The sequence below is a fragment of the Telluria aromaticivorans genome, assembly GCF_013003915.1.
GTDB classification, from domain to species: domain Bacteria; phylum Pseudomonadota; class Gammaproteobacteria; order Burkholderiales; family Burkholderiaceae_D; genus Telluria; species Telluria aromaticivorans.
Window position 1 is genome coordinate 56,548 of the sequence record NZ_JABAIV010000006.1, and the last position, 102,168, is coordinate 158,715.

Genomic DNA, 102,168 nt, shown 5'->3' on the forward strand with positions numbered 1-102,168 from the left:
AGGCTGGAGCGACCGGCGCGACCGGCGCCACGGGTAACACCGGCGCCACGGGCGTGACCGGTGCCACCGGCGCCGAAGGCGTGCAGGGCGACACCGGTGCGACCGGCTACGACGGCGCCAAGGGCAAGACCGGCGACACCGGCGCCCAGGGCTACGATGGCGAAAAAGGCGACAAGGGCAGGACTGGCGACACCGTGATCGTGGTCCCGCAGCGCTGATCGCAAGCTGGCGGCTCCGGCCGCCAGCTTTGCCTGCAAGCGCCGTAACACCCGTCCACATAAGGAGAGAAGCATGATATTAATAGCAGACGATGATTCGGACCTGGCGGAAAACTGCTCGATGATGCTGGAGTCCCACGGCTATGACGTCAGCGTCGTATTGAGCGCTTCGGAAGCACTGGCGCGGATCTCGCGCCAGCAGCCCGACCTGCTCATTTCCGATTGCTGCATGCCAGGCATGACCGGTCTGGAGTTGAGCGAGCAACTCAAATCGAGTCCCGCCGATGGGAATTTTCCCATCTTGCTGATGAGCGGTTCCTTGCAGTGCAAGGTTGCCGGCGGAAAGACGTACGACGCCTTCCTGCGCAAGCCGTTCCTGGCAGAAGAACTATTACTGCAGGTGCGCACGCTACTACAGAACAGCGCGCGCACCGCCCAGTCACATTCAGGAAATCCATGAAATTATCAGACTTTATCCGCAGTAATCTTGAATGCATCTTGCAGGAGTGGGAAGATTTCGCGTCGACCCTCGAACCAATGGCAGATGCCAATAAAAAAGAACTGCGGGACCATGCTGCGGCCGTCCTGAAAGTGGTCGCCACCGACCTGGATACCCCCCAGGCCGAGCATGAGAGCATTGCCAAGTCCAAGGGCCAGGGCCCGCAGGCGACCGACGATACCGCGGCCGAGATCCACGCGGCCGACCGGGTTGCCTCGGGCTTTACCGGCGAGCAGGTGATGGCTGAATACCGGGCCCTGCGCTCGAGCGTGCTGCGCCTGTGGGCACGCCAGGCCGAGATCGCGACGGCGGGCGACATCCAGGACATGATCCGCTTTAACGAGTCGATCGACCAGGCCCAGACCGAATCCATGGCACGCTATGCGAAGATGTTGCGCGAAGCCCAGAACCTCTTCCTGGCCATTCTCGGCCACGATGTCCGGACCCCGCTCGGCGCCATCAGCATGGGCGCCCAGGTCCTGCTGCAGGACCAGACCCTGCCGGCGAAAGTCCTGAAGGTTGCCCTGCGCATCTTCAACAGCTCGAAACGAATGGACGCGATCGTCCGCGACCTGCTGGACTTCTCGACTACCCACCTCGGCGACGGCATCCCGGTCGATCCGCACACCGTGGACCTGGCAGAGATCGGCCAGGGTGTGGTCGAAGAAGCGCGCACCTTCCATCCGGACCGCAGGATCGACCTGATGGTCGAGGGCGACCTGACCGGCGCCTGGGACGGCGCGCGCATGTCGCAGGCCTTCTCCAACCTGATTTCGAACGCCGTCCAGCACGGCTGGCCGGAAGCCCCGGTCAAGGTGGCCTTGCGCGGCCTGCCGGCGGAAGTCATCTACGAAGTGCGCAACAAGTCCGATCCCATTTCGCCGGCCAAGCTGCGCACGCTGTTCGACCCCGTCAAGCGTTTCGCCATCCGTCCGGCGAGCGAGCGCGCCTCCGCACGCACGCAGAACCTGGGGCTGGGTCTGTATGTCGTTAAACAAATTGTCGCAGCGCATGAGGGCGAAGTCTCGGTGATCTCGAACGAGTATGACGGTGTCGTCATTTCCGCGCGCCTGCCGCGCGTCGTGCCCCACCGCAGGAACGATGACTGACTTGCAGCTGCCGGGTAGCCGTGCACCTCGGGCAAGGCGGATTCAAATAATAATTAAAAAGTAAAAACAATAATGAACACCACGAAGATCATCGGCATCGCCCTCATCGTCATCGGCCTGCTGGGCGCCGCACTGGGGGGCTTCAGCTTTACCCAGGACACGCACAAGGCCAGCCTGGGACCAATCAATCTATCGGTCGCGGAAGAAAAGCGGGTCAACATCCCCCTATGGGCCAGCCTGGTCGCCATCGTGGCTGGCGCGGCGGTATTGATCGGTGGCGCACGGCGCTGATTACCGCAGGCTGACGGTCGAACGCCCCGCCGCATCCAGGATGCGCGGGGCGTTTTGCCATGGCGACCGCCTTCCGCTTTCGCTGCGCACCGTTTAGTATGCAGGGGGCACCCGCACCCGGGCTGAACAATGCCGACGGATCGAGAGAGAACATGAGCGCTACCCCTTCCCTGTACATTGGACTGATGTCCGGCACCAGCCTCGACGGCGTTGACGGCGTGCTCGCCGACTTTGCCGGCGGCGGCATCCGCAGCATCGCCGCCGCCTTCACGCCCTTCCCTGCCGAACTGCGCAGCGAACTGATGGCCCTGCAGGCCGCCTCCCACAACGAACTCGAACGCGAGGCGCTGGCCGCCAACGGCCTCGCCCTGTGCTACGCGGAATGCGTGCGCCAGTTGATGCCCTCCGCGGGCGTTCCGGTAACGGCGGTGGCCGTGCATGGCCAGACCATCCGCCACCGTCCTGAACTGGGCTTTACGCGCCAGACCAATAATCCCGCGCTGCTGGCCGAGCTGACCGGCATCGACGTGATCGCCGACTTCCGCAGCCGCGACATCGCGGCCGGCGGCCAGGGGGCGCCGCTGGTGCCGGCTTTCCACGAAGCCGCCTTCGGCAAGCCGGACAGCGCGCGCGTGGTGGTGAATATCGGCGGGATCGGCAACATCAGCGTCCTGCATGGCGACGGCCGCGTGACCGGCTTCGATACCGGCCCAGGCAATGTCTTGATGGATTTATGGATTGGCCGCCACTTGGGCAAGCCTTACGACGAGGACGGGGCATGGGCCGCGGGCGGCCGCGTCCACGAACCGCTGCTGGAGGCGCTGCTGGACGAAGCGTATTTCCGCCAGCCGGCGCCCAAGAGCACCGGGCGCGACCTGTTCCATGACCAATGGCTCAATGCCAAGCTGGCCCGCTTCGGCGACGTGGCGCCGCAGGACGTCATGGCGACGCTGACGCGCCTGACGGCCGTCACGATCGCGGAGTCGATCCGCGGCGAAAGCGCGGGGGTGGAGGCCGTCTATGCCTGCGGCGGCGGCGCCTATAACGCGACGCTGCTGCAGGAGATCGGCAACGCGCTGGGCGGCGTGCAGGTGGAATCGACGGAGGCGTTGGGCGTGGCGCCGAACCGGGTTGAGGCGCTGGCTTTTGCCTGGCTCGGCTACCGCTTCAGCCAGCGCGAACCGGGCAACTTGCCGGCCGTCACCGGGGCGCGCGGCGCACGCATCCTCGGCGCGCTGTATCCGGCGTAAAAACGCGCCAGAAATAGAAACGGCCCGGATCAACCGGGCCGTCGCCTGCCCGGATCACCGGGCGGCCTGGGGGAACCGTACGGAGGCCGTCAGGCAGAGAACGAGGAGCCGCAACCGCAGGTCGATTGGGCGTTCGGGTTCTTGATGACGAACTGGGCGCCTTCGAGGTCGTCTTTATAGTCGATCTCGGCGCCGACCAGGTACTGGTAGCTCATCGAGTCGATCAGAAGCTGGACGCCGTTCTTTTCCATCGTGGTGTCGTCTTCGTTGACGATTTCGTCAAACGTGAAGCCGTACTGGAAGCCGGAGCAACCGCCACCCTGCACGAAAACGCGCAGCTTGAGGTCGGGATTGCCTTCTTCCTCGATCAGCTGTGCAACTTTCTCTGCGGCGCTGTCGGTGAAGTTGATCGGTACAGGGATCGTGTCAAGGTCTAGCACTTCGACGACTGCGGTCATGGGAGAACTCCTGGTGAATTTCGAATTACGCCCATTATAGACCCTTGGCGGAAGTCACGCTGCCGACCCTGCCACGGCGTCGGCCAAATGAAACACCGGTTCGCCGGCGGCTTCGTGGGTCAGTTTCCCCGTCACGAGGGCGCCGCCGTGCATCTCGAGCAAGCGGTAATGAACATCACCATGTATGCGGCCTTTCGGCTGTAATTCAAGCAGTTCCGTCGAATACACCGACCCGGCGATATAACCGTTGACCACCAGGCTGGCGCAGCGCACCTCGCCCTCGATGCGGGCGTGTTCCGACACGATCAGCATGCTGTCGGCGCCGTCGGCCGCAACCACGTTGCCGTGCACTTCGCCGTCGATACGCAGTCCGCCGGTAAAGCACAGGTCGCCCTCGATCCGGGCCGAGATGCCGACCAGGCTGTCAATCTCGCTCTTTACTTGTCGACCGAACATGTTCCACCCCTCCTGGATAACGATCACGGCGGATGCCGGAGCGCGAAATGACCTGTGCATTGGTCAATTTACCGTGCTCAACAGGTGCGACCTTGATCTAGATCGGGAGGGTGGAAGTGTTGCCGGAATGCCGCGCGGAAACCCTGTCCGCGCGGCCCTTGCCGGGAGGCGGGGACGTGTTACGGCAGCAGCGCGATCTGCTTCAGCCCGGTCGTTTCATCCAGGCCGAACATCAGGTTCATGCACTGCACGGCCTGGCCGGAAGCACCCTTCACCAGGTTGTCCTGCACCACCAGGATGACGACGGTATTGCCGCCATCCGGACGGTGCACGGCCAGGCGCAGCATGTTCGAGCCGCGGGTCGAGCGGGTTTCCGGGTGCGAGCCGAACGGCATCACGTCGACGAATGCGCTGTCCTTGTATTCGTTCTCGAACAGGGCCTGCAGCGCGGCGTCGTCGATCTCTTTCGTCAGGCGCGCGTACAGGGTCGCGTGCATGCCGCGGATCATCGGCACCAGGTGCGGGGTGAACACCAGGCCGACCTTCTGGTCGGTATAGCGCGCCAGCTGGGCCGAGGTTTCCGGGGTGTGGCGGTGGCCGCTCACGCCGTAGGCCTTGAAGTTGTCGCTCGATTCCGAGAACAGCGTGCCGATCTCGGCCTTGCGGCCGGCGCCCGAGACGCCCGACTTCGCATCGGCGATCAGGTTGCCCGCGTCGATCACGCCGGCCTTGAGCAGCGGGTAGAAGCCCAGCTGCATCGTGGTCGGGTAGCAGCCCGGGTTGGCGATCAGGCGCGCGGTCTTGATGGCCTCGCGGTTCAGTTCCGGCAGGCCGTACACGGCTTCCTCGAGCAGCTCGGGCGCGGTGTGCGGGATCTTGTACCACTTCTCGAAGGTGGCCTGGTCCTTCAGGCGGAAGTCGGCCGCCAGGTCGATCACCTTGACGCCGGCTGCCAGCAGCGCCGGCGCCTGGGCCATCGCGACGCCATGCGGGGTGGCAAAGAACACCACGTCGCACTGGGTCAGGTCGGCCTTGTCCGGGCTCGAGAAGGCCAGGTCGACGACGCCGCGCAGCGACGGGAACATGTCTGCTACCGGCAGGCCGTCTTCCTTGCGCGAGGTGATCGCGGTTAGTTGCACGTCGGGGCGCGCGGCCAACAGCCGCAGCAGTTCCACGCCCGTGTATCCGGTTCCGCCAACGATGCCAACTTTGATCATGTTCTGTTCCTTCGTGATGTAAAAATGACCTTTCCAGGACGAGGCTGCATTTTAACAGCCATGAAAAATGCGTGCGGCAGGGGTCACGATGGTGGCGCCTGGCCGATGCAAACAATATTTGCACCCTGGGCCCCGGGCGCAAATTTCCTTTGCACGATTGGATATGCCGGCTTATTCTGCGGAGCCGGGCGTAATCGATTTGCTGACCTTGCCCTGCTCATCCAGCATCTGGATTTCCGCCTTGCCGTCCGCGGACACCAGCAGCATCATGCGCGTGCGCCCTTTGGCATCCTTCAACTGCAGGGCCGCGCCCTTGCTGCCGGTATTGCCGAGCCAGATACGGTTTTCGCTCAGGCGCCCTTCCGCAGACAATTTCTTCCAGTACGCATCCTGCTCCACAGCCGGCAGCTTGCCGCCGTGCTCGCTGAAGCGTTTCATGTCGTCCATCGAGGTGAGCTGGAAATGCGGAACGTCGTTGATCCGGATCCCGGTCATCTGGTGGTTGGCGCTGTCGTTGTTCATGAGCTGCAGGGCCTGGTCCTGGCGGAAACGATCGAAGGTCAGCGACAGGCCGGACGAGATCTTGCCGTCCTGGCCGATACTGCCCTTCTGGATCAGGCCGCCATTCTCGGTGCCCTCTTCGTTGATGAACAACATGCCGGCGAAGGAGCGCCGGTCCGGGCGCGCGCCTTCCCTGCCCTGCTGGAAGTCGCCCGGGAACTGGGCCTTGTTGGACAGGATGATGCGCCTGGTGCCGTCCGGCTCGGCGATGTTGATGCGGCCGACGGTGATCTCGTCGAAGGTGGCGACGCGGGCAGGACCTTTGGCGCCGGTGAGCACCACGATGGCGGCCAGGGCAGCGGCCATGGTCGTGGCACCGGCCAGGAAAGTACGGATGTTCGACATGGGGTTCCTCGGGTTGATGGGTTAGCGGAGCTTGTTTTTCAGGCGGCGCAGCCGCCATTCGATGAACAGGCCGACGAAGCCGCATGCCAGCACGATCGCGCCCAGGAACTGCAGGATGCGGTTGCCGGGGGCCTGTACCTGTTCGGTATGGACTAGGTCGAAGCGGCGCCGGCCCTTGTCGACCTCCTCGAAATACACGGTGCCGCGGCTGGCCGGCCACTCCACCGTCGCCTGCCTTGCCCGGGTCGCCTCGAACTCGCTGGCCTGCTTCCACATTTCTCCAGGCGTAATGACCCCTGCCTGCAGCTGGAGGCCCAGGATGTCGCGGTGGGTCTGGAAGATATTTTCCGACTCGCCGGCACGGATCACCCCGGGCGAACTGTATTTGTAGAGCTTGTTGGAGAAAAAAATGCCGTCGTTTGCCGCGAGCATCATGGCAAAACCGAGCACCCAGGCCAGGGCCGCGCCGTACAGCCACTGCCTGGTGTGGTGGGCCTGTGCCGCGATCGTCTTGCCGGTGAACCGGGTTACCGCCGGAATGTGGCACAGCGTGGTGGCCAGCACATCGGCGTCCACCTCTTTCAGGAAGGTCGCCTCATCCATTCCCAGGCCGGCAAGGATGGTAGAAAACATCTCGGCCGAAGGCACCGACTTGTCGTTCTCGAGTTTGGACAAGTAAGACTGCTCGATGCCGGCCACCTGCGCGAACTGCGGCTGGGTGAGGCCTTTCCCGGTCCTGGTCTGCTTGAGTCTTTCGCCGAAATTCATGTGAACCTTTCCTGAACGTCAATGGAAAGCCGTATTCTTGGCTATTCATGCGCGACTTGGAAGGTGAATATCGGCGAATAAGGATGAATCTGGCGGCGCCGGGGCCCGGATGACCCGGAACGCATAAACCGGCGACCCAAAAACAAAAAGCCGCCCACCTTGCGGAGGACGGCCTTCTTGCAGCAGCGGCCTGGGGCCGCTGTCGAAGTCGAATTAACGCTTCGAGAACTGCTTTGCGCGACGTGCTTTACGCAGGCCGACTTTCTTACGCTCGACTTCACGGGCGTCACGGGTGACGAAACCGGCACGCGCCAGGTCGCCCTTGAGGCCTGCGTCGTAGTCGATCAGTGCGCGGGTGATGCCGTGACGGACGGCGCCTGCCTGGCCCGACTCACCACCGCCGTGCACGTTGACCTTGATGTCGAAACGCTCGACGTTGCCGGTCAGTTCCAGCGGCTGGCGGATGACCATCAGGCCGGTTTCGCGCGAGAAGTATTCGTTCGCAGGCTTGCCGTTCACGACGATCAGGCCGGTGCCGGCTTTGATGAACACGCGAGCGACTGCACTCTTGCGACGGCCGGTGCCGTAGTTGTAGTTACCGATCATGTCAGTTCCTTAGAGGGTCAGTGCTTGTGGTTGCTGTGCTGCGTGCGGGTGCGAACCTTCCGCGTACACTTTCAGCTTCTTGATCATTGCATAGCCCAGTGGGCCCTTAGGCAGCATGCCCTTGACAGCTTTTTCCAGGGCACGGCCCGGGAAGCGCTGTTGCATTTTCAGGAAGTTGGTTTCGTAGATACCGCCCGGGTAGCCCGAGTGACGGTAGTACGTCTTGTTGGTGGCTTTGGTGCCGGTCACGCGCAGTTTGCCTGCGTTGATGACGACGATAAAGTCACCGGTGTCGACGTGCGGAGTGAATTCTGGCTTGTGTTTGCCGCGCAGTCGGAGTGCCACTTCGCTGGCAACACGTCCGAGGACCAAGTCCGTCGCGTCAATCACAAACCAGTCGCGCTGGACTTCATGGCCCTTAGCGGAAAAAGTTTTCATGTTGACTTCCTAATTAAAAGTGCTCACTGTGGTGGTTCCGCCCTTGCTGCAGCGGACTCTGCCTTATTATCTTCCCCGAGCAAAGGGAAAGCCCACGATGATAGCCGATCCGGGCTAGACGCGTCAATCCGCTCTCCACCTGCTGTGGCTTTTTCCGCGTCCTACCCGCCGACTTTTCGTTCTTTCGCGCCAATCAATCTCAGCCCGCATAATTTCGTACGACGGTGCAACTAAGTTATTGACCGGCAAAACGATGGCAACCTACTATGCATGCAACCCCTGAGGAGATTGTGTGAATACAAGATCGTTCCTGCCCGCCGCCGCCTTCTGGCTGGCGGCATCGGCCACCGCGGCGGCGCCCGACAGCGCCGCGCCTGCCGGCGCCAAAGCCACGGCTGCTACCCGCAGCTGCCACCTGCCCGGCGCATCGGATGCGCTGCGCTGCGCCAGCCTGGACGTCCCGGTCGACCACGCCAACCCGCGTGCCGGCAGCATGAAGCTGCACGTCACCGTCGCCCCGGCCCACCGTGAAGGCACCCGCGGCGACCCGCTGTTCGTGCTGGCCGGCGGCCCCGGCCAGGCCGGCAGCGACGCGGTGCAGCTGCTCTCGCTGGCGTTCAACCGGGTGCGCGCCACCCGCGACATCGTCTTCATCGACCAGCGCGGCACCGGGCGTTCGGGCAAGCTCGATTGCAAGAACAAGCCCGAACACGAGACCATGACCGAAGCCCAGCTCGAAGGCGAGCTGCGTGCCTGCATCGCCGCCAGCAAGGCGCCATGGAGCGCCTACACCACCGACGCCTCCGCGCGCGACCTGGAACTGGTGCGGCGCGCCTTCGGCTACGGCCCGGTAAATGTCTGGGGTGGTTCCTACGGCACCCGCCTGGGCCAGGCCTATGCGCGCCTGTATCCGGCCAGCGTGCGCAGCCTCGTGCTCGACGGCGTGGCCGCGCCCGACCAGGTGATCCCGGCCGGCGCCCGCGACGCCCAGGCCGCGCTCGACAAGACCTTCGCCCTGTGCGCCAAGGATGCTGCCTGCAACAAGGCCTTCCCCGACATCCGGGCCGAATTCGACGGCCTGGTCGCCAAGCTCGCCGCCGGCCCGCTGCGCCTGTCGATGACCGACCCGCGCACCGCCAAGCCGCTCGAACTCACCATGACCTCGGAACGCTTCCTCGGCACCGTCCACAACATCCTGTACTCGCCGGCCGACGCGCGCCGCCTGCCCTACCTGGTCCACAACGCCGCCAAGGGCCGCTGGCAGCCCTTCGTCGCACGCCAGAACCAGGCGAGCGATTTCGGCGTCGAAGGCAATATCGCGATGCTGATGCACCTGGCCGTGGTCTGTGCCGAAGACATCCCGCGCTTCACGCCCGAGCTGCTCAAGTCGGACGTTGGCCAACTGACCAAGACGCTGGCCGACAAGCTGCCCGCCATGTGCAAACTGATGAACGTGCCGGCGGTCGCCGCGCGCGCACCGACGCAAATCGCTGCGCCGGCCCTGCTGCTGTCCGGCGCGCTCGACCCGGTCACGCCGCCGCACCGCGCCGCCACTGCCGCCAACTACATGGCGCGCGCCCAGCACGTGGTCGTGGCCAATGCCGGCCATGGCGTGTCGCAGCTCGGCTGCGCGCCGCGCCTGCTGCGCAGCTTCCTCGACAAGCCGCAGGACAAACTAGATGCGGCCTGCCTGGCCGAGATCCCGGCCCCCACCTTCCAGCTCGGCAGCGCCGGCCCGCAACCTTGAGGCGACAGACATGATTGAAGTCCACGATGTACGCAAACAGTTCGGCGCCGTCAAGGCGCTGGGCGGCGTCAGTTTCACCGCGCGCGATGGCCAGATCACCGCGCTGCTCGGCCCGAATGGCGCCGGCAAGACCACCCTGCTGCGCACCCTGGTCGGGCTGCTCAAGCGCGACCACGGCAGCATTTCGATCGACGGCATCGATCCGGAAAAAGACCCGATGGCGGTACGCCGCAGCATCGGCTTCCTGACCGACCAGTTCGGGCTGTACGAGCGCCTCGACACGCGCGAATACCTCACTTATTTCGGCGAGCTCAATGGCATGGAGCGCAGCACCATCAATGCGCGCATCGACCAGGTGTCCGATTTGCTCGGCATGGAAGACATCCTCGCGCGCCGCAGCAAGGGCTTCTCGCAGGGCCAGCGCATCAAGGTGGCGCTGGCGCGCACCCTGCTGCACCGCCCGCGCCACCTGCTGCTCGACGAACCGAGCCGCGGCCTGGACGTCATGAGCACGCGCGCCTTGCGCACCGCCCTGACGGCGCTGCGCGCCGACGGCTGCTGCGTGATCATGGCCACCCACGTGATGCAGGAAGTCACCGCCTTGTGCGAGGACGTGATCGTCATCGCCGGCGGCCACACCGTGGCCCAGGGCTCACCCGAAGAACTGTGCCGACGCACCGGCATCGCCAACCTGGAAGACGCATTCGTCAGCCTGGTGGGCACCGAAGAAGGAATCGCATGAAATCCCGGCTGCTGATTGTTTACCTGAAAGAGCTACGCGAGACGCTGCGCGACAAGCGCACGCTCGGCATGCTGGCCATGTTCACGCTCCTGTACCCGATCATCATCGGCCTGGTGCTGCACCAGGGGATCGACAAGAGCACCAAGACCGAGCGCGAAGGCATCGAGCTGGCAGTGATCGGGGCGGGCAAGGCGCCCACCCTGATGTCGCAGCTGGGCGAGAAGAACATCACCGTCAAGGACACCGCGCCGATGGAAGAAGATGCCATCGGCGAGCTGCTGCGCTCGAAGAAAGTGGCTGCGGTGCTGCGCCTGCCGGACGACTTCACCGAGAACTACCACGCCATGCGGCCGGCCCGGGTCGAGGTCTGGTACGACTCGGCCTCGGACACTGGCGGCCAGCGCCGCGAAGTGCAGGACGTGCTGGAGTCCTACGGCGCCAACATCGCCAGCGCGCGCCTGCTGGCGCACGGCGTGTCGCCGGCGGCGCTGACGCCAATCCACGTGCAGCGCTACGACACCGGCACCAATGCCTCGCGTTCGGCGGTGGTGGTCGGCAGCATCATGGGCATCCTGTTCTTCCCGGCCTTCATGCTGAGCATGTCGGCGGCGGTCGACAGCACCGCGGGCGAACGCGAACGCCGCTCGCTCGAAGTGCTGATGGCGCAGCCGGCCCAGACCTGGGAGCTGGTAGGCGGCAAATGGCTCGCCGCCAGCACCCTGGCCATCGTCGGCGTGACCCTCGAGCTGATGCTGGCGCATGCGATCCTCGGCTGGCTGCCGCTCGAAGAAATCGGCATGTCATGGGGCTTGAGCTGGGGCCAGCTGATGCTCGTCTGCCTGGTCACGGTGCCCCTTTGCCTGCTGGCCGGCGCCATCCACATCGCCCTGGCGATGAACGCCAAGACCTTCAAGGAAGCGCAGACGATCATCAGCATCGTGCTGTTCGTACCGTTCATCCCGGGCTTCGTGGTGTCCTTCCTCGAACTGAAGACCGCGGCGTGGATGTACCTGGTGCCGATGCTGTCGAACCAGACCCTGATCAAGGAAATCTCCAAGGGCGGCGACGTCGGCGCGATGCCTTACCTGCTGACCTTCCTGTGCGCGGCGATCCCGGCGATGCTGATCATCGCCTTCGCGAGCTGGCGCATGAAGAGCGAGCGCTACGTGCTGGCGGTGTAAGTTGATGGGGGCGCCGGCGAAGGCGCCCCTGCTGCCTTACAATCACCGGCACTGGTTCAATAGCGGAGAAATAGAATGGAAGTGAAAGTCAGCTGGAACGGCCCGTCGGGCATGAGTTTTCGCGCCGAAACCGGCACCGGCCACATGGTGGCGATGGATGGCGCGCTTGACGCCGGCGGCCATAACCTGGCGCCGCGCCCGATGGAGATGGTCCTGGTCGGCACCGGCGGCTGCACCGCCTACGACGTGGTCCTGATCCTCAAGCGCGGCCGCGAGGACGTACGCGGCTGCGACGTGACGCTGCAGGCCGAGCGCGCGGAGACGGATCCGAAGGTGTTCACCAAGATTAACTTCCACTTCACGGTCACGGGCCGCAACCTCAAGCCGGCCGCGGTGGAACGCGCGGTGACGCTATCGCACGACAAGTACTGCTCGGCGTCGATCATGCTGGCCAAGACGGCCGAGATTACGCATACGATCGAGATTGTCGAGGTTTGAGCGCGCTTATCGGCTGCTCATCAGCTGGTTGAACGCGTGGGCAGGAAACCTGCCCACCCTACGGTTCGGCGGCTGCTCGTAGGGTGGGCGTAAAACAGTCCACTGGACTGTTTTACCTACCCACGCGGTGATAGTCAGCGCCTGCTTCAACACGCAGGCGGATCTCGCCACTAAACGTGATACGCCGTCGTCGTCATCACCTTCGACATCGCCGTCATCACCATTCGCACCGGCGCCGGCATCTCGGACGCGCCCAGCGCCTGCGCCGACGCGCCGTGGGCGATTTCATCGACCCGCATCTGTTCCACGATCGCGCGCGACTTGGCGTCCTGCGGCGGCAGCTGTTCGAGGTGCTGGTCGAGGTGGGCTTCGACCTGGCGTTCGGTCTCGACCACGAAGCCCAGGCTGTGCGGGTCGCCCAGCTTGGCCGCGATCGAACCCAGGACGTAGGAACCCGCATACCACAGCGGGTTCAGGATGCTCGGCTGCGAGCCCAGCTCCGACAGGCGCTCGGCGGTCCAGGCCAGGTGGTCTTCTTCCTCGCGCGCCGACTTCTTGAACTGGGCGCGGATCGTGTCGCTCTTGCCGAAGCGCGCCTGCGCGTCGTACAGCGCCTGGGCGCAGACTTCGCCAACGTGGTTCACGCGCATCAGGCCCGCGCTGTGGCGGCGCTCGTCGTCGCTCAGTTCGCAGTCGGTGGCGTGCGCACCCGGATTCGGGCGCGAGGACGCGGCAACGCCGCCCACCACGCGCAGGGCCTTGTCGAAGCCGGTAATCAAACGGTCGAGGGTAGAGTTGGAATGGTAAGCGCTCATGGTGTCGTCGATGCAGGATGCGAAAACACCATTATAGGCGCAGCGCCCGGACGGGGGACGCCCGCCTCGGCGTTTGCTCAGGCGCTGCCCTGCCCTGCGGCCAGCGCCTTCTGGCGCGCTACCCAGTCGGCCAGCGGCCCCTCTGGTTCGAGGCCCGAGATATTCTTCGCCACGCCCAGGTTCAGCTCGAGCAGGAAGGGGATCGATTCGATCGGGATGTCGGGGCAGTGGCTGCGGAAGGCATCGGTGAAGCGCGCCGACTCCACGGTCGGCATCACCTTCTCGCCGCTCATGAACTGCAGTACGCTGGCGATGCTGTGGCCCTTGCCCAGCGTGTGATAGATGAAGCGGTTATACGCGCGGTCGACGGTCTTGAAATCGATTTCTTCCTGCGTCATCAGCCCGGCCAGGTAATGCAAGCCCAGGCCGACCCGGAACCAGTCGGTCGCTTCAAGCCGGTCGCGGGCCTCGCGCATCAGCGCCAGCAATTTGTCCTGGATCACCTTGTTCATCCTTCCATTATCCACGTTTCCCCCTATAACGCGAGCAATGTTTGCACGCAGAAACTTCCGGTGCGCCCTGTCACCGGATTATGCAGTCTGGGCCATTGAATTGTCCGTGCGTCGCAGAGAGTCCACAGAGAGCGGGACAATTTAATACAATGCAAGTGTTGAAGAAAGTTTACACGCGTACATTGTCGCGGCGTCATGGAGCAAGCATGGAATTACGTATCCGCAACCTGTCGAAGACCTACGCCAATGGCGTGGTGGCGCTCGACCGTGTCACGTTGACCATCCCCCCCGGGATGTTCGGCCTGCTCGGCCCGAACGGCGCCGGCAAATCGACGCTGATGCGGATCCTGGCCACGCTGCAGGAATGCGATTCCGGCTCGGTCTTCCTGGACGATATCGATGTCCTCGACGAAAAGGACGAAGTGCGCCGCATGCTCGGCTACCTGCCGCAGGATTTCGGCGTCTACCCGAAAGTGACCGCTTACGAACTGCTCGACCATTTCGCCCAGCTCAAGGGCCTGTCGCACAAGGGCCGCCGGCGCGAAGTGGTCGACGGCCTGCTCCAGCAGACCAATCTCTGGGAAGTGCGCAACCAGCGCCTCGGCACCTATTCGGGCGGCATGCGCCAGCGCTTCGGCATCGCCCAGGCGCTGCTGGGCGACCCGCGCCTGATCATCGTCGACGAGCCCACCGCGGGCTTGGACCCGCAGGAGCGGGTGCGCTTCCATAATCTGCTGTCCGAGATCGGCGAAGATAAAACCGTCATCCTGTCGACCCACATCGTGTCCGACGTGGCCGATTTGTGCGCCAACATGGCCATCATCAACAAGGGCCACGTGCTGCTCTGCGGCGACCCGCAAGACCTGACCTACGAGATCGAAGACTTTATCTGGGCGCGCTTCGTCACCCGCCAGGAGCTGCCGCTGTTCCAGAAGCGCCACCAGGTGATTTCGACCCGCCTGCTCACCGGCCGCACTCTGATCCACGTGTATGCCGAGAGCGATCCGGGCGATGGCTTCGAGCCGGCCCGCGCCAGCCTCGACGACGTGTACTTCGCCACCATCGCCGGCCGCCACAACGCGGCTGCCGCAAATTGTTGATCAATGCGTGCTGAAGCAATGAGCCCGCTCTTCGCCATCGCCCGCTTCGAGGCGACCCAGCGCCTGCGGCTGCTCTCGACCTGGATTTATTTCGGCATGTTCCTGGCGCTGGCGATGCTGTGGATGGCCGCGGCGGGCGGGGTGTTCCGCGACGCCATGGTCACCTTCGGCGGCCGGCTCCTGATCAATGCGCCGCGCCAGGTCGCGCTGACCGCCTCCTTCCTCGGCTGCTTCGGGGTGGTGGTGGTGGCGGCCGTGATGGGCCGCTCGGTGCAGCAGGACTTCGAATACGACACCCACCACTTCTTCTTCAGCGCGCCGATCCGCAAGCACCATTACGTGCTGGGGCGCTTCCTGGGCGCCTACGCCACGCTGGCGGTGATCCTGTCGAGCATCGTGCTGGGCGCCTGGCTGGGCAGCTTCATCCCCGGCGTCGAGGCCGACCGCCTGGGTCCGGCCCCGCTCTCGACCTTCCTGCTGCCCTACCTGTTCACGCTGCTGCCGAACACCTTCATCTTCGGCGCCCTGTTCTGGGTACTGGCCGCGCTGTCGCGCCGCATGCTGCCGGTCTACGTGGCCAGCATCGTCATGATGATCGGCTACATCATCGCGCCCTCGCTGGCGCGCGACCTCGATTACAAGACCCTCGCCGCGCTGATCGACCCGTTCGGCACCACGGCGCTGATCCGCCTGACCGAATACTGGCCGATCGCCGAACGCAATACCCGCCCCGTGATGCTCGAAGGCGTCTTCCTGGTGAACCGCCTGGCCTGGGTCGGTTTCGGCCTGACCGTCCTGCTGCTCGGCTACTGGCGCTTCCATACCACCGGCAGCATCGACCCGCGCCACAAGAAGGGCCAGACCCTGCCGCTTGAAGAAATGCCGGTGCAGCTCTCGCACGCGGCGCTGAGCACCCGCGAAGCGCCGGACTTCGCGCACCGCAGCCTGGCTTTCCTGCTCGGTAAATCGGTCTGGTACAACCTGCGCGAAGCCACCCGCAACATCTACTTCCTGGCGCTGGCCTTCGCCGGCGCCCTGATCCTGGCCGCCAGCGCCATCGACCTGGGTTCCATCTACGGCACCGCCACCCTGCCCGTTACCTACATGGTGCTGGAGCTGATCCGCGACGTCTTCGAGCTGTACATGCTGGTGGTGACCACGCTGTTCGCCGGCGAGCTGGTATGGCGCGAACGCGAAGCGCGCATGGCGCAGATACTCGATGCCCTGCCGGCGCCGACCTGGCTGCCGCTGGCCGGCAAGACGCTGGCACTGGTCGGCCTGCAGGCGCTGCTCCTGGCGATGGCGATGGTGGTCGGCATGCTGATCCAGCTGTTCAAGGGCTATTTCGGACTCGAGCCGGGCCTGTACCTGCGTTTCCTGTTCACGGTGCTGCTGCCGCAGTACGCGCTGCTGGCGGTGGTGGCGATCGCCATGCAGGTCATCGTCAACAACAAGTACATGGCCTATTTCATCCTGATCGCCCTGTACCTGGTTGCCGGCACCGCCCAAGCGTATGGGCTGGACCACCCGATGCTGGTCTACGGCTACACCCCACCGTTCACCTATTCGGCGATGAACGGCTTCGGCCACTACCTGCTGCGCGAATACCTGTTCCAGCTCTACTGGGCCGGCTTTGCGCTGATGCTGATGGTGGCGGCACGCGTGCTGTGGGCGCGCGGCGTCGACAGCGGCTGGCGCGAGCGCCTGCGCCTGGCGCGCCGCAACCTGTCGCTGCCGGTGCTGCTGGGCTTCGGCGCGGGCTTCGTTGTGTTTGCCGGCACCGGGGCCCTGCTGGCCTATGAATTGTGTGCCGGCGGCTACCAGACCACCGTGCAGGCGGAGAAGATGCGCGCCGAGTACGAGCAGCGTTACCGCCGCTTTGCCAGCCTGCCGCAGCCGCGCATTACCGGCGTCAAGCTGGACGTGGATATCCGCCCGGAGAAACGCAGCCTCGGCGTCAAGGGCGTCTACCAGCTCGAGAACCGTAGCGGCAAGCCCATCTCGGACATCGTCCTCTACCAGCAGCGCGGCGCGGCCCTCATGGTGCGTTTCTCACAGCCGGCCCGCCAGGCAGAAGCCGATCCGGAACGCGGCTTCTACCGCTACCGCCTGGCCAGGCCGATGCAGCCGGGGGCACGCATGGCGCTCGCCTTCGGCGTGGGCTACGCGCCGGGCGGCCTGCTGGGACTGGGGCGCGACACCCCGGTGGTCGGCAACGGCAGCTTCTTCACCAACGACGTCATGCCGCATATCGGCTACCAGCCGGCGATCGAACTGCTGGACGACCGCGACCGCAAGCGCCTCGGACTGGGGCCGAAAGCCCCGATGGCGGCGCACGACGACCCGGCCGGGCGCGCCAACAATGGCGTGGGTGTGGACGCCGACTGGATCAGCTTCGACGCCGTGGTCAGCACCAGCGCCGACCAGGTCGCGATTGCACCGGGCACGCTGGAACAGGAATGGATGGACAAGGGCCGCCGCCATTTCCACTACCGGATGGACCGGCCGATCCTGAATTTCTACGCCTTCCAGTCGGCCCGGTACGAAGTGCGCCACGACCGCTGGCAGGACGTGACCATCGACGTGTATTACCACCCAGGCCACGAATATAACGTCGAGCGCATGATCCGCGGCGCCCAGGCGGGGCTGGACTACGCCTCGCGCCACTATGGCCCCTACCAGTTCCGCGAGCTGCGCATCGTCGAGTTCCCGCGTTACGCGCGCTATGCGCAGGCCTTCCCGGGCACCATCCCGCTCTCGGAAAGCATGGGCTTCATCGCGCGCATCGACAGCGATTCGCCGAAAGACATCGACTATCCGTTCTACGTCAGCGCGCACGAAACGGCGCACCAGTGGTGGGGCCACCAGGTGGTCGGCGCCAATACCCGCGGCGCCACCGCGCTGTCGGAGAGCCTGTCCGAGTACACCGCGCTGATGGTCATGAAGCGCACGGTCGGCGCGCAGAAGATGCGCCGCTTCCTGCGCTACAACCTCGACGCCTACCTGATGGGCCGCGCACTGGAGCGCCGCAAGGAGCTGCCGCTGGCGCAGAACGAGAACCAGGACTACGTCCACTATCGCAAGGGCAGCCTGGCGCTCTACCTGCTGCAGGACCTGCTGGGCGAAGACACCGTCAACGGCGTGCTGCGCGGCCTGCTGGCGGAACATGCGTTCAAGGGCGCACCCTACCCCAGTGTCTCGGTACTGGTGGAGGCCCTGCGCGCCGTGGCGCCGCCAGACAAGGCCTATCTCATCGGCGACCTGTTCGAATCGATCGTGCTGTACGAGAACCGCGCCGACAGCGCGGTCGCGCGCCAGCGGCCGGACGGCAAGTTCGAAGTGACGATCAAGGCGCGCGCCGGCAAGGTGCGTGCGGGCGAGCTCGGCGACGAGAAGCCGGCGCCGCTGAAGGACTACATCGAATTCGGCGTCGACGACCGCAATGGCAACCCGCTCGCGCGCGAACGGCGCCTGGTCAGCGGGGCCGAACAGACCGTCAAGCTGGTGGTGGGAACACGCCCGGCGCGAGCCGGCATCGACCCGGACAATAAGCTTATTGATAGAAAACCAACAGATAACATGGTTCCCATCGACAACCCTTGATTAGCACGCTATTATTTCAAAAATATTACTCGAAGGAGCATCATGTCAAACGTGGTTGCCGAGATCGCTGAAAAGATCCAGCTGCTGAGCGAAGAAGAAAAGCATGTCCTGGTGCGCATGCTGCTTCAGGACATCGATGGCCCCGAGGAGGATGCAGACGAAGCCTGGCGCAACGAAGTGGTGCGCCGCGTGAAGGCGATCCGCAACGGCGAAGCGGCAATCCGCGCGCTGAAGGAGTGGCAGGAGTAAGCTTCATCAGCGCGCATCTGCGCTCCATGCGCACATGACGAAAAACCGCGGCCGTGACCGCGGTTTTTTTGTTTTTCAGGCGGGACTTTCTAACGTGCCCACTGCAGCGCGCGAGAATATTCTGGGCTGTCCGAGATCGAGTTATGCCCAGTTTCCTGGATTACCCGCATGGTCGCTACACTCTTGGTGAAATGCGCCAGCAGCTTGTGCGTACTGTGGGCCGGGATGATCTCGTCGTCTCCGGCCGCGAGGATCAGCGTGGGCGCCGTCACTTGCGGGGCATTGCGCCAGGCGTCGTAGCTGTCCCGTAGCAGCCAGCGCACCGGGAAGTACGGGAACTGCTGCGCAGCGAGCCCGCGCAGGCTGTGGAAAGGGGTTACCAGCACCAGCTTGCCGACCGGGCGGCTGCTGGCCACCTGCACCGCCACGGCGGCGCCGAGGCTGCGCCCGACCACCACGATGTCATCGTGCCGGGCCGCCACCCGGTCGAACAGCGCCAGCGCATCGGCCACCAGCGCCGCTTCCGTCGGATGGCCGGTGCTGCCGGCATAGCCGCGGTAGTGCAGCAGGTACAGGGAGCGCTCCGGGAAAGCCCGGGCCAGCAGCGGCAGGCTGGCGCTGACGTCTTCCGCATTTCCGCCCAAATAAAGCAGCGCCTTCGGGCCGTCGACAGGGCGTTCCGATACGAGCAAGGTGGCGCCGGGCACGGCAAGCGTGGATGTTTCAGGCGCGGGAAACGCGGCGGTCCGCGGCGGGAAATAGATCAGCGAGCGCTGGGAAAAAAACAGTACCACGCAGGCGGCTGCATACGCGCAAACCGCCAGGAGCAGGATGACGCCCAGGGTCTTTGCCATAGGGCTGTCGCAGCGTCCGCGCCTTCAGCCCGGGTCCAGCCTGGTGAGCCGCATCGTGTACTCCTGCTCCTTGCCGTCCACGGTCCAGCGCTGCTGCGCCTCGAGCGTGGCCGCGTCCACGCGGCGCCACGAGAACTGGCTGGGCGCGCTCACCGGCTCGAAAGAGGCGCTGTCCGCGCCGATGGCGGAGGCCTTCCAGGTGTACTTGCCCCAGCGCGAGACCACCTCGCCATCCTCCAGGCTGATGGTGGCGCCGTCGGTGTGTTCGCTGAAATCGCGGTTGGGGAAGCGGCGCGACTGGAACACCGCTGCCGCGGGCCGGTCGTACTCTTCGAAGAATTCCTTGCCGTCCGGGCTGCTCCCCTTCCAGCGGCCTTCGAGGAACTGCAACTGCGCAAACTCGTCCAGGCTGAACATTGCATGTCTCCTTCAAGAGTGGGCGGCGACAGCGCGTCCTGGCTTCACTGCGCCGACACGTCCTGCCTTGCCACCCGGGTGTCCTGTTGCAAACGCTGCTGCGAATGCCGCTTCACCATCTCGCTGGTAACCTCGTCTTCGTAGCAGATCGGAGCATACCCCCCTTTGCGGCTCCAGGCGCTGCGCGCGCCGCAGGAACTTCCGTTGCGCGTGACATTGTAGGGACAGGGGCAGCGGCCGGGATAGTCGGCAATCGATTGCGCGACGACCTCGCGCTCGATGCGCTGCTGCGCCGGCTGGCTGCGGTCATCCCCCAGCACGGTCGAGGCCATCAGCGCGCAGCACAGCAGTGCCGCCACCCGGGTCAGGGTCGACTCGGCCATTACGCCGCTTCCTCTGCCGGCTCGACAATCTCTTCCACAGCTTTTGCGCGCGCGGCCGCCTTGTGCGCGCCTTTGCGCGCCGCACTGCGTCCGTGCGCCAGTGCCTGGCGCGCCGGTGGACGTTGCACCGCCTGCGGCGCTGCCGCTGCTGCTGGCGTAAGCTTTGCCGCTTGCGCGCCCTGCGCCAGCTGGAAGGTCCCCACCAGCTGCGCCAGCCCGCCGGCCTGCTCGCGCATCGAGGCCGCTGCTGCCGCGGCCTGCTCCACCAGCGCCGCGTTCTGCTGCGTCACCTGGTCCATCTGCACGATCGACTGGTTCACCTGCTCGATGCCGTCGCGCTGCTCCTGGCTGGCCGCTGCGATCTCGCCGATGATGTCGGAAACGCGCTTCACGCTCGCCACCACTTCGTCCATCGTGCGGCCGGCCTGGTCGACCAGGCGCGAGCCGGCTTCCACCCGCGCCACCGAGTCGCCGATCAGTCCCTTGATTTCCTTGGCCGCCGCGGCCGAGCGCTGCGCCAGGTTGCGCACCTCGCCCGCCACGACCGCGAAGCCGCGCCCCTGTTCGCCCGCGCGCGCCGCCTCGACCGCCGCGTTCAGCGCCAGGATATTGGTCTGGAAGGCGATGCCATCGATGACGGTGATGATGTCGGCGATCTTGCGCGAGGCTTGGTTGATCGAGCCCATCGTCACCACCACTTCGGCCACCACTTCACCGCCGCGCGCGGCCGTGTCGGCGGCGCTGGCGGCCAGCTGGTTGGCCTGGCGCGCGTTGTCGGAATTCTGCTTGACGGTTGAGGTCAGCTCTTCCATCGACGACGCGGTTTCTTCCAGCGAGCCGGCCTGCTGTTCGGTGCGTGCCGAGAGATCCATGTTGCCGGCCGAGATTTCCTGGGCGGCCGTTTCGATCGCACTGGTGCCGGCCCGCACCTTCGACACGATCGCCACCAGCGATGCATTCATGGCCTTCAGCGCGGCCATCAGCTCGCCCGCTTCGTCATTCGTGCGTACCTTGACCTCGCCGGTCAGGTCGCCTCGGGCGACGCGCTCGGCCAGCGTGACCGCGCGGCGCAGCGGGATGCTGATGTTGCGGCCCAGCTGGTAGGCCATGAAGGCGGCCAGCACGGCCGCGATCATGCCGCCCCCGATCAGGGTGCGGCGCATGGCCGAACGGGCGGCGGCGATGTCTTGCTCGCGCTGGGCCAGCAGGCCTTGTTCGGCCTCGCGGATCTGCGCGACCAGGCCGCGCATGGCGTCCATGCCTGCCCTGCCCTTGCCTGCCTGGACGGCGGCAACCACCTGCGACAGGTCGTCGCCGACAGCGGCGCGGCGCAGCGCGATCACCGGGTCGATGGCCTGGGCCAGCCAGTCGCGCTGGTGCTGGGCGAGCTGCTTCAGCTGCCCTTGCTGCACCTCGCTGTCGCCGGCCAGCGCCAGCGCCTTGTCGATGTGCTGGTCGAAGGCCTGCTTGCCGGCAGCGTAGGGTTGGAGCGAAGCTTCCTGGCCGGTCAGCGCATATCCGCGCTCGCCGGTTTCGATGTTCACCAGCGCCTGCATCGCTCCCTCGACCTCGCCCAGTGACTGGTAGGTGCGCACGTTCGCATCGTTGGCGGAATCCAGCGCGGAGACGTTGGCGTAGGCGATGGCGACGACGATGCCGGTAATGCCGATCAGGATGCCGTAGCCGAGGTACAGCCGGGTCGCGATTTTCAGGTCGGAGAGCTTCATGGGGTTCAGACGGATAAATAGTTATAAGAGTGATGCCCGGCGAGGGGCAGGACCGAATGATGAAACTTCAAGCTTTAAGGGCTTGCCTGATTATTACTTGAAGAAGTGATACTGGAAAGAAAAATATTGCTTATTGGTAGTACAAGGTGTTGTGCGGAATGCACGGGTTTGCGTGGTGCATAAAATGGGGTGGGATTAGGGTTTAGTGGTTTGCACAGGACTTGGGTCCCGGCCTTCGCCGGGACCCAAATACTTCGCAAATCACCGGCGCAAAAAAAACGCGAACCCTCGGGTTCGCGTTTTTCGGTCCACTAGCGCTACGTTACTTCTTTGCCGTCGCAATCTTCTTGGCTGCAGGCTTGCGCGCCGCCGCCTTCTTGGCCGCAGGCTTGGCCGCAGGCTTGGCCGCAGCCTTCTTGGCAGGCGCCTTGGCCGGCGCCTTGCGCGCCGCCTTCACCGGTGCTGCGCCCTCGCCTTCGGCAGCCTCGGCTCCATCGGCAGCGCCTGCCTTCGGCTTGGCGCCCGGCTTGGCCTTGCGCTCCTCGAACTCGAAGCTGACCTTGCCGTCCTTGCCACGGACCAGGAAGGCCTTGAACGCGCGGCGCGTGCGCTGCGAGACGAAGCCCGGCAGCAGGTCGGTCTTGCCATCCACCAGCAGCTTGGCCATCTGCTCCGGCAGGATTTCCTGCTGCAGGATGACGCGGCCGCTGCGGAAATCGCAGGTCTTCGGCTTGGCTACGCTGTTCTCGCACACATAGGCCAGGCCCATCTCGAACACGCCGGCGGCGCACTTCGGGCACGGGCCCAGCGCGGTCTGGCCGGTGAAGTCGACGCCCTCGGCGTTTTCGTCGTCCTGGTCCTGGCCGAAATCGAATTCGAGCTTGAAGTTCTTGATCTCTTCGTCGCGCACGATGCGCAGGATGGCCGCGAACGGACGGCCCATCTTGGAGCGGAAGCCCTGCAGCGGACCGATGGTGCGGTTCTTCAGCAGGTCTTCGACTTCGTCGATTTCGAACTGGCGGCTGCCCGGTGTCTTCGACATCGAGAATTCACATTTGGTGCAGGCGAAGCGGCGGTAGTTTTCCTTGACCACGCCGCTGCAGTTCGGGCATGGCGTCTGCAAGGTTGCGTAGTCGCCCGGGATCGTATCGTTGCTGTATTCCTTGGCGCGCTTGACGATAATCTGCGTCATCTGCGCGATCTCGCGCATGAATTCCTCGCGCGAGATCTTGCCCTTCTCCATCTGCGACAGCTTGAATTCCCACTCGCCGGTCAGCTCGGGCGCGGTCAGTTCGTTCACGCCCAGGCCGCGCAGCAGCGTCATGAGCTGCGAGGCTTTCGCGGTCGGGATCAGCTCGCGGCCTTCGCGGATCAGGTATTTCTCGGTCAGCAGGCCCTCGATGATGGCGGCGCGCGTGGCCGGCGTGCCGAGGCCCTTGCCGGCCATGGCGTCGCGCAGCTCGTCGGAGTCGACCAGCTTGCCCGCGCCTTCCATCGCCGATAGCAGCGTCGCTTCGGAGTAGCGTGCAGGCGGCTTGGTGACCAGGCCATTGGCGGTGATCTTGTCGGTCTGGACCTTCTCGCCCTTCTGCACCGGCACCAGGTTGGCGCCGTCCTTGTCGTCGGTCTGGGATTCTTTGCCGTACACCGCCAGCCAGCCCGGGTTGGTCATGACCTTGCCTTCGGTCTTGAACTGGTGGCCCGACACTTCGGTGTAGCGGGTCGTGACCAGGAACTCGGCCGGCGGGAAGAACACGGCCAGGAAGCGGCGCGTGACCAGGTCGTACAGCTTCTGTTCCGGCTCGCTCAGGTTCTTCGGGACCACACCGGTCGGGATGATCGCGAAGTGATCCGAGATCTTGGTGTTGTCGAAGATGCGCTTGTTCGGCTTGACCCAGCCGTTCTTGGTGACCTGCTTGGCGAACTGGTTGTAGTTATTCGTGTCGGCCAGCGCGCCCATCGTGTCCTTGACGGTCTGGACGTAGTCCTCCGGCAGGTGGCGCGAATCGGTACGCGGATAGGTCAGCACCTTGTGCTTCTCGTATAGCGCCTGGGCCAGGCCCAGCGTGTTCTTGGCCGAGAAGCCGAAGCGGCCGTTGGCCTCGCGCTGCAAACTGGTCAGGTCGAACAATGCTGGCGCCATCGAGGTGGTCGGCTTGGATTCCTCGGTGACCACGCCCTGCTTGCCGCGGCAGGCTGCGGCGATCGAATCGGCGGCGGCCTTGCTCCACAGGCGCTCGGCGCGTTTCTCCGGATCGTTCTCGTCCTTCTTGAAGGCCTGGTCGAGCCAGCGGCCTTCGTAGACGCCCGCCGCGCACACGAATTCGGCGCGCACTTCCCAGTAGTCGCGCGGGACGAATTTCTTGATCTTCTCTTCGCGCTCGACCACGATCGACAGGGTCGGCGTCTGCACGCGGCCCACGGTGGTCAGGTAGAACCCGCCCTCTTTCGAGTTGAAGGCGGTCATGGCGCGGGTGCCGTTGATGCCGATCAGCCAGTCCGCTTCCGAGCGGCAGCGCGCGGCGTCGGCCAGCGGCAGCATTTCGTCGTCGGTGCGCAGCTGCTTGAAGCCTTCGCGGATCGCATTGGCCGTCATCGACTGCAGCCACAGGCGCTTGACCGGCTGCTTCGCCTTGGCGTTCTGCGCGATCAGGCGGAAGATCAGTTCTCCTTCGCGGCCCGCGTCACATGCGTTGATCAGGGTGGTGACGTCCTTGCGCTTGATCAGCCGGTTCAGCACCTTGAGGCGCGACTCGGTCTTGGCGATCGGGTTCAGCGCGAAGTACGGCGGGATCATCGGCAGGTGGGTGAAGCTCCACTTGCCGCGCTTGACGTCGTATTCTTCCGGCACCGCGATCTCGAGCAGGTGGCCGACGGCCGACGACAACACATACTCGTCGGATTCGAAATACTCATCGTGCTTGGTGAAGCCGCCCAGTGTCTTCGCGATGTCGTTCGCGACCGACGGCTTCTCGGCGATGATGAGGGATTTGGTCATAGTTTCTCGTACTTGCTTATCGTACTTGCTTATAAATTAGGTGAGGCCCGTGCATGGCCCGGCCAGGGACGGGCGGCCACGCGCATCATACATGCTTGCGAACCTGTGGGCGTTTCAACGCCGTAGTGTCTGTATGGTAACTGTCTGGATTGAGCGGCCAATGATAAGCGCGATGACGCGCATACCGCAAGTGCACATTGGGCTGGGGTAGCGCCCCATGCCGGAGAAGCGAGGCACGTCAAGCGGGCGCCGGAAATGCAAAACGGGGCCGCAGCCCCGTTGTGTATCCTGTCGATATGCTCAGTGCAGAAGCCGTGGCGTCTGGTCGTCGTCGTCGCCGAACAGGTCGTCGAACATCAACGCATCGGGCTCCTTGCCCTGGCTCCACAAGACCATCAGCACGATGATCTTGAGCTTGCCCAGCGCCACCGGCGACTCGTCGCAGGCCAGCGCGCGCTCGATGACGATCTCGCGCTGCGTCGGGCTGAGCACCTTGGCGCTTTCGAGGAACTGGATGAAGCCGATGGCAGAGCTGCCCAGCTCGATGTATTCCTCGTCCACGTAATAGCGTGTGCCGGTGCAGGCATCGATGGCGTCGGTAACTTCCGCTTCGGTCAGCCCGGACAGCCAGTCCAGCGCTTCGGAAATTTCGATGTCATCGAAACCGACGGCGGACAGCTTGCGTGCCAGGGCCGCCGGCTCGGGGCAGGCGTCAGGACGATAGTACGTCTCGTAGAGGTAGACCAGGATGTCGAACATAGTGTCGCTACTGTAGCAGCTAAGCTCGTCGCGGCACAAGTGTGTCTCGCAGCCTCGCGTGCACCGTCAAAAAACCGTTGTATCGTCGCCTTATCCGTTCGTACAGTTTTCCTTAGTTCCCATGAAATCAAGGCCATACGTTCCACAAGAACATCCCAGGAAGAATATGCTTTATCGCATCAATCCATGCGAAATGAATAGTGGAGAACTGACATGCTATGGCGCATCACGCCATCCGGACCACCCGCTGCACCCTGCCGCCGGGTAAGCGTTCGACCAGCCCGGCCAGCTCCAGCGCCAGCAGTTCGCCCGCCAGCATGGCCGCATCGCCATCCATGCAAGCCAGCAGTTCGTCGGGCTCGACCGGGTCGTGGCCTAGCGCATCGAGCAGCGCCTCGTTGCCGGCCGGCGCTGCGTGCGCGGGCTGGCGCGCCAGCGGCGACAGGTGCATGGCCTCCAGCACTTCGTCAACGGTCTCGACCAGCCGGGCGCCTTCGCGGATCAACTGGTGGCAGCCCTTGGCCAGCGCCGAATGGATCGAGCCCGGCAATGCGAACACGTCGCGTCCCTGCTCGGCCGCCAGCTGCGCCGTGATCAGGGAACCCGACTGCGCCGCCGCCTCGATCACCAGCACGCCGGCCGTCATGCCGCTGATGATGCGGTTACGGCGCGGAAAATTGCCGGCCACCGGCGGCGTGCCGAGCGCGTATTCGCTGACGATGCAGCCTTCCTCCGCGATGCGGTGTGCGAGCGCGCGGTTGCGCGCCGGATAGACGCGGTCGATGCCGGTGCCGATGACGGCGATGGTGGAGGCGGCCCCGCGCAGAGCACCTTCGTGGGCCGCGGTATCGATGCCCAGCGCCAGGCCCGACACCACGCACAATCCGGCTTCGGACAGCGCGCGGGAAAAGCCTTCGGCATTCGCGCGGCCTTGCGTGCTGGCATTGCGGCTGCCGACCACGGCGACCATCGGCGCGTCGAGCAGTTCGCGCCGCCCCTTTATATAGAGCAGCAAGGGCGGATCCGGAATGTGCCGCAGCAGTGCGGGATAGCCGGCGTCGTGCAGGGTGAGGATGTGGTGTTGCGGCTGGGCCAGCCAGTTGGCGGTGACATCGAGCAGTTGCGCGAGCTCGGGCGAGATGGGCGCGCACAAGGCCGCGGCTGTTGCCGCCGGCACCTGCGCGGCAAGCGCCGCATACCCGGCGCGCAAGATCGCTCCAGGTGAACCGAAGGCGCCGAGCAGCAGGTGGGCAGTCCGGCACCCCACCCCGCTCGCCTGCTCCAGGCGTATCCAGTCGGCGAGGGTTGACGGGGTTGCAAGCCTGCTGGGGGGATGGTGGGCCGTGTCCTGCACGGTGGGGTTTACTCCGGTGAGCGGGCCACGTCGCCGACTTCCACCGGCGCCGTCACTTGCATGATCAAGCCGTACGAGACGTTCTTGAACACGCGGAAAATGAACAGGCTGCCGTATTGCTCGTCGGGCAGCTTGATGTTCTGCTTGCCGATGCCGAACACGCCTTTGTGGGCCGGGTCGGTCATCGTCCTGCCGAGATGATAAAGCTGCAGCACCGAGCCGACATCGAGTCCGTCAAGCGAACCCCGATTGACAGTGACGACCTGGCTCTGGCCGGCATAGGTCACGCCGGCGTAGATCGACATCACGCGCGCATCGACCGGCTGCAGCGGCGGGTGCGGCATGTAGTTGCGCACCGGCGCCGGCGGCATCGGGATCAACAGGTCGCCGACGCCGATTTCCTGGCGGGTTTCGGTGACGCGGAAGGTATGAGCATCGACTCCGGGTTTCGCTTCGGTATCGAGCGTCACGCTGCCCAGGTAGGCGGCTTCGCGCGCCAGCACCTTGCGGGTCTGCGGATCGCGCAGGATGCCGCCGGGACGGAATACTTGGAAGCTCTTGCCGCCCTGCAGGTTGCCTTTCACATAGACGCGGTCGCCGGTGCCCAGGTAGACGCGGCCTTCCTGCGAGGCGACGATGCGCGGGCTGCTTTCCAGTTCATTGGCCTCGACCACCAGCGGCTGGGTCAGGTAAGGCTCGATCATGCCGGCCGGGATCGATTGCACGGCATCGCGCTCAAGCGATTCGTTGCGCACCTGGGGCGACAGTTTGGTGATAGGCGGGTCACCGCGGCCATCTCCCCCCGGACGGGTCAGCGACAGGCGGCCGCGCGTGCGGTCGAAATAAATGATTTGGCCGGGATAGATCCAGTGCGGGTTGCGGATCTCGTCGCGGTTCATGCCCCATACCTGCGGCCAGCACCATGGGTTCTGCAGGAAAGTGCCGGAAATATCCCAAAGGGTATCGCCCTTGACCACGACATGCTGGTCGGGCGCGTTCGGGCGGAAGGCGCACTGGGCGGCCTGGACCTGGCTGGCCGCGGCACATGCAACGAGCGCCACGGCAGCAGCGCGGGTCACGACTGTGCTAAAATTTTTCATTGAGACGTCCGTTATTGCGTCCGTAAATTGCGGCTTTTACACCGGATAGCTTGCAGCATGCGCCATCGAGCCCCGCGCAGCTGGGGGCCTAACAGCACGATGCGCCGCTCCCTGATCGTAAAAGGGTTGCCGTACTGAATCAAATTCTGCACACAATTCCCCGAACTAGCAAGACAAAACGCGTCCTGCCGGGCCAGGTGAGTGTTGCATTTTTGGTCGTTCCGCAACCCGATTGAATCACCCCTAATCCTGAATCTCCTGACTATGGCCTTACTGAATATCCTCCGCTACCCTGACCCGCGCCTGCACAAGATCGCCGCCCCGGTCACCGAATTCGGCACCGAGCGCCTGCGCCAGCTGGTCGCGGACATGGCCGCCACGATGTACGACGCGCCGGGCGTAGGCCTGGCCGCCACCCAGGTGGACGTGCACGAGCGTGTGATCACCATCGACGTCTCGGAAACCAACGACAAGCTGATGGTCTTCATCAACCCGGAAATCACCTGGGCCAGCGACGACAAGCAGGTCTACGACGAAGGCTGCCTGTCGGTGCCGGGCGTCTACGACGGCGTCGAGCGCCCTTCGCGCGTCAAGTGCAAGGCCCAGGACGTCGACGGCAAGGAATTCGAAGTCGAAGCCGACGGCCTGCTGGCCGTGTGTATCCAGCACGAGATGGACCACCTGGTGGGCAAGGTCTTCGTCGAATACCTGTCGCCGCTCAAGCGCAACCGCATCAAGGCCAAGCTGCAGAAGGAAGAGCGCGGCCTGGAGCGCGAGGCTGCGCTGAAGGCCGCCGGCCGCCGTTACTGATCGTTGCCGATGCGAGTCGTATTTGCCGGCACCCCCGAGTTTGCCGCTTGTGCCCTGCGTGACCTGCACGAGGCCGGCTTCGAGATTCCCCTGGTCCTGACCCAGCCCGACCGCCCGGCCGGGCGCGGCATGCAGCTGCAGGCATCCGCAGTAAAACAATATGCGCTGGCGCACGGCATGGAAGTCGCCCAGCCGCTGTCGCTGCGCATGGATAGTAAAGACCCGCAGCGCGCCATTGAGGCGCGCGCCGCGCATGAACGCCTGCTGGCGCTGGACTACGACGTGATGGTGGTGGCAGCCTACGGGCTGATCCTGCCACGCGCCACGCTCGATATCGCGCCCTGCATCAACATCCACGGTTCGCTGCTGCCGCGCTGGCGCGGTGCCGCGCCGATCCACCGTGCCATCGAGGCCGGCGACCGTGAAACCGGCGTGACGATCATGGGCATGGAAGAAGGGTTGGACACCGGGCCGATGATGCTGATCGAGCGCGTTGCCATTGAAGATGCGGACACCACCGGCAGCCTGCACGACAAGCTGGCGGCCCTGGGTGGGCGCATGATCGTCGAAGCGCTGCGCAGCATGGAGCAAGGCGCCTTGGGCGCGGTGCCGCAGCCGGAAGCGGGCGTGACCTATGCCGCCAAGATCAGCAAGGAAGAAGCAAAGCTGGACTTCAGCCTGCCGGCCGAGGTGCTGTGGCGCCGGGTGCGCGCGTTCAATCCCTTCCCGGGTGCGCACGGGCTGGCCGGTGGCGTGACGGTGAAGATCTGGAATGCCGGGCTTACCACAGGCAGTGGCGCGCCGGGCCAGGTGCTGTCGGCCGAGGGACAGCAGGGGATCGTGGTGGCGTGTGGCGAAGGTGCGCTGCGGCTGACTGAGTTGCAGAAGCCGGGGGGCAAGCGTTTGCCTGCGGCGGAATTCCTGAAAAGCTTCCCGCTAGCAGGGTTGAGCTTTTCGTAGGGTGGGCAGGGCATGCCAGGCCAGTGGCCTGTCATGCGCCCACGCGGTGATAGTCAGCCTGAGCAAACCACAGCGCGTCGGTGCTACCGCTGGTTGAACGCGCGGGGCAATCTGGTCCAGTGGACCAGATTGCAAGCCGCCCACCCTACGTACGTGGGGTCGGCAGGTTTCCTGCCCACGCGGTGATAGTCAGCCTGAGCAAACCACAGCGCGTCGGTGCTACCGCTGGTTGAACGCGCGGGGTAATCTGGTCCAGTGGACCAGATTACAAGCCGCCCACCCCACGTACGTAGGGTGGGCAGGTTTCCTGCCCGCGCGGTGATAGTCAGCCTGAGCAAACCACAGCGCGTCCGTGCTACCGCTGGTTGAACGCGCGGGCGGCGAAGCCGCCCACCCTAGGTAAACAGCCAGTGGCAGCGTCCCACCATCACGTGCTATGAGGGGCATTCGCCCCGACGATCAAATGCAACCGGGGGCATTCGCCCCCGGAACAATCACCGATCAGGGGCCGATGCCCCAACCCATCACTTGTCGTAATCGGCCGCAGCAGCGCGCTGCGCATCCATGTGCTCACGCAGCACCTGGTTGATGCGGGTCTGGTAGCCCGGGCCTGCAGCCTTGAACCATTCCAGCATGTCCACATCCAGGCGGATCGTCACGATCTGCTTCACACCATTGATCATTTGCGGCTTCGCGGCGACCGCGGTTTCGTCATCACGCATCACCGATTGGTCCCAGTCCGGCACATATTCTTTGTTCATACACTTATCCTGTTAAAAGCATCGCCAACAATGTGTCGATGGGTAATTGTCGTCCGTGTATGTAACGTAAAGATTGCGGATACCCCGGGTTTTGTAACGTCATGTATCAGTTCACGATTTCCATACATAAAGATACATACACAAAACCTCAAATCGGGGCCTGCCAGAGGAAACAGGCGCCTTGACGTATAATTTCAGACCGCCCAACAGTAACGGCCTGCAGTAGCTCTTCCTGCCGCTTATCGAGAAAGTCGCCCACCATGAACGCCCGCCACGCCAACCTCTCCCCGATCGACGCCCAGCTGCGCGAGATTCTGTCGCGCCGCATCATGATCCTGGATGGCGCGATGGGCACCATCATCCAGCAGTACAAACTCGATGAAGCGGCCTACCGCGGCGAGCGTTTCGCGAACTTCGCCGCGCCCGAAGGCGCCGGCCACCGCGAGCTTTTCGTCAAGGGCAACAACGAACTGCTGAGCCTGACCCAGCCGCAGATCATCCAGGAAATCCACGAGCGCTACCTGGCCGCCGGCGCCGACCTGCTCGAGACGAACACCTTTGGCGCAACAAGCGTGGCCCAAAACGACTACCACATGGCGCATCTCGCCTACGAGATGAACGTCGAAGCGGCCAAACTGGCCCGCGCGGCCTGCGACAAATACTCCACGCCGGACAAGCCGCGCTTCGTGGCCGGCGCGCTCGGCCCGACGCCCAAGACCGCATCGATCTCCCCGGACGTGAACGATCCGGCCGCGCGCAACGTCACTTTTGATCAACTGGTCGCCAGCTACCACGAGCAGGTCCGCGGCCTGGTGGACGGCGGCGCCGACGTGCTGCTGGTCGAGACCATCTTCGACACCCTGAACTGCAAGGCCGCGCTGTTCGCGATCGACCTGTATTTCAGCGAGCGTCCGGATACCCTGCGCCTGCCGATCATGATCTCGGGCACCGTCACCGACGCCTCGGGCCGCATCCTGTCGGGCCAGACCGTGCCGGCCTTCTGGAATTCGGTGCGTCACGCCAAGCCGCTGACCATCGGCCTGAACTGCGCACTGGGCGCCGCCCTGATGCGCCCTTATGCCGAAGAGTTATCGACGATCGCCGACACCTTTGTCTGCATCTACCCGAACGCCGGCCTGCCCAACCCGATGAGCGACACCGGCTTCGACGAGCTGCCAGCCGACACCTCGGCCCTGCTGCGCGAATTTGCCGACGCCGGCTTCATCAACATCGCCGGCGGCTGCTGCGGCACCACGCCCGAGCACATCGCTGCCATTTCCAAGATCCTCGAAGGCCACGCCCCGCGCGCGGTGCCAAGCATCCCGGTCGCCATGCGCCTGTCCGGCCTGGAGCCGTTCACGGTCGACGACAGCTCGCTGTTCGTCAACGTCGGCGAGCGCACCAACGTCACCGGCTCAAAAGCGTTTGCGCGCATGATCCTGAACGAGCAGTTCGACGAGGCGCTGTCGGTGGCGCGCCAGCAAGTCGAGAACGGCGCCCAGGTCATCGACATCAACATGGACGAAGCAATGCTCGACTCGCAGGCGGCCATGACGCGCTTCCTGAACCTGATCGCCTCCGAACCGGACATTTCGCGCGTGCCGATCATGATCGACTCGTCGAAATGGAGCGTGATCGAAGCGGGCCTGAAATGCGTGCAGGGCAAGGCCATCGTCAACTCGATCTCGATGAAGGAAGGCGAAGAAGAATTCATCCGCCAGGCGGCCCTGTGCCGCAGCTACGGCGCCGCCGTCATCGTGATGGCCTTCGACGAACAGGGCCAGGCAGATACCTTCGCGCGCAAGACCGAGATCTGCGGCCGCGCCTACAAGGTGCTGGTCGAGCAGGTGGGCTTCGCACCGGAAGACATCATCTTCGACCCGAATATTTTTGCCATTGCCACCGGCATCGAAGAGCACAACAACTACGCTGTGGACTTCATCGAAGCCACCGCCTGGATCCGCAAGAACCTGCCGCACGCGAAGGTGTCGGGTGGCGTGTCGAACGTCTCGTTCAGCTTCCGCGGCAACGACCCGGCGCGCGAGGCCATCCACACCGTCTTCCTGTACCACGCGATCAAGGCCGGCATGACCATGGGGATCGTTAATGCCGGGATGGTCGGCGTCTACGACGACTTACCAAGCGAACTGCGCGAGCGCGTCGAAGACGTGGTGCTGAACCGCCGCGCGGACGCCACCGAGCGCATGATCGATATCGCCGGCACCCTGAAAGCCGGCGGCGGCAAGCAGGAACAGAACCTCGAGTGGAGGAACAGCCCGGTCGAGAAGCGCCTGGCGCACGCGCTGGTGCACGGCATCACGCAGTGGATCGTCGAGGACACCGAAGAGATGCGCCAGCAGGTCTTGGGGGCCAATGGCCGGCCGATCCACGTGATCGAAGGCCCGCTGATGGACGGCATGAACATCGTCGGCGACCTGTTCGGACAGGGCAAGATGTTCCTGCCGCAGGTGGTGAAGTCGGCGCGCGTCATGAAGCAGGCCGTGGCCCACCTGGTGCCCTTCATCGAAGAAGAAAAAGCGCTGGAAGAGGCCCGCACCGGCATCGTCGCCAAGCCGAAGGGCAAGATGGTGATCGCCACCGTCAAGGGCGACGTGCACGACATCGGCAAGAACATCGTCTCGGTGGTCCTGCAGTGTAATAACTTCGAGATCGTGAACATGGGCGTGATGGTCCCGTGCTCGGACATTTTGGCCAAGGCCAAGGAAGAGAACGCGGACATCGTCGGCCTGTCGGGCCTGATCACACCATCATTAGAGGAGATGGCCCACGTCGCGCGCGAAATGCAGCGCGATCCCTATTTCCGCGAAAAGAAAATTCCCCTGCTGATCGGCGGCGCCACCACCAGCCGCGCCCACACTGCCGTCAAGATCGCGCCGTACTACGACGGTCCGGTGGTCTACGTGCCGGACGCTTCGCGCTCGGTCTCGGTGGGCCAGTCGCTGCTGACCGACGACACGCGCGACGCCTATATCATCGAGCTGGGACAGGACTACGAACGCATCCGCGTGCAGCATGCCAACAAGAAGGCGCTGCCGATGCTCACGCTCGAACAGGCGCGCGGCAACCGTGCGCGCCTCGACTTTGCGCCGGTGAAGCCGAAGTTCATCGGCCGACGCATCTTCAAGAACGTGGAACTGGGCACGCTGGCCCGCTACATCGACTGGGGCCCGTTCTTCCAGACCTGGGACCTGGCCGGCCCCTACCCTGCCATCCTCACCGACGAGGTGGTTGGCGAGGCGGCCAGCAAGGTGTTCGAGGAAGCGCAGGCGATGCTGAAAAAAATCATCGAAGGCCGCTGGCTGACCGCCAACGGCGCCATCGCGCTGCTGCCGGCAAATTCGGTCGGCCACGACGACATCGAGATCTACACCGACGAATCGCGCAAGGACGTCGCGTTCACCTGGCATGGCCTGCGCCAGCAGGGCATCAAGCCGGTGGTCGATGGCGTGCAACGCCCGAACCAGTGCCTGTCCGATTTCGTCGCGCCGAAAGACTCCGGCGTGGCCGACTATATCGGCATGTTCGCGGTGACTGCGGGCCTGGGCATCGAGAAGCACGAGCAGCGTTTCGAGGCGGCGCACGACGACTATTCGTCGATCATGCTCAAGGCCCTGGCCGACCGCCTGGCCGAGGCCTTCGCCGAATACCTGCACGAGCGCGTGCGCACCGATTTGTGGGGTTATGCGGCGGGTGAAGACCTGGGCTGCGACGCCCTGATCAAGGAGGCCTACAGCGGCATCCGTCCGGCGCCGGGCTATCCGGCCTGCCCGGAGCATACGGTGAAGGCCGAGCTGTTCCGTACCCTGCAGGCGCAGGAGATCGGCATGCAGCTGACCGAGTCGTATGCGATGTACCCGGGCGCGGCCGTGTCGGGCTTCTATTTCGCGCACCCGGACTCGAAGTATTTCGTCGTCGGCAAGATCGGCGACGACCAGGTCGAGGACATGGCGAAACGGCGCGGAATGGACAAGACCGAGCTCGAACGCCACCTGGCGCCGAACCTGTAATTCCCCCGCTGCTCCCTCACCTGCCGCTGGCCTCGCGCCGGCGGCACGGCCCCTTCTATGTTCCTGAGCTACTGCGCACGGGAACGTCTGCGCAATTCATTTGTCTAACTCTGTGTAGCCGCCTCGGCCGCGGCGAAGGAGCTCATCATGGCAATGCATCTGTCGACCCGGCGCTGGCAAGACCAGTTGATGGTGGTAATCGGTGTCTGCCTGTTTGTCACGCCCTGGGTATTCACTTACCCACCCGGCTCGCCGGAGGCATGGAACGCAACCCTCGCTGGCGCCATCATCGGGATCCTGGCCGCCTTCGACCTGGTCAAGACCTATGTCTGGGCGGTGCTGTTCAATATTATCGTGGGCGCGTGGGTGACGGTTTCGCCCTGGATGGTGGGTACGCTCGACGACCTGGCGATGACGTGGAGCCTCGTCATTGCGGGTATTGCGACCATCGTGCTGGGGTTGTGGGAGTTGCGCAGCGATCCGGAGCTGTATAGCCAGTGGCGGTCGGGGGCCACGGGATAGCGTAGGGTGGGCGGCTCTGCCGCCCGCGCGTTCAACCCGACCATGCGTTGACGCGACAGGATTGTTGAGGTGCCGTTTCGCCGAACGGTAGTAAGCGCGTCGCGACAATGCGTGCATGATTTGAACGCGCGGGCGCAGGACAGTCCACAGGACTGTCCTGCCCTGCCCACCCTACGAGGCGCGGCAAATCGGGGGCTAGATGGCGTAACGCACGACCTTGTCGCTCCACTCGAAGGCCGACACTTCGAGCTCGGCCAAGTCGTCGCCATTGATCGACAATGCATTCAGCGCAGGCATCACTTCATCCTCGGTATCTTCCATGCGTTCGATCGATTCGGCCAGGCGCAGCAGTTCGCCGAAGAAGCCGCCGCGGCGCTGCAGGGCCACGCTGACTTCGTCGATCACCGGGATCTGTTCGACGATGTCGGCCATCGGGATGCAGAACAGCGTGTCCATCAGCGACATCATGCCGACCGTGAAGGCGATGTCGGAGACGTTGCGCTGTGCCGGGCGCAGGCGCTGCGCCAGCAGTTCCATCAGGCGCGCACGCGTGGTGGCCAGCATCAGGAGCGGGCTCAGGTTGTGGCCGCGCATGCCCGGTTCGGCGTACAGCAAAATCTGCAGCCAGCGCTGCAGCTGGCGGCGACCCAGCAGCATCAGGGCCTGGCTGATCGATTCGATGCGGCGCCCTGCCCCAGCGGCCGGCGTGTTCACCAGGCGCAGCAGGTTCAGGCCGAGCGTGACGTCCTTCTTGACGGCGCGTTCGATCACGGCGTTGTCGGAATCCGAGGTCACCAGGTTCATCAGGTCCAGCACCGCCGCCTGCGAGGGCGACAGCTTGCGCCCTGCGATGACGGTCGGCTTGGCGAAATAATAGCCCTGGAAGTAATCGAAGCCGATGTCCAGGCAGGTGCGGTATTCGTTGTGGGTCTCGACCTTTTCGGCCACCAGGCGTTTTCCCGTGCCGCGCAGGCGCGGCGCCAGCGACAGCAGGGTCACCACCGGCAGTTCGCGCAAGTCCATCTTGACGAAGTCGATCACCGGCAGCAGGCGCGACAAGGAGGCGCCATGGGCCGAGGCCTCGGCCGCGAAGCGGAAGCCGTGGGTCGACAGTTCGGTCATGCGCTGGATGACGGCATCGGTCGGGTCGACCGTGCCCACGATCTCGAGCACGGTGCGCTCGCGCGGCAGGAAGGCGAACATGTCGCTCATCAGCACATCGGTGTCGACGTTCAGGAAGGCGGTGGCGTCGCCGATCGCGCGCGCCAGGCCCAGCTGCGAAGCATGGTGGATGACGCTGGCGCTGGCCGAGATGCCGGATTCGATCTGCGCCGGTCCCTGGGCACTGCCGCGGAACAGCAGTTCATAGCCGAACAGCGCCTGGTTACGGTCGAGCACCGGCTGGCGTCCGAGGTAGAAATTACGCAGTCGCAGCGGCGGGGTGGACTGGTCTAGGCTGGCGGTATCGGTCATGTCGTCTGGTTGGGCTCGCGAACAACCCTACTTTACCGTATTCGTCAGATTTAGTGGCTTTTTGGCACTAATTTATCGGCGGAATGATACTTAACTGTCATTACGCGGCCGCTATTGTGGCAGTCCGTCCACGAACACGATCAATTCGCCCGGTGCAAACTGGGTCCAGGCCTCGTTCGTGGTCAGCGGTTCGGTGACGATGATGGCAACCCGGTCGTCGGGCGTGGTCACCTGCGAGAAGTCGACCGACAGATCTTCGTCCGACAGGCAGGCGGTGACGAAGGGGTATTTGCGCACCACGTAGCACAGCTTGGTCGAGCAATGCGTGAACAGCGCGGTGCCGTCCGAGAGCATCATGTTGAAGGTCCCGTGCGCGGCCACTTGCGCCACCAGGCGTTCGAGTGCGGCACGTAGCGCCGGCATGGCCGGGGCCGTGTCGCCGAATTCCTCGCGCAGGCTTTGCATCAACCAGCAGAAGGCCAGTTCGCTGTCGGTATTGCCAACCGGGCGGAACGGGCCATGCAAGATAGGTGCGAATTCCTTCAGGTCGCCGTTATGGGCAAAGACCCAGTAGCGGCCCCACAGTTCGCGTACGAAAGGGTGGCAGTTCTCGAGCGCCACCTGGCCTTGCGTGGCCTTGCGGATATGCGCAATGACATTGGTGGACTTGATCGGGTAACGCTTGATCAGTTCGGCGATCGGAGAATCGACGGCAGCCTGGTGGTCGACGAAATGGCGGACACCCGAGCCTTCGAAGAAAGCGATGCCCCAGCCGTCGTGGTGGGTGTCGGTACGGCCGCCGCGATGGGCAAAACCGGTAAAGGAGAAAACGATGTCCGTTGGGACGTTGCAGTTCATTCCGAGTAGCTGGCACATGGCGCGCAGCTTACCATGCTCGCAGCATGATAGTCGCCATCGCCGCGTCCAGCGGCAATGGCAGGTAAGGGTTCAATGCAGGACGACCGGCTGGCTCATCAGGGTATCGTAGGAGCCAAGGAAGTCGTCGATTTCTTCCATGGTCGGCTCGCTCGCGATGAGGTTGTTCACGTCGCGGCGGAACGATTGCGCCAGCTTGCCGCCGATGAATGCTTCGCGCCGCCCGGCCTTGTCGACGATTTCATAGCCGCCGAAGCGCAGCGCTTCGAGTTCGCGATCCACGCCGAACTCGACGACGCTGTACTGTTCGCTGTTGTAGATCATGTTCATGATGACTCCTTCTCTCGATCAGAGTGGTTGTGCGTACCAGCCGCGCGGCGGCGGGCGACTGGCTGTTCACTTCGGTTAAGAAGTGGGGCTGTCCGGACCGATTTCAAGTGAGACAATCGGCTGCAGGGCCAACAGCTGATCGTATGGTGGGTCTTGCAACCACGATCGCAACTGATCAAGATGTTCACTGCTTGCCAAACCGATCAACAGGCGTTCCGGCCCTTGGCGTAACAGTCGATTCAATGTTACACGCAAAACCAGGTTCCCGGCGCAGCACGGGCACCCGCCTGCTAGTCGGACAAGTCTTACGGAAGAGCTATCGGGAATGAGCGGGCTGCCTGCGGGCAGCCCTTCGAGGATGATGGCGCTATGGCCTGGGGAGGATGGAAAAGCGGCGAGCAGCGCGGCGATCGCGCCCTCGCGTGCGGCAGCGGACGCGCCCGTGACCAGTGTGGTCGCGACCCTTTCTCGCAATCAGACGCCTTTCTTGGCGAGCTTGCCCGGCTCGACGCCGAGTTGCTTGAGCTTGCGGTACAGGTGGGTACGTTCGAGGCCGGTCTTTTCGGCGACGCGCGTCATGCTGCCGCCTTCGCGTCCGAGGTGGTGCTCGAAATACATGCGCTCGAAGGCGTCGCGCGCTTCGCGCAGCGGCAGGTCGAAGGACAGCGTGTAGCCGGCGCTCTCGCCCTGCGACATTGCATGCACCATGCGCGAGCCGTTGCCCATTGGCGGCGGCGGCGGCGCGAACATCGGCGCTGCGGCGCTTGGGGCTGCGTTGGCGCCGCTGTCCATCATCGGCATGGCGGTGGTCACGGCCGGTCGCGGCGGCGCCAGCGGCGCGCGCGCCACTTCCTGTGCACGGTTCAGCCCCTGCTGCACGGCCTTGAGCAGCTTTTGCAGTGCGATCGGCTTTTCGAGGAAATTCAGGGCGCCGATGCGGGTCGCTTCGACAGCGGTGTCGATGGTCGCGTGGCCGGACATCATGATGACCGGCATGGTCAGCAGGCCGTCGCGCTGCCACTCCTTGAGCAGGGTGACGCCGTCGGTATCGGGCATCCAGATATCGAGCAAGACCAGGTCGGGCGCGCCGGCGGCCCGCGCCTCGCGTGCCTGCTGCGCGTTTTCGGCCAGGGTGATGGCGTGGCCTTCGTCGCCCAGGATTTCCGAGAGTAATTCCCGGATGCCCATTTCATCGTCAACTACGAGTATATTCGCCATCTGTATGCCTTCCTGATCTCTTACCCGCTCACTGCTTATTCGCTTGGTGCCTGGTAGGACTGCCGACCGCTAATGAGAGTTTATGTCCCTATTATATTTCGGACAAGTTCGCCTCGGGGGCTAACTTTAACAGCAAAATGAATACCGACGCGCCACATCCGTCCGGGCGGTTGCCGATGTCGATCCGTCCGCCGTGTTCGTCGATGATCTTCTTCACCATCGGCAGGCCCAGGCCGGTGCCGCGGGCCTTCGAGGTGACGTAGGGCTCGAAGGCGCGCGCCAGGATGCGCGATGCGAAACCGGGGCCGTTATCCAGGATCGACAGGCGCACCGCGGTGCCGGTGGCGCCGTCCGCGCCTTCGTAGTGGATGGTTTCGGTGGTAACGTCGACGCGCGGCGGCGCGGCGCCACCGACCCGGTCGGCCAGCGCATCCTGGGCATTCTGCACCAGGTTATGGATCACCTGGCGCAGCTGCGTCGCGTCGCCCATCACGCTCGGCAGGTTCGGCGCCAGCGCGGCGTGGATGATGTCGGAGCCGTCCTCGGACAAATACAGCTGCAGGATCTCGCCGATCAGGGCGTTCAGGTCGAGCGGCTCGAGCATGGCCGGCGGCGTGCGCGCGTAGTCGCGGAAATCGTCGACCATGCGTTTCATGGCGTCGACCTGGTTGACGATCGTGGTCGTGCTCTTCTTCAGCAGCTCGGCTTCGCGCTCCGGCAGGCAGCCCTCGAGCTTCATCTGCAGGCGCTCGGCCGACAGCTGGATCGGCGTGAGCGGGTTCTTGATTTCATGCGCCAGGCGGCGCGCCACTTCGCCCCAGGCCACCGAGCGCTGGGCCGAGATCACGTCCGAGATATCGTCGAACACCACGATGAAGCCATGGCCGTTGCCGACCGGGAGCCGCGAGCCGCGCGCCAGCAGCGTGATGTCGTGGTCATGCTCGTCGCCGGAACCGCGGCGCGGGATTTCGATCTGCTGCTGCCAGTGGGCGCGCCTGCGCCGGTCGCCGTTCCCGTTGCTGCCGGCGGCGCTCTGCGCGCTCTGGGCCGAGATCGCGCGCGTGATGCAGTTCGAGAAAGTCTCAAGGCCGCCGATGCGCGCCAGCGGGCCGGCCAGCGCCCCCGGCTCCACTTGCAGGATGCGGTAGGCGGCGTCGTTCGAGTTCACCACCCGCCCCTCGGCATCGAGCACCATCACGCCGGCCGACATGTTGGCCAGTACCGACTCCAGGTGGGCCTTGGCATTCTGCAGCGCGGTGCGGTTGCGCTCGACGGCGCTGCGCGCCTCGAACAGCTGCCCGGTCATGGCGTTGAACGAGCGCGTCAGGGTGCCCAGTTCGTCGTTGGTCTCGATGATCGGGCGCGGCGACAAATCGCCCTCGGCCACCGCCTGCGTGCCTTCGGCCAGCACCAGCAGCGGCTGCGCCAGGTTGCCGGCGATGAGGAAGGCGCTGCCGATCGCCCCGAAGATCGCCAGCAGCAGCGTCAGGGTCAGAATCTCGATGTACATCTTTTTCAGGCCGGTCCTGGCCTGGGCACGCGAGCGGTATTCGTCGGAGGCGCTGCGCAGCACCACGGCGTTCGAGGCCAGGTTCACCGGCACCGCCTGCAGCAGCTGCAGGTAGCGCGGCTCCATGCCCGAGGCTTCGGGCACCGCCAGCACCACGCGCAGGCGCAGGCCGGTGGCGGCGTCGAGCTCGTTCGGGCCGGCCGAGGCGCCTCCGCTGCCGCCTTCGGGACGCGCATACCCGCCCGGCAGCGCAGCCGACTTGAGCACGTCGGGCGTGGGGCGGTCCATGTCCAGGCTGGCGTTGCGGTCCTGGGCGCTCGACGCCAGCAGGGTGCCGTCGGCGGCCAGCAGCATCGCACTTTGCATGCCGCTGACGTCGTTGACCAGGCCTGTCAGGACGCCCTGCACCCCGACCGCATCCTGGCCGGCCAGCGTGGCGGCGGCGGTCTGTCCGGTCGCCCCCAGTTCGGCCACCGCTTCGTCGAGGGCGGCGCGGCCCAGGTTCAGGCCCGATTCGATCGCGGCCTCGATCTTGACGTCGAACCAGGACTCGATCGAGTGCGACACGAACACCACCGACACCATGAAGATGACCAGCCCGGGCAGGATGCCGATGCCGGCGAACAGGAGCACGAGGCGCGCCACCAGCCGCGAGCCGAACTTGCCCGCCTTGTAGCGCGAATACAGGCGCGCCAGCGCCACGATCACGAGCACCAGCATCAGCCCCGCCATGGCGGCGTTCGCACCCAGCAGCCAGGTGTAGTAGCGGTCGAAGAAGCCCGAATTGTCCGAGACGCCGGCCAGCAGGAACAGCAGGATCGAGACGACGGCGCCGCCCACGACGAGTGCGTAGCGCAGCGCCTGGTTGATGGATTTACCGCGCACGCGCATGCCCCGCACGAGAATCAGCCCGCCCGGTAGGCAAAGGTCTTGCGGTTGGAAGCCAGGCGCCAGCTCGAATCGTTGATCGCATTGACCTGCAGCGGCTTGGACAGGTAGTCGCGGTCCATGTACATGCGCACCGAGACGTCATACACCTCGCCCTGCTTGAGCGCGCCTTTCGGTGCGATCAGCCAGCGCGCGGGACTGCGGATCTGGGACAAGGCTTCTTCGAGGGTGGTAAAGCTTTGCGGCAGGCTGCCGGTGGTCAGCACGTTGTACTGGCGCGTGAGCACGTCGTACGAGATGCCGACGGTGCGCTTGGCCAGCACCGCCTTCTCGTCGCGCCACCACCAGCGCGGGCGCGTCATTTCGATCTCGGTCGTGAAGTGCAGCTTGATGCCGTTCTGGAGTGCGTCCTGGAGCTCGTGGTTCAGGTCGAACGCAAAGCGCGCCTTCAGCCGGTAGCCGTCCTCGCTGAGCTGGATTTCCGCCTGGGTGATGTCGACGGCGTCGGCGGCCCGTGCCTGCGCACACGCGAATACCAGCAGCAGCTGGCAGGCGAGGAGGCAGAAAAATCGTAACGTCACGGGTGAGCCGGAGCCTTAAGTTGAAGCATTATGTCGGGATGACGGTCACGCCGCGCGTTTCTGGAACAGGGCGTAGAACAAGCCGTCATGATCCTGCCCGGCACCGCTGGCTGGCAGCAGCTGGCCCGGCGCGTCGAGGCGGATGGCGTCGTGGCGGGCCGCAAACGCGGCTGCCTGCGCCTCCGATTCCTGGGGCCAGAGCGAACATGTCACAAACAACAATTTACCATTGGGTAGCAGCATCTGCCAAAGGTTGTCGAGTATTTTGCTTGAAAGTGTTGCAAGTTGGAGTGTGTCCGACTTGCGGCGCAGCCAGCGGATGTCCGGGTGGCGCCGCACGATGCCCGAGGCCGTGCACGGCACGTCGGCCAGGATACGGTCGAAGGGCACGCCATCCCACCAGGCTGCGCTTTGCGCATCGGCGGCGACCAGCTTGGCCTCCAGGCCGAGGCGGCCCAGGTTATCGCGCACCCGCGCCAGGCGCTGGGGGTCGGCATCGACCGAGGTCAGCTCGACATCGGCGCTTTCCAGGATATGGCCACTCTTGCCGCCCGGCGCCGCACAGGCGTCCAGCACCCGCATGCCATCCTGCAGGTCGAGCAGCGGCGCGGCCAACTGGGCGCCGGCATCCTGCACCGACACCAGGCCGTCGTGGAAGCCCGGGATCTGGCTGACGTTGACCGGCTGCGCCAGGCGCACCGCGGTGGAGCCCAGGCGCGTGGCCTCGATGCCCGCCTCAGCCAGGGTGGCGAGATAGGCGTCGGTGTCCAGGCGGCGCGCGTTCACGCGCAGGGTCAGCGGCGGATGCACGTTGCCGGCCTCCAGGATCGCTTCCCACTTGTCCGGATAGGCCGCACGGGTGCTGTCGATCCACCATTGCGGATAATTCCAGCGCGCCAGCGGCTGCTTCAGCGCCTCGGCCGTCAAGGCCGGGCGCTCGCGCAGGAAGCGGCGCAGCACGGCATTGACCATGGCCTTGGCATGGGCGAAGTCGGGATGGTGGGCGGCCGCGTGCACGGCCTGGTCGACCACGGTGAAGGCCTCGTACGGCGGCGGCGTGTCCTGCGGCGGGTCGAGCAGCGCCAGCGCCGCGCACAGCAGGCCGTCGAGCATGGCCGGCTCCGGCGCCTTGGTGGTCATGAGGCCGAGCAGCACCTCGCTACGCCCGAGCTGGCGCATGGTGCGGTAGGCGATGTCCTGGATCGCGCCGCGCGCCTGCGGCGTCACGTCGTAGACCGAGAAGACGATCGACAGCGCCTGCGGCAGCGCGGTGCCGCCGCGCACCCGGGCCACGGCATTGGCAGCGCCCAGCAGGGCCAGCGCCAGCGAATCGGCTTTCAGGTCGGGGCGGTAGTCCTGCTGGGGCGCCACCGTGACTTCATGGCTTTCGCGCAGGCGCGGGGGCGGGTGCTTGCCGGGACGGCCGGCCTGTTCGCCGCGCGGCGGCTGGCCCCGCTCGGCTGCCGGACGGTAGGGCTCCGGGCGCGGTGGACGGTCCTGCCCCGGGTTCGGTGCCTGCCTGGCTTCCTGGGCGCGACCTTCCTGGCTGCGCTCCGTCCGCGCCGGTCCCGGCTTGGCGGCAGGCCAGGCTGGGCGTGCCCCGCCCTTCGGCGCCGCGGAACGCGCCGGCTTGGCTTTGGGTTTCAGGGAGAGCGTCGGGCGCTTGTCGGTCATGGCAGGGTCGATACGGTCGAAAAAGGCCCCCATTGTAACGGCATAGGCTTTGGTACAACTTAATACGTGCAAGCAGCTCTTGCCATGGTGAACATGTTGCGCGTAACCTCAAACCAGTATAATGACCGCTGTTTGCCTGACCACAGGCCTGCCCTCGCAGTTCGCAATCTTATATAGACCGACTTCCCCATGCTCGCTCAACAAAAACAACAAATCGTTGCCCTGTTCCAGGCCGCCCTGGCGCCGCTCGTCGCCGGTACCGACCTGGTCCCTAACGTAGTCCTGGAGCGCCCGCGCGACCCGAGCCACGGCGACATCGCCTGCAATATCGCGATGCAGCTCGCCAAGCAGCTCAAGACCAACCCGCGCGAACTGGCCACCCGCCTGGTCGCCGCCGTGCTGGCCGAACCGGGCGCGCAAGGACTGGTCGAGTCGGCCGACGTGGCCGGCCCCGGCTTCATCAACCTGCGCGTGGCCGCCAGCGCCAAGCAGTCGGTCGTCAAGACCGTGCTCGAACAGGGCGAAGCCTTCGGCCAGGGCGATTCCGGCAAGGGCCACCACGCGATCATCGAATTCGTGTCGGCCAACCCGACCGGCCCGCTGCACGTCGGCCACGGCCGCCAGGCCGCGCTGGGCGATGCGCTGTCCTCGCTGTTCGAGTCGCAGGGCCATGAAGTGACCCGCGAGTTCTATTACAACGACGCCGGCGTGCAGATCGCCACCCTGGCCAATTCGGTGCAGGCGCGCGCGCGCGGCATCAAGCCGGGCGATGCCGGCTGGCCCGAGTCGGCCTATAACGGCGACTACATCCAGGATATCGCCGACGACTTCCTGGCGAAGAAAACCGTCTCGGCCAGCGATGGCGAACCAGCCACCGCCAGCGGCATTGTTGACGACCTCGAATCGATCCGCCGCTTCGCGGTCGCCTACCTGCGCAACGAGCAAGACATCGACCTGCAGGCCTTCGGCGTCAAGTTCGACAACTACTACCTCGAATCCTCGCTGTACGCCGACGGTAAAGTGGAACAGGCGGTGCAGGCCCTGGTCGATGCCGGCGTGACCTACGAGCAGGACGGCGCGCTGTGGCTGCGCACCACCGACTACGGCGACGACAAGGACCGCGTGATGCGCAAGTCCGACGGCGGCTACACCTATTTCGTGCCGGACGTCGCCTACCACATGCAGAAATTCCGCCGCGGCTTCGACCAGGCGATCAACGTGCAGGGCAGCGACCACCACGGCACCATCGCCCGCGTGCGCGCCGGCCTGCAGGCCGTGAATATCGGCATCCCGCAGGGCTATCCCGACTATGTGCTGCACAAGATGGTCACCGTGATGAAGAACGGCGAAGAGGTCAAGATCTCCAAGCGCGCCGGCTCCTATGTCACGGTGCGCGACCTGATCGAATGGTCGGGCAACGGCGACGTGACGCGCGGCCGCGACGCGGTGCGCTTCTTCCTCATCTCGCGCAAGGCCGACACCGAATTCGTGTTCGACGTCGACGTCGCACTGGCCACCAGCGAAGAGAACCCGGTCTATTACGTGCAGTACGCCCATGCGCGCATCTGCTCGGCCCTCGCCAACTGGGGCGGCATTGAGGCGCAACTGGCGAACGTCGACCTGTCGCCCTTGACTACCCCGCACGAAGCGAGCCTGCTGTCGAAGCTGGCCGCCTATCCGGAAGTGCTGGCCCGCGCCAAGCTCGAACTCGGCCCGCACCAGGTTGCGTTCTACCTGCGCGAACTGGCCGGCGAGCTGCACAGCTATTATTTCGCCCACAAATGGCTGCTCGACGACGACGAGCCGCTGAAGCTGGCGCGCCTGGCCCTGGCCACCGCGACCCGCCAGGTGCTGCGCAACGGCCTGGCCCTGATCGGCGTTTCGGCACCAAGCAAGATGGAACGCGCCCCTACCGAACCACAAGAGTAAGCCCATGACCGCCATTCGATCCTTCTCAGCGCTGCGCCAGCGCGGCAGCACCCTGACCGGCGTCATCATCGGCCTGATCATCGGCCTGGGGATCGCGGTGGCGGTCGCGCTCGTGATCACCAAGGGGCAGTCGCCGTTCACCGACCGCTCCAACAAGATGGGCCGTCCGGCCGACCTGGAGCCGAGCCAGGCCACCGACCCGAACAAGCCGCTGTACGGCAACCGCGACGCCGCGCGCGAAGCGAACCGTGAGATTGCCGACCGCGCCAACAAGCCGGCCCCGGCGCCCGCCGCGGCCGAAGCCGATCCGCTCGGCCAGGCGATCGCCGGCATGCAGGCGCCGGCAGCGCCGGCAGCCGCACCTGCTGCTGCCCCTTCAGCGCCGGCCGCAACTCCAGCTCCTGCACCGGCCATCGCTGCCGCCCCTGCCCCGGCAGCGGGCGCCACTGCGCCGGCCGCGGGCGCCGACGGCTACATCTACTTCCTGCAGGCGGGCGCCTTCCGTGAAATGTCCGACGCCGAGAACACCCGCGCCAAGCTGGCGCTGCTAGGCTTCGAGGCCGCGATCACCGACCGCACCACCGACGGCGGCGTGCTGCACCGCGTGCGCGTTGGTCCATACAATGGGGTCGAATCCATGAACAAGGCGCGCGCCAAGCTGCTCGACAGCGGCATCGACGTCGCCATCGTCCGCAACCAACGCTAAGGAACCGCATGCAACCGCTACGCCGCCTGTTCTGCACCACCGCATTGCTCGTATTGGCCGGCTCGGCCTCGGGCTCGCCTGCTGCGCCACGCGACGGCGCGGAATACCAGTCGCTGCCGAACGTGCAGCCGACCGACGGCGGCCGCAAGATCGAGGTGACGGAATTCTTCGCCTATTACTGCCAGCACTGCTATGCCTTCGAGCCCCAGCTTGCGGCGTGGGTGAAAAAACAGGGTGACAATGTCGTGTTCCGCCGCGTGCACGTGCCGCGCGGCGCCCAGACGGCGGCGCAGCAGCGCCTGTTCTTCACGCTCGAATCGCTCGACCTGGTCGAGCAGTACCATGGCAAGGCCTTCACGGCGATGCACGTCGAGCGTCTTCCCCTGGCCCAGGACGAGCAGGTATTCGACTGGGCCAGCCGCGCCGGCATCGACCGCGCGCGCTTCATCGATGCCTACCGCTCGTTCGGGGTGCAGGCCAAGGTGCGCCGTGCGCAGTCGATGATGGAGGACTACCGCATCACCCACTGGCCGATGATCGCGGTCGACGGCCGCTTCCTCACCTCGCCCGGCATGGTGCAGGAAGCCACTCGTGGCGATGGCGACGCATTGCAGGGCACCCTGCAGGTGATGGACAGGCTGGTCGCGCGCGCGAAAGCGGACAAGAAATGACCCTGGCGCCGGGCCGCTCGGACCGGGTCTTCATCACCGGCGCCTCGAGCGGCATCGGCGCGGCGCTGGCCCGCGAATACGCGGCGCGCGGCGCCACCCTCGGCCTGCTGGCGCGCCGCCGCGAACTGCTGGCGGAACTGGTGGCCGGCCTGCCCTACCCCGAACGCCACCGCATCTACGCGGTCGACGCCACCGACCGCGCGGGCCTGGATGCGGCCGCCTTTGACTTCATCGCGGCCACGGGCGGCGCCGACATTGTGATCGCCAGCGCCGGGATTTCGCACGGCACGCTCACCGAACGCCCCGCCGACATGCAGGTATTCGACGCCGTCTTCGCCACCAACGTGGGCGCGACCGTCGCCACCTTCGCGCCCTTCATCGCTTCGATGAAAGCGCAGGCCGGCCCCTGCCGGCTGGTGGGCATCGGCAGCGTGGCGGGCATCCGCGGCATGCGCGGCGCCGGCGCCTATTGCGCCTCGAAAGCGGCCGTGCACAGCTATTGCGAATCGCTGCGGCTCGAGCTGCGCGCGACCAACATCAAGGTAGTGACCATCGCGCCCGGCTATATCGACACGCCCATGACCCGCCACAACCGGTTCCCGATGCCCTTCCTGATGCCGGCGGGGCGCTTCGCCGCGCAGGCGCTCGAGGTGATCGCACGCGGCCACAGCTACCGCGTGCTGCCCTGGCAGATGGGCGTCGTGGCCAAGCTGCTGCGCCTGCTGCCGAACGGCCTGTTCGATTTCGCGTTCTCGCGCGCGCCGACCAAGCAGGGCAAGGGCGAAGCATGAAGGCCGCGAACATCGCCGCGCTGGCCCGCGCCGGCGTCGCCATCGAGGTCGTGGCCGAGACGGGTTCGACCAATGCCGACCTGCTGGCGCGTGCGGCCCAACTGACCGAGCCGTTGCTGCTGGTCGCCGAGAACCAGACCGCCGGCCGCGGCCGCGCCGGACGCAGCTGGTTGTCCTCGAGCGAAGGTTCGCTGACCTTCTCGCTGGCCTGGAAATTCGACGGTGGACCGCAGGCGCTCAGCGGCCTGCCGCTCGCGGTCGGCGTGGCGCTGGGCGACGTACTGGGACAGCTCGGTGTACAGGTGCAGCTCAAGTGGCCGAACGACGTGCTGAAGGACGGCGACAAGCTGGCCGGCATCCTGATCGAAACCCAGGCGGCCCAGGGAGGCGGCACCTGGGCCATTATCGGCATCGGCCTGAATCTCATCATGCCGGACGAGATGGAAGCACGCCTGGGGCGCGGCGCGGCCGGGGCGCCCTGGCTGGCGCGCATGGAACGCGACGTGCTGGTGGCCGCCCTGCTCGATGGCCTGGCCGAAGCGCTGCGCCTGTTCGCACGCCACGGCTTCGGCGCCTTCTGCGCGCGCTGGAACCTGCGCCATGCCTGGCAGGGCGAAACGGTGACGATCATCGACAACGGCACTGTGCTGCACGAGGGCCTGGCCGCGGGCGTGGACGACACCGGGCGCCTGCTGCTCGATACGCTTGACGGCCGTATCGCGCTGCTGGCCGGCGACGTCTCGCTGCGGGTGAAGCCATGAACCTGCTGCTGGTCGATGCCGGCAATACCCGGATCAAGTGGGCCATTGCGCTGCCCGGCGCCGCGCTGGGCGAGTGGGAAACCAGCCATGCCGCCCCGCACCTTGACCTGACCGACATCGCCGCAGCATGGCGCCGCGCGGGTATCAGCCGCGCGATCGTGTCGAATGTCGCCGGCCTCGAGGTGCGCGAGCGGATCGCGCAGGCCTTGCCGGCGGCGATCGCGGTCGAATGGTTTGCCTCGACGCTCGATCGCGCGGGCCTGCGCAACGGCTACCGCAAGCCCGGCCAGCTGGGCTGCGACCGCTTCGCCGCCGCCATCGGCGCCCGCGCACTGGCGCCCGGCCAAAACATCGTCGTCGCCACCTGCGGCACTGCGACCACGGTCGATGCGGTGCGCGCCGACGGGCTGTTCGTCGGCGGAATGATCCTGCCGGGCCTGGCCCTGATGGCCGCCTCGCTGGCCCGCAACACCGCCCAGTTGCCCCAGGTAGCACCGGGCGCCGCCGCACCGCCGCTCTTCGGCGACAATACCGACGACGCGATCGTGTCGGGGATCCTGTCGGCGCAAGCGGGCGCTATCGAGCGCGCCTGCGCCGGCCATGGCGCCAGCGCCTGCATCGTCTCCGGTGGCGCCGCGACCTATATCGCGCCGGCCCTCAAGGTCGGCTACCGGCTGGTCGATAATATCGTGCTGGTCGGCCTGCATGCCGCAGCCGCCGACTGAAGATGGGAGACCGTTCTTGTTGAAATTCGTATTCTGGGTACTGCTGGCAGCAAACGCCGGGCTGTTCGCCTATAGCCAGGGCATCCTGGGCAAGGTCGAGGGCAGCGAGCGCGAGCCGCAACGCCTGAAGAACCAGCTGGCCGCCGGGCGCATGACCATGCTGACCGCGGCCGAGGTGCGTGCCACCGCCGAGGGCACGCCGGCAGCGGCACCGGCGCCCGCAGCGCCACTGCCTGCCGAACCTGCTCCGCCAGTGGTCCCTGCCGCAGCCACCGTCGCCTGCATGCAGGCCGGCGCCTTTTCAAACGCCGACGCCCGCCGCTTCGAGTCGCGCATTGCGCGCTTCGGTTTTGGCGAGCGCCAGGCCCGCACCAGCGTGGCCTTCCAGGAAGTGACCAGCCACCTGGTCTACCTGCCAGCGAGCGGCGGCAAGGAAGGTGCCGACAAGCGTGCGGCCGAGCTGAAGGAACGCGGCGTGGCGAATTACTTCGTGATGCAGGGCGAATCGCCGCTGAAATGGGCGATCTCGCTGGGCGTGTTCAAGACCGACGCCGCTGCGCAGAAGCTGGTGGCAGACCTGGGCCGACAAGGCGTGCGCGGCGTGCGCGTGCTGCCGCGCGGGCCGCAGAGCACGCGTGCGGCTTGGCAGTTCCGCAACCTGACGATTGAAGAGCGCACCAGCCTGGCCGACATCGCCGACAATTTCACGGGCGTGCAGCTGCGACCCTGCAATTAGGCGGTCAGCAGCTGGCCTGGATTTGCCAACAGCCGGGACATGCAGCTAATGAGCGTGTGCTGGCCCTGCGATACGCCAAACGCGGCGATAAGCCTGCTCCCTAAGCGAGCAACTACTGTAGGCCTAGCCTGGACGTAAGCCGCTCGATGAAAGCATTAGGTCTCATTGTTCCTTCAATAGTTCGGCTTCAATAACTTGTAGATCAGCGTCTGTTGCCTGCTTGATCCAAGATTTCCTGCGGTCTCTGATCACCATTAGCTGTTGCTGATATTTTTCCACGCCATCTTGGGTAAAAGTCGGCTTAGGAGGCACGAATTTGTTCGCCAACTGAATGGAAACGACAGCGTTACCATCTTTGCTCTTGACGAAGCGGAACACGTTAAGTTCCACGTAACTCTGATCCTTAGGCCAAGTGACGAAATCAAGGACTGCTTCATGGGTTTGTTGGTTTTCGCTTACCTTCACCGCCGCCGCTGGGTTCTGCTGCGTGATCGCGTGCTGCATAGCGTACGCGTACTTGATCGGATCATTGCTAAGCCCCGAAAGCCGCTGGTAGCGATACGCGATAAGCTTGGTCCAGCTGTCGAACGACTCATCCTCTTTAATGAACTCGAACAGACGGTCGCCACTCACAGGCTTTGCCACGGACTTTTTTGCAAATGCTTCACCATCAACCCTTGGAATGAAGCCTTCTGAGCGCGCATGTGGACAGAAGGCCGCTAGAAGTAGGAGTAGTGGGAAAAAACGATGCATAAACTGTCTCCTTGAGACATCAATGGAAGTTATACGAATGGGTTCGCCGGCAAGCACGGCGTCGAGTTGACGAGCCTATTGGTTCGATCTTGCGCAAGTCGCGCCAGTTCTAGATCTGGCGCGACTGTGCATCGATTAGGGTAATGATAATGGTGTAAGACGTTACGGTTGCCACCGGTGCGGAGCAAGCTTACAAGCTGCTCGACCGCTTCAGACGTCGCATCCGCGCAAGGCACTGCAGTCTACGGACGGAGCGCGCCTTTGTCTATGGGGTGCGATGGTATGTCGATATGCACTACGTCGAGCAGCAAAAAAAAGAAACACCAACGACCAGATATCGACGGCGCTGACGTTCAAATCATGCGCCGCCAAGCAAGGCACCAAGCTAGCGCTTGACCACAATCGGCTTCAGCCCGAACGACGCCGGTACCGCGCGCGCCGCCGCCTGCGCCTCGTCTCTCGTGGCATACGGCCCGCCATACAGGCGGTTGACGGAACCCACCTTCACCACCTCGAGCGCCCCCAGAGCCAGCCCGGCCTGGGCCAGCCGCTCGCTCATCGCGTCGGCCATGCCGGCGCGGCCATAGGCGCCGAGCTGGACGTAGAAGCTTCCTGCCGGCACCAGCTTGGGCACTACCTGCGCCACCGCCGCGCTGTCGGAGCGCACGGTATCTTCCAGCATCAGCGCGGTGATTTCCGGCGGCGCCGATTGCGCATGCGAGGTCATGGCGCGGCGCACGGTGGCGATGCGGCTCGGATGGTCGTTCGGGAACAGGCGTTCGATCTCGACCTGGTGGCTGCCCTTTCCCAGCAGGCCGAGCTTGAGCGCAGCCGTGTACGACACGTCGATCACGCGGCTGGCGTGGAAGGGACCGCGGTCGTTGATGCGGACGATGACCGATTTGCCGCTGTCGACGCTGGTCACTCGCACGTACGAGGGAATCGGCAGGGTCGGGTGCGCCGCGGTCATCTTGTACATGTCGTACAGTTCGCCCGACGAGGTCTTCTGGCCGTGGAACTTGACGCCATACCAGCTGGCCACGCCGCGCTGGGTGAACGGGTCTTCGTGCGTGATCGGGGTATAGCTCTGGCCGAGCACGGAATACGGGCGGTTGGCCCATTTCGCATAGGGTTCGGCGCGGACGATGGCGTCGGGCAGGTCGAGCAGGCCGGGCGGCGGGTTGGCGCCGGGGCCGTCGTCCTTGTAATAGCCGCCGCGGCCGGACTTGGCCGCCGGCAGCTTCGGTGCCTCGGGGTGCTGCGCCGTGGGGCGGTGGCCCCAGGGCAGCGGGATCAGGCTCTTGTGCTCACCGGTGGTGCTGCAGCCGGTGAGCAGTGTCGTGAATGCAGTAACTACGGTGACCGCAGCAAGTTGTTTTCTTGGAACGGCCATTCGCAGTCCTCGTTCAGTTATGTCTGCACCAGTTTACGATGTCTTTGAATACTCATCAATATACCAGCGCCGAGGCCGAGGGTAATGAAGGCGGTTCCGCCATAGCTCATGAAAGGCAAGGGAACTCCGACGACCGGCAAAATTCCGCTCACCATGCCCATGTTGACGAAGGCATAGGTGAAGAAAATCATCGTGATGGCGCCGGCCAGCAGGCGCGAGAACGTGTTCGGTGCATTGGCGGCGATCATCATTCCCCGCGCAATCAGCATCAGGTAAATGATCAGCAGGAAGCAATTGCCGATCAGCCCGAACTCTTCCGAATACACGGCGAACAGGAAGTCGGTGGTCTGCTCGGGAACGAATTCCAGGTAGCTCTGCGTGCCTTTGCCATAGCCCTTGCCCATCATGCCGCCGGAACCGATGGCGATCTCGGACTGGATGATGTGGAAGCCCTTGCCCAGCGGGTCGGAGGTCGGGTCGATCAGCGTCATGACCCGCTCGCGCTGGTAGTCGTGCATCATCGACCAGCCGATCGGCAGCGCGGCGGCGCCGGCGATGCCCATGCCCAGCAGCGCCTTCCACGGCAGGCCGGCCAGGAAGATCACATAGAAGCCGGAAGACGCCACCATCAGCGCGGTGCCAAGGTCGGGCTGCTTGGCGATCAGGATGAACGGCACCAGCACCAGCACCGCGGCAATCAGGAAGGATTTCCAGTTGTTGGCATTGGCGCGCTGCTGGAAATACCAGGCCAGCATCAGCGGCGTCGCGATCTTCAGGATTTCGGAGGGCTGGATGTCGACGCCGACGTAGAGCCAGCGCCGCGCGCCCTTCTTGATGATGCCGAACATCGCCACTGCTATCAATAGCGCGATGCCGACCGTATAGATCGGCACGGCGAGCCGCATCAGCATCTGCGGCGGTACGTTGGCCGCGACCCACATCACCGCGAAGGCCAGCAGGAAGTTGCGGATCTGGTGCTCGAGGCGGTCGGGGAATTCGGCCCCGGCCGAGCTCATGATGATCACGCTGGTAATCATCAGCATGAACAGCACCAGCCCGAGCGGCCAGTCGAAGACCGTGAAATACGGACGCAGGCGGCGCCGCAGCGAGCGGCGTTCTGGGATGCGCGCCATGGGCTTATTCCTTTCTGGTGGCTGGGAGGCCGGCGACCGGGCCGGCGGCCTGGATGACCGGCGCGGCCGCCGCCTGGGCAGCAGGCTTCGCGGCCGGCTGTGCAGCCTTGGCGCCGGGCGGTAGGTCCTTGGGCTTGGGCGGCGCCGGGCGCTTGCCAAGCAGGTAGTAGTCGAGCGCCTTGCGCGCGATCGGCGCGGCGGAGGCGGCGCCGAAACCGGCGTTCTCCACCACCAGGGCGATCACGATGCGCGGGTTCTCGGCCGGCGCGAAGGCGACATACAGCGCGTTGTCGCGGTGGCGCTCGTCGATCGCGCTGGCATTGTATTTCTGCCCCTTCAGGCCGATCACCTGGGCGGTGCCGGTCTTGCCGCCCGAGATATAGCCGGCATTGGCAAAGGCGCGGTGGCCAGTGCCGTAGGATTCCTGGGTCACGCCCACCATCGTGCGCTTGATGAAATCGATGTTTTCCTGCTTGAGCGAGATGCGGCGGCTTTCCTTCGGCACCGTCAGGGTGCGCTGTTTGGTAGCGCCGTCCTCGATCATCTTCACCAGGTGCGGCTTCATCACCACGCCATTGTTGGCGAGGTTGGCCACCGCATGCGCCAGCTGGATCATCGTGTAGTTGTTGAAGCCCTGCCCGATCGAAATCGAAATGGTATCGCCGCCCACCCATTTCTGTGCCGCGCGGTTCTTGGCGAAGCGCTTGGCCTTCCATTCCTTGGACGGCAGCACGCCGGTCTTCTCGAAGTCCAGGTCGATCCCGGTCGGATAGCCAAAGCCAAACTGGCCCATGAAGCTGGAGATCTTGTCGATACCCATCTCGTTGCCGAGCTGGTAGTAATAGGTGTCGCAGGATTCGACCACCGACTTGTACATGTCGACGGTGCCGTGGCCGCCCGGCTTGTCATCGTTGAAGCGGTGGCCGCCGAGCATGAAGAAACCGGGGTCGCGGATCGCGTCGCTCGGCTTGCGGTGACCCAGTTCGAGCGCAGCTAGCGACATGAAGGGCTTGAAGGTGGAACCCGGTGGATAGGTGCCGGACAGCGGGCGGTTCATCAGTGGCTTGTCGAGCGAGGTATTGAGTTCGTTCCAGTTCTGGCTGTCGATGCCGTCCACGAACAGGTTCGGGTCGAAGCCCGGCCGCGAGACATAGGCCAGCACGTCGCCGGTGGCCGGCTCGATCGCCACCAGCGCGCCGCGCTGTTCGCCATAGGCTTCCTCGATGATCTTTTGCAGCTCGATGTCGATCGACAGGATCAGGTTGCTGCCCGGGACCGGCGCGGTGCGCGACAGCGTGCGGATGGCGCGCCCGCCGGCCGAGCGTTCGACCTGCTCGTAGCCGGTGGTGCCGTGCAAGTGGCTTTCGTACTTCTTCTCGACGCCTTCCTTGCCGATATGCTCGGTGCCGTTGTAGTTGGCATCGAGTTCGTCTTCTTCGAGCTTGGCGGCTTCTTTCTGGTTGATGCGGCCGATGTAGCCGATCACGTGCGAGGCGGTTTCGCCCAGCGGATACTGGCGGAACAGGCGTGCCTGCACTTCGACGCCGGGGAAGCGGAAGCGCTGCGCGGTGAAGCGCGCCACTTCGTCGTCGGTCAGGCGGGTGCGGATCGGCACGCTGGCGAAGCTGCGCGATTCTTCCAGCAGGCGCTTGAAGCGGCGCCGGTCGCGCTGTTCGATGGACACCAGCTTGGACAGCTCGTCGATGGTCGACTCCAGGTTCGACTGCAGCTTGGAAGGCGTGATCTCGAGCGTGTAGGCCGAATAGTTGCGGGCCAGGACCACGCCGTTGCGGTCCACGATCAGGCCGCGGTTGGGCACGATCGGCACCAGCGCGATGCGGTTGTCTTCCGCCTGCAGCGCGAACTGGTCGTGGCGCAGCACCTGCAGCCAGACGAAACGCGCCACCAGCAGGCCGAAGCAGATGAAGACCAGGGCCACCAGCGCCGTCATGCGCGTGCGGAACAGGTGGATCTCGCGGTCGTTGTCCTTGAATTCGGTCACAGCACTTGCTCGGATCGTGGAACGGGCATCAGATCGGACGGGTATGGTCGCGGTCGACGGCGCGGCGCTGCGGCGCCAGCAGCAGCCAGGTAATCACCGGCCACAGGGCGACCGCAACGACGCTCTCGGCGAAATGCAGCAGGCCCGGGAAGCGGCCCGACGCGGTGAAATGCACGAAGGCCTGCACCGCCTGCGCCATCAGCAGCAGCGGGAACACGTGCATCGCCTGGGTCATCATGGGGAACCACAGCACGCGGCGGTGGATCATGATGGCGAAGTAGGACAGCAGCGTATAGGCCAGCGCATTCTCGCCCAGCAGGCTGGCGTCGTGCACGTCCATCAGCAGGCCCATCATGAAAGCGACGCCGATCCCGACCCGGCGCGGCTGGTGGATGCTCCAGAAGACCAGCACCACGGCGACGAAGTCGGGCGCGCCGACCCAGCGGCCGAGCGGCAGCAGGTTGAGCATGAAGGCGCAGACCAGGCTGAAGGTGATGAACAGCGGGCTGACGGGCAGCAGGATGTAATGCGGGCGATTACCGGCCATTATCGGCCCTCCGTGGTGGCTGGGCGCGCCGGCGTGGCGACGGCGCCGGTGGTGGCAGGTGCGGTGGTCGCTGCGGTGCCCGGTGCTGGACGCAGCGTTGCTGGCGCGGTGGCTTGCGTCGCGCCGGGCGTGACAATGGCAGCCGGGTTTCGTGTCGCGGCAGGCTGCCCCGGCACGGTGGCGGGTACGGTGGTTGGAACGGTAGTTGGATTGACAGCCGTGCGTGGCGGCTGGATGGCCGTCGTGGCGCCCGGCGTGACACCCGGCGTTGCGCTTACCGCCGGCGCGGCTTGCGGGCCGACGCCACCCACGGCATTCGCCGGGCCGGCAGCGCCCTGCCCGGCCGGCAGGCCTTGCGGCGGCAGCGGCGATGGGGCCAGCGGTGGTGGTGGCACCGGCGCCATGTCCGGCAGCTTGCGGCGGGCCGTGGTGGCGGCGGTCTTTGCTTCGGCCTGCGGGCGCGGAGGTAGATTCGATTGCGACATGATGACCAGGAGCTGGCGCTGGCGGTCGATGCCGGCCAGCGGCTGGCACACCACGCGCCCGAAAGCGCCGGCGGCGACGTTCTCGACCTGCACCACCTTGGCAACCGCCAGGCCGGCCGGGTACATGCCGTCCAGGCCGGACGTGACCAGCACGTCGCCGACCTGGATGTCGGCATTGGCCACGACAAAGCGCAGGTCGAGCAGGCCGGAATGGCCGCGGCCGTAGGCGATGCTGCGCAGGCCGCTGCGCAGCACCTGCACCGGAATGGCCTGGTCCTTGTCGGTCAGCAGGGTGACTTCGGAGGTGAAGGGGAACACGCGCGTGACCTGGCCGACCACGCCGGCATGATCGATCACAGGCAGCCCCTGCGTCACGCCGCTGCGCGAACCGCGGTCGAGCACCACGCGGCGGGTCGACGGGTCGCGTGCGTCGTACAGGATCTCGGCCATCTGGGCCTGGAGCGGCAGGTGGGCGCGCGCATCCATCAGGCGGCGCAGGTGGGTGTTCTCGGCCATCTGGTACTGGGCCTGCTGCAGCACGCGCGCCTGCGCCAGCTGCTGGGTCTTAAGCTCGCGCACTTCTTTCTGGAGCGTGGAGAGCGACGAAAAATAACCGCCCATGTTGCCGAGCGCTTCGCGCGGCATCAGGGCGGCCATCTGCAGGGGATACAGGACGGTGGCGGCCACCTGGCGCACGGCGCCCAGGGTGTGGAAACGGGCATCGACCACGAGCAGCAGCACGGAAATGAGCGCGAAAACGATCACCTTCACCCGCGCGGGGGCGCCCTGTTTGAAAAGCGGCGGAGGACTGTATTGCATGTCCGGCTTGGCGTCCTGTCTAGTCGGCGCGGGCCGCGCATGTCACTGCGGGCAGACGCGCGCGGAGTCGGTCCGCACGCCCTGCCCGCAGTGTCATCGGCTGCGCCGCTGTTTTATTCGTAGGAGAAGATCGAACCCAGCTTGTCCATGCGCTCGAGCGCCATGCCCGAGCCGCGCACCACGCAGGTCAGCGGGTCTTCGGCGACCAGCACCGGCAGGCCGGTTTCTTCCATCAGCAGGCGGTCCAGGTCGCGCAGCAGCGCGCCGCCGCCGGTGAGCATCATGCCCTTTTCGGCGATGTCGGCGCCCAGTTCCGGCGGGGCCTGTTCCAGTGCGTTCTTCACGGCCGAGACGATGTTGTTGAGCGGGTCGGTCAGGGCTTCCAGGATCTCGTTGCTCGAGATCGTGAACGAGCGCGGGATGCCTTCGGACAGGTTGCGGCCCTTGACTTCCATTTCCTTGACTTCCGAACCCGGGAATGCCGAGCCGATTGCCTTCTTGATCGCTTCGGCGGTCTGCTCGCCGATCAGCATGCCGTAGTTGCGGCGGATGTAGTTGACGATGGCTTCATCGAACTTGTCGCCGCCGACGCGCACCGAACCTTTATAGACCATGCCGCCCAGCGAGATAATGCCCACTTCGGTGGTGCCGCCGCCGATGTCGACCACCATCGAGCCGGTTGCTTCCGACACCGGCAGCCCGGCGCCGATGGCTGCGGCCATCGGTTCTTCGATCAGGTAGACCTGCGAGGCGCCGGCTCCCAGCGCCGATTCACGGATCGCGCGGCGCTCGACCTGGGTCGAACCGCAAGGCACGCAGATGATGATGCGCGGCGACGGGCGGAAGAACTTCGAGTCGTGGACCATGCGGATGAATTGCTTGAGCATCTGCTCGGTGACGGTGAAGTCGGCGATGACGCCGTCCTTCATCGGGCGGATGGCCTCTATATTGCCCGGCACCTTGCCCAGCATCTGCTTGGCTTCCTTGCCGACTGCCTGGATCGTTTTCTTGCCGTTCGGGCCGCCCTCCTGGCGGATCGCGACGACCGACGGTTCGTCCAGCACGATGCCCAGTCCGCGCACGTAGATCAGGGTGTTGGCGGTACCGAGGTCGATCGCCAGGTCATTCGAGAAGTAGCTGCGTAAAAAACCAAACATGTGTGTCCTGATTGCGCTTTGCGGCGCACCTGAAAATTGATCGGGATTGTCCTTGCCGCGCCTGCCCGGAATGCATCCCGGAAGCAGCGCGGTCTTTCCTGCGGCGGGCCAGCTTTCGGCCTCATAGCGCATTAGCCCGCCATTCTACCTTATAATTTGTCGATTAAACGCTGAAAACGGGGGGTTTTCCACCCCAATTCCAGAGCAAGATCGACGGTGTTACCAAGGTTTTATCGGCCGTAGGATGCCGTTCGCTGACTGCTTGCCAACATCCGCCGTTTATCCCTTATTCATTCGTTATCCATTCGAATCCGGTTTATTAATCGCCCAACCACATTTGCGTGCGGCCCGCGCCGCGCCCCCAAGCCATGTCCCTGACACTTTCAGACGTAAAACGCATCGCCAACCTGGCCCAGCTCGAGATGGACGAGGCCCACGCGGAGACCGCGCTGCTTGAGCTGAACGGCATCTTCGCCCTGGCCGAGCAGATGCAGGCAGTGGACACGACCGGTGTTGCGCCGCTGTCGCAGCCGCTGGCCGCCATCCTGGCGCTGCCGCTGCGCCTGCGCGACGACGTCGTGACCGAAGAGAACCGCCGCGACGATTACCAGGCGCCGGCGCCGAAAGCCCAGGACGGTTTGTACCTGGTGCCGAAGGTCATCGAGTAACCGAATCACGAATCCTGAACCGACACGCACATGCATAACAAGACCATCAAAGAGCTGTCCGCGCTCCTGCATTCGAAGCAGGTCTCCGCGACCGAACTGACGCGCCACTACCTGGGCCGCATCGACGCCAACCAGTACAACGCCTTCCTGCACGTGGACCACGAGCGCTCGCTGGCGCAGGCCGCAGCAGCGGATGTCCGTCTGGCGGCCGGCAATGCCGGCCCGCTGACCGGCGTGCCGATCGCGCACAAGGATATCTTCGTGACCAAGGGCTGGCGCACGACTGCCGGTTCGAAGATGCTGGCCAATTATGAAAGCCCCTTCGACGCCACCGTGGTCGACCGCTTCGCGCAAGCCGGCATGGTCACGCTGGGCAAGGTCAACCTGGACGAATTCGCGATGGGCTCGGCCAACGAAAACTCGGCCTTCGGCGCGGTGAAGAACCCGTGGGACACGCTGGCGGTGCCGGGCGGCTCCTCGGGCGGCTCCGCCGCCGCGATCGCTGCGCGCCTGGCGCCAGCCGCCACCGCGACCGACACCGGCGGCTCGATCCGCCAGCCGGCCGCGTTCTGCGGCGTCACCGGCATCAAGCCGACCTATGGCCGCGTGTCGCGCTTCGGCATGATCGCGTTTGCCTCGTCGCTGGACCAGGGCGGCCCGATCGCCCAGACCGCCGAAGACTGCGCCCTGCTGCTCAACGAAATGATCGCTTTTGATGAGCGCGACTCCACCAGCCTGACGGTCGAGCAAGGCAACGTGGCGGAAGATTACACGCGTGACCTGAACCAGCCGTTGAACGGCCTGCGCATCGGCGTGCCGAAGGAATACTTCGGCGAAGGCCTGGCGTCGGACGTGGAAAGCGCCGTGCGCGCCGCGCTGGACGAATTCGTGAAGCTGGGCGCCTCGCTGGTCGAGATCTCGCTGCCGAAGACCGCGCTGTCGATCCCGACCTATTACATCATCGCCCCGGCCGAAGCATCAAGCAACCTGTCGCGCTTCGACGGCGTGCGCTACGGCCACCGCGCTGCCGAGTACAGGGATCTGCAAGACATGTACCGCAAAACCCGCGCCGAAGGCTTCGGGCGCGAGGTACAGCGCCGCATCATGGTCGGCACCTATGTGCTGTGCCACGGCTACTACGACGCCTACTACGTGCAGGCGCAAAAGATCCGCCGTTTGATCGCCGACGACTTCCAGGCCGCCTTCGCCGACAAGTGCGACGTGATCATGGGCCCGGTGGCGCCGACGGTAGCCTGGGACCTGGGCGCGAAAGCGAACGACCCGGTGGCGAACTACCTGGCCGACATCTTCACGCTGTCGACCAGCCTGGCCGGTTTGCCCGGCATGTCGATCCCGGTCGGTTTCGGCCAGGGCGAGAAGAACGCCAAGCGCCCGGTCGGCCTGCAGATCATCGGTAACTACTTCAATGAGGCGAAGCTGCTGAACATCGCGCACCAGTACCAGCAGGTGACGGACTGGCATACCCGCACCCCGGACGGCATCTAAGCTCCGCCACGAACCCGTAGGGTGGGCAGGTCTTCCTGCCCACGCGTTCAACCAGTGCCTGCCCAGAAGAACAGCAACACGAAGCAGCAGAGCGAACAGAAAAGAGAACATCATGCAATGGGAAGTCGTCATCGGTCTTGAGAACCACGTGCAGCTCACGACCAACTCGAAAATCTTCAGCGGCAGCTCGATCCGTTTCGGCGCCGAGCCGAACACCCAGGCCAGCCCGGTCGACCTGGCGCTGCCGGGCGTGCTGCCGGTGCTGAACCGCGGCGCGGTCGAACGCGCGATCCGCTTCGGCCTGGCCGTGGGCGCAAAAATCGCGCCGCAGTCGGTCTTCGCGCGCAAGAACTACTTCTACCCCGACCTGCCGAAGGGCTACCAGATCAGCCAGTTCGAAGATCCGGTGGTCCAGGGCGGCACGGTCAGCTTCGCCTACGAAAAAGACGGCAAGCTGGAAACCAAAACCGTCAACCTGACCCGCGCCCACCTCGAGGAAGACGCCGGCAAGTCCCTGCACGAAGACTATGCCGGCATGAGCGGCATCGACCTGAATCGCGCCGGCACGCCGCTGCTCGAGATCGTGTCCGAGCCCGAGATGCGCAGCGCGAACGAAGCGGTGGCCTATGCCAAGGCCCTGCACTCGCTGGTGATGTGGCTCGGCGTCTGCGACGGCAATATGCAGGAAGGCTCCTTCCGCTGCGACGTCAACGTCTCGGTGCGCCCGGTCGGCCAGAAAGAATTCGGCACCCGCTGCGAGATCAAGAACCTGAACTCCTTCCGCTTCATGGAAGAAGCGATCCACTACGAAGTGCGGCGCCAGATCGAGCTGATCGAAGACGGCGGCCGGGTGATCCAGGCCACCCGCCTGTGGGATCCGGACAAGAAGGAAACCCGCTCGATGCGCACCAAGGAAGACGCGCAGGACTACCGCTACTTCCCGGACCCGGACCTGCCGCCGCTGGTGATTGGCCAGGACTGGATCGACCGCATCCGGGCCGAGATGCCCGAACTGCCCGGCGCCCTGCGCGCGCGCTTCACTGGCGACTACGGCCTGCCGGAATACGACAGCCTGGTGCTGACCTCTTCCAAAGCGATGGCGACCTATTACGAAGCCGTGGTGCTAGCTGCCGGCAAGGAAAACGCCAAGGCAGCGGCCAACTGGCTGATGGGCGACGTGTCGTCGACCCTGAACCGCGCGGGCGTGGAAATCGACGCATCGCCGGTATCGAGCGCCCAGCTGGCGCTGCTGCTCAAGCGCATCGCCGACGGCACCATCTCGAACAAGGCTGGCAAGGAAGTGTTCGCGGCGATGTGGGAAGCCGGATCGCCTGACGAGAACCTGGCCGACACCGTGATCGACCAGAAGGGCCTGAAGCAGATTTCCGATACCGGTGCGCTGGAAGGCATCGTCGACGAGGTGCTGGCGGCGAATGCCAAGTCGGTCGAGCAATACCGCGCCGGCAAGGAAGCGGCCATCAATGCGCTGATCGGGCAAGCGATGAAGGCTTCGAAGGGCAAGGCCAATCCGGCCCAGGTCACCGAACTGCTGAAGAAGAAGCTGGCCGGCTAAGCCGTTCAGCCAATGAAAAACCGGAGCCGCGGCTCCGGTTTTTTTACGCCAGCATTGTCACGGGCGACAGCTGCCAGGGAATCAGAGCGATAGCGCGCCGATACGCTGCAGGGCGATATCGATGTTCTTGCGGATAGCGCCGCCGATCGACATCTTCATGCGCTCGACGCCTGCGAACGCTTCGGTCGCACCGGTGGTGTGCTCGGTCTTGACCGATTCCTGCCACACGACGGCGCCGGTATCGGCACGCTTCAGGGTCCAGCCCATTTCGACCTTCGAGGTCATCGAAAAGCCCATCGCCGGCGCATCCACGTTGAACACTTGCGCGCCCAGCTGGTAGGCGCCGCCGTTGGCCTGGACGCCAGTGAAGGCCTTGGATGCTGCCACGGCATTGCTCACCGCAGCCTGCAGTTCGGCTGGCGTGATCAGCGAAGCGATGCCGGCATTGGTGGTCATGGTCGGGCTGGTGACGGTGACCGTATGCGGCTGCTGTTTCGCCGCCTGTACTGGGGCCGGGGTCATTTCCTGGTGGGTCATTTGCGATGCGCAACCGGTCAGGGTTGCCACGACGAATACGGCCGGGAGGATGGCGATGCGGCGGAAAGCGGATTGGATGCTCATGGTGATTGTCTCAGGTGAGTTAAGAAAGGGAAATCAGTTCTTTGGCGCTGCGAGGATATTCGTCACGACTTCATCGACCATGGCTTCCGGCGACTTGCGCGTCAGCGAGGTATGGAGCGAATTGCCGGTAGCGATAGGGAAATTCGTTTTCGGGTCGCGCACATTGATGGTCAGTTCCAGCATGTACATGGTGATGTCCCACATCCATTTATCGATATAGGTGACGGCGACATCGGTACCCGCAGGCACAGGCACGTCCGGGCCGGTCGTCACGGAATAGCCGCGGCTCTCGAGCTTGGTCTTGATGAGTTCATTGACCGCATTCTTGTCCTTGTCGTGCTTGACCACGTAGGCGGTCTTCATTTTCGACAGGTCTGTGCCCGGCGACAAGTTGGCGGTGGCACGGTTGACTGCGCAACCGGTCATCAGCGACATGGCGCCGATCAGGACAAAGATGGGCGCGATGCGCTTGATTGCTGAAAACATGAGTGACCCCTTCGTGTTGTTGGCTCGACGACCAATGAATTGTGTGTCGACGGAATATCGTCATTACACCGCCGGCGATTATATTCCTACGGCAACAATTCAGGTATGCGGGGCACATATTCGACAAGCCGTGCGCAAATAAACAGGGACAGTGCCGAAACAAAGAGGGTCAGAGTCGAATTATTCGGCAACTTCGGAAAGTTTCCTGTAATTCGACTCTGACCCCAATTGCCTGCCGGCCAATACGCCAAAAATAAAATAGGGTCAGAGTCGAATTAAAAGCAATTCTGGAAAATTGCTCAATAATTCGACTCTGACCCTAATCCACCTATGGCTATTGCCTGAGGGATGGTGCGTTTAAACGCCGTAGCGGCTGCGGTAGGCGGCGACGGCTTCCTTGTGCTGGGACAGGCGCGGATCGGCTGTAGCGCCCGACAGGTAGCCGAACAGGTCGTCGAGGTTGGCGATCGAGATCACCGGGATGCCGAATTCCTGCGCCACCTGCTGCACCGCCGAATGCGCGGACAGCGCGCCGTCCTTGCCGGAGCGCTCCATGCGGTCGAGCGCGATCAGCACTGCCACCGGTTCGGCGCCGGCGGCGCGGATCATGTCGACCGATTCGCGCACCGAGGTACCGGCCGAAATCACGTCGTCGACGATCACGACCTTGCCGGCCAATTTTGCGCCGACGATGGTGCCACCCTCGCCGTGGTCCTTGGCTTCCTTGCGGTTGTAGGCAAACGACGTGTTGCGGCCCTTGCCGGCCAGCGCCACCGACGTCGCGGAGGCCAGCGTGATGCCCTTGTAGGCCGGGCCAAACAGCATGTCGAATTCGACACCGGAGTCGAGCAGCGTCTGGGCGTAGAACTGGGCCAGCTGGCCCAGGGTGGCGCCGTCGTGGAACAGGCCGGCGTTGAAGAAATAGGGCGACAGGCGTCCCGCCTTGGTCGTGAATTCGCCGAACCTCAATACCTCGGCCTCGACCGAAAATGCAATAAACTCCTGGCGCAGATCGCTCACGTGCTTCTCCTGAATGTCCGAAAGCGCATATTGTAAACCGCGCCCTCGCCTGCCTGCAGCAAGGGCATGGCAAACCCGGCGCCATCCGGCCTGGCAAACCCGCTGCCGCGCCCCTGGAACATGCTGCCGGCAAGCCATTCCTGGCGGCGGCAAAACGCGCTACACTGTCGCGCTCAGTACCTTCCGACCACATCCAGCACGCCCCGCAGGCGGCCTTCATTTTCATTAAAGATCCATGCCACGCATCATCTCCGCGAACCTGAACGGCATCCGTTCGGCGCACAAAAAAGGTTTTTTCAACTGGCTCGCCTCGCAGGAGGCCGACTTCATCTGCGTCCAGGAACTGAAGGCGCAGGAAGCCGACATGACCGAGGAGATGCTGTCCCCGCACGGCTACCACGGTCATTTCCACTATGCCGAGAAGAAGGGCTATTCGGGCACCGGCGTGTATAGCCGCACCGCGCCGGACAACAAGCGCATCGGCTTCGGCTGCATGGAGTTCGACGCCGAAGGCCGCTACACGCGCTGCGATTTCGGCAACCTGACGGTCATCTCGGTCTACTGCCCGTCGGGCTCCTCGTCGCCCGAGCGCCAGCTGGCCAAATTCCGTTTCATGGAAGTCTTCCTGCCCCACCTGGAGCAACTCAAGGCCGAAGGCCGCGAGGTCGTGATCTGCGGCGACTGGAACATCGCGCACAAGGAAATCGACCTGAAGAACTGGAAAAGCAACCAGAAGAATTCGGGCTTCCTGCCGGAAGAGCGCGCCTGGCTGAGCCGCATCTTCGACGAGGTCGGCCTGGTCGACGTGCACCGCGTGGTCTCCCCCGAGGCGGCCGACTACACCTGGTGGAGCAACCGCGGCCAGTCCTGGGCCAAGAACGTCGGATGGCGCATCGACTACCACATCGCCACTCCGGGTATCGCTGCCTGCGCCAAGGCGGTGTCGGTCTACAAGGACGAACGCTTCAGCGACCACGCCCCCTTGATCATTGATTACCATCTCTAATAGAAGAGCAGGTATATATCAGCATTGCTTATAGTAGAGCTGAGGATGGCGGGAGCAGGCTCCCCCATCGGGGAGCGATCCCTCAATAAAGTGATGCTTAAAGGCACTATTTTGCGACGTATGCAAGATAGCTTGCCTTTTTATTGATACTATCCGTATGGTAACTTTTCCGGTCAGAATTTTCTGTTTCTGGAAAATCAACATATAGATCGCATCCTTCATGACCTCGACTACCGCCGCCCCGGCCCTGCTAACCAAGTCGTTTACCACGACCGCAGGCAAGACCCATATCGACCTGGCGTTCTCGACGACGATGTCCAAGGGCGGCGGATCGATCTTCGTCACCGACGGCGCGGTCCAGACCGTCATCAACCGCAGCACCGGCCAGCCCGAGCTGCGCGTGGTCGGCGCCACAGTCACCCGCGAAATCCCGGTCAGCCAGGTGTCGATCAACGGCGCCCACGTCGAGTTCGACGCCAGCGGGCTGGCGGCGGGCAGAGCCTACAACGTATTCATGGGCAGCGGCACGCTGGTTGGCGACGGCCGCGCCTTCGCCGGCATCAGCGCGCCGGGCCAGGTGGTGTTCACCACGCCGGAAGCGGCGCCGGCGCCGGCCCTGGGCGCGACTATCGACATCGAGGACCGCACCCTCCGGGCCGGCGAGGACCTCACCGTCACCGTCACCTTCTCGGAAGCGGTGACGGCACTCAACCAGGACGCCGTCAGCGCAGAGCATGCCCGCATCAAAGGCATGAGCGCCAGCGCCGACGGCCTGACCTGGACCATTACCATAGGCGCCGCCGACAGCATCGATTCGGCATCCAACCTGCTGCGCCTGGACATGAGCCAGATTGCGAGTACGGGGGGCCTGCGCGGCAGCGGCATGCTGGCCTCGCGCCCGTACGCGGTCGACACCATCGTCGACGCCTGGCTCACGCCGCACATCAGCGTCAGCGATACCGGCCCATTCGACAACGACGGCATCACCTATGACCGCACCCAGACCGCGTCGGGCTTCCTGGCCGGCAGCCTGGCCGCCGACGAGCACATCGAACTGACCATCAACGGCCGCAGCGTCGACCCGGCGCTGGTCCACCTCGAGGTGGCGGGCGAAGGCTGGAGCTGGACCTACGACGCCAACGATGAAACCGGCGAGCCGCCCGTCTTCGGCGAGGGCGAGAACACGATCGTTGCCCGGATCGTCAATGCCGATGGCCACGGCAGCGCCGCGGTGGTCCAGCGCATCACCCTCGACACCATCGCGCCATCGATCGCCACCTCGCCGCACGGCGCAACCGACCTGGCCGTTGGCGCCGACATCGTCATCACCTTCGACGAAGCGGTCTACTGGCAAGACCAGGAAGGCGACGGCGACGTGCTGCACCTGTTCGGCGACAACGACACCGTCATCAAGGTTGTCCTCAGCGCCGCCAACTTCTCGGAAGATGGCCGCACCCTGACCATCAAGCCCGCCGACCACAAGCTGCAGGCCGACACCGGCTACAGCCTGCGCCTGCCGGAGAACCTGCTTGATCTCGCCGGCAACCCGCTGCAAAGCTACGAGATGGCCTTCCACACGGTCGGTGGCCCGAGCGCCGTGCGTGTCTTCGTCGATGGCGACGGCAGCTACCGCGCCGGCGAAACCCTCACCTTCCGCATCCGTTTCGACGAGGCGGTGCGCACGGTGGGCGACGCAGTGCCGACGCTGGGCCTGAGCAACGGCGCGCAGGCGCAGTTCGCCGCCGTGAACGGCACCGAGATGAGCTTCACCTACACGGTTGCGAACGGCGACGATAAAGCCGGCTTGGCCATCAGCGATACGTCCGGGCTGGCCGGGAAGGTCCAGGACATCGCGGGCAACCTGCTGGCAGCGGACCACATCGTCTTCAGCGGCATCTACGACAATCTCGGCCACGGCATCATCGGCATCGATATCGACACCGCCGCGGCGGCCCCTGCGGCGCCGCTGCTGGCAAATGCGAGCAACTCCGGCAGCCTGCTCGACAACATTACCTCCGACCGCACCCCGACGCTGGCCGGCAGCGCCGAAGCCCATGCCCTGGTCGAGATCTACAAGGGCGCGACCCTGCTCGGGTCCGGCTACGCCGACGCCGGCGGCAATTGGGAAGCGACGGTCGCACTGGAACACGCGCTGGCCGATGGCCTGCACGAGCTCACGGTGCGCCAGGTCGACAAGGCCGGCAATGCCAGCAGCGCGTCCGGCCTGATCGCGCTGACGATCGACGCGAGCGCACCGGCGGCACTGGCCGGCGTCTTCCTCGCCAGCGACACGGGCGTGTCGAACTCGGACCGCATCACGCGCGAGAACTACGCCGTGCTCTCCGGCACCGGGGCGGAAGCCAATGCCGTCATTAACATCATGAACGGCGCGGCGCTGGCCGGCGTCGGCACCAGCGATGCGAACGGCAACTGGACTGCCTCCGTCGATGCGCCGCTGCAGGAAGGCGTGCACACCGTGACCGTGCTCCAACTGGACAAGGCCGGCAACAGCAGCGCCGCATCAACGCCCCTGTCCTTCACCATCGACCGCACGGCTCCAGAAACCGCACCGCCGGCGCCGGTCCTGGCTGCCGTCAGCGATACCGGCATCCTGGACAACGACGGCATCACCAGCGACACCACGCCGACCTTCACCGGCACCGGCGCCATGGCCAACACGATCGTCGGCCTGTACCTGAACGACCGCGCAGCCGGCACCGCGATGACGAACGCCTTGGGCAACTGGACCATTACTGCCCTCGGCGACGGCGAAGGCGGGCTTGTCGACGGCAACTACAGCGTCGGCCTCAAGCAGTTCGACGTGGCCGGCAATGCCAGCGACTATTCCGCCCTGTTCAACCTCGTCGTCGATATCAGCGCACCCGTGACCGCGCTGACCCTGGACCTCGCGGCCGCCAGCGACAGCGGGGCATCGGCGATCGACAACCTGACAAAAGTCACGACCCCGACCTTCTCGGGATCCGGCGCGGCAGCCAACGGCCAGGTGGCCCTGCTCGTGGGCGCGACGGAGATCGGCTGCGCTACCGCCGACGCGTTGGGCAACTGGAGCTTCACCATCGAAGCCGGCAAGGCGCTTGCCGATGGCGTCCACCAGGTGCGCGTGCGCCAGTACGACGCCGCGGGCAATGCCGGAGCCGATTCCAACCCGCTGGCAGTGACGATCGACACCGCCGCCCCGACCCTGGTCGATGTGAACGGCAGCCTGATTGGACGCAAGTTCGCCCTCACCTTCACCGAAGCGATCCGGTTCTCTCCAAGCGGTCGTTTCGAGCTGGGCGGTTTGTTCGGCAACGAGGTGTTCGAGAGCAGTGGCCAGGGCAACAGCTGGCAAATCACCGACGGGAATATGCTGAACTTTAATATCTCGCTCACCGGTTTCCTGCGCCTGCAGGCCAATAACGGCTCCGTCGAAGACATGGCCGGCAACGCCGCCGTGATCGGCGTGCCGGACTGGCCGATCACGATTATTTAAGCGGCAACCAAGCGGCGCGCCGGGGCGTTACGCGCCCGGCCAGTCGAGCCGGAAGCTGCTGTCGAAGCGGCGCGGCTGGCCATTCAAAGGATCGGTGAAGCTGACGGTACGCGCCAGCAGCTGCAGCGGCGCGCTGAAATCGTCGCCCTTGCAGGGCAGCGCCACCGGATAAAAGGCATCGTTCAGGATCGGCGCGCCAAGCGCCGCCAGGTGCAGGCGCAGCTGGTGCTTGCGTCCGGTGTGCGGATGCAGCCGGTAATGCGCCACCTCCCCCCGCCGTTCGACCAGCTCCACCAGCGTCTCCGAATTCGGCTCGCCCGGCACTTCGGTACTGACGAAGAACTGCTCCCCATCCTGCATGCGGCTGCGGTAGGTGAACGGGAATTCCCGGCCCTCGATCGGGCCCGCCAGCGCCTCGTACACCTTGTTCACCACCCGCTTCTGGAACATCGACTGGTAGGCCCCGCGCGTTGCGGGATTGTGCGAGCAGATCACCACGCCCGCGGTCTCGCGGTCCAGCCGGTGAATCGGCGTCAGGTGCGGCAAATCGAACTGCTTCTTCAGGCGCACCAGCAGCGTCTCGTGCAGGAAGCGCCCGGTCGGGATGGTCGGCAGGAAGTGCGGCTTGTCGGCCACCAGCAGGTGCTCGTCCTGGAACAGGACCCGTTCCCTGAACGGGATCGGCGTCTCGGGGGTTTCCAGCTCGCGGTAATACCAGACGCGCATGCCCTGCCGTACAGGGCTATCCGGCATCAAGGGAGTGCCTTGCGCGTCGACGATCTCTCCGCGCGCCAGGCGCCGGGCCCAGGCGGCTTCCGGCACGTCGGGGAAGCGCCCGGCCAGGAAGTGCAGCATGCCGCCCGCCTGCGTTTCGGTCAGCCACAGGTAGCTGGGCGAGACGCCGTCGCGGATCGGCAGCGGGACGTAGGCGTTGGCTTCGGCCTGCCGCCCTTTCCTTGCACCGCCCATTAATGAGGACTCACTACTGGAGACTCACTACTGAGACTCACTACCGCAAACTGACGTTGGTCCGGTACGGCGGCAGCTTGGCCGCGGTCGTACCCTTGGCGCGCGCATACAGCGGCAACAGCACGTTCATGTGCTCTTCCATGTCCTTGATGCGGGTCTCGCCGCCCGGGTGGGTCGACAGCAGCTCGATCGGCGCGCGCTTGCTCAGCGCCGCCATCTTGCGCCACAGCGTGATGCCGGCGCGCGGGTCGTAGCCGGCGCGCGATGAAATATCCAGCCCGACCAGGTCGGCCTCGCGCTCTTCGTTGCGCGAGAATTTCAGCACCAGCAGCTGGCCGGCCTGGTTGGCCACTGCGCCGGTGATGCCCGGGTCGACCCCGAAGATGCCGGAGATGAGGGCGCCGCCGACGCGCGCGCCCATCGAGGTCATGCCCTGCTTGGCCATTTTTTCGCGGCTGTGCTCGCGCAGTGCATGGGCGATCTCATGGCCCATCACGGCCGCCACTTCATCATCGGTCAGCTTGAGCTGGGTGAGGATGCCCGAGAAGAAGCCGATGCGCCCGCCCGGCATGCAGAAGGCATTCACATCTTTCGAATCGATCAGGTTGACCTGCCACTTCCATTGGCTCGCGTTCTGGTTCCAGCGCGGCGCATGCGGGATGATGCGCTGGGCAATGGCGCGCAGGCGCCGCACTTCCGGATGCGAAGCGGGTACCAGCGCGCCCTTCTGCTGCGCCTCCCCCATCATCTGGGTGTATTGCTGCGCCGCGGCTTCGTTGAGTTGGGCCTCCGGGATCAGCACGCGGCTGCGCGACAGCGGCGTGACGCTGATGCCGTCCTGCACCACGGTCTTGTCTTGCGCGCCAACGCCGCCGATTGCGGCAAACAGGGAAACGCAGACGGCCAGTTGCTTGAATTTTTTCATTTCGTTCACCGACAGGCTGTTCTTAGCAGCCTATCCTCGCAGAAAGTAGACGTGAGGGATACACAATGACCACGATCATCACGGATACACGATTGCCGGACTAGCCGCTACCGCACATAAGTCGACAAGAGCCCGGATGAACACTAGGCAGTCGCCCGTACCTTCTTGCGCAGGCGAAACACCGCCAGGCTGCCGCGCAAATTCGGCAGGAAATCGACCGGCTTGCCGTCCGCCAGCGCCACGCATTCCAGCACTTCCAGGCCGCATTCTTCCGCCAGTGCCTGGAAATCGTAGATCGTTGCGCAGCGCACGTTGGGCGTGTCGTACCACTGGTAAGGCAGCGTGCGCGAGACCGGCATGCGCCCGCGCAGCAGGGCCAGCCGGTGCGGCCAATGCGCGAAGTTCGGGAACGAGACGATGGCTTCCTGGCCGACGCGCACGATGTCGCGCAGCAGCGCCTCGACGTGCTGCATCATCTGCAGCGAGGACAGGCAGAGCACCGTATCGAAGGCGTTGTCGCCGAACAGGCCCAGGCCCTGCTCCATGTCGTGCTGGATCACGTTGACGCCGCGCTTGGTGCTGGCCAGCACCTTGTCGTCGGCGATCTCGATGCCGTAGCCGGTGCAGCGCTTGCCCAGTTCCAGGTAGCGCAGCATGGCGCCGTCGCCGCAGCCGACGTCGAGCACATGGGCCCCGTCGTTCACCCAGTGGGCGATGAAGGCCAGGTCGGGACGCAGCGCGATCAGTTCGTCGAAATTCATGCGGCCACCTCGCCGGCCAGTTCCATGGCAATGCGGTCGTAGTAGGCGCGCACCACCCCGAGATAGCGCGGGTCTTCCAGCAGGAAGGCGTCGTGGCCGTGCGGCGCGTCGATCTCGGCATAGCTCACGCGGCGCCGGTTCGATACCAGGGCTTCCACGATCTCGCGGCTGCGCTCGGGCGAGAAGCGCCAGTCGGTGCTGAACGAGGCGACCAGGAATTGCGCTTTCGTGCCCGCCAGGGCTTTGGTCAGGTTGCCGTCGTACAGGCGCGCCGGGTCGAAATAGTCGAGCGCCTTGGTGATCAACAAATAGGTGTTGGCGTCGAAGTATTCCGAGAACTTGTCGCCCTGGTAGCGCAGGTAGGATTCGATCTCGAAGTCGATACCGAAGTCGAAGCCGTATTCGTCGGATTCGGCCACGTTGCGCAGCCGGCGGCCGAATTTCTCGGCCATGTCGTCGTTCGACAGGTAGGTGATGTGGCCGACCATGCGCGCCACTTTCAGGCCGTTTTTCGGCACCACGCCGTGCTCGTAGAAGTCGCCGCCGTGGTAGTCGGGATCGGTCAGGATGGCCTGGCGCGCGACGTCGTTGAAGGCGATGTTCTGGGCCGACAGCTTGGGCGTGGAGGCGATCACGATGCAGTGGCGCAGGCGGTCCGGGAACATGATGCTCCACGAGAGCGCCTGCATGCCGCCCAGCGAGCCCCCCATCACCGCCGCGAAGCAGTCGATGCCGAGGCGGTCGGCAAGGCGCGCCTGCGCGCTGACCCAGTCTTCCACGGTCAGCAGCGGGAAGGATGCGCCGTAGGGCTTGCCGGTGGCCGGATTGGTGTGCATCGGCCCGGTCGAGCCGAAGCAGGAGCCGAGGTTGTTCACGCCGATCACGAAGAAGCGGTTGGTATCGAGCGGCTTGCCCGGACCGACCATGTTGTCCCACCAGCCCAGGCTTTTCGGCTGGTCTGCGTAAGTGCCGGCAACGTGGTGCGAGGCGTTGAGGGCGTGGCAAACCAGCACCGCGTTGGACTTGTCGGCGTTGAGCGTGCCATAGGTTTCGTACATCAGCGTGTAGTCGCCGATGTGCGCGCCGCTTTGCAGGCGCAGGGGCTCGGCGAATTGCATCGCCTGTGGTGTGACTGTTCCGATCGATCCCATGGAGCTTTAGCTGGTGTTTCTTGTGTGTGTTGCGGCGCGAACGCCAGTTCAGAGGGACTGCAGCTGCTCCACCGCGGCCGCGATCTCGTCCGGTTCGTACGAGCGCAGGATGCGGCGCGTGCGCGAAGTGATCGCGGACAGGTCGCTGTTCAGGATTTCCTGTTTCACCGACAGCAGCTGGGCGGGGTGCATCGAGAATTCGCGCAGGCCCATGCCCAGCAGCAGGCGGGTGAGCTTGGTGTCGCCGGCCATCTCGCCGCATACGGCGACGTCCAGGCCGGCCTTCTGGCCGATGGCGATGGTCTGGGCAATCAGCATCAGGACCGCCGGGTGCAGCGGATTGTACAGGTGCGCCACTTCGTAATCGACGCGGTCGATCGCCAGCGTGTACTGGATCAGGTCATTGGTGCCGATCGACAGGAAGTCCATGCGCTTGACGAACATCGGCAGCGCCAGTGCGGCCGCCGGGATCTCGATCATGGCGCCGACTTCCACGTCCGGGTCGTACTTGACGCCCTCCTCGCGCAGTTGCAGCTTGGCCTGCTCGAGCATGCTGAGTGTCTGGTCGATCTCGAAAGCATGCGCCAGCATCGGGATCAGGATCCGCACCTTGCCGTAGCTGGAGGCGCGCAGGATCGCACGCAGCTGCGTCAGGAACAGCTGGGGCTCGGCCAGGCAGTAGCGGATCGCGCGCAGGCCCAGCGCCGGATTGAGCGCCGTGTGCTCGGTCGGGTCGAGCGGCTTGTCGGCGCCGACATCGAGCGTGCGGATGGTCACGGGGCGGCCCTTCATGGCCACCACCGCCTTGCGGTACTGCTCGAACTGCTCGTCCTCGCTCGGGATGCGCAGCGCATTGCCCAGCACGTTGGCGCGGCCCATGAACAGGAACTCGGAGCGGAACAGGCCGACGCCGTTGGCGCCGGCTTCGAGTGCGCCCGCGCAGTCTTCCGGCAGCTCGATGTTGGCCATCAGCTTGACCGGGGTGCCGTCTTTCGTGACGGCCGGCGTTTTTTTAAGCTTGAGCAGGCGCTTGCGCGCCTTGCCAAGCGCCGCCTGGCGCGCGCGGTACTGCTCCAGCACCAGCTGGCTCGGGTTGCAGATCACCACCCCGGCATCGCCATCGACGATGACCCAGTCGTCCTGCTCGATCAGGCGCGAGGCCTGGCTCATGCCGACCGCCGCCGGGATGTCGAGCGAGCGCGCGACGATCGCGGTATGCGAGTTCTGGCCGCCGACGTCGGTGACGAAGCCGATGAAGGAACGTGGTCCGCCATCGCGGTCGCGGAAGGCCAGCATGTCGGCCGGCGAGATGTCGTGGGCCACCACGATCATCGAAGGCGGCGCGTGGTCGTCGCCGGAAAACACCGGTGGCACGCTCAAGGCGGTGCCCATCAGGACCTTGAGCACGCGCTCGGCGACCTGCTGGATGTCGTGCTTGCGCTCGCGCAGGTATTCGTCTTCGATCTCGTCGAACTGCGCCGACAATTCGTCGATCTGGGTCACCAGCGCCCATTCGGCGTTGTAATGGCGGGTGCGGATGATGTCGAGCGGCGCTTCCGAGATCATCGGGTCGGACAGGATCAGCGCGTGCACGTCGATGAAGGCGCCCAGTTCGGTCGGGGCATCCTTGGGCAGCTCGGTCCACAGGGCCTGCAGGCCGCGGTGCACCTCGGCGATGGCATCCTGCAGGCGCTTCACCTCGGCTTCGACCTGCTCCACCGGGACCAGGTAGTGCTTGACGTCGAGCGCCGCCGGCGTGAGCAGGTGCGCGCGGCCGATCGCAATGCCGCGCGAAACTGGAATGCCATGGAGCGTGAACGATGCCATCGAGGGTCCCGTGTGGCGCGGTGCTGCCGCTTCGCGCGGCATTACTCGCCTTCGCCGAACTTGTCGTTGATGAGGCCCGTGACTGCGGCGATGCAGGCTTCTTCGTCCGCGCCATCCGCCTCGAGCAGTACTTTCGCGCCTTTGCCGGCGGCGAGCATCATGACGCCCATGATCGACTTGGCATTGATGCGGCGGCCGTTCCGGGTGAGCCAGACATCGCTCTGGAATTTCGCGGCCAGCTGGGTGAGTTTGGCGGAAGCGCGGGCGTGCAGGCCCAGCTTGTTGATGATCTCTAGTTCCAGTTGAATCATGTTCTCGTTATCAATGTGTCGTCAGAACTGCGGGAGCACTGGGCTCGCTCATCCGGTTTGCCAATCAGCCGGACCCTACGCGGATCCGGTTATCCACCCGTACGGCGCCGTTCTGGGCGCCGGCCAGGGCCATTTCCACCACCACGTCGAGCGTGTCGCGGCGGTAGGTAATCGCACGCAGCAGCATCGGCAGGCTGATGCCGGCGATGACTTCCACGTGGCCGGCATTGGCCAGCGTATTGCAGCAATTGGACGGCGTGCCGCCCTTGATGTCGGTGATCACCAGCACGCCGTCGCCTTCGTCCAGGCGCACAATCGCTTCCTTGGCCAGGGCATTGACTTCGTTGATGTCCTGGTCGGCGGCCACGTCGATCGCCTCGAAGCGTTCGGTCGGGCCACGGAATACGTGGGCCACCGCGGTGATGAATGCCTGGCCCAGCGGTGCGTGGGTCATCAGCAGGATGCCTACCATGTCAGTGTCTGTCTGCAGTGTTGTCAAGGAGCTGCTGTTCGACCGCGTCGATGAACATCGCGGCCACGTCGAATCCGGTCTGGTCGGTGATCTCCTGGAAGCATGTCGGGCTGGTGACATTCACTTCGGTCAGGAAATCACCGATGATATCCAATCCTACCAGCAATAAGCCGCGTGCGGCCAGTACCGGCCCCAGCGCTTCGGCGATCTCGCGGTCGCGCTCGGTGATCGGCTGGGCCACGCCGATGCCGCCGGCCGCCAGGTTGCCGCGTACTTCGTTGCCCTGAGGAATGCGTGCCAGGGCGAAGGGTACCGGCTTGCCGCCGATCACCAGCACCCGCTTGTCGCCCGCCTTGATCGCCGGAATGAACTTCTGGGCCATGATGGTGTGCTTGCCGTTGTCGGTCAGCGACTCGATCACCGAGCCAAGGTTCATGCCGTCTTCCTTCACCCGGAAGATGCCGGCGCCGCCCATGCCGTCGAGCGGCTTGAAGATCACGTCGCCGTGCTTGTCGTGGAAGGCGCGCAGGCGGTCCAGGTTCGACGACACCAGGGTCGGCGATGTGTAGCCGCTGAATTGCGCGATCGACAGCTTCTCGTTGTGGTCGCGGATCGCGCCCGGGCGGTTGAACACGCGCGCACCCTGGCGCTCGGCCAGTTCCAGCAGATAGGTGCCGTAGACATATTCCATGTCAAAAGGCGGGTCCTTGCGCTCGATGACGGCGTCGAAGCTCGAGAGCTTGACGATTTCCGGGGCGTCGGCGCGGTACCAGGCATCCGCCTCGCCGGTCAGGCTCAAGCGCATGACTTGCGCCGTCACCACGCCCTCTTCCAGCACCATGTCGCGCTGCTCGAAAGCGTAGATGGTATGGCCGCGTTTTGCGGCTTCGCGCATCATCGCGAAGGTCGAGTCCTTGTAGATCTTGAAGGTGGAGAGGGGATCGGCGAGGAAGGCGATTTTCATGGACAGTCCAGTGCGGGGAATGCCCTGATTTTAGCCGGAAACGCGGATCCTCGCGGGCGGCCCATCCATTCGCCTCCTGTTGCGCCGCGTGGCAGGCCCGGTTGATGTTATCGTCTTGCAAACGATTCCGGAGGCAGGACATGACAGCAGAAGCACGCAGGACAGCAACCGAAGCGCTATTGCGCGAGCACGGGATTCCCGTCAACCCGCACTTGCCGATGATCGAGGACGGCGGCGAGGTGAGCTTGCGTTCGGAAGAAGAGGTGTGGCGCCGGCTGGTGGCGCTCTGGGGCGTGGTCGGCGCTGCGATGCTGCGTCAGAACACTTTTTTCAAGGAATATTTCGCCAGCGAAGAACGCCGGGCCATGCTGTCGAACGACGAGGCCGCCTTCCTGTTCAACGACGCGCCGGCCGAGGAAGACATCATCCGTTTCTCGTGGCGGCTGGAAGCGCTGGTGTTGCTGGCGTGGTGCGCGGGGCTGGTGGAGGACCCTGGCCTGCCGTCGGCGCCGTCGCGTGCCGAAGTCATCCTGCCCCTCTACCCGCACGACCTTGCCGACGCAACGATGCTGCGCGCTGCGATCCACTTGAACAGCAAGGCCGAGATCCTGGACCAGGCAGACCGCCTTTACCGCCTGCACTGGGCGGTGCGCGACGCCCGGCTGAACGGCCATGAGCAGCCACCCGGCGTCAACCCCGGCGTAGTGCTGGAATGGCACCACGCGGTCAACTGGATGATCCGCGCCGGCGACGAAGACGACTGGGACGCCGTCTCCACCGATACCTGATGGCTTAATAGACTTCGGGGTTCGGGTCGGTGCGCTCCATCTCGAGCGAGGCTGCCAGCAGTCCCAGGCGCGCCACCACGCCATACACGTAGAAGCGGTTCGGCGCCGCCGTGCCCGGCTTGGCCTTCAGGTCGGGCACCGCATGCTGCTGGGCAAAGGCGAGCGGCACGTATTGCGAGCCCGGCGCGTTCAGGTTCTGGTCGATGCCGCGCTCGGCGTGGATGCGGTAGAAGCCGCCCACCACGTAGCGGTCGATCATGTAGACCACCGGCTCGGCCACCGCATCGTTGATGGACTCGAAGGTCGGCACGCCTTCCTGCACGATCATGTCGTTGACCGCCACGCCGTCCTTAATGACCGTCATCTTGTTGCGCTGGGCACGGCTCAGGTCGCGCACTTCGCTGGCGTCCTTTACGGTCATGACGCCCATGCCATAGGTGCCGGCATCGGGCTTGACGATCACGAAGGGCTTCTGCTCCTTCATGCCGTATTCCTTATATTTCTTCTTGATCTTCGAGAGCAGCATGGATACCGCATCGGCCAGCTGCTCGGTGCCGACGTCTTCCTGCAGGTCGAGTTCGCCGACCTTGCTGTGCAGCGGGTTGACCAGCCACGGGTCGATGTCGATCAGCTTGCCGAACTTCTTGGCCACCTCGTCGAAGGCCTTCAGGTGGTTGCTCTTGCGGCGCAGCGCCCAGCCGGCGTGGACCGGCGGCAGCAGCGACTGCTCGTGGATGTTTTCCAGGATCGTCGGGATGCCGGCCGAGAGATCATTGTTCAGCAGGATCGTGCAGGGATCGAAGTCGGCCAGGCCGACGCGGCGCCCGTTGCTTGACCGCACCAGCGGCTCCACCACCAGCATGTTCCCGTCCGGCAGCGCCAGCGGGGTCGGCTGGGTGACGTCCGGCGACAGCGAGCCCAGGCGCACGTGCAGGCCGGTCTGGCGGAAGATCTGCATCAGGCGCGCCACGTTCTGCAGGTAGAGCGGGTTGCGCGTATGCGTTTCCGGGATCATGAGCAGGTTGCGCGCATCCGGGCAATACTTGTCGATCGCGGCCATGGCGGCCTGCACCGCCAGCGGCAGCATCTCGGTGGACAGGTTGTTGAAGCCGCCCGGGAACAGGTTGGTGTCGACCGGCGCCAGCTTGTAGCCGGCATTGCGCAGGTCGACCGAGCAATAGAACGGCGGCGTATGCTCCTGCCACTCGAGGCGGAACCAGCGCTCGATCGCGGGCGTGGCTTCGAGGATCTTCTTTTCCAGGTCGAGCAGGGGCCCGGTAAGGGCGGTGGCGAGGTGCGGAACCATGTGGACGTCCTAGTAGTGGCTTTTTCGAATTATATCGGTACAGCTATATATGGACGAAGAAGCCGCTTTAAAGGCGCACGCTTGCCAAAACGTAAAAAAGGCGCCGCAGGCGCCTTTCGGGAAGCAAACGGGAAGATCAGGCGTGGTAGGCCGATTCCCCATGGCTGGTGATGTCAAGGCCTTCGCGCTCCTGGTCTGCCGGCACGCGCAGGCCGATCACGATGTCGACCAGTTTAAAGGCGATGAAGGCGACCACACCCGACCACACGATGGTGATGCCGATGGCTTGCGCCTGCACCCACACCTGGTTGGCGATCGAATACTCCGCCGAACCCTTGTTGGCGATGTAATCCCAGATACCCTGCCCGCCCAGCGCCGGCGAAGCGAACACGCCGGTCAGCAGCGCGCCGAGGATGCCGCCCACGCCGTGCACGCCGAATACGTCGAGCGAGTCGTCGGCGCCCAACAGGCGCTTCAGGCCGGTCACGCCCCACAGGCAGATGATGCCTGCCAGCAGGCCCATGACCAGGGCGCCCATCGGACCCACGAAACCGCAGCCCGGGGTGATCGCCACCAAGCCCGACACGGCGCCCGAGACGGCGCCCAGCATCGAAGGTTTACGCTTGAAGATCCATTCGCCGATCATCCACGACACGGCGGCCGCGGCGGTTGCCAGCAGGGTGTTGATGAAGGCCAGTGCAGCGACGTCGCCCGCTTCCAGCGCCGAACCGGCGTTGAAGCCGAACCAGCCGACCCACAGCAGCGAGCCGCCGACCATCGTCATGGTCAGCGAGTGCGGCGCCATCGATTCACGGCCCAGGCCGATACGCTTGCCGATCACATAGGCGCCGACCAGGCCGGCGACTGCCGAATTGATGTGCACCACGGTGCCGCCCGCGAAGTCGAGCGCGCCTTTTTGCCACAGGAAGCCGGCATTGCTGGTGACCGTTGCGAGCGACGCCGCATCGCTGATCGCATCCGGACCGGCCCAGAACCAGACCATGTGCGCCACCGGCAGGTAGCCGAAGGTGAACCACAGCACGACGAACAGCAGCACCGCCGAGAAGCGCACGCGCTCGGCGAAGGCGCCGACGATCAGGGCGCAGGTGATGGCGGCAAAGGTGCCCTGGAAGGCGACGAAGATGAACTCAGGAATCATCGTCTCCTTGCTGAAGGTCGCGGCCTGGGCAAAGGTGCCGGCCACCGGGTCGTAGATGCCGTTCAGGAAGACGCGGTCGAAGCCGCCGATGAAGGCATTGCCCTGGGTGAAAGCCAGCGAATAGCCGTACAGGCACCACAGCACGATGATCACCGAGAAGACCATGAAGACCTGCATCAGGATCGACAGCATGTTCTTGGCGCGTACCAGGCCGCCGTAGAACAGCGCCAGGCCGGGAATCGACATCATGATGACGAGCAGCGTGGCAGTGAACATCCACGCGGTGTCGCCCTTGTTGATGGTAGGTGCCGCAAGAGCCGGCAGCGCCAGGCTCATGGCCATGAGACCGGCCAGGACTTTTGTTATGGTGAGTTTCATGGGATTCCTCTTACAGTGCGTCGTTGCCGGTCTCGCCGGTACGGATACGGATGACCTGGTTCAGGTCGGCCACGAAAATCTTGCCGTCACCGATCTTGCCGGTGCGGGCCGCGCTCTGGATGGCGTCGATGACCTGGTCGACCACGGCGTCGTCCACGGCCGCTTCGATCTTGATTTTCGGCAGGAAGTCGACCACGTACTCGGCGCCGCGGTAGAGCTCGGTGTGGCCCTTCTGGCGCCCGAAGCCCTTCACTTCGGTCACCGTCATGCCTTGCACGTTGATCTCCGACAGCGCTTCGCGGACTTCGTCCAGCTTGAAGGGTTTGATGATGGCGGTAATCATTTTCATGGAGATGCCTCTTAATCGATCAGAAAGTTTTTGAGACGGTGAGGATGGCGCCGGACTTGCCGAGGTTCTTGCCTTCCGGGTTCAGGTAGGCATTCGTGTTGGCCTTGATCCAGGCCAGCGAGACGGTGGCCACGCCGAGGTCCTTGGTGACGCCGACCTTGTAGTCGGTGTATGAGTACTGGCTGTTGTGGCGCACTTCCTGGCGTCCGGCATGCAGGTTCAGCAAGAAGCCGTTGCCCACGTCGATATCGGCGCCCACGTCGAGGTAGCCGCTGCCCTTGCTGTTGGCGGTCCCGAACAGGTTGGTGGTCGAGCGCGAATATTTGACATAGGCCGGGCCGAAACCAAGGCGCCCGTACAGCTCGAAGGTGTTGGCGCTCGGGCTCAGGCTGTTGGACGGGTACAAGTAGTACAGGCCGCCGACGTCATAGGTGACGGATTCGCCCAGCTGGCCACGTTTGCCGCCGTAGATATCCCATTCGATGTTCCCGTCGCCGCCGAGATCCTTGGTCCATTTGATGGTGGACAGCCAGGTGCCTACATACCAGCCGGTTGGGCCGTGCACGTAGTCGGCGCCGCCTTGCAGCGCCGGGTCGAAACTGGTTTGCGACAGGCCGCGGTAACGGTAGTCGCTGGTGAGGGCGGCGTTGTAGCTGACTTGATGCTCAGGGGCTGCTTCCTGCGCGCTCGCGGTGACGCTCGATAAGGCCAGGACGGCCAGGGCCACTGCTGCTGCGGTTGTGTTGCACTTCATGACATTCCCCTTCATGTTCAACGGTCTGGGCCGTTGCGGTTTACAATCCTGTTTGCTACACGCCTGACAACTCATTAGCAGGATGCGTGCCAGCTTAAAATGGGACGCAGGTGCTTGATTTCTCATCCATCCGCCCCATTTGCGATTCGATCAACCCAGTAAAACCGCGCGGCCGTCATTTGCCGCAGTGCCACGCACCATCGCGGGCAGCGGACGCACCGTCGTGGTGCACCGGACCCCGCCTCATTTAGGAATGCACGGATATGAATACTTTCTTCAACGACTTGCAGGGCAAGATCAACCAGGCGCTGGAAAGCACGCCGGCCAAGGACATCCAGCGCAACGTCAAGGCGATGGCGACCCAGGGCTTCTCGAAGCTCGACCTAGTCACCCGAGAAGAATTCGATATCCAGACCCAGGTGCTGGCCAAGACCCGCGCCAAGCTCGAAGCGCTCGAACTGCGCGTGGTGGAGCTGGAAGCACGGCTGAGCGCGCAGGCGGCATCGTCCGCGTCGACCAGCCATCCCGAGACGCCGGCGCCGACGATCATCCTCGGCAAGGAATAAACTTCCGGCATTCATGTCCCCAGGGAGCCCAGCATGAATGCACACGACAAGCTGGCAACGCCGCAGGAAGTCTCGCTCGACGTCCTGCGCGAGAAATACGCCAAGGGCCTCGAAACCAGCATCGGCGACGTGCGCCGGCGCGTGGCGCGCGCCCTGGCGGCGCTCGAACCCGAAACCCAGCGCGCCGGGTGGGAGGCGCGCTTCCTGTGGGCCCAGGAGCAGGGCTTCGTGCCCGCCGGGCGCATCAACTCCGCCGCCGGCCTCGGCCTGCAGGCCACCCTCATCAACTGTTTCGTCCAGCCGGTGGGCGACTCGATCTCGGGCCTGGACTCCAGCGGCCTGCCCGGCATCTACACTGCGCTATCCGAAGCCGCCGAGACCATGCGCCGCGGCGGCGGCGTCGGCTATGACTTCAGCGCCATCCGCCCGATGGGCAGCAAAGTCCACGGCACCCGCTCGCGCGCCTCGGGGCCGGTCTCGTACATGGAAGTGTTCGACGCCTCGTGCCGCACGGTCGAATCGGCCGGCGCCCGGCGCGGCGCGCAGATGGGCGTGCTGCGCATCGACCATCCCGACATCGAACGCTTCATCGCCGCCAAGGATGAAGGCGGGCTCACCAACTTCAACATCTCGGTCGGCGTCACCGACGAATTCATGCGCGCGGTGGAAGCGGACGCGCCCTTCGACCTGGTGCACCGCGCCGAGCCGGGCGACGAAGACGCGGCGAGCGCACGCCGCCTCGACGATGGCCGCTGGGCCTACCGCCAGGTGCGGGCGCGCGCCCTGTGGGACCGGATCATCGCCTCGACCTGGGACCATGCCGAACCGGGCGTGCTGTTCGTCGACCGCATCAATCTTGAAAATAACCTCTGGTATGCCGAAGAGCTGCGCGCCACCAACCCCTGCGGCGAACAGCCGCTGCCCGCCTATGGCTGCTGCGACCTCGGTTCGCTGAACCTCACCAGCTTCGTGACCGGCCCGTTTAGTGAGGATGCCGGCTTCGACTTCGACCGCATGCGCGAAGTGGCCGCCGTGGCAGTGCGCATGCTCGACCTGGTACTCGACGCGACCGTCTGGCCGCTGCCGCAGCAGGCAGCGGAGTCCGGCGCCAAGCGCCGCGTCGGCCTCGGCTTCCTGGGCCTGGGCAGCGCGCTGGTCATGCTGGGGCTGCGCTACGATTCGGATGAAGGTCGTGCGCTGGCCGCCCACATCATGGAGGCGCTGCGCGATGCGGCCTATGCGGCCTCGATCGAACTGGCGCGCGAGAAGGGTCCCTTCCCGCTGTTCGATGCGGACCAGTATTTGCGCGGGCAGTTCATCTCGCGCCTGCCGGATGGGTTGCGCGAAGCGGTCCGCCTGCACGGCATCCGTAATTCCCACCTGCTGTCGATCGCGCCCACCGGCACCATCTCGCTCGCCTTCGCCGACAACGCCTCGAACGGCATCGAACCGCCCTATTCCTGGACCTACCAGCGCAAGAAGCGCATGGCGGACGGCTCGATGCGCAGCTACGAGGTCGAAGACCATGCCTGGCGCCTGTACCGCCAAATGGGCCAAGACACCTCCGCGCTACCTCCGCAGTTCGTGACCGCGCTCGAGATGCGCGCGCTCGACCACCTGCGCATGGTGCAGGCGGTCCAGCCTTTCGTCGATACGGCCATCTCGAAGACCGTCAACGTGCCGGCAGACTACCCGTTCGACGATTTCCGCGACCTGTACAGCCAGGCCTGGCATGCGGGCTTGAAGGGACTGGCGACCTATCGCCCGAACACGGTGCTGGGCAGCGTGCTGTCCGCATCCCCGGTACCGGAACCGGAGCGCGCCGTGAGGCCCGACGACGACCCGCTGCGCAAGCGCTTCGAGCGCCGGCCGCTGGGCGAGCTGGAATCGGTGACCTCGAAGATCGAATACTCCACCCAGGAAGGCCGCAAGACCGCCTACCTGACGGTGAGCTTCATCCGCGCCGACGGCAGCTGCGAGGGCAAGCCGGTGACGGTGGAGCGGCCCTTCGAATTCTTCATGCCCTCTAACCAGCGTACCGGCGGGCAGCAGTGGATCACGGCCTCGATGCGCCTGCTGTCGATGGTGGCGCGCGCCGGCGGCCCGATCGCGCGGGCGCTGGCCGACATGCGCGACGTGGTGTGGGAAAAAGGCCCGGTGCGCTGCGGCTACCTGACGCGAGAAGACGGCACCCAGGTACCGGTCTACCACGACTCGGAAGTGGCGGCGATCGCCTTCATGCTGCAGCGGGTGCTGATCCGGCGCGGCTTCCTCGACGCCTGGGGCAACCAGGTGCCGCTGGCGGAACTGGCGCGCCGCCATGCGGCGCGCGAGGACGGCGTGGCGCTGGAGGCCGAGCCGCAACCGCCGACCGTGACGGGCGCCCTGCCGACGGTCACGGGCGCCAAATGCCCGGAATGCGGCGCCCGTGCGCTACGCAAGGTCGATGGCTGCACCCGCTGCGACGAATGCCACTATGTGGGAGAGTGCGGCTGAGGCATACTGCGCAGGTTAATAACAACTACACCTGCCATGACCTATTTCGCCCTGAAGCACATCCACGTCACCTTTGCCTTGTTATCGGGCCTGCTGTTCCTGCTGCGCGGTATCTGGATGCTGTCCGGCTCGCAGCAGCTGCAACGGCGCTGGGTGAAGATCGTGCCGCACATCGTCGACACCCTGCTGCTGGCGAGCGCCATCGGTCTGGCGGTGTGGAGCAGCCAGTATCCGGGCCAGCAGTCCTGGCTCACTGCCAAGGTGCTGGCGCTGGTGGGCTATATCGTGCTGGGCACCATCGCGCTGAAACGCGGCCGTACGCAGCAGGTGCGGGCTGCCGCCTTTGCCGGCGCCCTGGCCTGCTTCGCCTATATCGTGTTGGTCGCGGTCACGAGGAGCCCGCTGCCCTGAGCCGTTTCACTCGGGGCGCGCGGCGATGCTGCACCCAACTCAACGGCGCATGTTGCCAAGTGCAGGTGCGATCGCTATGGCAGCCAGCGCAAGCGCTAGCGGTACCGTGGAGATGAAACCTGCATAACTGAAGCCGAGCGCTCCAGCAATGCCGCCACCAAGGAACGACGCAATCAGCGTCGCATGGATACGCAGCTTTTTCCAGTTGGCCCTTACCGGCACGCGGCCGTCACTTGGCCGATGCTGGTTCCAATACAGCAGCTTTCCGATTTCGATCCCCAAGTCCGTTGTCAAACCGGTCAGATGGGTCGTGCGTATTTCCGCACGTGAAATCTTGGTAATCAGTGCGTTTTGCAAACCCATGGTGAAGCATAAGGTGATCACCCCCAGTGACGCATCGACCAGTTCGCGCTTTTCGAGCACGCCCCCGAGCGCGCCGAACAGCAGGATCAAGGTCGACTCGATGAGTAGCGGCACAGCATAGGGATTGCGGACTTCGGCGCGGCGCAAATAGTTCACCATCAAGGCTGTGCTGGCCGCTCCTGCAACGAAGGCGATCCAGGAGAGGGCGGCGATGCCAGCCATCGCGAAGTGTCGAAGCACGAGTTGGTCCGCAAATGCGGAAACGATCCCGGTCATATGCGACGTGTACTGGCCGATGGCGAGAAAGCCGCCAGCATTGAGCGCACCAGCCACCAGCGTCAGGATGACGCCGATGTGCAAATCCGCCTGCCCGGTGCGCGGGTGGGCCGTCAAGCCCGATAGGTACTGAATCGGCATTCAGGTGCTCCTTCCAGCAACATCAGACACCACGCATGCATTCGCGTTCGACAGCCATGATACTCCGCTCGTTGCGCCGGGGAATAAAGCTGACGCATCGCCCGGGCAAAACGCGCACACCTGTCCGCTCTCAAGTAACGATAGCCCGGCCGCCCTAAGATGTGGCGTTCTCGCAGCATGCGAAAGGAACCCGATGAGCCTAGCTGTCCTGAGGAGCCGCGCCCTGGCAGGCATGGCCGCGCCGGTCGTCAACGTCGAAGTCCACCTCGCGAACGGCCTCCCGGCTTTCACGATCGTTGGGCTGCCCGATGCCGAAGTGCGCGAAGCGAAAGACCGCGTGCGCGCGGCCCTGCAGAATTCCGGCTTCACGATTCCACCGCGCCGGATCACCGTCAACCTGGCGCCGGCCGACCTGCCGAAGGAGTCCGGACGCTTCGACCTGCCGATTGCGCTCGGCATCCTGGCGGCATCGCAGCAGCTCCCCGCAGACCAGCTGGCACGCTACGAATTCGCAGGCGAACTGTCGCTGTCGGGCGAACTGCGGCCCGTGCGCGGCGCGCTGGCCATGACGCTTGCCATGCACCGCGACGGCGATGGCGGCGCCCGCGCCTTCGTCCTGCCGCTCTCCAACGCCGACGAAGCGGCGCTGGTCACGGATGCCGCCATCTACCCGGCCCGCACTCTGCTCGAGGTGTGCGCCCACTTCGCCCATGGCGCCGGCAAGCTGCGGCTGGCACGCCACCAGGGACAGGCGCTGCCTGCGCCTGTCGACTACCCGGACTTCGCCGAGGTCAAGGGACAGCAGTCGGCCAAGCGCGCGCTCGAGGTAGCCGCCGCCGGTACCCATTCGGTCTTGCTGATCGGTCCTCCCGGTGCGGGAAAAAGCATGCTGGCCTCGCGCTTTCCGGCACTGCTGCCGCCGATGAGCGATGACGAGGCGCTCGAATCGGCCGCGGTGCAATCGCTATCGGGCGGCTTCTCGCCGCAGCGCTGGCGGCGGCGCCCGTTCCGCAGCCCGCACCACACGGCGTCAAGCGTGGCCCTGGTCGGCGGGGGCAACCTGCCGCGACCCGGCGAAGTCTCGCTGGCCCATCACGGGGTGCTCTTCCTCGACGAATTACCCGAGTTCGACCGCCGCGTGCTGGAAGTGCTGCGCGAGCCGCTCGAGTCGGGCCAGATCACGATCTCGCGCGCGGCGCACCAGGCCGATTTCCCGGCGCGCTTCCAGCTGATCGCGGCGATGAATCCCTGCCCCTGCGGCTGGCTCGGCCACCCTTCGGGCAAATGCCGCTGCACGCCCGAGCTGGCCCAGCGTTACCAGGGCCGCATTTCCGGGCCCCTGCTCGATCGCATCGATATCCAGTTCACCGTCGCCGCGATGCCGGCCGAAAGCATCGGCGCGCAGGCCGACGGGGAAAGCAGCGCCATGGTCGCTGCGCGCGTGGCGCAGGCCCATGCGCTGCAGCTTGCTCGCCAGGGCAAACCTAACCAGCGCCTGGCGCCGGGCGACATCGACCGCTATTGCCGCCCCGACGCAGCCGGCGACCGCCTGCTGCGCGCCGCGATGCAGCAGCTGCACTGGTCGGCGCGCGCCTACCACCGCGTGCTCAAGGTGGCGCGCACCATCGCCGACCTGGCCGGCGCGAACGAAGTGGCGGCCGGGCACATCGCCGAGGCGATCCAGTACCGCCGCGCGCTACGCGATGGCTGAGCCCGGCACAGCACCAGGCGCAGCAGCAGCTGGCCGCTTGCGGCGGCGCACGGCGACCAGGCCTGCCATGCCAATACCAAGGCTGAGCAGGGTTGCCGGTTCGGGTATCCGGGCGGCGATGCGGGGCTGGCGCACATCCGTGATCCCGATCATGCTCGAAATCGACACGTTATTCAGCAGTGTGCCGTCGGTCGCATCGACCCGGAAGAAATTGTTGGCATTGGCGTTGGCTGAAAAGTTCAGCCGGTAGCTCGCCGTTTCGCCTCCGAAAGCCGACACCACGATGTCGGCATAGCGCGTTGCCGCATTGTTGGTGCCGCCGACCGTATGGAAGTTAAGGAACAGCGTCGTGAAGACGGCGTCGCGCACGCTGACATCGAGCTGCTGGAAACTGCCGTCGAGGGCGCGCACGAGCGGCGGTGCATCGTCCACGTTGGCGATCAGCCGCTCATTGCTGGTGAAGTCGATCAGGAACCGGTTCTTCAAGGGACCTGCGGTACCGGTGACGGTGGTGTCCGGTCCGGGAGTGGAACCTGGCAAGCCGAAGCGTACATTCGTCACGGTCCCGACTGCAGGTACCGTCTTCGAAAAAATGATGCCGGCCGAGGCGCCCTGGACGCTGCCCAGGCAGAGGGCGGCGGCGCATGCGAGCTGTTTCAGTTTGCCGAATTGCAGAGTGTTCATAATGCCTCACGTTGTAGATGAACTGATTGACCGACGCCGTAATGCCTGGCGCCGGTCGCTGGCTACTTCTGCTGCAAGTGCTCCATACAAGAACGGCCCTTCACCCTCCAAGAATAAAATCAGCCATCGTCACCGAACCGCCCGCCACGTTTTGCAAGGTCATCGTGCCTCCGCCGACGATCTGGATGCTCAGGTCCGACCCAAAGGTGGTCATGACCACTTTCGCGTCGAAATTGGCAGCCGTGATGCCCAGGGCGCTCAGGTCGATCAGGTCCTGGCCGCCGTCCGGGTTGGCATCGAATCCGGAAATTGTGTCTGCACCGAAAGCATACTGAGTAAATACAAAAATGTCATCACCTCCCTGGCCCATCAGGATGTCGTCGCCGGCGCCGCCATCGAGGCGGTCGTTGCCGTCCATGCCGCGCAGTGTGTCATTGCCGATCCCGCCAGACAGGAAGTTATCCAGTGCATTACCGGTCAGCACCGCAGCGGCGCCTGTCTGCACCAGGTTCTCGAGGTTGAGGCCCAGCGTGTAGCCGGGTGCCGTCGACTGGACGGTATCGATGCCCTCGCCTTCTTCTTCCTGCACGATGTCGGACGCGTGATTGACCTTGTAGGTGTCGTCGCCCTTGCCGCCGATGAGCGTGTCGGTGCCGGTGCCGCCATCGAGCACGTCGTTGCCCGCGCCGCCCGTGATCCGGTTGGCCAGGTTGTTGCCGGTGCCGATGAAATTGCCCGTCCCGGTAAAGACCAGGTTGTCGACATGGTTGCCCAGCGTGTAGGCCAGTGCGCTTGCCTTGACGGTATCCAGGCCGGCACCGGCAGCCTCGATGATCACGTCCGCGGTATTGTCGACGATATAAATATCGGCGCCGCCACTGCCGGCCATGGTGTCGGCGCCTTCCTTGCCGTCGAGCGTGTCGGCCCCGGTGGAACCGGTGAGGACGTTGGCGAGACTGTTGCCCTCGCCAAAGAAGTCAAGGTTGCCGGTATAGGTCAGGTTCTCGACGTGGTCGAACAGCGCATAGCTGGCCAGGGTGGTCTTGACCAGGTCGGTTCCCCCGCCGGCCAGTTCCACCACCGCATCGAGCGACTCGTCGACAAGGTAGGTATCGTTGCCCGCGCCGCCGGTGAGGTGGTCAATGCCGGCGCCGCCGTTGAGGATGTCGGCGCCAGCGCCGCCTGCGATCCGGTTGTTCTGTGCATTACCCGTCCCGGTGAAGGCCTGGGTGCCGGTGTAAACCAGGTTTTCCAGGTCGGCGGCCAGCACATAGTTGGCCAGCGTGGTGCGCACGGTATCGTCGCCCTCGCCCAGCAATTCGGTGATGACGTCGCCCACGCTGTCGACCACATAGGTATCGTCGCCGTTGCTGCCCGTCATGCGGTCAACACCCGTGCCGCCATCGAGCGTGTCGTCACCGATGCCGCCGAACAGAACGTCATCGCCGGTGCCGCCATTGAGACGGTCATTGCCGGCTCCGCTGCGCAACTCGTCGTTGCCATTGCCGCCGTTGAGGACGTCGTTCCCGGCCCCGGCGACGATCAGGTTGGCGCTGGCATTGCCGGTACCGGTGAAGTTGCCCTCACCGGTGTAGCGCAGGATCTCGACATTGTTTGCCAGCGTATAGGTCGCCAGGCTGGTATTGACGGTGTCGTTGCCCGCACCAAGCCCTTCGATCACGAGGTCGCCCACATCCGACACCACGTAGGTGTCGTCGCCGACGTTGCCGGTGAGCCGGTCGGCGCCGGCGCCGCCGTCGAGCGTGTCGTTGCCGGAGCCGCCAGTGAGCATGTTGGCCGCCGACGTGCCGCGCCCGGTGAAATTGCCGCTGCCAATGAACTGAAGGTTCTCGACATTGCCAAGCTCGTCGAGTGCGAAGCTGGTGAGCGTCGTATAGATGATGTCGGTTCCCCCGCCGGCCAGCTCGGTGACCACATCGCCGGTGTTGTCGACGGTGTAGGCGTCGTTGTTCGCGCCGCCGATCATCTCGTCGGCGCCCGCACCGCCATTGAGCGTATCGTTGCCGTTCAGGCCCACCAGCCGGTCGTTGTTGGCCGTGCCGCCCAGCGTATTGGCCAGGTTGTCGCCCGTGACCAGGTCGCCGATCCCCTTGGTGGGCGCCGAGGTGACGGTGCGCACCAGGCCCGCGCTGTCGGTGAATTTGGCAACGACGCGCAGGGTCATGCCGACATGCGCCTGCGTGGGAGTGAAGGTGGCCCCGGTGGCGCCGGCGATATCCGCATAGGCGCCGCCGCTGGCGCTCTGCCACTGGAAGGCAATCGCGGATTCCTGGATGCCACTGAACAGGGCGATCGTGCCCGGCAGCGCCGTCAGCACCTGGCCTTCGAGCGGGGTGCCATCGCTGATGGTCGGCTCGCCGGTCAGGTTCACCAGGTGGTCGGCAAATTGCAGCAGCTCGATGTTGCGGATCTTGTCGGTGCCGTCAGCCAGGGTGCCGCGCAGGTGGGCGACGGTCCAGGTGCCGTCGGCGTTGCGGGTCAGGTCGTAGTTGGCGTACAGGTCGGAGTAGACGGCCGTGTCGGTGTCGCTCTTGGCGGACGCATCGGTGATGATCTCCCGGATGATCCGGAGCTGGCCCGGATTGATCGTCCCGTTCAGCATGTCCGTCTTGAGCTCGTTGATACTCTCGACCGAACGGATTTCATTGTCCGGGTTTTGACGGTCACGCACGCTGACGCGCACGTTCAGCCAGGCGTCGCCATCGATCAGGTCGTCGCCGGCCTTGCCGATGAAACGGTCATTGCCGTTGCCGCCAATGAGGATGTCCGCGCCGTTGACCGGATTGAATACGACCGCTTCGCCATCGGCCACGGCAGCCACGCCGAGCAGCTGCTGGAACCCGGCGATCAGGGGCACGTGCTTTTGCAGCAGCTTGCTGTCCGACAGTGGACCGTTCAGGATGCCGCCCGGCTCGCCGGCGGTGCCGGTAGGGCGGATGGTGCCGGTGAGCACGTCGTCGTACTTCCAGCCGGACAAGGCCTCGACCGAGTCGAAGCGGTCGCGCAAGATGAACTGGTCCTGCTGGTTGAAGATGGCGATGCCAAGGTCGGAATTGGCGCCCACCGGGTCGCCCTTGTGGATGCCCCAGTCGAAGCCCAGCATGCCGTTGCTGCGCTGGATACCCGGGCCCTGGACCATGATGTCGTTGCCCGACTCGCCGTCATAGTCGGTGTCGTTGCCCTGTCCGTTGAGCACGTCGTGGCCGATGACGGCGCTGTTGAAGAACAGCTCGGAGTTCTCGCCGGACAGTCCGTCGAATCCCTCCCCGCCTTCGATCCAGTCGTCGCCTTCATTGCCCATCAGGACATCCGAGCCATTGCCGCCAAGGAGGAAGTCATTGCCCTCGCCGGCGAAAATTTCGGTAAAGTCGGGGCCAACGATGAAGAAGTCCTGCCCGGTGCCGCCGAACACGATGTCGTTGCCGGCGCCGTTGCTGATCACGTCGTTGCCGGCATCGCCGCGCAGGAAATCGGCCGCGCCCGACGGGGTGCCGTGGTCGGTGATGATGTCGTCGCCGTCACCGCCATGCACTTGGTCGGCCTCGTCACCGCCGTCCAGGCGGTCGTTGCCGCCGTCGCCCCACAGGGTGTCCATCCCCCGTCCGCCCGTCAGGGTGTCGTTGCCCTGCGTGCCGCCCAGTACGACGTGATCGGGACCATCGTACGCGTAGCTGAGCACACCGCCATCGGCATAACCGTCGCCGTTGACGTCGGCGCCCGGAGCGACGCGCGTGACCAGGGAATTGATCGCATTCAGGACGTCGTTATTGCGGGTCGGATCGCCGTTCAGGATGGAACTGCCCTGTACCGCGATGCCGGTGCGCTGGTTGGCCTGGTCCATCTCCAGGATATAGCTCGGCGTACTGAACAGCAGGGCTGGCAGGTGGGTGGTGGTGCCGGCTTCGCCCAGGTCGCTGTTGCGCATGACCATCTTGGAGAACAGGTTTTGTTCCAGCTCGTTGAGCAGGTTCTGGCCCTGGGTCCGGCTCAGGTAGTAGAAGCGGTCGCCGTTTTGCAGCTTTTCCATCTGCGCTTCGAAGACGAAGTTGAAGGTCGGCGCGAGCATGCCCCCGAATTCGAGCTTGGCCTCGGCCAGGCCGCCAATCCAGAAGTCGACGTCGTTCAGGCCGGTTTCGATGCCTTTCCAGGCGCCGGTGCCGTTCAGGAAATCGAGCCGGTCCTCGGGCGCTTTTTCCTTCTCCGAATCGCCGCTGATGTCGATGTCGTTCATGACCAGCAGCGTTGCCGCGGCACGCTTGCCGGCCAGCGTGGATTCGCTGGTAATGGTGCCGTGCTTGCCGTACGAGGCAATGAAGTTGATGATCGATGCGGGGTTCTTCAGGTGCGGGGCGAAGTCGGCCCAGCTGGTATAGGGCTTGAGCTGGGCGTCGCCGGTCATCTCGTAGAAAGCCGCGCGCGCTTCGTTGAAGCTGGGCTCGCCGGTGTCGCGTCCGCGTGCGATGTTCAGCGCGGCCAGGTCGAGCGGCAGGCCGACCAGGTTATTGCGCAGCGCCCCGGTAACGAACTCGTCGATCTCATTGCCGACCTGGCGCGACATGCCGCGAATGATGTCCGCAATCGCCGTCGCTTCGCCTTCCTTGCCGCCCTCCCGGTTGAATTCGACCGGATTGAGGAAGGCCTGGATCAGGCCGATGTCCTCATTGTTGAGGTCGCCGTCGAGCCGGGACACGGTCTCGGTCAGCATCGAATGCCCGAAGCGGTACACCACGTTTGCGAACTCTTCCATGATCGCCGGGTTGATGTCGGCCGAATGCGAGAAGATGAACGGGTCGATACTCGGCTGCACGGCACGGGCAAATTCTTCAAAGACCAGGTGCTGGTATTGCATCTCGTTCACGAAGCGGCCGGCCTGGAACAGCCGCTCGCCGTCCCACTGCAGGGAAGCGATGGCGCTCGCGCTGCTTGGGATCGCGGTGACGTCCACCGCCAGCCACTCGTTGAGCATGGCCAGGTCGCCGCTGGCGAGGATCGTTTCCTTGTACTGGTCGACCAGCCGGTTGTGCTCGGAATGAAAAACCGAGTGGATGGCCGTCAGGCCGATGTTTTCGTTGCCGCGGCCGTCGCCGGTGGCGAAGTGGCGGTCCAGCAGTTCGTTGTCGTAATAGCCGGGGGGCGCGCTGGCACTGGCGCTGCCGGGCGTTGTGTCGATGTCGGCCTGCAGCTTCAACTTCGGCGTGCCGGGATTATGGTCGTGGTCGTAGAATCCCGGTGCGGCCGAGTGCGCCACGTCGATCAGGAACTGGTGCCCCGTGCGGATGGTATTTTCCGGGATCGTCACGCCGAGCCCGCCATTGGCCGCCGGATCTCCCTCTACCAGCCCGGTGGAGGTCACGATCTGGGCAAATCCCTTGGCCCCGCGCAGGATGTTGCCATAGGGGTCAGTTGCCATCAGCGGCACATCGAATACATCGTCGTCAGTGAGCCGGATGCCGAGCTTGGCAGCGGCCTGCGCCTTGACCTCGCCCCAGTTGCCTTCGCCGAATGCACCCGACAGCAGCTTGCCGGTCGAGACCGGCTCACCGTCGATCATCGAGTACTCGCGCAGGAATACCTGGTGCGAAGGATGCGAGGTATAGGTCTGGTTCTGGTCGATGAAAGGCGTCGTTGTATTGGTATGGCCGCGGACGTCGTCAGCGGTCCCCGGCATGCCGTCGGCGCCGGGCAGCATCGTGTTCGCCGCGCGCGACAGGACCATGAAATTCGTGTGACCGCCTGGCTCGTAGAGCGGGTCTTGCGGGTCGAGCGGCATGAAGACGGTGCCGCCGCCCTTGGTAATCAGGTCCAGCCCGTGGTCGAAGAACTGGCCGAACAAGGCCATGACCCCGTTGAACGGCGGCGACAGGCCGATGTCCGGCGAAAGGTTCGGGATATACAGGGTGCCGTTGTCGTCGACCACCGTGTCCTGGCCGGGATAGGTACTGATTTCCGCCCGGTCTTCGGCAGCCTTGACGGCGGCGGGATTGCGGTCGCTCTGGTCGACGATCAGGTTGCTGATCAGGCGCGGCGTGGAGTCGAACACCACATTGCCGGGGGTGGACTGGGCATAGCTGGTGATCGGGCCGGCCTGTGTATCCTGCGGCCCGTAGAAATACTTGGGCTTGCCTTCGGCGGACATGAATTCCGCAGGCACCAGGCGCGGCATGATTTCATCGGCCGCGCCCGAACGCTCCATCCCCGGGAGCAGGTTGTTCCACGAGCCATCCACCGTACGCAGGCCCCAGGGGAGCAGCGGACTCCCCACCAGGCCTGGCAGGTTCTGCATCGCCCCAGTGACTGGATTGACGCTCGCTTCCGCCAGCTTGATTTGCTTCAGGATGAAGTTCAGGTCGTCCAGCGTGACATTGAAGCCGTACTGCGGATGTGAGCTCGTCATTTTTCGCACTCCCCTTATGGTTGTCGTCGCGCCGCCTCTCCCGGGCTGCGTGGCATTGTTCTTTGGTCAGACAAACGGTGTTTCTTTCGCAAACGCGCATCTCCTCTACACAAAAAGTCGAATACAACAGACGTAAGGGGGCCGTGACCGGACGGACCGGATGGCGGATAACCTTACTGGGGTTAAATCGTTTACGCGCCGGGCGAGGCGCGGTGCCAGGACAGGAACATGGGATCCATCACATCAGGTTATCGATGGCCTTGACGACCTGGGTCGCCACAGTCCTGTTTGGCATCATCAGCCAGCGGTCGCGATCGACATTCCCAAGGCGCAGGGCGCCCGTATGATTGGCAATGTCGGCGTCAGCTACCGGGTCTGCATCGTAGAAGCCGAGCCTTCGGCGGATTACATCCATCTCTTGCGGATCCCCCGTGAGGAAGGACCAGCCGGGGGCGGTATCGAACTGCCTGGCATAGGCGGCCAGCGCCTCAGGGGAGTCGATATCGGGCCGCAGGGTCAGTGAATACAGGTGGACATCCTGGCCGCTACGCTTGCCGAGCTGCGCCTGCACTTCACGCAAGCGGGCAATGTTGGTCGGGCAGATGCGGGTACAGACCGTGTACATCATGTTGATGACCACGACCTTCCCTTTCAGCAGGTCGGTATAGAAGCGCACGCTCTTCCCGCTGTGGTCCTGGAGGACCGAGTCGGGAAAATAAGGATGTGCCTGCTGCTTGCGCACGACTGCCGCCTGCAGGCGCTCGGTGGCGCCAAGCGCGGCTCCGCCGAGGACCGATAACATCAATCGCCTCTCCATTGCTTTCTCCTGGTTTGGTGTATCGCGCCGATTATTCTTCGACGTCGAAACGCAGCATCATCGCGTGGTCTTCATGGATCGTGTTATGGCAGTGCATCATGTACTTGCCGACAAAATCTCGGAACTGTATGAACACCTTGACGGTCTCACCGGGCTTGAGGACGATGACATCCTTGCGGCCGGCCTCGTGCGGCGGCGGCGGCTTCCCGCTGCGCGACAGGATGCGGGCCTCCTCCATATGAATATGGATCGGGTGGTGCCAGCTGCCCTTCCCTTCGAGGGTCCAGATCTCCGCAGCGCCGCGCTTGACCTTGAAGACGGGCTTTTCCACATCGAAGGTCTTGCCGTTGATTTCCCATACCCCGTTGAACCGCTCGAATTCGAAGTGCCGTTTCTGACGTACCGATTTGAGGTCCATGGGCGGCAGTTCGCGCAGGAGCGGCGGCACCCGGCTGTTGTCAGCTTCATCGCGGTCGACGTTGAAGCGCATGATGGGACTACCAGTGGCGCTGAGCAGGGTCTCCGGTCCGCGGCCTTTGTCCTGGCGAATGCGGTCGATAAGGAACAGTTCGTCGCCGATAGCGATCGGCGCCGCCGAGAAATCGACCACGATATCGATCCGCTCGGCCGGCGCAAGGCCGAACGAGGTCATGGGAACTGCGGCCGGCAGCAGGTTGCCATCGTTGGCAATTACCTGGAACGGCAGGTCGATTCCCTTATGCCGGATGGATAGGTGATAAAAACGCGCAACGCTGCCGTTGAGCACCCGGAATCGGTATTTCCGCCTTGCCACTTCGAAGAATGGAGCGATCTTTCCATTCAAGGCAATCTTATTTCCCAAGAAACCATCGGTATCGAACTGGTTGAATATCCGCGTGCCGCTCGCATCGAACATCTGGTCCTGGATAATGAGCGGGATGTCATATACGCCGACGCCGCTGGGCAAACGCAATGCCGTGTCCGAGGGATCGTCCTCGTCCCCGGAATCGATGTGGTCGAATATCAGATAAAAGCCTGCCAGGCCTTTATAAACGTTAGCGGCGGTAAAATGCTCTCGGTGGTCGTGATACCACAAGGTGCCTAATCCCTCACGCGAGTCGCCATCCGTATCCGGCCATTTATCGTATCCGGCATAACAGTTGGTATACAGGCAGTCGTAATATTTCCCAGGCCGCGACAGTGTTGGTCCAGCCTTGGTGGGACTGAAGTAGTTGCCGGCAAAACCGTCGCTTTCAGATGCGGCGTGGCCGTTATGGAGGTGGGTCGATATCTCGGGTGAACCGAAGCTGCTGGCGTCGGGTTCCAGCAGATTCACATAACGCACAATAATCGGCTCTCCCTCACGGGCGACGATGGTCGGTCCGGGGAGTATACCGTCGTAGCCCCAGATTTTCTGCGGGCGCAAGTGCGGATGGAACGAGTGCCACGCCTCTTTGACCTCCATGATGTAGGTCTTCTGGGGAGGCCAGTGGTCCCAGCCCTGGTGGGGGTCGCGTCCTGCTTCATCCGGATGCGGATACTCCTGCGGCAAGGGGTCGACCACGACTGCCTCCAGCTTCGGGCCATAGACGGGCAGCGGCTCGAGATAAGGCTTGGTTGCCGGTGGTTTAATATCCTTTCCACTCGCTTCGATGGCGTGGGATGCGAGATAACCGGAAATGCCTGCTACAGCACCTAATTTGAAGAACTCACGTTTTTTTGGCGCGAGCAAAACCCTGTCTGATGACTTGTTCATTGACGCCCCCGTTTTGGCAACCTAATTTTTTTATTATTTATTTATAAATACACTGTTTCAAAAAATAAATTATTTCCGGTTAGTATTTTATAGAATTATTTGTAAAGGCATGTAAATATAATACGCCTGCGGTTCTAACTTTTGTAACTAATTGTTTGTGGGCTGTTGTTTGGGATTCACATGGCTTATTCAAAATCGGGAAAAATCTACCATTCCTCTTCCTAAAGGGATAACAAGTGGCTTCTGGCTTCGAGAGAATGTTTAAGACCCTTATGTGTATCGCTATCCATGGAGTAACTAATCGTCGTGCATGGGCGCCGCGGCTGCTATCATCCCGGAATGCGAATATCTACTATCTTGTGTCCGTTGCTGGTTGTCGTGTGCGCAGTGCTTGCGGCATGCCATCCACCATATAACTGGCGCGACCATACCAGCAGCGACGGTACATTCCGGGTGCAGTTCCCATCAAAGCCTGCAATCCATACCCGTAGCATCGACCTGGGCGGGATACGGGTCGACATGACCATGACTGCCGCCGACGTCAACGGCACTACCTTCGCGGTCGGCACCGCCCTGGCACCCGACGCGGCACTGGCGCAGGCGACGCTGCCGGCGATGCGCCAGGCACTGCTGCGCAATATCGGCGCGGTCGAGAGCGCGGCCGGCACTGCGGCCGCGAAACCCGGTGCGGCGCTGGACGTCGACGCGACCGGCAAGGGGAATGGCGCACCGGTGCGGCTGGTGGGACGGTTCACGGCAAAAGGAGCGCGGGTCTACCAGGTGATCGTGATGGGCAGGCCGGACGCCATGCCAGCCGAGCAAACCGAGCAGTTCCTCACCTCGTTCGCGCCACAGTGACGGAGGACGGCATATGAAAGACGATCTCGCCCCTGCCCTGCGCATCGCCGGATTGCACAAGTCCTACGGCCGTCCCGCAGTCGACGGCTTGGACCTGACGGTCAGGCGTGGCGAACTGTATGCCCTGCTCGGCCCCAACGGCGCCGGCAAGACGACCACGCTGCGCATGGTGGCCGGGCTGGTGGCGCCGGATGCCGGCAGCATCGAGGTACTTGGCATCGACCTGGCCTCGACGCCGCAGGAAGCCAAGCGCCGCCTGGCCTACCTGCCCGACGACCCCATGTTGTATGGGAAGCTCAAGCCGACCGAATACCTGGAATTCGTCGCCGGCTTGTGGGGCGTGGACGCCGCCGCTGCCGAAACGCGGGCACGCGCCCTGCTCGACTGGCTGGACCTGGACCAGCATGCACACGAACTGGCCGAGGGCTTCTCGCGTGGCATGAAGCAGAAGCTGGCGCTGGCCGGGGCGCTGATCCATGAGCCCGAACTGCTGATCCTGGACGAGCCACTCACCGGCCTGGATGCCGGCGCCGCGCGCCAGGTGAAAGACCTGCTGCTGTCGCACGTCGCGAAAGGCGGCACGGTGATCCTGACCACCCATATCCTGGAAGTGGCGGAACGCCTGGCCCAGCGCATCGGCATCATCCAGCAGGGCCGCCTGATCGCCGAAGGCACGCTCGACGAACTGCGCGAGCGCACCAGCGGCGCGAGTTTGGAGGACGTGTTCCTGCAGCTGACCGCGCAGCCATGATGGGCGCACCCGGCAGCATCGCCTGGCTGGCCCGGCACGAGATCCGGCTGTTCTGGTACAACGCGGCCTCCGGCAAGCCGAAAGCGGCGCCGCGCCGGCCCGGAACGGGCGGGCTGGCCGCCCTCGGGCTGGCATGGCTGGTGCTGCACGTCGCGGCCTTCTTCGTCGTGTCGCGCACCGCAGGCATCGATGCGGCCGATCCGCGCGTGCTGGTCGCGGTCACCGCGCTGCTGTTCGGCTGCATGACCTTCATGCTCTCCAGCGCCCTGAAGTCCAGCGTGCTGGTGCTGTTCGAGCGCGGCGATCTCGACCTGCTGCTATCCTCGCCCCTGCCCTCGCGCAGCATCTTCACGGTCCGCCTCGCGACGGTGGCTGCCGGCACGGCCGCCCTTTACCTGTTCTTCCTCGCGCCCTTCGCGCACATGAGCGCGGTGCTCGGCCACACCCGCTGGCTGGCGGTGTACCCGGTCATCCTGGCTAGCGCCACCATCATCGCCTGCGCCGCCATGCTGCTGACGCTTGGCCTGGTGCGGGTGCTCGGAGCACGGCGCACGCGCGTGGTCGCGCAGGTGATCGGCGCGCTGGCCGGCGCGCTGTTGTTCATCCTGTCGCAGGTGTTCTCGCATTATTCGCAGACGATGGAAACCGAGGCCGCCGCCGCCTTCGCGCAGGCTTTCTCGGCGGGCGGCCTGCTCGGCGCGGCGAGTCCGCTCTGGCTGCCGGGGCGCGCGCTGCTGGGGGACCCGCTGCCGGTACTAGGCACGGTGCTGGTGGCGATTGCGGCCTTCATGTTCACTGCCGGGCGCACGCATCGCTTTTTCGTGCATGGGCTCCAGCAAGCCGCATCGTCCAGCCGCGCCACGCGCGCGCCGGAGGGCGGTGTGCGCTACCGCTTCGGCCGCAGCCTGTTCGACACCGTCGTGCGCAAGGAATGGCGGCTGATCGTCCGCGATCCGCACCTGATCTCGCAGGTGGCGCTGCAGCTGATCTACCTGCTGCCGCTGTGCTTGATTGTCTTCCGGCGCAGTGAGATCCAGTTGCCTGCGCTCGCCGCAGGCCTGACGCTGCTGTGCAGCTCACTGACTGCCTCGCTGGCCTGGATTACCGTGTCGGCGGAGGACGCGCCCGACCTGCTGCGCTCGGCCCCGGCCGCGGCGCGTACCGTCCGCCTGGCCAAGCTGGCAGCGGCCGTTATGCCGTCGCTGGCGATTATCTCGATTCCGCTATTGTGGCTCGTGATGCGCGCCCCTGTGGCCGGCTTGCTGGCAAGTTTCACCGTTTGCGGCGGGGTATGCGCTGCCGCCGTCATCGTTCACTGGTGCGGACGGCCTGCCTCGCGCGGCGATTTCACGACGCGCGGCAAGGGCGACTTCCTCCGGTCGATGCTCGAGGTGCTCAACGGCCTGGCCTGGGGCGGGTTAGCGTGGAGCCTGGTATCGGTGGCGACCGGTGAGCCGTCCAGTACGGTGCTCATCGGCGCAGCCGTCGCGTTTGCAAGTACGCTGCTGACCCTTGCCGTGGCCTGGTTTTCGCGACGGGCATAGCGCTGAGAACGTGCGCAGGATGACCGCGTTACCAAGTCGTGTTATCGTTTAGTCATTAACAGACGATTGGAACAGCTATGTTGCTTACATTCAAATGCAAGTCCTATCCTGAGGTCTTGATGTACCAGGAGCATGCCAAGCGCATCCTCGACCTGCTGCACAAGGATCTGGAACGCGGCGTCATCACCGCGGCCGAGGCGCCGCGCGCAGTCGCGCTGCTCGAAGGCGAAATCGAAGAAAGCCGCAAGCACCAGGTGTCGGAACAGGTCGAGCGCGATGTCCATGCCCACCATGGCGAAACCGAAGACAACGACCATGAACCGATCGAGCTCGTGACCTTCTCGACGCGCGCCTACCCGCTGCTGGAAATGCTGCGTTCGGCCCGCGACGAGCAGACCGACGTGCTGTGGGGCGTGTAACTGGCCCAGTCAGGCTTTATGAGGGCGGCACCGGTAAGGTGACGTCTCGACGTGAATAAAACTGCGGAGCCTTGGCTCCGCTTTTTTCATGGCCAGCGACGGGGTCGCAATCAAGGCCTGCTCGATGCGATGCCTGTCCGCGTCATTGACGATGTAAACGCAAAAAAACCCACCAGAAGTGAAGATGCGCAGTGCGCATCTGAACGGGTGGGGTAGGCGTATGGAGGCAAAAAAGCCCACTCAGGTGAGGATCCACGGTGTGGATCCGAGCGAGTGGGCTCTGCTTTGCACAAAGCAAAAACCCCACCGCCGGATCCGCGTTGCGGATTCTTGCCCTGGTGGGGTTTTGATCAAGACGAAAAAAAGCCCGCTAGTTCACTAGCGGGCTTTTTCTTTATAACTAGCCTGACGATAACCTACTTTCACACTGGTTGCAGCACTATCATCGGCGCAAAGTCGTTTCACGGTCCTGTTCGGGATGGGAAGGGGTGGGACCGACTTGCTATGGTCATCAGGCTTTGACTTGTACGAGTTTTTTGCCATTCGGCAAAGAACTCTGAATCTGGAAGAAGTAGTTTTTTGTGTTTTGGGTAGCGAGTATCAACAAACGTGCGCTGTATTCTCGACTTTCCTATACCTACCAAGGTTATAGGGACAAGCCGTACGGGCAATTAGTACTGGTTAGCTTAATGCATTACTGCACTTCCACACCCAGCCTATCAACGTCCTGGTCTCGAACGACCCTTCAAGGAGCTCAAGGCTCCGGGAAATCTCATCTCAAGGCAAGTTTCCCGCTTAGATGCTTTCAGCGGTTATCTCTTCCGAACTTAGCTACCCGGCAATGCCACTGGCGTGACAACCGGTACACCAGAGGTTCGTCCACTCCGGTCCTCTCGTACTAGGAGCAGCCCCCTTCAAATTTCCAACGCCCACGGCAGATAGGGACCAAACTGTCTCACGACGTTTTAAACCCAGCTCACGTACCACTTTAAATGGCGAACAGCCATACCCTTGGGACCGGCTACAGCCCCAGGATGTGATGAGCCGACATCGAGGTGCCAAACTCCCCCGTCGATATGAACTCTTGGGAGGAATCAGCCTGTTATCCCCAGAGTACCTTTTATCCGTTGAGCGATGGCCCTTCCATACAGAACCACCGGATCACTATGTCCTACTTTCGTACCTGCTCGACTTGTCGGTCTCGCAGTTAAGCACGCTTATGCCATTGCACTATCATCACGATGTCCGACCGTAATTAGCGTACCTTCGAACTCCTCCGTTACGCTTTAGGAGGAGACCGCCCCAGTCAAACTGCCTACCATGCACTGTCCCCGATCCGGATAACGGACCAAGGTTAGAACCTCAAACAAACCAGGGTGGTATTTCAAGGATGGCTCCACGAGAACTGGCGTCCCCGCTTCAAAGCCTCCCACCTATCCTACACAGATTGGTTCAAAGTCCAATGCAAAGCTACAGTAAAGGTTCATGGGGTCTTTCCGTCTAGCCGCGGGTAGATTGCATCATCACAAACATTTCAACTTCGCTGAGTCTCGGGAGGAGACAGTGTGGCCATCGTTACGCCATTCGTGCAGGTCGGAACTTACCCGACAAGGAATTTCGCTACCTTAGGACCGTTATAGTTACGGCCGCCGTTTACTGGGACTTCAATCAAGAGCTTGCACCCCATCATTTAATCTTCCAGCACCGGGCAGGCGTCACACCCTATACGTCCACTTTCGTGTTTGCAGAGTGCTGTGTTTTTATTAAACAGTCGCAGCCACCAGTTTATTGCAACCCGTTCATCCTTCCACAGTAAAGTGGTCAAACTACAAGGGCGTACCTTTTCCCGAAGTTACGGTACCAATTTGCCGAGTTCCTTCTCCCGAGTTCTCTCAAGCGCCTTAGAATACTCATCTCGCCCACCTGTGTCGGTTTGCGGTACGGTCTCGTATGACTGAAGCTTAGAGGCTTTTCTTGGAACCACTTCCGATTGCTTCAAG

The 102,168-nt window shown here is 64.4% G+C and carries 89 protein-coding genes and 2 rRNA genes (2 of these 91 cut by a window edge); 37 read left to right on the plus strand and 54 right to left on the minus strand.

Annotation, left to right across the window (positions count from 1 at the left end; all coding sequences use genetic code 11):
- The 5 genes from HGB41_RS16585 to HGB41_RS16605 form a co-directional block, all read left to right on the plus strand.
- Window positions 1-218: the 3' portion of a collagen-like protein gene (locus HGB41_RS16585; protein ID WP_171086443.1), read on the plus strand. Its footprint begins 154 nt before the window's first position; the window shows 218 of its 372 coding nt (coding positions 155-372); its start codon lies off the left edge, out of view; the stop codon is at window positions 216-218.
- 73 nt (window positions 219-291) lie between these two features.
- Window positions 292-678 carry a response regulator gene (locus HGB41_RS16590; RefSeq protein ID WP_171086446.1) on the plus strand — a complete coding sequence of 129 codons (387 nt, stop codon included), beginning with the start codon at window positions 292-294 and terminating at the stop codon, window positions 676-678.
- The gene (locus HGB41_RS16595; protein ID WP_171086448.1) at window positions 675-1,826 is read left to right on the plus strand and encodes a sensor histidine kinase; all 1,152 of its coding nucleotides are present in this window, start codon (window positions 675-677) and stop codon (window positions 1,824-1,826) included. The genes HGB41_RS16590 and HGB41_RS16595 overlap by 4 nt, the downstream gene beginning before the upstream one ends.
- Before the next feature lie 72 nt (window positions 1,827-1,898).
- Window positions 1,899-2,117, plus strand: a complete 219-nt coding sequence (locus HGB41_RS16600) for a hypothetical protein (RefSeq protein WP_171086449.1) — start codon at window positions 1,899-1,901, stop codon at window positions 2,115-2,117.
- 152 nt (window positions 2,118-2,269) lie between these two features.
- Window positions 2,270-3,367, plus strand: a complete 1,098-nt coding sequence (locus HGB41_RS16605; RefSeq protein WP_171086451.1) for an anhydro-N-acetylmuramic acid kinase — start codon at window positions 2,270-2,272, stop codon at window positions 3,365-3,367.
- Window positions 3,368-3,456: 89 nt separating this feature from the next.
- Here HGB41_RS16605 and erpA read toward each other — a convergent pair whose 3' ends face one another.
- The 7 genes from erpA to rplM form a co-directional block, all read right to left on the minus strand.
- A complete protein-coding gene (gene erpA, locus HGB41_RS16610; protein ID WP_171086453.1) occupies window positions 3,457-3,825 on the minus strand; it encodes an iron-sulfur cluster insertion protein ErpA in 369 nt (122 codons plus the stop codon).
- A 54-nt stretch (window positions 3,826-3,879) separates the two neighbouring features.
- Entirely contained in the window at window positions 3,880-4,281 is a 402-nt protein-coding gene (locus HGB41_RS16615) for a bactofilin family protein (RefSeq protein WP_171086455.1), read from the minus strand.
- Window positions 4,282-4,460: 179 nt separating this feature from the next.
- Window positions 4,461-5,498: an N-acetyl-gamma-glutamyl-phosphate reductase gene (gene argC, locus HGB41_RS16620; RefSeq protein WP_171086457.1), complete on the minus strand. Its 1,038-nt coding sequence runs from the start codon at window positions 5,496-5,498 to the stop codon at window positions 4,461-4,463.
- A gap of 171 nt (window positions 5,499-5,669) precedes the next feature.
- Window positions 5,670-6,404, minus strand: coding sequence for a hypothetical protein (locus HGB41_RS16625; RefSeq protein WP_171086458.1), 735 nt, complete (start codon window positions 6,402-6,404; stop codon window positions 5,670-5,672).
- Window positions 6,405-6,425: 21 nt separating this feature from the next.
- Window positions 6,426-7,172: a helix-turn-helix domain-containing protein gene (locus HGB41_RS16630; RefSeq protein ID WP_171086460.1), complete on the minus strand. Its 747-nt coding sequence runs from the start codon at window positions 7,170-7,172 to the stop codon at window positions 6,426-6,428.
- Window positions 7,173-7,385: 213 nt separating this feature from the next.
- Complete coding sequence (gene rpsI, locus HGB41_RS16635; protein ID WP_027865814.1) at window positions 7,386-7,778, minus strand: 30S ribosomal protein S9; 393 nt, start codon at window positions 7,776-7,778, stop codon at window positions 7,386-7,388.
- Between the two features lie 9 nt (window positions 7,779-7,787).
- The gene (gene rplM, locus HGB41_RS16640) at window positions 7,788-8,216 is read right to left on the minus strand and encodes a 50S ribosomal protein L13 (protein WP_091874105.1); all 429 of its coding nucleotides are present in this window, start codon (window positions 8,214-8,216) and stop codon (window positions 7,788-7,790) included.
- Between the two features lie 292 nt (window positions 8,217-8,508).
- Here rplM and HGB41_RS16645 point away from each other — a divergent pair, with 292 nt between their 5' ends.
- The 4 genes from HGB41_RS16645 (at window position 8,509) to HGB41_RS16660 (ending at window position 12,384) form a co-directional block, all read left to right on the plus strand.
- Complete coding sequence (locus tag HGB41_RS16645; protein WP_171086462.1) at window positions 8,509-9,963, plus strand: alpha/beta fold hydrolase; 1,455 nt, start codon at window positions 8,509-8,511, stop codon at window positions 9,961-9,963.
- 10 nt (window positions 9,964-9,973) lie between these two features.
- Window positions 9,974-10,705, plus strand: a complete 732-nt coding sequence (locus tag HGB41_RS16650) for an ABC transporter ATP-binding protein (RefSeq protein ID WP_171086464.1) — start codon at window positions 9,974-9,976, stop codon at window positions 10,703-10,705.
- A complete protein-coding gene (locus tag HGB41_RS16655; protein ID WP_171086466.1) occupies window positions 10,702-11,886 on the plus strand; it encodes an ABC transporter permease in 1,185 nt (394 codons plus the stop codon). Before HGB41_RS16650 ends, HGB41_RS16655 begins: the two co-directional genes overlap by 4 nt.
- Before the next feature lie 75 nt (window positions 11,887-11,961).
- Entirely contained in the window at window positions 11,962-12,384 is a 423-nt protein-coding gene (locus HGB41_RS16660; RefSeq protein WP_171086468.1) for an OsmC family protein, read from the plus strand.
- A 170-nt stretch (window positions 12,385-12,554) separates the two neighbouring features.
- Here the strand turns inward: HGB41_RS16660 and coq7 are convergent, their stop codons facing one another.
- A complete protein-coding gene (gene coq7 / locus HGB41_RS16665; RefSeq protein ID WP_171086470.1) occupies window positions 12,555-13,199 on the minus strand; it encodes a 2-polyprenyl-3-methyl-6-methoxy-1,4-benzoquinone monooxygenase in 645 nt (214 codons plus the stop codon).
- Between the two features lie 77 nt (window positions 13,200-13,276).
- Window positions 13,277-13,711 carry a hypothetical protein gene (locus HGB41_RS16670; protein ID WP_171086472.1) on the minus strand — a complete coding sequence of 145 codons (435 nt, stop codon included), beginning with the start codon at window positions 13,709-13,711 and terminating at the stop codon, window positions 13,277-13,279.
- Between the two features lie 206 nt (window positions 13,712-13,917).
- On the opposite strand from HGB41_RS16670, the gene HGB41_RS16675 reads away from it, so the two are divergent.
- The 3 genes from HGB41_RS16675 to HGB41_RS16685 are packed head-to-tail and all read left to right on the plus strand — an operon-like array spanning window position 13,918 to window position 18,663.
- Entirely contained in the window at window positions 13,918-14,811 is an 894-nt protein-coding gene (locus HGB41_RS16675; RefSeq protein ID WP_171086474.1) for an ABC transporter ATP-binding protein, read from the plus strand.
- An 18-nt stretch (window positions 14,812-14,829) separates the two neighbouring features.
- Window positions 14,830-18,414: an ABC transporter permease/M1 family aminopeptidase gene (locus HGB41_RS16680; RefSeq protein ID WP_171086476.1), complete on the plus strand. Its 3,585-nt coding sequence runs from the start codon at window positions 14,830-14,832 to the stop codon at window positions 18,412-18,414.
- A gap of 42 nt (window positions 18,415-18,456) precedes the next feature.
- The gene (locus HGB41_RS16685; protein WP_171086478.1) at window positions 18,457-18,663 is read left to right on the plus strand and encodes an addiction module protein; all 207 of its coding nucleotides are present in this window, start codon (window positions 18,457-18,459) and stop codon (window positions 18,661-18,663) included.
- 89 nt (window positions 18,664-18,752) lie between these two features.
- On the opposite strand, the gene HGB41_RS16690 is transcribed toward HGB41_RS16685, so the two are convergent.
- From HGB41_RS16690 to HGB41_RS16725, 8 genes are all read right to left on the minus strand, one after another.
- Window positions 18,753-19,517 carry an alpha/beta hydrolase gene (locus tag HGB41_RS16690; RefSeq protein ID WP_171086480.1) on the minus strand — a complete coding sequence of 255 codons (765 nt, stop codon included), beginning with the start codon at window positions 19,515-19,517 and terminating at the stop codon, window positions 18,753-18,755.
- 24 nt (window positions 19,518-19,541) lie between these two features.
- Window positions 19,542-19,934, minus strand: coding sequence for a hypothetical protein (locus HGB41_RS16695; protein ID WP_171086483.1), 393 nt, complete (start codon window positions 19,932-19,934; stop codon window positions 19,542-19,544).
- A gap of 44 nt (window positions 19,935-19,978) precedes the next feature.
- Window positions 19,979-20,317: a hypothetical protein gene (locus HGB41_RS16700; protein WP_212760995.1), complete on the minus strand. Its 339-nt coding sequence runs from the start codon at window positions 20,315-20,317 to the stop codon at window positions 19,979-19,981.
- The gene (locus HGB41_RS16705; protein ID WP_171086484.1) at window positions 20,317-22,044 is read right to left on the minus strand and encodes a methyl-accepting chemotaxis protein; all 1,728 of its coding nucleotides are present in this window, start codon (window positions 22,042-22,044) and stop codon (window positions 20,317-20,319) included. The genes HGB41_RS16700 and HGB41_RS16705 overlap by 1 nt, the downstream gene beginning before the upstream one ends.
- Window positions 22,045-22,366: 322 nt before the next feature.
- Complete coding sequence (locus HGB41_RS16710) at window positions 22,367-25,042, minus strand: DNA topoisomerase III (RefSeq protein WP_171086486.1); 2,676 nt, start codon at window positions 25,040-25,042, stop codon at window positions 22,367-22,369.
- A 300-nt stretch (window positions 25,043-25,342) separates the two neighbouring features.
- Window positions 25,343-25,801 carry a Smg family protein gene (locus tag HGB41_RS16715; RefSeq protein ID WP_171086487.1) on the minus strand — a complete coding sequence of 153 codons (459 nt, stop codon included), beginning with the start codon at window positions 25,799-25,801 and terminating at the stop codon, window positions 25,343-25,345.
- Between the two features lie 226 nt (window positions 25,802-26,027).
- A complete protein-coding gene (gene dprA, locus HGB41_RS16720; protein ID WP_371868538.1) occupies window positions 26,028-27,068 on the minus strand; it encodes a DNA-processing protein DprA in 1,041 nt (346 codons plus the stop codon).
- Between the two features lie 95 nt (window positions 27,069-27,163).
- Entirely contained in the window at window positions 27,164-28,255 is a 1,092-nt protein-coding gene (locus HGB41_RS16725; protein ID WP_171086500.1) for a LysM peptidoglycan-binding domain-containing protein, read from the minus strand.
- A 264-nt stretch (window positions 28,256-28,519) separates the two neighbouring features.
- Here HGB41_RS16725 and def point away from each other — a divergent pair, with 264 nt between their 5' ends.
- Together def and fmt are read left to right on the plus strand one after the other, a co-directional pair.
- Window positions 28,520-29,065, plus strand: coding sequence for a peptide deformylase (gene def, locus HGB41_RS16730; protein WP_171086502.1), 546 nt, complete (start codon window positions 28,520-28,522; stop codon window positions 29,063-29,065).
- Between the two features lie 9 nt (window positions 29,066-29,074).
- The gene (gene fmt / locus HGB41_RS16735) at window positions 29,075-30,025 is read left to right on the plus strand and encodes a methionyl-tRNA formyltransferase (RefSeq protein WP_171086504.1); all 951 of its coding nucleotides are present in this window, start codon (window positions 29,075-29,077) and stop codon (window positions 30,023-30,025) included.
- Between the two features lie 524 nt (window positions 30,026-30,549).
- On the opposite strand, the gene HGB41_RS23760 is transcribed toward fmt, so the two are convergent.
- Complete coding sequence (locus HGB41_RS23760; protein WP_171086505.1) at window positions 30,550-30,786, minus strand: BrnA antitoxin family protein; 237 nt, start codon at window positions 30,784-30,786, stop codon at window positions 30,550-30,552.
- 260 nt (window positions 30,787-31,046) lie between these two features.
- On the opposite strand from HGB41_RS23760, the gene metH reads away from it, so the two are divergent.
- Window positions 31,047-34,814: a methionine synthase gene (gene metH / locus HGB41_RS16745; RefSeq protein ID WP_171086513.1), complete on the plus strand. Its 3,768-nt coding sequence runs from the start codon at window positions 31,047-31,049 to the stop codon at window positions 34,812-34,814.
- Window positions 34,815-34,961: 147 nt separating this feature from the next.
- Complete coding sequence (locus HGB41_RS16750; RefSeq protein ID WP_171086515.1) at window positions 34,962-35,336, plus strand: SPW repeat protein; 375 nt, start codon at window positions 34,962-34,964, stop codon at window positions 35,334-35,336.
- A gap of 195 nt (window positions 35,337-35,531) precedes the next feature.
- On the opposite strand, the gene HGB41_RS16755 is transcribed toward HGB41_RS16750, so the two are convergent.
- From HGB41_RS16755 to rsmB, 7 genes are all read right to left on the minus strand, one after another.
- Complete coding sequence (locus HGB41_RS16755) at window positions 35,532-36,809, minus strand: EAL and HDOD domain-containing protein (protein ID WP_171086517.1); 1,278 nt, start codon at window positions 36,807-36,809, stop codon at window positions 35,532-35,534.
- Window positions 36,810-36,920: 111 nt separating this feature from the next.
- Window positions 36,921-37,685, minus strand: coding sequence for a class II glutamine amidotransferase (locus HGB41_RS16760; RefSeq protein ID WP_171086519.1), 765 nt, complete (start codon window positions 37,683-37,685; stop codon window positions 36,921-36,923).
- 72 nt (window positions 37,686-37,757) lie between these two features.
- On the minus strand, window positions 37,758-38,015 hold the full coding sequence (locus HGB41_RS16765; protein ID WP_159696519.1) for a BTH_I0359 family protein: 258 nt from the start codon (window positions 38,013-38,015) through the stop codon (window positions 37,758-37,760).
- Between the two features lie 474 nt (window positions 38,016-38,489).
- Window positions 38,490-39,233 (minus strand): response regulator, encoded by a 744-nt coding sequence (locus HGB41_RS16770; RefSeq protein WP_171086521.1) that lies wholly within the window; start codon window positions 39,231-39,233, stop codon window positions 38,490-38,492.
- 91 nt (window positions 39,234-39,324) lie between these two features.
- A complete protein-coding gene (locus HGB41_RS16775) occupies window positions 39,325-41,628 on the minus strand; it encodes a sensor histidine kinase (protein WP_371868539.1) in 2,304 nt (767 codons plus the stop codon).
- Window positions 41,629-41,648: 20 nt separating this feature from the next.
- Window positions 41,649-42,212, minus strand: coding sequence for a DUF4390 domain-containing protein (locus HGB41_RS16780; protein WP_171086523.1), 564 nt, complete (start codon window positions 42,210-42,212; stop codon window positions 41,649-41,651).
- A gap of 45 nt (window positions 42,213-42,257) precedes the next feature.
- The gene (gene rsmB / locus HGB41_RS16785; protein WP_229423078.1) at window positions 42,258-43,886 is read right to left on the minus strand and encodes a 16S rRNA (cytosine(967)-C(5))-methyltransferase RsmB; all 1,629 of its coding nucleotides are present in this window, start codon (window positions 43,884-43,886) and stop codon (window positions 42,258-42,260) included.
- 189 nt (window positions 43,887-44,075) lie between these two features.
- Between rsmB and argS the strand changes: the two genes are divergently transcribed.
- The 7 genes from argS to HGB41_RS16820 are packed head-to-tail and all read left to right on the plus strand — an operon-like array spanning window position 44,076 to window position 50,205.
- Window positions 44,076-45,815: an arginine--tRNA ligase gene (gene argS / locus HGB41_RS16790; protein WP_171086525.1), complete on the plus strand. Its 1,740-nt coding sequence runs from the start codon at window positions 44,076-44,078 to the stop codon at window positions 45,813-45,815.
- A 4-nt stretch (window positions 45,816-45,819) separates the two neighbouring features.
- Entirely contained in the window at window positions 45,820-46,521 is a 702-nt protein-coding gene (locus tag HGB41_RS16795) for an SPOR domain-containing protein (RefSeq protein ID WP_171086527.1), read from the plus strand.
- Window positions 46,522-46,529: 8 nt separating this feature from the next.
- Complete coding sequence (locus tag HGB41_RS16800; protein WP_171086528.1) at window positions 46,530-47,192, plus strand: thiol:disulfide interchange protein DsbA/DsbL; 663 nt, start codon at window positions 46,530-46,532, stop codon at window positions 47,190-47,192.
- Window positions 47,189-47,983, plus strand: a complete 795-nt coding sequence (locus tag HGB41_RS16805) for an SDR family oxidoreductase (RefSeq protein ID WP_171086529.1) — start codon at window positions 47,189-47,191, stop codon at window positions 47,981-47,983. Before HGB41_RS16800 ends, HGB41_RS16805 begins: the two co-directional genes overlap by 4 nt.
- A complete protein-coding gene (locus HGB41_RS16810) occupies window positions 47,980-48,744 on the plus strand; it encodes a biotin--[acetyl-CoA-carboxylase] ligase (protein WP_171086530.1) in 765 nt (254 codons plus the stop codon). The genes HGB41_RS16805 and HGB41_RS16810 overlap by 4 nt, the downstream gene beginning before the upstream one ends.
- A complete protein-coding gene (locus tag HGB41_RS16815) occupies window positions 48,741-49,469 on the plus strand; it encodes a type III pantothenate kinase (RefSeq protein ID WP_171086531.1) in 729 nt (242 codons plus the stop codon). Before HGB41_RS16810 ends, HGB41_RS16815 begins: the two co-directional genes overlap by 4 nt.
- 16 nt (window positions 49,470-49,485) lie before the next feature.
- The gene (locus tag HGB41_RS16820; RefSeq protein WP_229423079.1) at window positions 49,486-50,205 is read left to right on the plus strand and encodes an SPOR domain-containing protein; all 720 of its coding nucleotides are present in this window, start codon (window positions 49,486-49,488) and stop codon (window positions 50,203-50,205) included.
- Between the two features lie 162 nt (window positions 50,206-50,367).
- Here the strand turns inward: HGB41_RS16820 and HGB41_RS16825 are convergent, their stop codons facing one another.
- From HGB41_RS16825 to HGB41_RS16855, 7 genes are all read right to left on the minus strand, one after another.
- Window positions 50,368-50,958 carry an HI_0983 family protein gene (locus HGB41_RS16825; RefSeq protein ID WP_171086533.1) on the minus strand — a complete coding sequence of 197 codons (591 nt, stop codon included), beginning with the start codon at window positions 50,956-50,958 and terminating at the stop codon, window positions 50,368-50,370.
- Between the two features lie 385 nt (window positions 50,959-51,343).
- On the minus strand, window positions 51,344-52,351 hold the full coding sequence (locus tag HGB41_RS16830) for a septal ring lytic transglycosylase RlpA family protein (protein WP_171086534.1): 1,008 nt from the start codon (window positions 52,349-52,351) through the stop codon (window positions 51,344-51,346).
- Between the two features lie 17 nt (window positions 52,352-52,368).
- Window positions 52,369-53,484, minus strand: a complete 1,116-nt coding sequence (rodA, locus tag HGB41_RS16835) for a rod shape-determining protein RodA (protein ID WP_171086537.1) — start codon at window positions 53,482-53,484, stop codon at window positions 52,369-52,371.
- A 4-nt stretch (window positions 53,485-53,488) separates the two neighbouring features.
- Window positions 53,489-55,486, minus strand: a complete 1,998-nt coding sequence (mrdA, locus tag HGB41_RS16840) for a penicillin-binding protein 2 (RefSeq protein WP_171086539.1) — start codon at window positions 55,484-55,486, stop codon at window positions 53,489-53,491.
- Window positions 55,487-55,514: 28 nt separating this feature from the next.
- Window positions 55,515-56,033, minus strand: coding sequence for a rod shape-determining protein MreD (mreD, locus tag HGB41_RS16845; protein WP_171086540.1), 519 nt, complete (start codon window positions 56,031-56,033; stop codon window positions 55,515-55,517).
- Window positions 56,033-57,337, minus strand: a complete 1,305-nt coding sequence (mreC, locus tag HGB41_RS16850) for a rod shape-determining protein MreC (protein WP_171086543.1) — start codon at window positions 57,335-57,337, stop codon at window positions 56,033-56,035. The genes mreD and mreC overlap by 1 nt, the downstream gene beginning before the upstream one ends.
- Before the next feature lie 113 nt (window positions 57,338-57,450).
- Window positions 57,451-58,494: a rod shape-determining protein gene (locus HGB41_RS16855; RefSeq protein WP_020656353.1), complete on the minus strand. Its 1,044-nt coding sequence runs from the start codon at window positions 58,492-58,494 to the stop codon at window positions 57,451-57,453.
- A 368-nt stretch (window positions 58,495-58,862) separates the two neighbouring features.
- Here HGB41_RS16855 and gatC point away from each other — a divergent pair, with 368 nt between their 5' ends.
- The 3 genes from gatC to gatB all read left to right on the plus strand — a co-directional run bounded on the left by gatC (window position 58,863) and on the right by gatB (window position 62,241).
- Window positions 58,863-59,162, plus strand: coding sequence for an Asp-tRNA(Asn)/Glu-tRNA(Gln) amidotransferase subunit GatC (gene gatC / locus HGB41_RS16860; RefSeq protein ID WP_171086545.1), 300 nt, complete (start codon window positions 58,863-58,865; stop codon window positions 59,160-59,162).
- 30 nt (window positions 59,163-59,192) lie between these two features.
- On the plus strand, window positions 59,193-60,668 hold the full coding sequence (gatA, locus tag HGB41_RS16865; protein WP_171086547.1) for an Asp-tRNA(Asn)/Glu-tRNA(Gln) amidotransferase subunit GatA: 1,476 nt from the start codon (window positions 59,193-59,195) through the stop codon (window positions 60,666-60,668).
- Window positions 60,669-60,780: 112 nt separating this feature from the next.
- Window positions 60,781-62,241 (plus strand): Asp-tRNA(Asn)/Glu-tRNA(Gln) amidotransferase subunit GatB, encoded by a 1,461-nt coding sequence (gatB, locus tag HGB41_RS16870; RefSeq protein ID WP_171086549.1) that lies wholly within the window; start codon window positions 60,781-60,783, stop codon window positions 62,239-62,241.
- An 81-nt stretch (window positions 62,242-62,322) separates the two neighbouring features.
- On the opposite strand, the gene HGB41_RS16875 is transcribed toward gatB, so the two are convergent.
- The 3 genes from HGB41_RS16875 to pyrE form a co-directional block, all read right to left on the minus strand.
- Window positions 62,323-62,862 (minus strand): hypothetical protein, encoded by a 540-nt coding sequence (locus tag HGB41_RS16875; protein WP_171086551.1) that lies wholly within the window; start codon window positions 62,860-62,862, stop codon window positions 62,323-62,325.
- Between the two features lie 33 nt (window positions 62,863-62,895).
- The gene (locus HGB41_RS16880) at window positions 62,896-63,348 is read right to left on the minus strand and encodes a hypothetical protein (protein ID WP_212760996.1); all 453 of its coding nucleotides are present in this window, start codon (window positions 63,346-63,348) and stop codon (window positions 62,896-62,898) included.
- Window positions 63,349-63,705: 357 nt separating this feature from the next.
- Complete coding sequence (gene pyrE, locus HGB41_RS16885) at window positions 63,706-64,368, minus strand: orotate phosphoribosyltransferase (RefSeq protein WP_171086553.1); 663 nt, start codon at window positions 64,366-64,368, stop codon at window positions 63,706-63,708.
- A gap of 235 nt (window positions 64,369-64,603) precedes the next feature.
- On the opposite strand from pyrE, the gene HGB41_RS16890 reads away from it, so the two are divergent.
- Together HGB41_RS16890 and HGB41_RS16895 are read left to right on the plus strand one after the other, a co-directional pair.
- Window positions 64,604-65,374 (plus strand): exodeoxyribonuclease III, encoded by a 771-nt coding sequence (locus tag HGB41_RS16890; RefSeq protein WP_171086555.1) that lies wholly within the window; start codon window positions 64,604-64,606, stop codon window positions 65,372-65,374.
- Window positions 65,375-65,594: 220 nt separating this feature from the next.
- On the plus strand, window positions 65,595-68,867 hold the full coding sequence (locus HGB41_RS16895; RefSeq protein WP_171086556.1) for an Ig-like domain-containing protein: 3,273 nt from the start codon (window positions 65,595-65,597) through the stop codon (window positions 68,865-68,867).
- 27 nt (window positions 68,868-68,894) lie between these two features.
- Here the strand turns inward: HGB41_RS16895 and HGB41_RS16900 are convergent, their stop codons facing one another.
- The 8 genes from HGB41_RS16900 to gshB form a co-directional block, all read right to left on the minus strand.
- The gene (locus HGB41_RS16900; RefSeq protein ID WP_171086558.1) at window positions 68,895-69,836 is read right to left on the minus strand and encodes a pseudouridine synthase; all 942 of its coding nucleotides are present in this window, start codon (window positions 69,834-69,836) and stop codon (window positions 68,895-68,897) included.
- 40 nt (window positions 69,837-69,876) lie between these two features.
- Window positions 69,877-70,761 (minus strand): M48 family metallopeptidase, encoded by an 885-nt coding sequence (locus HGB41_RS16905; RefSeq protein WP_171086560.1) that lies wholly within the window; start codon window positions 70,759-70,761, stop codon window positions 69,877-69,879.
- Between the two features lie 143 nt (window positions 70,762-70,904).
- Window positions 70,905-71,522, minus strand: a complete 618-nt coding sequence (gene metW, locus HGB41_RS16910) for a methionine biosynthesis protein MetW (RefSeq protein WP_171086563.1) — start codon at window positions 71,520-71,522, stop codon at window positions 70,905-70,907.
- Window positions 71,519-72,673, minus strand: a complete 1,155-nt coding sequence (gene metX, locus HGB41_RS16915; protein WP_171086565.1) for a homoserine O-succinyltransferase MetX — start codon at window positions 72,671-72,673, stop codon at window positions 71,519-71,521. Before metX ends, metW begins: the two co-directional genes overlap by 4 nt.
- Before the next feature lie 48 nt (window positions 72,674-72,721).
- Window positions 72,722-74,500: a phosphoenolpyruvate--protein phosphotransferase gene (gene ptsP, locus HGB41_RS16920; protein ID WP_171086824.1), complete on the minus strand. Its 1,779-nt coding sequence runs from the start codon at window positions 74,498-74,500 to the stop codon at window positions 72,722-72,724.
- Window positions 74,501-74,541: 41 nt separating this feature from the next.
- A complete protein-coding gene (locus HGB41_RS16925; RefSeq protein WP_171086568.1) occupies window positions 74,542-74,811 on the minus strand; it encodes an HPr family phosphocarrier protein in 270 nt (89 codons plus the stop codon).
- Between the two features lie 64 nt (window positions 74,812-74,875).
- Complete coding sequence (locus tag HGB41_RS16930) at window positions 74,876-75,283, minus strand: PTS sugar transporter subunit IIA (protein WP_171086569.1); 408 nt, start codon at window positions 75,281-75,283, stop codon at window positions 74,876-74,878.
- 1 nt (window position 75,284) lies between these two features.
- Complete coding sequence (gshB, locus tag HGB41_RS16935) at window positions 75,285-76,247, minus strand: glutathione synthase (RefSeq protein ID WP_171086571.1); 963 nt, start codon at window positions 76,245-76,247, stop codon at window positions 75,285-75,287.
- Between the two features lie 140 nt (window positions 76,248-76,387).
- Here gshB and HGB41_RS16940 point away from each other — a divergent pair, with 140 nt between their 5' ends.
- Window positions 76,388-77,035 (plus strand): DUF4272 domain-containing protein, encoded by a 648-nt coding sequence (locus tag HGB41_RS16940; RefSeq protein ID WP_171086572.1) that lies wholly within the window; start codon window positions 76,388-76,390, stop codon window positions 77,033-77,035.
- 4 nt (window positions 77,036-77,039) lie between these two features.
- Here the strand turns inward: HGB41_RS16940 and gshA are convergent, their stop codons facing one another.
- From gshA to HGB41_RS16960, 4 genes are all read right to left on the minus strand, one after another.
- A complete protein-coding gene (gene gshA, locus HGB41_RS16945; protein ID WP_171086574.1) occupies window positions 77,040-78,341 on the minus strand; it encodes a glutamate--cysteine ligase in 1,302 nt (433 codons plus the stop codon).
- A 136-nt stretch (window positions 78,342-78,477) separates the two neighbouring features.
- Complete coding sequence (gene amt / locus HGB41_RS16950) at window positions 78,478-79,878, minus strand: ammonium transporter (RefSeq protein WP_171086576.1); 1,401 nt, start codon at window positions 79,876-79,878, stop codon at window positions 78,478-78,480.
- Window positions 79,879-79,888: 10 nt separating this feature from the next.
- Complete coding sequence (glnK, locus tag HGB41_RS16955; protein ID WP_171086584.1) at window positions 79,889-80,227, minus strand: P-II family nitrogen regulator; 339 nt, start codon at window positions 80,225-80,227, stop codon at window positions 79,889-79,891.
- A 19-nt stretch (window positions 80,228-80,246) separates the two neighbouring features.
- Window positions 80,247-80,981: a TorF family putative porin gene (locus HGB41_RS16960; RefSeq protein ID WP_171086586.1), complete on the minus strand. Its 735-nt coding sequence runs from the start codon at window positions 80,979-80,981 to the stop codon at window positions 80,247-80,249.
- Window positions 80,982-81,244: 263 nt separating this feature from the next.
- On the opposite strand from HGB41_RS16960, the gene HGB41_RS16965 reads away from it, so the two are divergent.
- From HGB41_RS16965 to HGB41_RS16975, 3 genes are read left to right on the plus strand one after another with little or no spacing between them, the layout of a single operon-like run.
- Window positions 81,245-81,547: an accessory factor UbiK family protein gene (locus tag HGB41_RS16965; protein WP_171086588.1), complete on the plus strand. Its 303-nt coding sequence runs from the start codon at window positions 81,245-81,247 to the stop codon at window positions 81,545-81,547.
- A gap of 33 nt (window positions 81,548-81,580) precedes the next feature.
- Window positions 81,581-84,043 (plus strand): adenosylcobalamin-dependent ribonucleoside-diphosphate reductase, encoded by a 2,463-nt coding sequence (locus HGB41_RS16970; protein WP_171086590.1) that lies wholly within the window; start codon window positions 81,581-81,583, stop codon window positions 84,041-84,043.
- A 36-nt stretch (window positions 84,044-84,079) separates the two neighbouring features.
- Window positions 84,080-84,454, plus strand: coding sequence for a SirB2 family protein (locus HGB41_RS16975; RefSeq protein ID WP_171086592.1), 375 nt, complete (start codon window positions 84,080-84,082; stop codon window positions 84,452-84,454).
- A 39-nt stretch (window positions 84,455-84,493) separates the two neighbouring features.
- Here HGB41_RS16975 and HGB41_RS16980 read toward each other — a convergent pair whose 3' ends face one another.
- Window positions 84,494-85,234 (minus strand): YoaK family protein, encoded by a 741-nt coding sequence (locus HGB41_RS16980; RefSeq protein WP_171086594.1) that lies wholly within the window; start codon window positions 85,232-85,234, stop codon window positions 84,494-84,496.
- A 193-nt stretch (window positions 85,235-85,427) separates the two neighbouring features.
- On the opposite strand from HGB41_RS16980, the gene HGB41_RS16985 reads away from it, so the two are divergent.
- Window positions 85,428-86,945, plus strand: a complete 1,518-nt coding sequence (locus HGB41_RS16985; protein ID WP_171086595.1) for a YifB family Mg chelatase-like AAA ATPase — start codon at window positions 85,428-85,430, stop codon at window positions 86,943-86,945.
- Here HGB41_RS16985 and HGB41_RS16990 read toward each other — a convergent pair.
- From HGB41_RS16990 to HGB41_RS17005, 4 genes are all read right to left on the minus strand, one after another.
- Complete coding sequence (locus tag HGB41_RS16990) at window positions 86,931-87,629, minus strand: PEP-CTERM sorting domain-containing protein (RefSeq protein ID WP_171086597.1); 699 nt, start codon at window positions 87,627-87,629, stop codon at window positions 86,931-86,933. The genes HGB41_RS16985 and HGB41_RS16990 overlap by 15 nt on opposite strands.
- 100 nt (window positions 87,630-87,729) lie before the next feature.
- A complete protein-coding gene (locus HGB41_RS16995; RefSeq protein ID WP_171086599.1) occupies window positions 87,730-94,044 on the minus strand; it encodes a peroxidase family protein in 6,315 nt (2,104 codons plus the stop codon).
- A 238-nt stretch (window positions 94,045-94,282) separates the two neighbouring features.
- A complete protein-coding gene (locus HGB41_RS17000) occupies window positions 94,283-94,846 on the minus strand; it encodes an SCO family protein (RefSeq protein WP_229423081.1) in 564 nt (187 codons plus the stop codon).
- A 46-nt stretch (window positions 94,847-94,892) separates the two neighbouring features.
- Window positions 94,893-96,596 carry a multicopper oxidase family protein gene (locus HGB41_RS17005; protein ID WP_229423082.1) on the minus strand — a complete coding sequence of 568 codons (1,704 nt, stop codon included), beginning with the start codon at window positions 96,594-96,596 and terminating at the stop codon, window positions 94,893-94,895.
- A 519-nt stretch (window positions 96,597-97,115) separates the two neighbouring features.
- Between HGB41_RS17005 and HGB41_RS17010 the strand changes: the two genes are divergently transcribed.
- The 4 genes from HGB41_RS17010 (at window position 97,116) to HGB41_RS17025 (ending at window position 100,168) form a co-directional block, all read left to right on the plus strand.
- Entirely contained in the window at window positions 97,116-97,454 is a 339-nt protein-coding gene (locus HGB41_RS17010) for a hypothetical protein (RefSeq protein ID WP_229423083.1), read from the plus strand.
- Between the two features lie 13 nt (window positions 97,455-97,467).
- Window positions 97,468-98,205 carry an ABC transporter ATP-binding protein gene (locus tag HGB41_RS17015; protein WP_171086605.1) on the plus strand — a complete coding sequence of 246 codons (738 nt, stop codon included), beginning with the start codon at window positions 97,468-97,470 and terminating at the stop codon, window positions 98,203-98,205.
- Window positions 98,202-99,749, plus strand: coding sequence for a hypothetical protein (locus HGB41_RS17020; protein ID WP_171086607.1), 1,548 nt, complete (start codon window positions 98,202-98,204; stop codon window positions 99,747-99,749). The genes HGB41_RS17015 and HGB41_RS17020 overlap by 4 nt, the downstream gene beginning before the upstream one ends.
- Window positions 99,750-99,826: 77 nt before the next feature.
- Complete coding sequence (locus HGB41_RS17025; protein WP_171086609.1) at window positions 99,827-100,168, plus strand: DUF1840 domain-containing protein; 342 nt, start codon at window positions 99,827-99,829, stop codon at window positions 100,166-100,168.
- Window positions 100,169-100,571: 403 nt separating this feature from the next.
- Here HGB41_RS17025 and rrf read toward each other — a convergent pair.
- Together rrf and HGB41_RS17035 are read right to left on the minus strand one after the other, a co-directional pair.
- Window positions 100,572-100,684 (minus strand): 5S ribosomal RNA (gene rrf / locus HGB41_RS17030).
- Window positions 100,685-100,818: 134 nt separating this feature from the next.
- Window positions 100,819-102,168 (minus strand): 23S ribosomal RNA (locus HGB41_RS17035); it runs 1,257 nt beyond the window's last position.

What these genes read in the sequence shown, in the direction of transcription:
- HGB41_RS16590 (WP_171086446.1), top strand. Translation starts at nt 292, where the DNA reads ATGATATTAATAGCAGACGATGATTCGGACCTGGCGGAAAACTGCTCG.
- HGB41_RS16595 (WP_171086448.1), top strand. Translation starts at nt 675, where the DNA reads ATGAAATTATCAGACTTTATCCGCAGTAATCTTGAATGCATCTTGCAG.
- HGB41_RS16600 (WP_171086449.1), top strand. Translation starts at nt 1,899, where the DNA reads ATGAACACCACGAAGATCATCGGCATCGCCCTCATCGTCATCGGCCTG.
- HGB41_RS16605 (WP_171086451.1), top strand. Translation starts at nt 2,270, where the DNA reads ATGAGCGCTACCCCTTCCCTGTACATTGGACTGATGTCCGGCACCAGC.
- erpA (WP_171086453.1), bottom strand. Translation starts at nt 3,825, where the DNA reads ATGACCGCAGTCGTCGAAGTGCTAGACCTTGACACGATCCCTGTACCG.
- HGB41_RS16615 (WP_171086455.1), bottom strand. Translation starts at nt 4,281, where the DNA reads ATGTTCGGTCGACAAGTAAAGAGCGAGATTGACAGCCTGGTCGGCATC.
- argC (WP_171086457.1), bottom strand. Translation starts at nt 5,498, where the DNA reads ATGATCAAAGTTGGCATCGTTGGCGGAACCGGATACACGGGCGTGGAA.
- HGB41_RS16625 (WP_171086458.1), bottom strand. Translation starts at nt 6,404, where the DNA reads ATGTCGAACATCCGTACTTTCCTGGCCGGTGCCACGACCATGGCCGCT.
- HGB41_RS16630 (WP_171086460.1), bottom strand. Translation starts at nt 7,172, where the DNA reads ATGAATTTCGGCGAAAGACTCAAGCAGACCAGGACCGGGAAAGGCCTC.
- rpsI (WP_027865814.1), bottom strand. Translation starts at nt 7,778, where the DNA reads ATGATCGGTAACTACAACTACGGCACCGGCCGTCGCAAGAGTGCAGTC.
- rplM (WP_091874105.1), bottom strand. Translation starts at nt 8,216, where the DNA reads ATGAAAACTTTTTCCGCTAAGGGCCATGAAGTCCAGCGCGACTGGTTT.
- HGB41_RS16650 (WP_171086464.1), top strand. Translation starts at nt 9,974, where the DNA reads ATGATTGAAGTCCACGATGTACGCAAACAGTTCGGCGCCGTCAAGGCG.
- HGB41_RS16655 (WP_171086466.1), top strand. Translation starts at nt 10,702, where the DNA reads ATGAAATCCCGGCTGCTGATTGTTTACCTGAAAGAGCTACGCGAGACG.
- HGB41_RS16660 (WP_171086468.1), top strand. Translation starts at nt 11,962, where the DNA reads ATGGAAGTGAAAGTCAGCTGGAACGGCCCGTCGGGCATGAGTTTTCGC.
- coq7 (WP_171086470.1), bottom strand. Translation starts at nt 13,199, where the DNA reads ATGAGCGCTTACCATTCCAACTCTACCCTCGACCGTTTGATTACCGGC.
- HGB41_RS16670 (WP_171086472.1), bottom strand. Translation starts at nt 13,711, where the DNA reads ATGAACAAGGTGATCCAGGACAAATTGCTGGCGCTGATGCGCGAGGCC.
- HGB41_RS16675 (WP_171086474.1), top strand. Translation starts at nt 13,918, where the DNA reads ATGGAATTACGTATCCGCAACCTGTCGAAGACCTACGCCAATGGCGTG.
- HGB41_RS16680 (WP_171086476.1), top strand. Translation starts at nt 14,830, where the DNA reads ATGAGCCCGCTCTTCGCCATCGCCCGCTTCGAGGCGACCCAGCGCCTG.
- HGB41_RS16685 (WP_171086478.1), top strand. Translation starts at nt 18,457, where the DNA reads ATGTCAAACGTGGTTGCCGAGATCGCTGAAAAGATCCAGCTGCTGAGC.
- HGB41_RS16690 (WP_171086480.1), bottom strand. Translation starts at nt 19,517, where the DNA reads ATGGCAAAGACCCTGGGCGTCATCCTGCTCCTGGCGGTTTGCGCGTAT.
- HGB41_RS16695 (WP_171086483.1), bottom strand. Translation starts at nt 19,934, where the DNA reads ATGTTCAGCCTGGACGAGTTTGCGCAGTTGCAGTTCCTCGAAGGCCGC.
- HGB41_RS16700 (WP_212760995.1), bottom strand. Translation starts at nt 20,317, where the DNA reads ATGGCCGAGTCGACCCTGACCCGGGTGGCGGCACTGCTGTGCTGCGCG.
- HGB41_RS16705 (WP_171086484.1), bottom strand. Translation starts at nt 22,044, where the DNA reads ATGAAGCTCTCCGACCTGAAAATCGCGACCCGGCTGTACCTCGGCTAC.
- HGB41_RS16710 (WP_171086486.1), bottom strand. Translation starts at nt 25,042, where the DNA reads ATGACCAAATCCCTCATCATCGCCGAGAAGCCGTCGGTCGCGAACGAC.
- HGB41_RS16715 (WP_171086487.1), bottom strand. Translation starts at nt 25,801, where the DNA reads ATGTTCGACATCCTGGTCTACCTCTACGAGACGTACTATCGTCCTGAC.
- HGB41_RS16725 (WP_171086500.1), bottom strand. Translation starts at nt 28,255, where the DNA reads ATGAAAAATTTTAGCACAGTCGTGACCCGCGCTGCTGCCGTGGCGCTC.
- def (WP_171086502.1), top strand. Translation starts at nt 28,520, where the DNA reads ATGGCCTTACTGAATATCCTCCGCTACCCTGACCCGCGCCTGCACAAG.
- fmt (WP_171086504.1), top strand. Translation starts at nt 29,075, where the DNA reads ATGCGAGTCGTATTTGCCGGCACCCCCGAGTTTGCCGCTTGTGCCCTG.
- HGB41_RS23760 (WP_171086505.1), bottom strand. Translation starts at nt 30,786, where the DNA reads ATGAACAAAGAATATGTGCCGGACTGGGACCAATCGGTGATGCGTGAT.
- metH (WP_171086513.1), top strand. Translation starts at nt 31,047, where the DNA reads ATGAACGCCCGCCACGCCAACCTCTCCCCGATCGACGCCCAGCTGCGC.
- HGB41_RS16750 (WP_171086515.1), top strand. Translation starts at nt 34,962, where the DNA reads ATGGCAATGCATCTGTCGACCCGGCGCTGGCAAGACCAGTTGATGGTG.
- HGB41_RS16755 (WP_171086517.1), bottom strand. Translation starts at nt 36,809, where the DNA reads ATGACCGATACCGCCAGCCTAGACCAGTCCACCCCGCCGCTGCGACTG.
- HGB41_RS16760 (WP_171086519.1), bottom strand. Translation starts at nt 37,685, where the DNA reads ATGTGCCAGCTACTCGGAATGAACTGCAACGTCCCAACGGACATCGTT.
- HGB41_RS16765 (WP_159696519.1), bottom strand. Translation starts at nt 38,015, where the DNA reads ATGAACATGATCTACAACAGCGAACAGTACAGCGTCGTCGAGTTCGGC.
- HGB41_RS16770 (WP_171086521.1), bottom strand. Translation starts at nt 39,233, where the DNA reads ATGGCGAATATACTCGTAGTTGACGATGAAATGGGCATCCGGGAATTA.
- rsmB (WP_229423078.1), bottom strand. Translation starts at nt 43,886, where the DNA reads ATGACCGACAAGCGCCCGACGCTCTCCCTGAAACCCAAAGCCAAGCCG.
- argS (WP_171086525.1), top strand. Translation starts at nt 44,076, where the DNA reads ATGCTCGCTCAACAAAAACAACAAATCGTTGCCCTGTTCCAGGCCGCC.
- HGB41_RS16795 (WP_171086527.1), top strand. Translation starts at nt 45,820, where the DNA reads ATGACCGCCATTCGATCCTTCTCAGCGCTGCGCCAGCGCGGCAGCACC.
- HGB41_RS16800 (WP_171086528.1), top strand. Translation starts at nt 46,530, where the DNA reads ATGCAACCGCTACGCCGCCTGTTCTGCACCACCGCATTGCTCGTATTG.
- HGB41_RS16805 (WP_171086529.1), top strand. Translation starts at nt 47,189, where the DNA reads ATGACCCTGGCGCCGGGCCGCTCGGACCGGGTCTTCATCACCGGCGCC.
- HGB41_RS16810 (WP_171086530.1), top strand. Translation starts at nt 47,980, where the DNA reads ATGAAGGCCGCGAACATCGCCGCGCTGGCCCGCGCCGGCGTCGCCATC.
- HGB41_RS16815 (WP_171086531.1), top strand. Translation starts at nt 48,741, where the DNA reads ATGAACCTGCTGCTGGTCGATGCCGGCAATACCCGGATCAAGTGGGCC.
- HGB41_RS16825 (WP_171086533.1), bottom strand. Translation starts at nt 50,958, where the DNA reads ATGCATCGTTTTTTCCCACTACTCCTACTTCTAGCGGCCTTCTGTCCA.
- HGB41_RS16830 (WP_171086534.1), bottom strand. Translation starts at nt 52,351, where the DNA reads ATGGCCGTTCCAAGAAAACAACTTGCTGCGGTCACCGTAGTTACTGCA.
- rodA (WP_171086537.1), bottom strand. Translation starts at nt 53,484, where the DNA reads ATGGCGCGCATCCCAGAACGCCGCTCGCTGCGGCGCCGCCTGCGTCCG.
- mreD (WP_171086540.1), bottom strand. Translation starts at nt 56,033, where the DNA reads ATGGCCGGTAATCGCCCGCATTACATCCTGCTGCCCGTCAGCCCGCTG.
- mreC (WP_171086543.1), bottom strand. Translation starts at nt 57,337, where the DNA reads ATGCAATACAGTCCTCCGCCGCTTTTCAAACAGGGCGCCCCCGCGCGG.
- HGB41_RS16855 (WP_020656353.1), bottom strand. Translation starts at nt 58,494, where the DNA reads ATGTTTGGTTTTTTACGCAGCTACTTCTCGAATGACCTGGCGATCGAC.
- gatC (WP_171086545.1), top strand. Translation starts at nt 58,863, where the DNA reads ATGTCCCTGACACTTTCAGACGTAAAACGCATCGCCAACCTGGCCCAG.
- gatA (WP_171086547.1), top strand. Translation starts at nt 59,193, where the DNA reads ATGCATAACAAGACCATCAAAGAGCTGTCCGCGCTCCTGCATTCGAAG.
- gatB (WP_171086549.1), top strand. Translation starts at nt 60,781, where the DNA reads ATGCAATGGGAAGTCGTCATCGGTCTTGAGAACCACGTGCAGCTCACG.
- HGB41_RS16875 (WP_171086551.1), bottom strand. Translation starts at nt 62,862, where the DNA reads ATGAGCATCCAATCCGCTTTCCGCCGCATCGCCATCCTCCCGGCCGTA.
- HGB41_RS16880 (WP_212760996.1), bottom strand. Translation starts at nt 63,348, where the DNA reads ATGTTTTCAGCAATCAAGCGCATCGCGCCCATCTTTGTCCTGATCGGC.
- HGB41_RS16890 (WP_171086555.1), top strand. Translation starts at nt 64,604, where the DNA reads ATGCCACGCATCATCTCCGCGAACCTGAACGGCATCCGTTCGGCGCAC.
- HGB41_RS16895 (WP_171086556.1), top strand. Translation starts at nt 65,595, where the DNA reads ATGACCTCGACTACCGCCGCCCCGGCCCTGCTAACCAAGTCGTTTACC.
- HGB41_RS16900 (WP_171086558.1), bottom strand. Translation starts at nt 69,836, where the DNA reads ATGGGCGGTGCAAGGAAAGGGCGGCAGGCCGAAGCCAACGCCTACGTC.
- HGB41_RS16905 (WP_171086560.1), bottom strand. Translation starts at nt 70,761, where the DNA reads ATGAAAAAATTCAAGCAACTGGCCGTCTGCGTTTCCCTGTTTGCCGCA.
- metW (WP_171086563.1), bottom strand. Translation starts at nt 71,522, where the DNA reads ATGAATTTCGACGAACTGATCGCGCTGCGTCCCGACCTGGCCTTCATC.
- metX (WP_171086565.1), bottom strand. Translation starts at nt 72,673, where the DNA reads ATGGGATCGATCGGAACAGTCACACCACAGGCGATGCAATTCGCCGAG.
- ptsP (WP_171086824.1), bottom strand. Translation starts at nt 74,500, where the DNA reads ATGGCATCGTTCACGCTCCATGGCATTCCAGTTTCGCGCGGCATTGCG.
- HGB41_RS16925 (WP_171086568.1), bottom strand. Translation starts at nt 74,811, where the DNA reads ATGATTCAACTGGAACTAGAGATCATCAACAAGCTGGGCCTGCACGCC.
- HGB41_RS16930 (WP_171086569.1), bottom strand. Translation starts at nt 75,283, where the DNA reads ATGGTAGGCATCCTGCTGATGACCCACGCACCGCTGGGCCAGGCATTC.
- gshB (WP_171086571.1), bottom strand. Translation starts at nt 76,247, where the DNA reads ATGAAAATCGCCTTCCTCGCCGATCCCCTCTCCACCTTCAAGATCTAC.
- HGB41_RS16940 (WP_171086572.1), top strand. Translation starts at nt 76,388, where the DNA reads ATGACAGCAGAAGCACGCAGGACAGCAACCGAAGCGCTATTGCGCGAG.
- gshA (WP_171086574.1), bottom strand. Translation starts at nt 78,341, where the DNA reads ATGGTTCCGCACCTCGCCACCGCCCTTACCGGGCCCCTGCTCGACCTG.
- amt (WP_171086576.1), bottom strand. Translation starts at nt 79,878, where the DNA reads ATGAAACTCACCATAACAAAAGTCCTGGCCGGTCTCATGGCCATGAGC.
- glnK (WP_171086584.1), bottom strand. Translation starts at nt 80,227, where the DNA reads ATGAAAATGATTACCGCCATCATCAAACCCTTCAAGCTGGACGAAGTC.
- HGB41_RS16960 (WP_171086586.1), bottom strand. Translation starts at nt 80,981, where the DNA reads ATGAAGTGCAACACAACCGCAGCAGCAGTGGCCCTGGCCGTCCTGGCC.
- HGB41_RS16965 (WP_171086588.1), top strand. Translation starts at nt 81,245, where the DNA reads ATGAATACTTTCTTCAACGACTTGCAGGGCAAGATCAACCAGGCGCTG.
- HGB41_RS16970 (WP_171086590.1), top strand. Translation starts at nt 81,581, where the DNA reads ATGAATGCACACGACAAGCTGGCAACGCCGCAGGAAGTCTCGCTCGAC.
- HGB41_RS16975 (WP_171086592.1), top strand. Translation starts at nt 84,080, where the DNA reads ATGACCTATTTCGCCCTGAAGCACATCCACGTCACCTTTGCCTTGTTA.
- HGB41_RS16980 (WP_171086594.1), bottom strand. Translation starts at nt 85,234, where the DNA reads ATGCCGATTCAGTACCTATCGGGCTTGACGGCCCACCCGCGCACCGGG.
- HGB41_RS16985 (WP_171086595.1), top strand. Translation starts at nt 85,428, where the DNA reads ATGAGCCTAGCTGTCCTGAGGAGCCGCGCCCTGGCAGGCATGGCCGCG.
- HGB41_RS16990 (WP_171086597.1), bottom strand. Translation starts at nt 87,629, where the DNA reads ATGAACACTCTGCAATTCGGCAAACTGAAACAGCTCGCATGCGCCGCC.
- HGB41_RS16995 (WP_171086599.1), bottom strand. Translation starts at nt 94,044, where the DNA reads ATGACGAGCTCACATCCGCAGTACGGCTTCAATGTCACGCTGGACGAC.
- HGB41_RS17000 (WP_229423081.1), bottom strand. Translation starts at nt 94,846, where the DNA reads ATGTTATCGGTCCTCGGCGGAGCCGCGCTTGGCGCCACCGAGCGCCTG.
- HGB41_RS17005 (WP_229423082.1), bottom strand. Translation starts at nt 96,596, where the DNA reads ATGAACAAGTCATCAGACAGGGTTTTGCTCGCGCCAAAAAAACGTGAG.
- HGB41_RS17010 (WP_229423083.1), top strand. Translation starts at nt 97,116, where the DNA reads ATGACCATGACTGCCGCCGACGTCAACGGCACTACCTTCGCGGTCGGC.
- HGB41_RS17015 (WP_171086605.1), top strand. Translation starts at nt 97,468, where the DNA reads ATGAAAGACGATCTCGCCCCTGCCCTGCGCATCGCCGGATTGCACAAG.
- HGB41_RS17020 (WP_171086607.1), top strand. Translation starts at nt 98,202, where the DNA reads ATGATGGGCGCACCCGGCAGCATCGCCTGGCTGGCCCGGCACGAGATC.
- HGB41_RS17025 (WP_171086609.1), top strand. Translation starts at nt 99,827, where the DNA reads ATGTTGCTTACATTCAAATGCAAGTCCTATCCTGAGGTCTTGATGTAC.